General features: G+C 68.7%; 96 protein-coding genes, 1 tRNA gene and 3 CRISPR repeat arrays (1 of these 100 running past the window's edge). Of the genes, 56 read left to right on the top strand and 41 right to left on the bottom strand.

From position 1 onward, the window contains the following. Positions 1 to 476, top strand: partial view of a tripartite tricarboxylate transporter substrate binding protein gene (locus HXX10_RS08590; protein WP_296521672.1) — the final stretch only. Its footprint begins 526 nt before the window's first position; the window shows 476 of its 1002 coding nt (coding positions 527-1002); the start codon falls outside the window, past its left edge; it ends in the stop codon at positions 474 to 476. A gap of 37 nt (positions 477 to 513) precedes the next feature. On the opposite strand, the gene HXX10_RS08585 is transcribed toward HXX10_RS08590, so the two are convergent. The 11 genes from HXX10_RS08585 to glsA form a co-directional block, all read right to left on the bottom strand. Next, a complete protein-coding gene (locus tag HXX10_RS08585) occupies positions 514 to 2322 on the bottom strand; it encodes a proton-conducting transporter membrane subunit (protein WP_296521670.1) in 1809 nt (602 codons plus the stop codon). Continuing rightward, positions 2322 to 2663 carry an NADH-quinone oxidoreductase subunit K gene (locus HXX10_RS08580; protein ID WP_296521669.1) on the bottom strand — a complete coding sequence of 114 codons (342 nt, stop codon included), beginning with the start codon at positions 2661 to 2663 and terminating at the stop codon, positions 2322 to 2324. The genes HXX10_RS08585 and HXX10_RS08580 overlap by 1 nt, the downstream gene beginning before the upstream one ends. Then, positions 2660 to 3607 (bottom strand): hydrogenase subunit MbhD domain-containing protein, encoded by a 948-nt coding sequence (locus tag HXX10_RS08575; protein ID WP_296521667.1) that lies wholly within the window; start codon positions 3605 to 3607, stop codon positions 2660 to 2662. The genes HXX10_RS08580 and HXX10_RS08575 overlap by 4 nt, the downstream gene beginning before the upstream one ends. Beyond that, positions 3604 to 3897 carry a monovalent cation/H(+) antiporter subunit G gene (locus HXX10_RS08570; protein ID WP_296521664.1) on the bottom strand — a complete coding sequence of 98 codons (294 nt, stop codon included), beginning with the start codon at positions 3895 to 3897 and terminating at the stop codon, positions 3604 to 3606. Before HXX10_RS08570 ends, HXX10_RS08575 begins: the two co-directional genes overlap by 4 nt. Beyond that, the gene (locus HXX10_RS08565) at positions 3894 to 4184 is read right to left on the bottom strand and encodes a monovalent cation/H+ antiporter complex subunit F (protein ID WP_296521663.1); all 291 of its coding nucleotides are present in this window, start codon (positions 4182 to 4184) and stop codon (positions 3894 to 3896) included. Before HXX10_RS08565 ends, HXX10_RS08570 begins: the two co-directional genes overlap by 4 nt. Further along, positions 4177 to 4674, bottom strand: coding sequence for a Na+/H+ antiporter subunit E (locus HXX10_RS08560; protein ID WP_296521662.1), 498 nt, complete (start codon positions 4672 to 4674; stop codon positions 4177 to 4179). The genes HXX10_RS08565 and HXX10_RS08560 overlap by 8 nt, the downstream gene beginning before the upstream one ends. 68 nt (positions 4675 to 4742) lie before the next feature. Continuing rightward, positions 4743 to 7799 carry an efflux RND transporter permease subunit gene (locus HXX10_RS08555; protein ID WP_296521660.1) on the bottom strand — a complete coding sequence of 1019 codons (3057 nt, stop codon included), beginning with the start codon at positions 7797 to 7799 and terminating at the stop codon, positions 4743 to 4745. Next, the gene (locus HXX10_RS08550) at positions 7796 to 8767 is read right to left on the bottom strand and encodes an efflux RND transporter periplasmic adaptor subunit (protein ID WP_367141946.1); all 972 of its coding nucleotides are present in this window, start codon (positions 8765 to 8767) and stop codon (positions 7796 to 7798) included. Before HXX10_RS08550 ends, HXX10_RS08555 begins: the two co-directional genes overlap by 4 nt. Positions 8768 to 8992: 225 nt before the next feature. Further along, positions 8993 to 9505, bottom strand: a complete 513-nt coding sequence (locus HXX10_RS08545) for a DUF1269 domain-containing protein (RefSeq protein ID WP_296521655.1) — start codon at positions 9503 to 9505, stop codon at positions 8993 to 8995. Positions 9506 to 9539: 34 nt separating this feature from the next. After that, positions 9540 to 11186 carry an MFS transporter gene (locus tag HXX10_RS08540; protein ID WP_296521653.1) on the bottom strand — a complete coding sequence of 549 codons (1647 nt, stop codon included), beginning with the start codon at positions 11184 to 11186 and terminating at the stop codon, positions 9540 to 9542. Positions 11187 to 11241: 55 nt separating this feature from the next. After that, entirely contained in the window at positions 11242 to 12246 is a 1005-nt protein-coding gene (glsA, locus tag HXX10_RS08535; protein WP_296521651.1) for a glutaminase A, read from the bottom strand. A gap of 719 nt (positions 12247 to 12965) precedes the next feature. Between glsA and HXX10_RS08530 the strand changes: the two genes are divergently transcribed. Together HXX10_RS08530 and HXX10_RS08525 are read left to right on the top strand one after the other, a co-directional pair. Next, positions 12966 to 13991, top strand: a complete 1026-nt coding sequence (locus HXX10_RS08530) for a patatin-like phospholipase family protein (RefSeq protein ID WP_296521649.1) — start codon at positions 12966 to 12968, stop codon at positions 13989 to 13991. 4 nt (positions 13992 to 13995) lie between these two features. Continuing rightward, positions 13996 to 15450, top strand: a complete 1455-nt coding sequence (locus HXX10_RS08525; RefSeq protein WP_296521647.1) for a GntP family permease — start codon at positions 13996 to 13998, stop codon at positions 15448 to 15450. Between the two features lie 182 nt (positions 15451 to 15632). Here the strand turns inward: HXX10_RS08525 and HXX10_RS08520 are convergent, their stop codons facing one another. Both HXX10_RS08520 and HXX10_RS08515 read right to left on the bottom strand, forming a co-directional pair. Beyond that, complete coding sequence (locus HXX10_RS08520; protein ID WP_296521644.1) at positions 15633 to 16229, bottom strand: HD domain-containing protein; 597 nt, start codon at positions 16227 to 16229, stop codon at positions 15633 to 15635. A gap of 257 nt (positions 16230 to 16486) precedes the next feature. After that, the gene (locus tag HXX10_RS08515) at positions 16487 to 16783 is read right to left on the bottom strand and encodes a hypothetical protein (RefSeq protein ID WP_296521642.1); all 297 of its coding nucleotides are present in this window, start codon (positions 16781 to 16783) and stop codon (positions 16487 to 16489) included. 1207 nt (positions 16784 to 17990) lie between these two features. Between HXX10_RS08515 and HXX10_RS28945 the strand changes: the two genes are divergently transcribed. Further along, positions 17991 to 18470 (top strand): Arm DNA-binding domain-containing protein, encoded by a 480-nt coding sequence (locus HXX10_RS28945; protein ID WP_367141944.1) that lies wholly within the window; start codon positions 17991 to 17993, stop codon positions 18468 to 18470. After that, the gene (locus tag HXX10_RS28940; RefSeq protein WP_367141943.1) at positions 18437 to 19264 is read left to right on the top strand and encodes a tyrosine-type recombinase/integrase; all 828 of its coding nucleotides are present in this window, start codon (positions 18437 to 18439) and stop codon (positions 19262 to 19264) included. Before HXX10_RS28945 ends, HXX10_RS28940 begins: the two co-directional genes overlap by 34 nt. Here the strand turns inward: HXX10_RS28940 and HXX10_RS08505 are convergent. Then, the gene (locus HXX10_RS08505) at positions 19218 to 21464 is read right to left on the bottom strand and encodes a DUF262 domain-containing protein (RefSeq protein WP_296521640.1); all 2247 of its coding nucleotides are present in this window, start codon (positions 21462 to 21464) and stop codon (positions 19218 to 19220) included. The genes HXX10_RS28940 and HXX10_RS08505 overlap by 47 nt on opposite strands. A gap of 392 nt (positions 21465 to 21856) precedes the next feature. Here HXX10_RS08505 and HXX10_RS08500 point away from each other — a divergent pair, with 392 nt between their 5' ends. From HXX10_RS08500 to HXX10_RS08480, 5 genes are read left to right on the top strand one after another with little or no spacing between them, the layout of a single operon-like run. Next, positions 21857 to 23647, top strand: coding sequence for a class I SAM-dependent DNA methyltransferase (locus HXX10_RS08500; protein ID WP_296521638.1), 1791 nt, complete (start codon positions 21857 to 21859; stop codon positions 23645 to 23647). Further along, a complete protein-coding gene (locus tag HXX10_RS08495) occupies positions 23637 to 24983 on the top strand; it encodes a restriction endonuclease subunit S (RefSeq protein WP_296521635.1) in 1347 nt (448 codons plus the stop codon). The genes HXX10_RS08500 and HXX10_RS08495 overlap by 11 nt, the downstream gene beginning before the upstream one ends. Beyond that, positions 24980 to 26020, top strand: coding sequence for a virulence RhuM family protein (locus HXX10_RS08490; protein ID WP_296521633.1), 1041 nt, complete (start codon positions 24980 to 24982; stop codon positions 26018 to 26020). The genes HXX10_RS08495 and HXX10_RS08490 overlap by 4 nt, the downstream gene beginning before the upstream one ends. 25 nt (positions 26021 to 26045) lie before the next feature. Further along, the gene (locus HXX10_RS08485) at positions 26046 to 26714 is read left to right on the top strand and encodes a transposase (RefSeq protein ID WP_296521630.1); all 669 of its coding nucleotides are present in this window, start codon (positions 26046 to 26048) and stop codon (positions 26712 to 26714) included. Beyond that, complete coding sequence (locus HXX10_RS08480; RefSeq protein ID WP_296521628.1) at positions 26711 to 29863, top strand: type I restriction endonuclease subunit R; 3153 nt, start codon at positions 26711 to 26713, stop codon at positions 29861 to 29863. The genes HXX10_RS08485 and HXX10_RS08480 overlap by 4 nt, the downstream gene beginning before the upstream one ends. 222 nt (positions 29864 to 30085) lie before the next feature. Continuing rightward, positions 30086 to 30606: a CRISPR direct-repeat array (repeat unit 29 nt; unit sequence GCATGCACCGCGCACCAGCGGACTGAAAC). 173 nt (positions 30607 to 30779) lie between these two features. Here the strand turns inward: HXX10_RS08480 and cas6 are convergent. From cas6 to cas1, 3 genes are read right to left on the bottom strand one after another with little or no spacing between them, the layout of a single operon-like run. Continuing rightward, positions 30780 to 31634 (bottom strand): CRISPR system precrRNA processing endoribonuclease RAMP protein Cas6, encoded by an 855-nt coding sequence (gene cas6 / locus HXX10_RS08475; protein WP_296521627.1) that lies wholly within the window; start codon positions 31632 to 31634, stop codon positions 30780 to 30782. Positions 31635 to 31640: 6 nt separating this feature from the next. After that, a complete protein-coding gene (gene cas2, locus HXX10_RS08470; protein WP_296521626.1) occupies positions 31641 to 31928 on the bottom strand; it encodes a CRISPR-associated endonuclease Cas2 in 288 nt (95 codons plus the stop codon). A 2-nt stretch (positions 31929 to 31930) separates the two neighbouring features. Beyond that, positions 31931 to 33904 carry a CRISPR-associated endonuclease Cas1 gene (cas1, locus tag HXX10_RS08465; protein WP_296521625.1) on the bottom strand — a complete coding sequence of 658 codons (1974 nt, stop codon included), beginning with the start codon at positions 33902 to 33904 and terminating at the stop codon, positions 31931 to 31933. A 141-nt stretch (positions 33905 to 34045) separates the two neighbouring features. Further along, positions 34046 to 35544: a CRISPR direct-repeat array (repeat unit 37 nt; unit sequence GTCTGATCGCATGCACCGCGCACCAGCGGACTGAAAC). A gap of 326 nt (positions 35545 to 35870) precedes the next feature. Between cas1 and HXX10_RS08460 the strand changes: the two genes are divergently transcribed. Genes HXX10_RS08460 through HXX10_RS08445 form a run of 4 tightly spaced genes read left to right on the top strand, consistent with a single transcriptional unit; the run spans position 35871 to position 43209 of the window. After that, positions 35871 to 37559 carry a hypothetical protein gene (locus HXX10_RS08460; RefSeq protein WP_296521624.1) on the top strand — a complete coding sequence of 563 codons (1689 nt, stop codon included), beginning with the start codon at positions 35871 to 35873 and terminating at the stop codon, positions 37557 to 37559. Continuing rightward, positions 37556 to 39490 carry an RAMP superfamily CRISPR-associated protein gene (locus HXX10_RS08455; RefSeq protein WP_367141942.1) on the top strand — a complete coding sequence of 645 codons (1935 nt, stop codon included), beginning with the start codon at positions 37556 to 37558 and terminating at the stop codon, positions 39488 to 39490. The genes HXX10_RS08460 and HXX10_RS08455 overlap by 4 nt, the downstream gene beginning before the upstream one ends. 2 nt (positions 39491 to 39492) lie before the next feature. Beyond that, positions 39493 to 40932, top strand: a complete 1440-nt coding sequence (locus tag HXX10_RS08450) for an RAMP superfamily CRISPR-associated protein (protein ID WP_296521619.1) — start codon at positions 39493 to 39495, stop codon at positions 40930 to 40932. Positions 40933 to 40941: 9 nt separating this feature from the next. Further along, positions 40942 to 43209 carry a TIGR03986 family CRISPR-associated RAMP protein gene (locus HXX10_RS08445; protein ID WP_296521617.1) on the top strand — a complete coding sequence of 756 codons (2268 nt, stop codon included), beginning with the start codon at positions 40942 to 40944 and terminating at the stop codon, positions 43207 to 43209. Positions 43210 to 43722: 513 nt separating this feature from the next. Next, positions 43723 to 44798: direct repeats of the CRISPR family, unit length 37 nt; unit sequence GTTTCAGTCCGCTGGTGCGCGGTGCATGGCGCCAGAC. A 182-nt stretch (positions 44799 to 44980) separates the two neighbouring features. Here the strand turns inward: HXX10_RS08445 and HXX10_RS08440 are convergent. Beyond that, a complete protein-coding gene (locus HXX10_RS08440; RefSeq protein ID WP_296521615.1) occupies positions 44981 to 45781 on the bottom strand; it encodes a hypothetical protein in 801 nt (266 codons plus the stop codon). A gap of 62 nt (positions 45782 to 45843) precedes the next feature. Here HXX10_RS08440 and HXX10_RS08435 point away from each other — a divergent pair, with 62 nt between their 5' ends. Continuing rightward, on the top strand, positions 45844 to 48210 hold the full coding sequence (locus HXX10_RS08435) for a hypothetical protein (RefSeq protein ID WP_296521613.1): 2367 nt from the start codon (positions 45844 to 45846) through the stop codon (positions 48208 to 48210). 134 nt (positions 48211 to 48344) lie between these two features. Here the strand turns inward: HXX10_RS08435 and HXX10_RS08430 are convergent. Both HXX10_RS08430 and HXX10_RS08425 read right to left on the bottom strand, forming a co-directional pair. Then, positions 48345 to 48434: transfer RNA gene (locus HXX10_RS08430), tRNA-Ser, on the bottom strand. A gap of 139 nt (positions 48435 to 48573) precedes the next feature. Continuing rightward, positions 48574 to 48903 (bottom strand): hypothetical protein, encoded by a 330-nt coding sequence (locus HXX10_RS08425; protein WP_296521610.1) that lies wholly within the window; start codon positions 48901 to 48903, stop codon positions 48574 to 48576. 352 nt (positions 48904 to 49255) lie between these two features. Here HXX10_RS08425 and HXX10_RS08420 point away from each other — a divergent pair, with 352 nt between their 5' ends. From HXX10_RS08420 to HXX10_RS08380, 9 genes are all read left to right on the top strand, one after another. Continuing rightward, on the top strand, positions 49256 to 49429 hold the full coding sequence (locus HXX10_RS08420) for a hypothetical protein (RefSeq protein WP_296521607.1): 174 nt from the start codon (positions 49256 to 49258) through the stop codon (positions 49427 to 49429). A gap of 382 nt (positions 49430 to 49811) precedes the next feature. After that, positions 49812 to 50750: a septal ring lytic transglycosylase RlpA family protein gene (locus HXX10_RS08415; protein WP_296521605.1), complete on the top strand. Its 939-nt coding sequence runs from the start codon at positions 49812 to 49814 to the stop codon at positions 50748 to 50750. Positions 50751 to 50884: 134 nt separating this feature from the next. After that, positions 50885 to 52120, top strand: a complete 1236-nt coding sequence (locus HXX10_RS08410; RefSeq protein WP_296521745.1) for a D-alanyl-D-alanine carboxypeptidase family protein — start codon at positions 50885 to 50887, stop codon at positions 52118 to 52120. Positions 52121 to 52149: 29 nt separating this feature from the next. Beyond that, a complete protein-coding gene (tmk, locus tag HXX10_RS08405) occupies positions 52150 to 52866 on the top strand; it encodes a dTMP kinase (RefSeq protein WP_296521603.1) in 717 nt (238 codons plus the stop codon). After that, positions 52863 to 53915 (top strand): DNA polymerase III subunit delta', encoded by a 1053-nt coding sequence (locus HXX10_RS08400; RefSeq protein WP_296521600.1) that lies wholly within the window; start codon positions 52863 to 52865, stop codon positions 53913 to 53915. The genes tmk and HXX10_RS08400 overlap by 4 nt, the downstream gene beginning before the upstream one ends. A gap of 181 nt (positions 53916 to 54096) precedes the next feature. Then, positions 54097 to 55647 carry a methionine--tRNA ligase gene (metG, locus tag HXX10_RS08395; RefSeq protein ID WP_296521599.1) on the top strand — a complete coding sequence of 517 codons (1551 nt, stop codon included), beginning with the start codon at positions 54097 to 54099 and terminating at the stop codon, positions 55645 to 55647. Positions 55648 to 55650: 3 nt separating this feature from the next. Beyond that, the gene (locus tag HXX10_RS08390; RefSeq protein ID WP_296521597.1) at positions 55651 to 55953 is read left to right on the top strand and encodes a hypothetical protein; all 303 of its coding nucleotides are present in this window, start codon (positions 55651 to 55653) and stop codon (positions 55951 to 55953) included. Between the two features lie 27 nt (positions 55954 to 55980). Beyond that, positions 55981 to 56775, top strand: a complete 795-nt coding sequence (locus HXX10_RS08385; RefSeq protein ID WP_296521595.1) for a TatD family hydrolase — start codon at positions 55981 to 55983, stop codon at positions 56773 to 56775. 148 nt (positions 56776 to 56923) lie between these two features. Next, positions 56924 to 57766, top strand: coding sequence for an MBL fold metallo-hydrolase (locus HXX10_RS08380; protein WP_296521593.1), 843 nt, complete (start codon positions 56924 to 56926; stop codon positions 57764 to 57766). Positions 57767 to 57804: 38 nt separating this feature from the next. Here HXX10_RS08380 and HXX10_RS08375 read toward each other — a convergent pair whose 3' ends face one another. Further along, on the bottom strand, positions 57805 to 58179 hold the full coding sequence (locus HXX10_RS08375; protein ID WP_296521591.1) for a cyclic nucleotide-binding domain-containing protein: 375 nt from the start codon (positions 58177 to 58179) through the stop codon (positions 57805 to 57807). A 201-nt stretch (positions 58180 to 58380) separates the two neighbouring features. Here HXX10_RS08375 and HXX10_RS08370 point away from each other — a divergent pair, with 201 nt between their 5' ends. The 16 genes from HXX10_RS08370 to lpxB all read left to right on the top strand — a co-directional run bounded on the left by HXX10_RS08370 (position 58381) and on the right by lpxB (position 74793). Next, complete coding sequence (locus HXX10_RS08370) at positions 58381 to 58884, top strand: DUF1566 domain-containing protein (protein WP_296521590.1); 504 nt, start codon at positions 58381 to 58383, stop codon at positions 58882 to 58884. Positions 58885 to 58993: 109 nt separating this feature from the next. Beyond that, positions 58994 to 59500, top strand: coding sequence for a hypothetical protein (locus tag HXX10_RS08365; RefSeq protein WP_296521588.1), 507 nt, complete (start codon positions 58994 to 58996; stop codon positions 59498 to 59500). A 226-nt stretch (positions 59501 to 59726) separates the two neighbouring features. Further along, entirely contained in the window at positions 59727 to 60731 is a 1005-nt protein-coding gene (locus HXX10_RS08360) for a 30S ribosomal protein S2 (protein ID WP_296521585.1), read from the top strand. Positions 60732 to 60878: 147 nt separating this feature from the next. Then, on the top strand, positions 60879 to 61802 hold the full coding sequence (gene tsf / locus HXX10_RS08355) for a translation elongation factor Ts (RefSeq protein WP_296521583.1): 924 nt from the start codon (positions 60879 to 60881) through the stop codon (positions 61800 to 61802). A 73-nt stretch (positions 61803 to 61875) separates the two neighbouring features. Then, positions 61876 to 62592: a UMP kinase gene (pyrH, locus tag HXX10_RS08350; RefSeq protein WP_296521580.1), complete on the top strand. Its 717-nt coding sequence runs from the start codon at positions 61876 to 61878 to the stop codon at positions 62590 to 62592. Between the two features lie 165 nt (positions 62593 to 62757). After that, entirely contained in the window at positions 62758 to 63321 is a 564-nt protein-coding gene (frr, locus tag HXX10_RS08345) for a ribosome recycling factor (RefSeq protein ID WP_296521578.1), read from the top strand. Positions 63322 to 63358: 37 nt separating this feature from the next. Further along, positions 63359 to 64120 carry an isoprenyl transferase gene (locus tag HXX10_RS08340; RefSeq protein WP_296521575.1) on the top strand — a complete coding sequence of 254 codons (762 nt, stop codon included), beginning with the start codon at positions 63359 to 63361 and terminating at the stop codon, positions 64118 to 64120. Between the two features lie 3 nt (positions 64121 to 64123). Further along, complete coding sequence (locus HXX10_RS08335; protein WP_296521573.1) at positions 64124 to 64981, top strand: phosphatidate cytidylyltransferase; 858 nt, start codon at positions 64124 to 64126, stop codon at positions 64979 to 64981. Positions 64982 to 65000: 19 nt separating this feature from the next. Then, entirely contained in the window at positions 65001 to 66221 is a 1221-nt protein-coding gene (dxr, locus tag HXX10_RS08330) for a 1-deoxy-D-xylulose-5-phosphate reductoisomerase (protein ID WP_296521571.1), read from the top strand. A gap of 59 nt (positions 66222 to 66280) precedes the next feature. Further along, positions 66281 to 67432 carry an RIP metalloprotease RseP gene (gene rseP / locus HXX10_RS08325; RefSeq protein ID WP_296521568.1) on the top strand — a complete coding sequence of 384 codons (1152 nt, stop codon included), beginning with the start codon at positions 66281 to 66283 and terminating at the stop codon, positions 67430 to 67432. Positions 67433 to 67665: 233 nt separating this feature from the next. Further along, on the top strand, positions 67666 to 70119 hold the full coding sequence (bamA, locus tag HXX10_RS08320) for an outer membrane protein assembly factor BamA (protein ID WP_296521565.1): 2454 nt from the start codon (positions 67666 to 67668) through the stop codon (positions 70117 to 70119). 242 nt (positions 70120 to 70361) lie between these two features. Beyond that, positions 70362 to 71438 (top strand): UDP-3-O-(3-hydroxymyristoyl)glucosamine N-acyltransferase, encoded by a 1077-nt coding sequence (lpxD, locus tag HXX10_RS08315; protein ID WP_296521564.1) that lies wholly within the window; start codon positions 70362 to 70364, stop codon positions 71436 to 71438. Positions 71439 to 71448: 10 nt separating this feature from the next. Beyond that, positions 71449 to 71910 carry a 3-hydroxyacyl-ACP dehydratase FabZ gene (gene fabZ / locus HXX10_RS08310; protein ID WP_296521562.1) on the top strand — a complete coding sequence of 154 codons (462 nt, stop codon included), beginning with the start codon at positions 71449 to 71451 and terminating at the stop codon, positions 71908 to 71910. Between the two features lie 5 nt (positions 71911 to 71915). After that, positions 71916 to 72725 (top strand): acyl-ACP--UDP-N-acetylglucosamine O-acyltransferase, encoded by an 810-nt coding sequence (gene lpxA / locus HXX10_RS08305; protein WP_296521560.1) that lies wholly within the window; start codon positions 71916 to 71918, stop codon positions 72723 to 72725. After that, a complete protein-coding gene (locus HXX10_RS08300) occupies positions 72722 to 73627 on the top strand; it encodes an LpxI family protein (RefSeq protein ID WP_296521558.1) in 906 nt (301 codons plus the stop codon). The genes lpxA and HXX10_RS08300 overlap by 4 nt, the downstream gene beginning before the upstream one ends. Continuing rightward, positions 73624 to 74793: a lipid-A-disaccharide synthase gene (gene lpxB, locus HXX10_RS08295; RefSeq protein ID WP_296521557.1), complete on the top strand. Its 1170-nt coding sequence runs from the start codon at positions 73624 to 73626 to the stop codon at positions 74791 to 74793. Before HXX10_RS08300 ends, lpxB begins: the two co-directional genes overlap by 4 nt. Positions 74794 to 74826: 33 nt before the next feature. On the opposite strand, the gene HXX10_RS08290 is transcribed toward lpxB, so the two are convergent. Next, positions 74827 to 75633 carry a GntR family transcriptional regulator gene (locus tag HXX10_RS08290; protein ID WP_296521555.1) on the bottom strand — a complete coding sequence of 269 codons (807 nt, stop codon included), beginning with the start codon at positions 75631 to 75633 and terminating at the stop codon, positions 74827 to 74829. Positions 75634 to 75846: 213 nt separating this feature from the next. On the opposite strand from HXX10_RS08290, the gene HXX10_RS08285 reads away from it, so the two are divergent. From HXX10_RS08285 to HXX10_RS08275, 3 genes are read left to right on the top strand one after another with little or no spacing between them, the layout of a single operon-like run. Continuing rightward, positions 75847 to 77235 carry an adenylosuccinate lyase family protein gene (locus HXX10_RS08285; protein WP_296521553.1) on the top strand — a complete coding sequence of 463 codons (1389 nt, stop codon included), beginning with the start codon at positions 75847 to 75849 and terminating at the stop codon, positions 77233 to 77235. 15 nt (positions 77236 to 77250) lie between these two features. Then, complete coding sequence (locus HXX10_RS08280; RefSeq protein WP_296521550.1) at positions 77251 to 78231, top strand: tripartite tricarboxylate transporter substrate-binding protein; 981 nt, start codon at positions 77251 to 77253, stop codon at positions 78229 to 78231. Beyond that, the gene (locus tag HXX10_RS08275; RefSeq protein ID WP_296521743.1) at positions 78228 to 79658 is read left to right on the top strand and encodes a lyase family protein; all 1431 of its coding nucleotides are present in this window, start codon (positions 78228 to 78230) and stop codon (positions 79656 to 79658) included. The genes HXX10_RS08280 and HXX10_RS08275 overlap by 4 nt, the downstream gene beginning before the upstream one ends. Positions 79659 to 79874: 216 nt before the next feature. On the opposite strand, the gene gltA is transcribed toward HXX10_RS08275, so the two are convergent. Both gltA and gltX read right to left on the bottom strand, forming a co-directional pair. Further along, positions 79875 to 81182, bottom strand: a complete 1308-nt coding sequence (gene gltA, locus HXX10_RS08270; RefSeq protein ID WP_296521547.1) for a citrate synthase — start codon at positions 81180 to 81182, stop codon at positions 79875 to 79877. A gap of 156 nt (positions 81183 to 81338) precedes the next feature. Further along, positions 81339 to 82817, bottom strand: coding sequence for a glutamate--tRNA ligase (gene gltX, locus HXX10_RS08265; RefSeq protein ID WP_296521742.1), 1479 nt, complete (start codon positions 82815 to 82817; stop codon positions 81339 to 81341). A gap of 236 nt (positions 82818 to 83053) precedes the next feature. Here gltX and HXX10_RS08260 point away from each other — a divergent pair, with 236 nt between their 5' ends. Both HXX10_RS08260 and HXX10_RS08255 read left to right on the top strand, forming a co-directional pair. Then, positions 83054 to 84736, top strand: a complete 1683-nt coding sequence (locus tag HXX10_RS08260) for a glutamine--tRNA ligase/YqeY domain fusion protein (protein WP_296521545.1) — start codon at positions 83054 to 83056, stop codon at positions 84734 to 84736. Positions 84737 to 84973: 237 nt separating this feature from the next. Then, positions 84974 to 87295, top strand: a complete 2322-nt coding sequence (locus tag HXX10_RS08255; protein ID WP_296521543.1) for a ComEC/Rec2 family competence protein — start codon at positions 84974 to 84976, stop codon at positions 87293 to 87295. 216 nt (positions 87296 to 87511) lie between these two features. Here HXX10_RS08255 and lexA read toward each other — a convergent pair whose 3' ends face one another. The 6 genes from lexA to HXX10_RS08225 form a co-directional block, all read right to left on the bottom strand. Further along, positions 87512 to 88219: a transcriptional repressor LexA gene (lexA, locus tag HXX10_RS08250; protein ID WP_296521542.1), complete on the bottom strand. Its 708-nt coding sequence runs from the start codon at positions 88217 to 88219 to the stop codon at positions 87512 to 87514. Positions 88220 to 88461: 242 nt separating this feature from the next. Beyond that, positions 88462 to 89676 (bottom strand): gephyrin-like molybdotransferase Glp, encoded by a 1215-nt coding sequence (gene glp / locus HXX10_RS08245; RefSeq protein WP_296521539.1) that lies wholly within the window; start codon positions 89674 to 89676, stop codon positions 88462 to 88464. After that, complete coding sequence (moaC, locus tag HXX10_RS08240; protein WP_296521534.1) at positions 89676 to 90173, bottom strand: cyclic pyranopterin monophosphate synthase MoaC; 498 nt, start codon at positions 90171 to 90173, stop codon at positions 89676 to 89678. The genes glp and moaC overlap by 1 nt, the downstream gene beginning before the upstream one ends. 3 nt (positions 90174 to 90176) lie before the next feature. Beyond that, entirely contained in the window at positions 90177 to 91001 is an 825-nt protein-coding gene (trpC, locus tag HXX10_RS08235) for an indole-3-glycerol phosphate synthase TrpC (protein WP_296521531.1), read from the bottom strand. 5 nt (positions 91002 to 91006) lie between these two features. Further along, positions 91007 to 92020, bottom strand: a complete 1014-nt coding sequence (trpD, locus tag HXX10_RS08230) for an anthranilate phosphoribosyltransferase (RefSeq protein ID WP_296521529.1) — start codon at positions 92018 to 92020, stop codon at positions 91007 to 91009. Positions 92021 to 92028: 8 nt separating this feature from the next. After that, entirely contained in the window at positions 92029 to 92649 is a 621-nt protein-coding gene (locus tag HXX10_RS08225) for an aminodeoxychorismate/anthranilate synthase component II (RefSeq protein ID WP_296521526.1), read from the bottom strand. Between the two features lie 191 nt (positions 92650 to 92840). Between HXX10_RS08225 and HXX10_RS08220 the strand changes: the two genes are divergently transcribed. Beyond that, on the top strand, positions 92841 to 94919 hold the full coding sequence (locus HXX10_RS08220; protein ID WP_296521522.1) for a methyl-accepting chemotaxis protein: 2079 nt from the start codon (positions 92841 to 92843) through the stop codon (positions 94917 to 94919). Positions 94920 to 94943: 24 nt separating this feature from the next. Here the strand turns inward: HXX10_RS08220 and HXX10_RS08215 are convergent, their stop codons facing one another. From HXX10_RS08215 to HXX10_RS08205, 3 genes are read right to left on the bottom strand one after another with little or no spacing between them, the layout of a single operon-like run. Then, the gene (locus tag HXX10_RS08215) at positions 94944 to 95108 is read right to left on the bottom strand and encodes an NAD-binding protein (RefSeq protein WP_296521519.1); all 165 of its coding nucleotides are present in this window, start codon (positions 95106 to 95108) and stop codon (positions 94944 to 94946) included. A 25-nt stretch (positions 95109 to 95133) separates the two neighbouring features. Further along, the gene (locus tag HXX10_RS08210; RefSeq protein ID WP_296521517.1) at positions 95134 to 95313 is read right to left on the bottom strand and encodes an NAD-binding protein; all 180 of its coding nucleotides are present in this window, start codon (positions 95311 to 95313) and stop codon (positions 95134 to 95136) included. Further along, positions 95310 to 95834, bottom strand: coding sequence for an NAD(P)-binding domain-containing protein (locus tag HXX10_RS08205; protein ID WP_296521512.1), 525 nt, complete (start codon positions 95832 to 95834; stop codon positions 95310 to 95312). Before HXX10_RS08205 ends, HXX10_RS08210 begins: the two co-directional genes overlap by 4 nt. A gap of 98 nt (positions 95835 to 95932) precedes the next feature. Between HXX10_RS08205 and HXX10_RS08200 the strand changes: the two genes are divergently transcribed. The 3 genes from HXX10_RS08200 (at position 95933) to icmF (ending at position 101053) form a co-directional block, all read left to right on the top strand. After that, a complete protein-coding gene (locus HXX10_RS08200) occupies positions 95933 to 96661 on the top strand; it encodes a hypothetical protein (RefSeq protein ID WP_296521509.1) in 729 nt (242 codons plus the stop codon). Between the two features lie 172 nt (positions 96662 to 96833). Further along, the gene (locus tag HXX10_RS08195) at positions 96834 to 97751 is read left to right on the top strand and encodes a LysR family transcriptional regulator (protein ID WP_296521506.1); all 918 of its coding nucleotides are present in this window, start codon (positions 96834 to 96836) and stop codon (positions 97749 to 97751) included. Next, complete coding sequence (gene icmF / locus HXX10_RS08190) at positions 97748 to 101053, top strand: fused isobutyryl-CoA mutase/GTPase IcmF (RefSeq protein ID WP_296521503.1); 3306 nt, start codon at positions 97748 to 97750, stop codon at positions 101051 to 101053. The genes HXX10_RS08195 and icmF overlap by 4 nt, the downstream gene beginning before the upstream one ends. Before the next feature lie 258 nt (positions 101054 to 101311). On the opposite strand, the gene trpE is transcribed toward icmF, so the two are convergent. Both trpE and HXX10_RS08180 read right to left on the bottom strand, forming a co-directional pair. Beyond that, complete coding sequence (gene trpE, locus HXX10_RS08185) at positions 101312 to 102829, bottom strand: anthranilate synthase component I (RefSeq protein ID WP_296521502.1); 1518 nt, start codon at positions 102827 to 102829, stop codon at positions 101312 to 101314. Between the two features lie 29 nt (positions 102830 to 102858). After that, positions 102859 to 104769 (bottom strand): SurA N-terminal domain-containing protein, encoded by a 1911-nt coding sequence (locus HXX10_RS08180; protein ID WP_296521501.1) that lies wholly within the window; start codon positions 104767 to 104769, stop codon positions 102859 to 102861. A gap of 355 nt (positions 104770 to 105124) precedes the next feature. Here HXX10_RS08180 and tpiA point away from each other — a divergent pair, with 355 nt between their 5' ends. From tpiA to HXX10_RS08150, 6 genes are all read left to right on the top strand, one after another. Continuing rightward, a complete protein-coding gene (gene tpiA, locus HXX10_RS08175; protein ID WP_296521499.1) occupies positions 105125 to 105877 on the top strand; it encodes a triose-phosphate isomerase in 753 nt (250 codons plus the stop codon). A 350-nt stretch (positions 105878 to 106227) separates the two neighbouring features. Beyond that, positions 106228 to 106632 carry a preprotein translocase subunit SecG gene (gene secG, locus HXX10_RS08170; RefSeq protein WP_296521498.1) on the top strand — a complete coding sequence of 135 codons (405 nt, stop codon included), beginning with the start codon at positions 106228 to 106230 and terminating at the stop codon, positions 106630 to 106632. A gap of 219 nt (positions 106633 to 106851) precedes the next feature. Next, complete coding sequence (locus HXX10_RS08165) at positions 106852 to 108480, top strand: CTP synthase (protein WP_296521496.1); 1629 nt, start codon at positions 106852 to 106854, stop codon at positions 108478 to 108480. A gap of 4 nt (positions 108481 to 108484) precedes the next feature. Then, positions 108485 to 108724: a hypothetical protein gene (locus tag HXX10_RS08160; RefSeq protein ID WP_296521494.1), complete on the top strand. Its 240-nt coding sequence runs from the start codon at positions 108485 to 108487 to the stop codon at positions 108722 to 108724. Between the two features lie 165 nt (positions 108725 to 108889). After that, complete coding sequence (locus tag HXX10_RS08155) at positions 108890 to 109387, top strand: DUF29 domain-containing protein (protein WP_296521493.1); 498 nt, start codon at positions 108890 to 108892, stop codon at positions 109385 to 109387. 108 nt (positions 109388 to 109495) lie between these two features. Further along, positions 109496 to 109834: a hypothetical protein gene (locus tag HXX10_RS08150; protein ID WP_296521491.1), complete on the top strand. Its 339-nt coding sequence runs from the start codon at positions 109496 to 109498 to the stop codon at positions 109832 to 109834. A gap of 62 nt (positions 109835 to 109896) precedes the next feature. Here HXX10_RS08150 and HXX10_RS08145 read toward each other — a convergent pair whose 3' ends face one another. From HXX10_RS08145 to HXX10_RS08125, 5 genes are all read right to left on the bottom strand, one after another. Further along, positions 109897 to 110571, bottom strand: a complete 675-nt coding sequence (locus tag HXX10_RS08145) for an HD domain-containing protein (RefSeq protein WP_296521490.1) — start codon at positions 110569 to 110571, stop codon at positions 109897 to 109899. A 52-nt stretch (positions 110572 to 110623) separates the two neighbouring features. After that, a complete protein-coding gene (locus HXX10_RS08140) occupies positions 110624 to 111610 on the bottom strand; it encodes a tripartite tricarboxylate transporter substrate binding protein (protein ID WP_296521488.1) in 987 nt (328 codons plus the stop codon). Between the two features lie 261 nt (positions 111611 to 111871). Further along, positions 111872 to 112159, bottom strand: a complete 288-nt coding sequence (locus HXX10_RS08135; protein ID WP_296521486.1) for a hypothetical protein — start codon at positions 112157 to 112159, stop codon at positions 111872 to 111874. A gap of 64 nt (positions 112160 to 112223) precedes the next feature. Continuing rightward, a complete protein-coding gene (locus tag HXX10_RS08130; protein WP_296521485.1) occupies positions 112224 to 112400 on the bottom strand; it encodes a hypothetical protein in 177 nt (58 codons plus the stop codon). Then, positions 112397 to 112567 carry a hypothetical protein gene (locus tag HXX10_RS08125; RefSeq protein WP_296521483.1) on the bottom strand — a complete coding sequence of 57 codons (171 nt, stop codon included), beginning with the start codon at positions 112565 to 112567 and terminating at the stop codon, positions 112397 to 112399. Before HXX10_RS08125 ends, HXX10_RS08130 begins: the two co-directional genes overlap by 4 nt. A gap of 106 nt (positions 112568 to 112673) precedes the next feature. Between HXX10_RS08125 and HXX10_RS08120 the strand changes: the two genes are divergently transcribed. Next, positions 112674 to 112832 (top strand): hypothetical protein, encoded by a 159-nt coding sequence (locus HXX10_RS08120; RefSeq protein ID WP_296521481.1) that lies wholly within the window; start codon positions 112674 to 112676, stop codon positions 112830 to 112832. 645 nt (positions 112833 to 113477) lie between these two features. Here HXX10_RS08120 and HXX10_RS08115 read toward each other — a convergent pair. Further along, positions 113478 to 113735 carry a hypothetical protein gene (locus HXX10_RS08115; RefSeq protein WP_296521478.1) on the bottom strand — a complete coding sequence of 86 codons (258 nt, stop codon included), beginning with the start codon at positions 113733 to 113735 and terminating at the stop codon, positions 113478 to 113480. Positions 113736 to 114053 lie beyond the last annotated feature (318 nt).

Genomic DNA, 114053 nt, shown 5'->3' with positions numbered 1-114053 from the left:
ATCTGTGCGCGGCGCTGCTGGCGGCGCGCACCGGGATCGACGCGGTGCACGTGCCGTTCCGCGGTGCGGCGCAGACGATCCCGGCGATGCTGTCCGGCGACGTGACCTATTCGGTCGACAATCTCGCCTCCTACATGGCCTATATCGAGAGCGGGCAGATCCGCCCGCTCGCCGTCACCTCGGCGCAGCGCTGGCCGACCCTGCCGAACGTTCCCACCATGGCCGAGGCCGGTGTTCCGAACCTCGAGGCGACCTCCTGGGCGGCCTTCGTGGCGCCGGCCGGCACGCCGCGGGCGATCGTCGACGCGCTCGCCGCGGCCCAGCGCGAGATCGCCGCCGATCCGGCCGTCCAGCGCCGCTTCGAGACGGCGGGCGCCCGCTGCCTGTCCTCCGATCCCGAGACCCTGTCCGCGAAAGTCGTCCGCGAGCGGCCGCTGTGGAAGGAGATGGTCCGGGTCTCCGGACTGTCGAGCTGACGGGCGCCCGGCCGCATCGGACGGCGCGGGCCGGGCCTCAATATCGTGCCGACAAGGCCGCGCCGAACACGATCGCCAAGGCGAGCAGCGACAATCCCGCCACGGGCCACTGCCGCAGGAACGCATCGGCCCGACAGAATCCCGCGCCCAGCGCGACACCGGCCCGGCGCAGCGGTCCGAGCGCGGCAGCGGCCTGCTGCAGCCGGCCGCGAGGCGGTGGTGTCCAACGCCCGAGCAGAACGGCGAGCACCCCGCCGGCCAGAACCGGCCAGACCGCGGCCGCGATCGTGTCGACGAGGGACGACGACAGGCGGGTGCCGGGCGGAACCGGAAGCCATGCGCTCCAGTCGACCAGCCCCAGCGCCAGCGAGCAGGCCGCGAGCGCCAGCGCCGCCGCCTGCTGAGACCAGCCGACGCGACCGCGCTTCGTCGCCGTTTCGTCCGTCGTTTCGTCCGCCGTCGCGGTACGGTTCACCGGTCCGAGGACACGGGCGAGCACCAGCAGAAGGTAGGCGCACGTGAAGGCGCCGCCCGCCTGGATCACGACGGCCCACCACCATTGCCCTGTGTCGGCCGCCGACCGCAACAGCAGCTCCTTTGCCAGATAGGCCCCGCTCGGTGGTAGCCCGACCAGCGCCAATCCGCCGAGCGCGAAGGCGGCGACGGCGCCCGGCACGCGCCGGCCGGCGCCGGCGAGTGCCGCGATGCGATCGTGCCCCAGCGCCGTATAGATCGACCCGGCGGCCATGAACATGGCGGCCTTGGCGGCCGCATGCGACATCGCCTGCAGCATGCCGCCCGCCAGCGCGTCGCCCTTCAGCATCGACGCCGCGCCGGCGTCATAGGCGAGCGCGAACATCAGGAAGAGATATCCGATCTGCGCCAGCGTCGAATAGGCGATCAGCAGCTTGAGCCGCTCCTGGCGCAGCGCGACGACACTGCCGAGCAGGATCGCCGTCGCTCCCAGCGCGGACAACATCTGCGTCGCCGCGACGCTCTGCAGTCCCGGCATCACGTCGAACCAGAGCCGGACCACGATGAAGAAGGAGCCTTTCACGACCAGGGCCGAGAGCAGCGCACTCCCGGCAGGCGGTGCGCCGGCATGGGCAGGCGGCAGCCAGAGATGCAGCGGCACCAGCGCGGTCTTGGCGAGAAGCCCGACCGTCATCAGCGAGCCGGCGACCAGCACGGCCGGTTCCGCCGTCACGAGGCGCGACAGCAGGACGACGTCGAGCGTGCCGTAGGCACCGTAGAGAAGCGTCGTTCCCGCCAGATAGAGCACCGAGCCGAGGAGCGCGAACAGCAGATAGCGCAGCGCCGCCTGCAGGGTCTCGGCGCGACCGTCGAGGCAGACCAGCGGCACCGCCGCGAAGGTGAGGATCTCCAGCGCCACGTAGAGCGTGAACAGATCACCGGCCAGGAAGACCGTGTTCAGGCCGCCCCACACGCCCAGCAACAGGATCCAGAACGTGAAGGGTGCGCGCTCCTCGGCCGCGCCCGCGGCGACGCGGAAGTCCGCCCGCGCATAGACGCCGATCGCGGCGACGACGCATGCCGTGACGACGAGCATGACGGCCGACAGGCCGTCCGCCCGCAGCGCGACCCCGAGCGGCGGCGCCCAGCCGCCGAGCAGATAGACCAGCGCGCCGCCCGTCTGTGGAACCTTGGCCGCGATCGCGACCGCGACGGCGAGGCCGACGGGCAGTGCGGCAAGCGCGATCCATGCGGTGCGCCGGCCGCCGGCGACGAACGCGACGAGCGCGGCGGCCACCGGGACCACGATCGACAGCACCAGCAGGGCCCCGCTCGACCCCGCCGACTCCAGGACCGCGACCGGACCGGACATCACGCGTCCGTGGATTCTGGGCCGGCGTTGCTCGCGGCGCCGTCGCGCAGCGAGGCCGAGCCGGTCGCGTCGAAGTAGCGAAGCAGCAGCGCCAGGGCCAATGCCGTCGCCGAGAACGCCACGACGACCCCGGTGATGACCAGCGCCTGTGGTATCGGGTCGCCCGGAAATCCGGCCGCCGCGCCCCTGCGGGCGACGACGCCGAAGAACAGGAACACTCCGCTGCCGAGCAGGTTGAAGGCCAGGATCTTGCGGAGCGGCTGCGGGTTCACGATCGCGCCGTAGAGGCCGAGACCGGCGACGACGGCGGCGCACAGGCCGAAGACGATCGTCTCGCTCACGGCTCGGCGCTCCTCTCGGGCGGTCCCGCGACCAAAAGTGCGAGCGTCGCCGCGACGGTCAGGATCATGGCGAACTCGATCGCCAGGATCACCGGCTTGGCCCAGTCCTGCGGATAGGACAGGAACGCGCCGCCCAGCAGGAGACCGCCGAGCCCGACGATCAGGAAGACGACGGGCCCGGCGACCAGCATCAGCCGCAACTGCTGCCGGCCGACCTCCGGCACATCGCCGAGCCCTGCCATCAGGACCACCAGCCACATCGCCGCCAGGATCGTGGCGCCCTGAAAGGCGCCACCCGGATGATCGGCGCTGACCCAGAGCACGTAGATGCCGAGGACGACGCCCAGCGGCGGCAGGACCCGCGCCAGGAACACGAGGGCCCCCTCCGGGTCGGCCCGGTGATAGGAGCGTGGGCGCCCGCCCCACGCGCCATCCGGCGCGAGCGACCACACGCCGACGAGGGCGATGACGAGCACGAACTTCTCGAGCATCGTGTCCATGGCCCGGAACGCCATCAGGACGTTGGTGATCGGATTGCCGAGACCGGTGGCCCCGGCATTCGCGGCCGCCTCGGGCGCCAGCGACGGAGCCGGATCGGGCAGCGACAGCAGGGCGACCGCGATCGCCGCCGCGACGATCGTCGCCAGCGCCGCGACCAGCGTCCGGCCGACGCCGCCGAGGTGCTCCGCGGACGTCGAGGACTCGCCGGCGCGCAGGCGAGCCGCGGCGCCGATCAGCAGGGCGCCGGTGAGGCCGCTGCCGATCGCCGCCTCGGTCAAGGCCACGTCGGGCGCGCCGAGACGCACCCACACCAGCGCGAGAAGCAGGCCGTAGGCGACGAAGCCGACCACGGCGGACGAGCTGTCGCGGGCGACGACCGTCCACACGGCGACGATCAGGACGACGCCTGCGACGAAGAGGTCGAGCGCCGGGACGATGGTCATGACGACGATCCCTCGCGACGCGCAGCCTGCGCGACGAGCTGGGAGACCGTGGCGCCCGCCAGCAGGACCAAGAGCCAGACGCAAACCAGCTTGAGGCCGTTCTGGAGGCTCCCCGCCTGCGGCAGCAGCCCGAGCGCCACGAGGCCGAGCCCGAGATTGTCGGCCTTGGTGAGCGCGTGCAGCCGCGTCAGCGTGTCGGGGAAGCGGAGCAGACCGACCGTGCCGGCGAGGAAGAAGAACACCCCGGCCGAGACGGCCACGATGGTCACGAGATCGAGCACGGCGCTCATGGTCCCTCCGTTTCCGGCGGTGTATCCGGCTGCTGCGCTCGCCGCGCGCATTCGGCGAAGGCTGCGGCCGCGAAGGTGGCGAGCAGCGCCAGAACCAGGGCCACGTCGATCGCCGCGGAGATGTCGCCGATCACGCCGATGATCAGCAGCGCGGCGATGCCGCAGGTTCCGATCAGTTGCGCCGCCATCATCCGATCGGCGTCGCCCGGGCCGCGCAGGACCCGCACCAGCCCCAGCGCCAGCAGCGCGAGGATAAGGCCGACCATCACGGTCAGGAACTCATTCATGCCGGACCACCCCCGACAGAGCCACCTCCTCGGTGGCGAGCTGCGAGACGACGGGCGCATCGACGTCGAGGCAATGATAGACGATGCCGCCGTCGTCGCTGCCCGCCGGCAGGGTGCCGGGCTGCAGGCTCGTGAACGCCGTGAACGCGCTGCGAAACAGCCCGGGCGGACAGCGGGCCGGATAGCTCACGAAGCCCGGCCGCAGCGGCAGCCGCGGATCGAAGGCCCGGCGGGCGACGTCGAGCCCGGCGACGACGGACTGGCGCAAGAAGCGAAGCGCGAGCCGCGCTGCCGCGACCGGGTCATAGCGCCGCGGCGTCGCCGGCAGCAGGTGCAGGCTCACCCGGGTCGCGAGCGCGCTGACGCCGACCCCGACCAGGAGATCGGCGACACCGACGCCGGCGAGGATCGTCCAGAAGCCGAAGAGGAGCACGGCCCGCACGATGGCGGCCCGCTGCACGGTACGATGCTCTCCGACGGTCCCGATCACGACGAGCGCCTTCGGGCTCGGGCCGGCGTTCGACGATGCCGCTGCGACATGGTTCGTCGTCTCCCGCCTCAGGTGGTTCCGGCCTGCGGGCTCGCCTCCGGCTCGTTCGCCCTGAACGACGCGACATAGAGGGCGGGGAGGAAGATCAGGGTCAGCACGGTGGCGACCAGGAGGCCGCCCATGATGGCGTAGGCCATCGGGCCCCAGAAGATCGTCGGGGCGATCGGGATCATGCCCAGCACGGTCGAGATCGCGGTCAGCACGATCGGCCGCAGCCGCGACAGCGACGCGGCGATCACGGCGTCCCAGATCGTCTTGCCTTCGCCGCGCTCGGTCTCGATCTGGTCGATCAGGATCACGGCGTTGCGGGCGATCATGCCCATCAGGGCGAGGACGCCGAGAATGGCGACGAAGCCGAGCGGCTTCTGGAACAGCAGCAGGGCCGCGACGATGCCGATCAGCCCGAGCGGCACGACGCTCAGCACCAGCGCAAGACGGCTGAAGCTCTGAAGCTGGATCATCAGGATCGTGATGGTGACGAACAGCATGGCCGGCACGACGGCGAACACCGAGGCCTGCGACTTGGCGCTCTCCTCGACCGTGCCGCCGGTGGCGATACGGTAGCCGGTGGGCAGCCCGGCCTGCACCCAGGCGATCTTCGGCGCCAGCGCGGCGACCACGGCTTCGGGTGACACGCCCGCGGCGACGTCGGCCTGGACCGTGAGGGTCGGCAGCCCGTCGCGCCGCCAGATCAGCGGATACTCCTGCTCGTCGTCGATGGTGGCGAACTGACCGAGCGGCACGGTACGCCCGTTCGGCAGGCCGACCTGCAGGTTGCGCAGCGTCGACAACGAGACGCGCTGCTCGTCGGTCGCCCGCACCACCACGTCGACCAGATAGATGCCGTCGCGCATCTGGGTCACGGCGTTGCCGGAGACGACGCTCGCCAGCACGCCGGCGATCGCCTCGGAACTCAAGCCCAGCAGGCGCGCCTGGTCCTGGTCGATCCGCACCCGCACCTTCCGGGCCGGTTCCATCCAGTCGAAGTTGATCTGGCGCACCCGCGTGTCGGCCGCGATCGTCGAGGCGAGCAGCATGGCGGCGTCGCGCACCTCGGCGAGGTCCGGCCCGCTGATCCGGTACTGCACCGGCCAGCCGACCGGCGGCCCGAGCTCCAGCGGCACGATGCGCGAGACGGCCGCCGGGAACTCGTCGGCCAAGACCTTCGACAGTCGCTCGCGCAGCCGGTCCCGTGCGGAAACGTCCTTGGCGACGACGACGAGCTGGCTGAAGAAGTCGTTCCTGAGCTGCACGTCGAGCGGCAGGTAGAAGCGGATGACGCCGCGGCCCACATAGGTGCTCCAGTGGGCGACGTCGGGATCGGCGGTGAGCACGCGATCGAGCCGGGCGGAGGCGTCCGAGCTGGCGTGGATCGAGGCGTTCTGGGGCAACCGCAGGTCGATCAGCAGCTCGGGCCTGTCGGACGAGGGGAAGAACTGCCGCGGGATCAGCGGCAGGGCGGCGATCGACGCGGCGAAGCAGGCGAGCGTCACGCCGATGGTCAGCCAGCGGTTCCGCATGGCGCCGACCAGCACGCTGCGGAAGACCCGGACCAGCCGGCCGGGCTCGGTCGCGGCCTTCGGGGTCGGCAGCAGCGCGACCCCGACCAGTGGCGTGAACAGCACCGCCACGACCCACGACGCGATCAGGGCGACGCTGACGACGGCGAAGATGGAAAACGTGTATTCGCCGGCCGAGCTTTTCGCGAAGCCGATCGGGATGAAGCCGGCGAGCGTGACGAAGGAGCCGGTCAGCATCGGCATCGCCAGGGTCTTGTAGGCGAAGGCGGCCGACTCCTCCTTGCTGGCGCCTTCGGCGAGCTTCATCGACATCGCGTCGATGGTCGACATCGCATCGTCGACCAGCAGCGTGAGCGCGATGATCAGGGCGCCGAGCGAGATGCGCTGCAGGTCGACCGAGATCAGCTCCATCACCGGGAACACCAGCGCCAGCGTCAGCGGGATCGACAGCGCCACGACCGCGCCGGCCCGGAACCCGAGACTGATGACGCTGACCGCCATGATGATCACGATCGCCTGCCAGAGCGACTCCATGAACTCGCCGATGGCGGTGTCGACCACGGCCGACTGGTCGGCGACCAGCACGGGCTCGATGCCGACCGGCAGGTCCGCCGTGATCTCGGCCATGATCCGCTTGACGTCGCGGCCGAGCGCCAGGATGTCGCCGCCCTCCCGCATGGCGACCGCGATGCCGACTGCCGGCGTGCCGTTCACCCGGAACATCGGCTGCGGCGGATCGGCAAGCCCACGCCGCACCGTGACGATGTCGCGCAGACGGATCAAGCGACCGTTCGCCGCGATGTTGACGTCGAGAATGTCGAGCTCGGACTCGAACGCGCCGGAGACCCGCAGCACCAACGTCTCGTCGCCGGTCTGGATGCTGCCTGCGGGGCTGACGGCGTTCTGGGCCCGCAGGGCCGCCACCACGGCCGCACGATCGATGCCGAGGCCGGCCAGCGTCGCGGTGGAGAACTCGATGAAGACCCGCTCGTCCTGGGCGCCGAGGATCTCGACCTTGGAGACGTCCCGCAAGCTCAGCAGCCGCTTGCGGATCGCCTCCGCCTTGTCGCGCAGCTCGCGATGCGTGAAGCCGTCCGCGGTCAGCCCGTAGATGATGCCGAAGGTGTCGCCGAAGTCGTCGTTGAAGCCGGGCCCGACCACGCCCGCCGGCAGGGTGTGGCGCATGTCCGCGACGCGCTTGCGTACCTCGTACCAGATGTCCGGCACCTCGGCGGGCGACGTCGCACCCCTGAGGTTGACGAAGATCGTCGCGCGGCCCGGCACCGTGGTGCTGCGCAGGAAATCGAGGTTCGGCACCTCCTTGAGGGTACGCTCCAGCCGGTCGGTGATCTGGTCGAGCGTGTCGGCCAGCGTCGCCCCCGGCCACGCCGCCTCGACCACCATGGCCCGGAACGTGAAAGCCGGGTCCTCGTTGCGGCCGAGCCTTATGTAGGAGAGCAGGCCGGCCAGCGTCACGGCGATCATCAGATAGAGCACGAAGGAGCGGTGGCGGAGGGCCCAGGCGGAGAGGTTGGGGCCGCTCATGGGCGCGCCCCGATGAGCCGCACCTTCTGTCCCGGGTGCAGCGCCTGCACGCCGGCCGTGACGACGATCTCGCCGACGTCGATGCCGCCGGCGACCGCGACCTTGGCCGGATCGAAGCGGACGACGTCGACGTTGCGCAGCGCCACCGTGCTGCTGGCCGGATCGACCACCCAGACGGCGGGCTGGCGGTCGGACCTGGTGAGCGCGGTCGCCGGGATCTCCATCACGGGCTGGGCGTCCATGCGCAGGCGCCCCGTCACGGTGGCGCCGAGCCGCATCGTCTCCGGGGGCTCGCTGAGCCCGACCTTGACCTCGAAGGTGCGGGTCACCGGATCGGCCTGCGGGGCGATCTCGCGGACCCGTCCGGTCGCCGTCACGCCCGGGTCGTCGGTCAGGCTCACGGTGATGACCGTGTTGCCGGGCGCCGCCCGCAGCACCTGGGCCGGCACGTCGAACACGGCGTCGCGCCCGCCCTGGCGGGCGAGCCGCACGATCGCCTGTCCGGCCTGGACGACCTCGCCGGGCTCGGCCCCGACCGCCGTGACGATGCCTTCGGCATCGGCGACGAGCTCGGTGAAGTCGAGGAGGTCGTTGGCGCTCTTGAGCTGAGCCTCGGCGGAGTCGACCCGGGCCTGCGCGGTGTCGCGCTCCTTCTGGGCCTGGTCGAACAGGGCGCGCGTCGTCCAGCCCTGCGCCAGCAGGGTCTCCTGGCGCTCGAAATGATTGCGCGCCTGGGTGAGCTGCGCCTGCGCGGCGGCGAGGCCGGCCTGCGCCGAGCGCAGCGCGTTGGTCTCGTTCTGCGGCTCGAGCCGCGCGATGACCTGGCCGGGCCGTACGCGGTCGCCGACATTGACGGGGCGCTCCTTCACCCGGCCACCGATGCGGAAGCCGAGCGCCGCCACGTCCTGGGCCGCGACGCTGCCGGTGAGCACGACGCTTTCGCCGGCCTCGCGCTTGGCCACCGTCACGGTGCGGACCGGACGCGGGTCCGGGGCGCGGACCTCCTCGGCGGGCCCGCAGGCGGCGAGCAGGGCAGGCCCGAAACAGACGAGAACGCGACCCCATCCGAAAAGCCCCTGACGTCGGCGGGGCGTCCGCTTCATTCCTCGTGGCATTCGACCTCCGCTCGGGCACGGCCGGCTACGCCGGCGCGGCTGCTCGGCCGCACCGGCGTCCTCCGAAGAGACGAGCCGTCAGCCGAGCTTGCTCAGCTCCGCCTTCAGCTTCTCCTCGTCCTCGTTGGACAGCGAGGTTCTCAGCACCCGCGGCTTGTAGGGTTCCAGCTCCGGCAGCACCTTGTCCTCGTTCACGCTCTTGAACAAGACGAACAGGGCCGACGAGCCTTCCGGGATGGTCGCGCTCAGCCGCTTCACGAAATCGTCGTCGATCCCGTACTTGGCCAGCGAGCCGGCCAGGGCGCCGGCGCCGGCCCCCGAAATGGCGCCGACCGCCATGCCGGCCAGTGGATTGAGGAACAGGATGCCGACCAGCGCACCCCACAGGGCGCCGCGGCTGACGCCGGTCGCCGCCCCGAGTGCCGTGAGATTGACGGCCTGCTTGACATGCACCTTGCCGGACGCCTCGCGCTCGACCACGCAGGCGTCCTCCAGGTCGATCAGGTACTCCTTCTGCAGCGAACGCAGCTTGTTCAAGACCTCGTCCGCGGTGTGAAGGCCGTCGAAGCCGAGTACGACCAACGTGCTCATGATCTCTCCCTTGTGACTCGAACGAATGTGACCGTCATTTCTGTTCCCGTCGCCGCGGCGACGGATCGGGTATCTCGCCCGGGATGTAGTTCGGCAGCCGGCTGGCCGGGATGATCGCCAGCATCGCGATGCTGGCCATGATGACGAGCCCGATCTTCAGCGCCCGCAGGCGTGCCTCGGCGTTGACGCGCAACGCCTCCCGGACCTGCTCGGGCGTCGCGGTGGTCGCCGCCAGGACGCCCTGCAGCCGCTCGTCGCTGACGAAGTTGATGCTGTCGAGATCGACCTGCGCCTGGATCTCGGGCGTGAGCTTGGGACTGCCGGCGATACTGCCCAGCACGATCGAGCTGAGCAGGCCGACCATCAGGGCACCCGCGACCGCCGTGCCGACCGCGGCGGCGAGATTGTTGGTGGTGCCGCGCAGGGAGCCGACATCGCCGGCGAGCTCCTTCGGCGACGCCGTCACGAGGACGTTGAACAGCAGCGTGACCAGCGAGCCCTGGCCGATGCCGAACAGGACGAGGCCGACCAGAACCGGGCCGGCGCTCCAGTCGTTCTTCACCACGAAGGCGAGCCAGAGCAGCGCCGCCGTGCACAGCGCGAAACCGTAGCGCCCGATCTGCCGCGGTGTCAGCCGCTTGTACAGCCGGACGACCAGCATGGCGGTGAAGAACACCGTCAGGTTGAACGGCATCATGGCGATCGCGGTGGCGAGCGGCGAGCGGCCCTGCACGATCTGGATATACAGAGGCACCGAGAAGTTGAGCATCGCCTCGAGCGCGACGACGGCGAACATCGCGGCGACTGCGGCCCGCTCCTGCGCCGAGCCGATGACCTCGAGCGCCAGCAGCGGCGTCTTGCCGGCCTGTTGGCGTGCGTAGGTCCACCGCACGAAGGCGAAGCCGATCATGATGCCGACGACGATCAGCACCGGCGCCGGCGAGAAGCCGGCGAGATCGAACGGCGCGCCGGGCGAGGCGACCGCCAGGCCCCAGCGATTGAGATTGTTGAAGCCGAAGCTGATCGACACGATCGCGGCGGCGGCGAGAGCGACGCCGACGATGTCGATCTGCACCTCAGGGCGCCCCTCGTCGCGCTTCAGCGTGAAGCTCAGGGCGAACACGATCGCGGCCAGGACGATCAGGATGCCGAACACCGGACGCCAGCCGATGAAGGTGCCGAGCACGCCGCCGATCATGAACGCCGCGACGCCGGCGCCGGCACGCGCCGATCCGAGCGCCCCGAGCGCCGTCGCCTGCTGGGTGCCGCGATAGTTCTCGGCGATGAGCGCCACCAGCGAGGGCACCAGCGCGGCGCCGGCCGCGCCGGACATGGCCTGCGCCAACATCATGGTGCCCGCATTGGGGCTGAACGTCATCACCACCTGGGCCGCACCGAACAGCACGACGACGGCCCGGAACACCATCAGGGCGCCGTAACGCTGGTTCAGCTTGGCGCCCAGCATCACGAAGCCGGCGACCAGCATGGAGTACATGACGATGCCGGTGGCCACCGTCGTGGGGGGCACGTTGAAGCTCGCCACCATGCCGCCCATGGCGACGGGCAGCGCCGCCACGTTGAACGACATCAGCACCTGGCCGAGCGCGATGGCGATCATCGGCGCCCAGGATTGCTTTTCGTCCGCGGGGGAAACCGCCTCGGCAGCCGGCGTTGTGCTCATGGATTGCGTTCCTCGAGTTTCCGATGTCGGTGATGCACGGCCGATCGGCCCGAACTCAGACGTCCGGCGTCGACACGAACAAATCCATCCCGAGTTGCTGGGAGAGGAACCTGGCGGCCAGGATGCCCTTGACGCTGTTGCCGGCGCCGTCGAGCAGCGGGGCGAAGGTGCCGAGGCCACCCTTGCCGGGCGACACCGTGACGATGCCGCCACCGATGCCGCTCTTGCCCGGCAGCCCGATGTCGAAGAGCCAGTCTCCCGAGGTCTCGTACATGCCGGCTGTCGCCATGACGGCGAGCGCGTAATGGCAGATGGTCGCGTCGACGACCCGCTCCTTGGTCAGCGGGTTGACGCCGCCGTCGGCGAGCGTCGCGCCCATCACGGCGAGATCCCGGGCGCTCACGTTGAGCGAGCACTGCCGGGTGTACAGGTCGGTCGCCTCCAGCGGGTCGCAATAGATGCTGTTGCGGCTCTGCAGCATGTGGGCGATGCCGCGGTTGCGGAAGTTCGTCTCCGAGGCCGACGCGTAGACCTCGTCGTTCATCGGCAGCGTGCGGCCGGCGAAGCGGCTCAGACCGTCGTGGATGAAGCGCCATTTGGCGTCGACCGACGCGCCGGGAACCAGGCTGGTGGTCGCGATCGCGCCGGCGTTGACCATCGGATTGGTTCGCCCGTCGGGGCTCCACTCGATTGCGGCGATCGAGTTGAACGGCAGGCCCGTCGCATTGGCCCCGAGCTTGGCGCGGGCCTCGGCGGCGCCGATCGCCTCGCAGACGAGGGCGAACACGAACGGCTTGGACACGCTCATGATCGAGAAGCCGACGTCCGTGTCACCGACCGCGAAGACGTTTCCGCTGGTGCCGACGACGCACACGCCGAAGAGATCGCTCGGCACGCGCGCCAGCGCCGGATAGACCTGCGACACCTCTCCGTCGGCGTTGCTCTTGAACCGCGCATGCGCCTCGGCGACCAGCCCCTGCACCTCGTCGGGGGTCGGAAGGCGCCCGGTCGAGACGTGGGAGAACGCAGGGCGATCGGTCGCCGCGGATCGCATGTCCATGTTTGCCGACCTCTCCTTGGTTGTCATCTCACCTTGGCCGTCATCATCCGGGATGTCATCATCCAGGATATCGTCGATCGCGGTCTGCGGCGAGGCCCGGATCGATCCGGACCGGTCCGCGCGCGATGCGCGTCACCGGTCATGGGTCGCTGAGATCACGCCGTGTTGCTGGTCGTCGTCAGCAGCCCTTGTTCCGCGTCGCCGGACAGCGATGCCTCGCGTGTGTTCGGCGTGAGCAGCCGTGTCTCCGGACAGGCCGCAAGGCTTCTCTCCCGTCGACGAGGAGCGGCTTGAAACAGATCGCTGAGAGAGGCCAAAGATGAAGATAACTCGATGCCTCTTCCCGAACATTCGCGTTCTCGCTGAGACAATGGACGCGCAGCTATCGTTGGCATCGTCGATCTTATATGATGCCGATACGATCTACACAACCGCCGCGGCATCGTGTTCGGAGTGAGGATTAGGATTAGTGCCGATCGCATCGCGGCACTAGACGCCATGCCGACGACGAGGCGTCGCGTCCCGGCGTCGACATGAATAGTCACGCACACGTGATCCGACGCGAGGCCACCGGACATTGTGATGGTCCGCGGTCCCGGTTTCTTGCAAACGTCATTCGATTGCGCGACAAAACGATCGATGCTGCAGTGCGCCAGCGCGAGACCGGAGCAGGCGTTCGCGACGCGCATCGCCGAGCAGCCAGCGACAGCGAGAATGCCATGACGGTCGACCGCGAACCCGTCCTTATCGACCTCGCCCTGCAAGGGGGTGGCTCCCACGGCGCCTTCAGTTGGGGCGTCCTCGACCGGCTGCTCGAGGAGCCGTGGCTCGAGATCGACGGCGTCTCCGGCACCTCGGCCGGCGCCATGAACGCCGCCGTTCTGGTCGACGGCCATGCGGCCGGCGGACGCGACGGCGCCCGCGCTGCCCTGGAGACGTTCTGGCGCAGCGTCTCGGACGCGGCCCGGTTCAGCCCGTTCCAGCGCACTCCGCTCGACCTGCTGCTCGGCCGCTGGACCCTCGACCACTCGCCGCTCTACGTGGCCATGGATCTGATGGCCCGCATGGTCTCGCCCTACGACCTCAATCCCGGCGGATCGAACCCGCTGTCGACGATCCTGGCGCGGCACATCGATTTCGCCCGCGTCGCGCAGGCGCCGATAAAACTGTTCATCACCGCGACCAGCGTCCGCACCGGCCAGGGCCGCGTCTTCCGCAACGACGAGATCACGCCCGACGTGCTGCTCGCCTCCGCCTGCCTGCCGACCATGTTCCAGTCGATCGAGATCGACGGCGACGCCTATTGGGACGGCGGCTACTCGGGCAACCCGACCATCACGCCGCTGGTGCGCGAATGCCGCTCGCGCGACACCATCATCGTCCAGATCAACCCGGTCGAGCGGCCCGGCACGCCGCGCTCGGCGCGCGACATCCTCAACCGCCTGAACGAGGTCTCGTTCAACGCGGTCCTGCTGAAGGAGCTGCGCATGATCGCGCTGCTCCGCCAGGTCGCAGACCCGGGCAATTGCGAAGGCGCCTTGTGGGCCGGCATGCGCATCCACCGGATCGCCAGCGAGGAGATGGCCGAGCTCGGCGCCTCGTCCAAGCTGATCGCCGAATGGGATTTCTTCTGCAAGCTGCGCGATCTCGGCCGCGCCGCCGCGGAGGCGTTTCTCCAGGCCCATGCCGGCGATCTCGGGCAGCGCTCGTCCTTCGATCTCGATGCTCTGCTGACGAGGATCTGACGCGATGGGACTCGCCGGTGTTCTCGTCGGCCTCTGCCTGCTGATCGCGCTCGCCTATCGGGGCTGGAGCGTGCTGCTGCTCGCTCCCCTCGCGGCGGTGATCGCCGCCGCCTTCGCCGGCGAGCCGCTGCTCGCCCACTGGACCGAGACCTTCATGGGCAGTGCCGCGCGCTTCCTCGCGCAGTTCTTCCCGATCTTCCTGCTCGGTGCCCTGTTCGGCAAGCTGATGGACGACAGCGGCTCGGTGACGGCGATCGCCGACGGCATGACCCGCAAGCTCGGCCCGCAACGCGCCATCCTGGCCGTGGTGATCGCCGGCGCGATCGTCACCTATGGCGGCGTCAGCCTGTTCGTGGCGTTCTTCGTCATCGCCCCGATGGCCGAGGCGCTGTTCCGCGCCGCCGACATTCCGCGCCGGCTGATGCCTGCCGCGATCGCACTCGGCACCATGACCTTCACGATGTCGGCCCTGCCGGGGACGCCGTCGATCCAGAACGCCATCCCGATGCCGTTCTTCGGCACCACGCCGTTCGCGGCGCCCGGCCTCGGCGTCGTCGGCTCGATCGTGATGCTCGTCTTCGGGCTGGTCTGGCTCGCCCGGGCGGAAGCCGCGGCCCGCCGCCGCAAGGAGGGGTTCGGGCCCGGCATCATGGCCGACCCGAGCGCCGCCGCGGCCGACGACATCGTCCGCGAGCGCGCCACCGTGGCGCGCGAGTTCGACCCCGCCGAGATCAACCACGGACGGCACGCCGACCAGGGACCGCCGATCGCGGTCGCCGTCGCGCCGCTCGTCGTGGTCGTGCTCGTCAATCTGGTGATGTCGCTCGGCGTGTTGCCGCGGCTCGACGTGTCGTTCCTGGCGGAGCCGCGCTGGGGCTCGACCTCGCTGTCGGCCGTCGCCGGCGTATGGTCCGTGGTGGTCGCGCTGGCGGCCGCCATCGTCACCGTGGTCGCGCTGAACCTGCGCCGCCTGAGCGAGCTGCGCGCCACCATGGATGCCGGCGCCAACGCCTCGGTGCTGCCGGCCTGCAGCGTCGCGAGCCTGGTCGGGTTCGGCGCCGTGGTCGCCGCGCTGCCGGCCTTCGAGCTGGTGCGCGACTGGGTGCTGTCGATCCAGGGCGGACCGCTCATCTCGCTCGCCGCCTCGACCAACATCCTGGCGGCGCTGACCGGCTCCGCCTCCGGCGGCATGACCATCGCGCTCGACGCGCTCGGCGGCACCTATATGCGGCTCGCCGGCGAGCTCGGCATCGACCCGGCGCTGCTGCACCGGGTCGCCGTGATCGGCTCCGGCACGCTCGACAGCCTTCCCCACAACGGCGCCGTCGTCACGCTGCTGGCGGTGTGCGGCACCACCCACCGCGAGGGCTACTTCCACATCGTCATGGTCGGCATCGTCGGCGCCGTGCTGGGCCTCGTCGCAGTGATCGCGCTCGGGTCGGTCTTCGGCTCGTTCTGAGCGCCGACAGCGGACGGCGGGGATCCGTCGCGCGCCCGCCCCCGACCGGCTGCGGCCGGCGAATGATGGCCGCCTCGTTCGGGAACAATCGTGCATCCTCGGTGCGCCGCATAACCGCGCCGCCAAGGCGTCGATGTTTCGACGGCTCGCGCTCTACGGCCCTCGTTTCCGGACGAGCCTCGTCACGTGCCGTGCTCCAAAATCTCGACGATCTCGTGCAGCTCCTCGGAAAGTTGGCCGGGCAGCAATCTGCGGAATTGGTCCGAGAGATTACGATAGTACCAAAGGGTTTGCTCTTTGGGTTGGCTGAAACGATCCCAAATCTTATCGCCGATCTCAGTCTTGCGAAGGTCGCGCAGGATAGCGCGGGCATTGTGGACTTTGTCGGCGAGAGAGACGCGCAGAATGTCCTCGTGAGCGTGATCGAGATGGGCGAGGTAGGCTTCCTTCCGATCACGCCAGGCGGCCTTACGCTCGCCTTTCGCTGCGTCGGCGAGACTATCGGAACAGGCTTCGACGATCCGCGCGACCCGCTCGCCGAACCGATTGCGAACGTCGGCGAGCCGGGCGTTGCCGCCCTGGTCCTCGACGCTGTCGTGCAGCAACGCCGCGATGGCGAGGTCCTCGTCGCCGCCATACTCCAGGACGGTCGCAGCCACGGCGAGCAGATGTGCGACGTAGGGGGTCGACGTGCCCTTCCGGACCTGACCGCCGTGGACGTGGGTGGCATACAGAAGCGCACGATCGAATCTATCGGTGAGCACCGTCGCTTGGCTCATTCACTTTCTCCTTGCTGGAATTTGTGCCGGCGAGTCGGACGGCTTCCGTCCGTCTCGGCGTCTCCGCGGTGGCGCCTGCACGTCGAGGGCTCGCCCATCGCACAGGCGTATCGACCAATTGTTCGAGGGGCCCTCCGACGATTGCGCGGAGCGTGCAGGTGGCGATATCGAAAGTTGCGAAGGCGGGTGACGGACTGCGGTTCAGCGGAGCGCAGACCTGCTCGAGCCGCAGCATCCTTGCGGGATTTCTTCTTCGCCTATCGAGCGGGATCCGATCGGCCACCGGCGATGACTTCGGATTGGGTCCGCGCGTAGCTGTCAGCCGAGAAGGTCACGGCAGGATCGGGAATGAACGGATCGTCGCCGAACATGCTCCACAGCTCGAACAGCTCCGCCGCGCCCATCCCCGGCTTGAACATCCCCGCAAGCTCGTCGTCGACGATGGCCTTGCACTTGGCGATCGCCGCATCAGCCGTGGCGAACGTGCCGGCGCTGGTGCGGTTGCTCGCACCCATGTAGCTCAGGTTTTCGTCGATCTGAACGTCATAGGGCATTGGTGACTCCTCCTCGGCACGGCGATGGGGCCATGCGCGGCATTGCAGCTTTCGAAATGGCTTCTGGGAATTCCGAGGGGCGAGCCGCCGCTCTCGACAACTCAGTGTGCGCCCATTCAGGGAGGACCGCAAGGCGAGCCGGCAGCCCAGATTGTCCGGGCATCCTCCTGCTGGCCTTGGCACCGCCCTTGTGAGGCGGCGTCATTCTCGAGCAGCACCGCATCCGCCGCATCGTCGTCGGATCGAACGCCCCGGACATCTCGATGCGCTGGCGGAATGACGTTCGCCCTGGCACCTGCCGGTCGTCGGCCGACGGATCACGTCGGCCGATCGGGAACGCCCGGCCATGGTTGCGACCTCGAGAGGTCGGAGCGCCGGAGTCCTGGGGGGCGAAACCTGGAGAGCATGCGCCGCCGCCGACGTCGCATCGTGCGGCGAACACCTTCACCAGCGCGCCGCAGCGCGAACTTGCCGACATGTGTCGGCCGCGCGTCGGCGCCGACCATCCCGCATCGTCTGCGTGCCATGCGAGGACCAAGCGCCGGCATTGAAACGCCGTCGCTCCGGGCGCCCACCGGCACTGCAGCCTCCTGGCGGCAGACCTCGCAAGTCACCGCGAGAGAGCGCACGCCAAGTGCGCATGTCGGCGAGCGTTATTGGGGGCGGAGTGGCGGGAGGAGCAGGCAGGCATCGGGTCAGGACGGGTCCGGCCGCCTACGCCAAGCGACCACACCGCCCTTGACGGGCGTTCCCGTCTTCACGCTTCGCCAAGCCCCGTCCGACCACTGGCAGAGATAGGGAAGGGCGTAGGTGCCGACATGGTCTTCGCACAGCAGCTCGCAAGGCTCGCGCTCGGGAGGAAGGCCGGAGCCCGGAAAGCAGGCGAGGCGCTTCTGACGGGCCAATGCTCGCGCCAGCATCCGGCGCGGTTCAGCTTGCCCCGCGCACGAGTCAGGGCGGCCGTCGCCCGTGGGTGGGGTCGTGGGTAGATCGATGTAATTCATATGTAGTCCATATATGACAATAACCGAAATGAAGCTTTGGCGGACGGGGTGTCCGCCGAACATATGTCCACCGTCCCCTCCTGGTATCCTGAAATGCGCTGGATATAAAGGGATAATTCTTCCGATCGTCTTCTCTAGACCGCCACCGTCCGCTACAATCCAGATCAAATTGGGGGATAAATTGGGGGATAGGGGGTGACCGGATGGCTGGATCGCGGCACGGACTGACAGCCCGGAAGGTCGAGACGGCGCCGCCTGGCAAGTACGAAGACGGCCACGGTCTCCGGCTCGTCGTCTCGACAGGCGGGGCGAGGAGGTGGGTGTACCGCTACATGCGCGACGGGCGGCGCATGGAGATGGGGCTCGGATCGGCCTCGGCCATTGGTCTCGCCGAGGCGCGCGAGCTGGCCGGGGATGCGAGACGGGTTCTGACGAAGGGTGGCGATCCACTCGCAGTCCGCCGGGCCGAGCGGGCTGCGGCTCTGGAGATCGACCGGTTCGGCGACTTCGCCCAGAAGCTCATCGACAGCATCGAGGAAGGCTTCCGGAACGCGAAGCACCGGGCGCAATGGCGCTCGACCCTCGTCGCCTACGCCGTGCCGATCTGGTCGAAACGGCTGTCCGAGATCGACACCGACGACGTGCTCCAGTGCCTCACCCCGATCTGGCAGAAGAAACCCTAACCGCATCCCGGGTGCGCGGCCGGATCGAGCGGGTGCTCGATGCGGCGGCGGCCCGCGGGCTGCGGTCACGCGACAACCCGGCCCGTTGGCGGGGGCATCTCGCCAACCTTCTGCCGAAACGGGGGACGCTGTCGCGTGGACACCATGCCGCGATGCCCTTCGCTGACGTGCCGGACTACGTCGCCGCACTACACGCCCTGAACGGCGTGTCGGCACTTGCGCTGGAGTTTGCGATCCTCACCGCGGCGCGGTCCGGTGAGGTCTTGGGGGCCCAATGGTCGGAGATCGATGTCGAGGCGCGGGTGTGGACAGTGCCGGCCGGACGAATGAAGGCTGCCCGCGAGCATCGGGTTCCGCTTTCGCAGCGCGCCGTCGAAATCCTGCAGGGCCTTGCCGAAACCAAGATCGGAAGCTTCATTTTCCCCGGCGCCAAGCCGGAAAAACCCCTATCCGTGATGGCCCTGGCGATGGTGTTGCGGCGAACAGGTGCCGGCGCGTTCACGGTGCACGGATTCCGGTCTGCCTTTCGCGACTGGGTCGGCGAGCGTACCGATGTCCCCAGGGAGGTCGCGGAAGCGGCGCTGGCCCACGTGGTCGGCGATGCCACGGAACGGGCCTATCGGCGCTGCGATGCCCTCGAGAAGCGCCGCGATCTCATGGAGCGGTGGGCGACCTTTTGCGAGGCGGGCAGACGCGACCGTTCCTCCGGCGTAACCGATGGCGGTAGCGAGTTCGACCAATCCGCGATCAGCCGAAACGCTGCTTCACGTAATCCATCACCGACGACCCAATGAGTTCCGTGGTTGCATTTCCCCCGCGAACGAAGAAGCGCTGCGCTGCCCCATCCTTGACGAACGCCGGCTTTGGTCCTTTCTCGCAACGAACCGCGAGAATACGCTGGCCATCGTAATCGTCGAAGTGGGAGTGAACGTAGGGAAGGAAAACGTCGCCGATCCGGTCCTTGACCAGGTTGACGAGATGCAGCCCCATCTTGTCCTCGTTCGGGAACGCATCGTTGCTCAGGCCGAGCGCCTCGCCGTCATCGGCTATACCGATCAGCAGGGTTCCGCCTTTGGCATTCAGAAAGCCGGCGATCGACTTGAGGGCGGCCAAGTGAATTTTCTCGTCCGGCAGACCGGTGTGGAGGTTGGTTCGGAGTGTCGACTTGAACTCCACCGCATCAGTCTCTCCCGATGCGATAAGGTCGGCAATGGAAAGAACGCTCGGCTCGCTTTCCGGCAGATCACCGGTCAGTTGCTTCCAAGCGGTTTGGATGACCCTGGCCATCCGGACACGTCGTTCGACGAGGAACGCCTCATAGGGCATCTCCCACCAAAGGTGCGGCAGGGCGTGCCAGAAGTACGCTTGCTCGCGCTGCGCTGCCGAGAAGGTCTTGTCGAGCGTCGGGGCGTAATCAGCCGGAGAGTCGCATCCGATATCGATGTTCTTGGGCCACTCGATCAGAGCGAAGTTCGCAATCTGGTTGATTTGCTTGACGTCGGTTACGCCCTGCTGCTTCAGGAACTCACGCGGGAAAAGGTGGTGCTGCTCCATGGCGGACTTCGACCCGTTCAAGTTCGGGTCGGCGAGCGCTGCGATTTTGATCGGGCTATAGAGCGCAAACGCATCGAGAGTGATGAGCGCGGCCTGGTAGGCGAACAGCGAGGGGCTGCGCGACGCGGAGGTCGCGAGTTGGCTCGGCAGCGTGATGGCCCAATAGTCGCCGGTCAGTGTCGTCGCGCACAGCTCACGGAGCTTGGAGAGGAAGGCCTCACCATTCGGAAGCTGCCAAAGCGTGGCAAGGTCGGACTCGAAGCGCGTCTCGGGCGAGCTGGTGTAGCGGCCGGTCAGTGCGGCCATGAAGAAAAATTCGGCAATCGCCTGCCGCATCTGGTCGCGATCGATTGCGTAATCGCGAATCCCGATGAGGTAGAGAACATAGCTGAAGACGATCGCGGTCTCGGAGCTGATCATCTTCTTGCCGCGATAACCGGCAAGCGTCAGCGCGCTCAGGAAGTGGTGCCAGTTCGACAGCTTGAGAGCGACTTTCTGGCCTTCGCGCATGAGCGCGAACTGCGCCTCTCGCCTTTCGGGGATATCGAGGCCCGTCTTGGCGTCGCGGCCGCGGAGCGCGCTGTAGACGCTTTCGAGCCGCGCTCTCTTCAGGGAAAGCCCCACGGTCACGCGCAGCATCTGGTCGGGTGCCGGTTTGATGAAGTGGTTGAACGGCGAGGTGTGGCCGTCGGCGGGAAGGGCGGCTCGGCGGGCGAATCCTTCGAGTTCGGCGCGGCCTTCGTCCCAGAAGACGGACATCAGCGTCATGATGAAGTCCGACTGGTTCAGCTTCTTTCCTTCGCCGTTGATGCGGACGAAGATTTCCGCGATCGTCTCCACGTCCACCGACGACACCATCTCCAGCGCGACGAACGTGTATTGCGGCAGGATGTGAAGCCGGCTGATCGAGTCTTCGATCTTTCCGAGCTCCGCCTCGCTGAGCTCCCGCGTCGCATTCAGGGTCTCGATGAACTTCTTTGCGAACGGCAGCAGCTTCGTCCCCGGCTTCCAGATTTCGGAGATGTCGGGGATATACGCCTTGTCCTTTCGGATCGCGGCGTCGGCGACGTCGAAGCGCTCGGACAGGGGATTGAAGGCGATCTGGATGTGCTCGTGCGTGAAGTTCTCGCGCAGAACCTTCTCGCCCTTGATCACGGCGTAGAGCGACGTCAGTCGCTGCTGTCCATCGACGATCGCGAGCTTGGGCACGGCTTTGTCGTTGTTCGCACCGATCCCCTTGAGCCCCGGTGCGGCTCCGGTATCCCAGAACAGCAGGAACCCCGCCGGGTAGCCGCGATACAGCGAATCGAACAGGTTTCGCACGTTGACGTTGGGCCACACGAAAGGACGCTGCAGCTCGGGCAGGCCGATCTTTCCGTGGGCAATGTCTTCGATGAGCGCGTTGACCGGATAGTTGGTCGTCGTGAATAGAAGAGTCATCTCACCCCCCACGTATTACTGCGCAACAGCTTTTCGACGGTCAAGGCACCAATGGACAAATCTGAAGCGCTCTGCCGTGCTTTAGGCCGTGTGAGTATAGCTGTAGAAAGCCACCTGCATGCTCTGGAGCGCTCGGTCGCTGTCGCTTGGAATCCGCTCCAAGTATTAGCTTGGCGATGAAAAAAGGATAGAGCAGGTTCGAAGTCGACCATACGCCGAGTCAGCCGGCTACAAAGGTGGTGTTTGGTTGGGAAAATTGGCCACGGGCCGAGGCTTGGTGTCGGCAATGCATGCCGAGCTCCGATGTGCACTCGTCCGCGACTTTCGCTATGGTTCCGGCGCGCGACCAAGGGCCATAGCGGTCCACCTCGAAGAAATGCACAGGACGGACAATGCCGCGGGGGCGACCGAAAAGAAACGGGTCCGAAACGGACAATACGTCGAACGGCAACGGCAGCAAGACGACCAGCGCGAATCTCGGTTACGAGGCCAGGCTCTGGCAGATGGCCGACGCGTTGCGCAACAACATGGACGCGGCCGAGTACAAGCACGTGGTGCTCGGGCTGATCTTCCTGAAATACATCTCCGACGCCTTCGAGGCGAAGCACGCCGCCCTGGAGGCCGAGCGCGCCCAGGGGGCCGACCCGGAGGACCCGGACGAGTACCGCGCCGACAACATCTTCTGGGTGCCGCCGGAGGCGCGCTGGGCCTACCTCAAGGCGATGGCGCCGCAGCCGACCATCGGCAAGCTGGTCGACGACGCCATGGAGGCGATCGAGCGCGACAACGCCTCGCTCAAGGGCGTGCTGCCGAAGGACTACGCCCGGCCCGGGCTCGACAAGCAGCGGCTCGGCCAGATCATCAACCTGGTCAGCGACATCGCCCTCGGCAGCCCGACCGACCGCGCCAAGGACACGCTCGGCCGCGTCTACGAGTATTTCTTGGCCCGCTTCGCCAGCGCCGAGGGCAAGAGCGGCGGGCAGTTCTACACGCCCTCGCATGTCGTCCGGGTGCTGGTGGAGATGCTCGCGCCCTACAAGGGGCGGGTCTACGACCCGTGCTGCGGCTCCGGCGGCATGTTCGTGCAGAGCGAGGCGTTCATCCGCGCGCACACCAACGGGAACGGCAACGGCGGCAAGGCGCACGCCGACATCTCGATCTGGGGGCAGGAGTCGAACTACACGACGTGGCGCCTCGCCAAGATGAACCTGGCGATCCGCGGCATCGACGCCCAGATCGGCCACGGCGACACATTCCACAACGATCGCAACCCCGATCTGAAAGCCGACTACGTCCTGGCCAATCCGCCGTTCAATGATTCCGACTGGCGCGGCGATCTCTTGAAGGACGACAAGCGCTGGGTCTTTGGGACGCCGCCGGCCGGCAACGCCAACTTCGCCTGGGTGCAGCACTTCATCTACCACCTCGCACCCACCGGGCTCGCCGGCTTCGTGCTCGCCAACGGCTCGATGTCGTCGAACCAGTCGGGCGAGGGAGAGATCCGCAAGGCGATCGTCGAGGCCGACCTCGTCGACTGCATGGTGGCGCTGCCGGGCCAGCTCTTCTACTCGACCCAGATCCCGGTGTGCCTGTGGTTCCTGGCGCGGACCAAGAAGAACGGCCGGTTCCGCGACCGCCGCGGCGAGACGCTGTTCATCGACGCGCGAAAAATGGGAACGCTGGTCGACCGCGTCCACCGCGAGCTGACCGACGAGGACATTCAAAAGATCGCCGGCACCTATCATGCGTGGCGTGGCGATCCCGCCCCCGATGGTGCCGGTGCGGGAACGGGCGGCCACCAGGGCCGCCCCTACGGCTGCGATGGTGCGGTGGACGCCGCCGTTGTAGGGGCGGGCCTCGTGCCCGCCCGAGAGAAAGGCGACCCGGTAGGGGCGGGCCTCGTGCCCGCCCGAAACGGCAGTGCAGAGGGCGACCACGAGGGTCGCCCCTACGTCGACGTGCCGGGTTTCTGCAAGGCGGCGACGCTCGACGATATCCGCAAACACGCTCACGTCCTGACGCCGGGCCGCTACGTCGGTGCCGCCGCGGCCGAGGAGGACGACGAGCCCTTCGAGGAGAAGATGGCCCGGCTCGCCAAAACGCTTCGGGAGCAGCAGGAGGAGGCCCAAAAGCTCGACGCTGCCATCGCCGCCAACATGAAGGAGCTCGGGTATGGCGGGTGATTGTTGGAAAGCTGTCACTATTGACCAAATTAAAGCTGAAACAGATAGAGCCATCGCAATTGGTCCATTTGGATCTCGAATGAAAAGTGACTTATATACAAATGATGGCGTGCCGGTTATTCGCGGTAACAATATTACCGATACGCGAGTGTTGGGCGGTGATTTCGTCTATGTGGCTGACGAGACGGCAGACGAACTCTCATCAAGCAACGTATTGCCAGGAGATCTTGTCTTTCCTCACCGCGGCGCGATTGGGCTTGTTGGGATTGTTCCGTTTAATGTGGCAAAAAGATATATTATGTCAACGAGCATGATGAAGCTTACTTGTAATACCTCAATCGTCGACCCGCTATACATATATTACTTCTTCAGGTCTACCGTCGGTCGTCATGAGTTACTTAAGCATGCCTCTACTGTTGGGACTCCCGGAATTGGTCAGCCCCTGACGTCGCTTCGATCCATCTCCCTTCGACTACCTGAACGGTCAGAGCAGCGCGCCATCGCCCACATCCTCGGCACGCTCGACGACAAGATCGAGTTGAACCGGCGGACGAACGAGACGCTGGAGGCCATGGCGCGGGCGCTGTTCAAATCGTGGTTCGCGGATTTCGATCCCGTCCGCGCGAAGGCGAGGGGGCAGGATGTTCGCCTGCCTCGAACGCTTGCATCCCTTTTCCCGGGTTCGTTCGAGAACTCGGAATCGGGCGCGATTCCCGCGGGGTGGTTCGTTCAGTCTCTTTCGCAGCTTTCGAATATCTATTCTGGCGGAACACCGAGTAAGAGCGTTGCCGACTACTGGGGTGGTGAATTACCGTGGATCAGCCCAAAGGCGATGACGGCAATTCATGTGGACCGCTCGGACGAAAAAGTGACCCCGATGGCGATCGGCAACGGAACGCGTCTTGTTTCGAATGGCTCCGTACTCGTGATGGTACGCGGCATGGGTCTTCATCAAGGAGTCCGGATTTCCCAGGCTCGGCGTGACGTCACTTTCAATCAGGATGTCAAGGCGTTCGTGCCAAAATGGGGCGACGGCACATTTCTGCTGTTCGCCCTTCTGGATGCATCAGCCTATTTGTTTTCCAAAGTGCAGGCATCTGGGCATGGAACGGGTGTGCTCCCGACGGACATCTTAGAAGGCATGTCTTTTCCGGTGCCTCCGCCGGGCGTGCGTGAGAAGCTGACAAAGCCGCTCTCCGACTTCAATGCCAAGATCGCCGCCAACAGTCGAATGTCTGAAATTCTCGCATCCCTCCGCGACACGCTCCTGCCAAAGCTCATCTCCGGTGAGCTGCGCGTAAAAGACGCCGAGAGGATCGTGGAGCGGGTCGCATGACCGAAAGCCCGTCCCGGGGCGAGCTGATCCTCTACCGCACCGAGGACGGGCGTGCGGCGATCCGGCTGCGCCTGCAGGACGGCACCGTCTGGCTGACCCAGGCCGAGATCGCGGCCCTGTTCGACACCACGCCCCAGAACGTCACCCAGCACCTGCGCACCCTCTATGGCGAGGGGGAGCTGGTGGAGGGGGCAACCTGTAAGGATCTCTTACAAGTTCAGCAGGAGGGCGCACGGTCGGTCCGGCGGACCGTCAAGACCTACAATCTCGACGCGATTCTTGCCGTCGGCTATCGCGTGCGCAGCCCGCGCGGCACCCAGTTCCGCCAATGGGCCTCGACGGTGCTCCGCGAGTATCTGGTCAAGGGGTTCGTGCTCGACGACGCGCGGCTGAAGGAGCCCGGCGGCCTCGACTATTTCGACGAGCTGCTCCGCCGCATCCGGGACATCCGGGCCTCGGAGAAGCGGTTCTACCAAAAAGTCCGCGACCTCTTCAAAGCGTCCAGCGTCGACTACGACGGCACGGCCGAGACCGCCAAGGCGTTCTTCGCCACCATCCAGAACAAGCTCGTCTATGCCGTGACGGGCCGCACCGCGGCCGAGCTGATCGTCGCGCGCGCCGATTCGACCAAGCCCAACATGGCCCTGACCACCTGGGAGGGCGACCGGGTGCGCAAGGCCGACGTCACCGTCTCGAAGAACTACCTTCAGGCCGACGAGATCGAGACGCTGAACCGTCTCACCACCATGTTCCTCGATTTCGCCGAGGACCGCGCGTCGCGCCGGCAGGAGACCCGCATGGCCGACTGGATCGCCCAGACCGACCGGTTTCTGGCGTTCAACGAGCGCGAGGTGCTTCACGGCAAGGGGCGGATGTCGCACGAGCAGATGACCCAAATCGCGCATGCCCGGTTCGAGACGTTCGACACCAACCGCCGCGCCGCCGAGACCGAGGATGCCGAACGCGAAGCCGACGAGGATTTCGCCAGGCTCCAGGCCGAGGCGCGGCGGCTGAGCAAGCCGGAGCGCAAACCGTGAGCGGCTTAACCGAGGATGCCGACCCATGATGCCAGGCCCGGTCGTGCGCCGTCGCCGTTCTCTTCGCCTGAAGGGATACGACTATGGGCAAGCCGGAGCGTATTTCGTGACGATCTGCACACAGGATCGAATTTGTCTGCTCGGTGAGCCGATCGATGCCTCGGTGCGGCTCACCGATGCCGGACGGATGGTGATGGCGATGTGGGACGGCCTTCCGGGGAGATTTCCGGGCGTCGAGGTCGACGTGTTCGTGGTGATGCCGAATCACGTGCACGGGATCGTCCTGCTGGCGGACACAGGGTCGTCGGACCCGGCGGCCGCCGCGAGCGGGGCGACCACGAGGGTCGCCCCTACGGAAGTCGGCCTGCCGGTAGGGGCGCCCCTCGTGGGCGCCCAGTTCGCCGCCCGCGGCCTGCCGGTAGGGGCGCCCCTCATGGGCGCCCAGTTCGCCGCCCGCATGGGTGTCCGGCTGGGTGAGGTGGTCGGCGCATTCAAATCGGCCACCACGGTCGAATACATTCGCGGGGTGAAGGAGAGGGGATGGGTCGCATTCCGTGGTCGGCTCTGGCAACGCAATTACTACGAGCATGTCGTGCGTGACGAACCGGCGTTGGACCGCATTCGCCATTATATCGAAGACAACCCGGCCCGGTGGGACGTCGACGACGAGAACCCGCACAAGGTGACGGCATGAGTCCCTTCACCGAGTCGGTGGTCGAGGAGGCCAGCCTCGAATGGCTCGGGGCGCTGGGCTGGGCGGTGCTGCATGGGCCGGACATCGCCGCCGGCGAGGTTTTGGCGGAGCGCAAGGACCCGGGCTATCGCGACGTCATCCTGGAGAGGCGGCTGCGCGCCGCGCTCGCGCGGCTCAATCCCGACCTGCCGGCCGATGCGCGCGACGAGGCCTTCCGCAAGCTGATGCGGGTCGATGCGCCGTCGCTGGTGGAGCGCAACCGGCTCGTCCACCGCATGCTGGTCGACGGCATCACGGTCGAGTACCGCCGCCAGGACGGCTCCATCGCCGGGGCGCAGGCGCGGCTCCTCGATTTCGACGACCCCGACGGCAACGACTGGCTCGCCGTCAATCAGTTCACGGTGGCGGAGGGCCAGCACGTCCGCCGGCCCGACGTCGCCCTGTTCGTCAACGGGCTGCCGCTCGCCGTCATCGAGCTGAAGAACGCCGCCGACGAGAACGCCGACGTCTGGGCCGCGTTCCACCAGCTCCAGACCTACCAGGCGCAGATCCCGTTGCTGTTCGGGCCCAACGTGGCGCTGGTCGCCTCCGACGGCGTGCAGGCGCGCATCGGCGTCCTCGGGGCCGGGCAGGAGTGGTTCAAGCCGTGGCGCACCATCACGGGCCGCGACGACGGCGCCGGGCTCTGCGAGCTGCAGGTGATGCTGGAGGGCGTGTTCGCCAGGCGCCGCTTCCTCGACCTGGTGCGTTTCTTCGTGGTGTTCGAGGCGCTCGACGGCGGCAAGCTCGTCAAGAAGATGGCCGGCTACCACCAGTTCCATGCCGTGAACGTGGCGCTGGAGGAGACCTTGCGGGCGGCGATCCCGGCGCAGAGCTGGCACAAGACGCAGGAGTTTTCCGAGGAGGCCGGCCGCTACGATGCCGGGCCGATGGCCGGCGGCGAGGACGGCGACCGCCGGGTCGGCGTCGTCTGGCACACGCAAGGGTCCGGCAAGAGCCTCACCATGGCGTTCTACGCCGGACGCGTGATCCTGGCGCCCGAGATGGAGAACCCGACCATCGTCGTCCTCACCGATCGCAACGATCTCGACGACCAGCTCTTCGGCACTTTTGCCCGTTGCCGCGACCTGCTGCGCCAGCCGCCCGCGCAGGCGGTCGACCGCGCCGACCTGCGGGCGCGCCTTTCGGTCGGGGCCGGCGGCGTTGTGTTCACGACCATCCAGAAGTTCTTTCCGGAGGAGCGCGGCGACCGGCATCCGGTGCTGTCCGAGCGACGCAACATCGTGGTGATCGCCGACGAGGCGCACCGCAGCCAGTACGACTTCATCGACGGCTTCGCCCGGCACATGCGCGACGCGCTGCCGAACGCCTCGTTCATCGGCTTCACCGGCACGCCGATCGAGAAGACCGACGCCAACACCAGGGCCGTGTTCGGCGACTACATCAGCGTCTACGACATCCAGCGCGCCGTGATAGACGGCGCGACCGTGCCGATCTACTACGAGAGCCGGCTCGCCAAGCTGGAGCTGAAGGCCTCCGAGCGCCCGAACATCGATCCCGACTTCGAGGAGGCGACCGAGGGCGAAGAGGTCGAGCGCAAGGAGAAGCTGAAGAGCAAGTGGGCGCAGCTCGAGGCGGTGGTCGGGTCCGAGAGCCGGGTGAAGCTCGTCGCTCGCGATCTCGTCGACCATTTCGAGGACCGTCTCGCCGCCATGGACGGCAAGGCCATGGTGGTGGTGATGAGCCGGCGCATCGCCGTGGCGCTCCACGACGAGATCGTCAAGCTGCGGCCGGACTGGCGCGCCGACGAGGACGACAAGGGCGCCATCAAGATCGTCATGACGGGGTCGGCCTCCGACCCGCTGGAATGGCAGCCGCACATCCGCAACAAGATGCGCCGTGAAGATCTCGCCGACCGTTTCCGCGACGCCAAGGACCCGTTCAAGATCGTCATCGTCCGCGACATGTGGCTGACCGGGTTCGACGCGCCGAGCCTCTCCACCATGTATGTCGACAAGCCGATGCGCGGGCACGGGCTGATGCAGGCGATCGCCCGCGTCAACCGCGTGTTCAAGGACAAACCCGGCGGGCTCGTGGTCGATTATCTCGGGCTCGCCGACGAGCTCCGCCAGGCGCTCGCGATCTACACGGAGGCGGGCGGCACCGGCCGCACCGCGCTCGATCAGGCCGAGGCGGTCGCCGTGATGCTGGCCAAATACGAGGTCTGCCAGGCGCTCTTCCATGGCTTCGACTGGTCGCATTGGATCAGCGGGACGTCGGCTCAGAAGGTTTCAGTTCTGCCGGCGGCGCAGGAGCACATCCTCGCCCAGGAGAACGGCAAGGCGCGGCTGATGCAGGCCGTGCACGAGCTGTCGCAGGCCTTCGCGCTGTCGGTGCCACACGCCGAGGCGATCCGCATCCGGGACGATGTCGGCTTCTTCCAGGCGGTGCGCGCCGTGCTGGCCAAGACCGCGTCCGGGGAGCGGAAGACCGACGAACAGCTCGATCACGCCATCCGGCAGATCATCTCCAAGGCGGTGGTCTCCGAGGAGGTGGTCGACATCTTCGCCGCCGCCGGGCTGAAGAAGCCGGACATCTCGATCCTGTCCGACGAGTTCTTGGCCGAGGTCCGCGGCATGCCGCAGCGGAACCTGGCGGTCGAGCTGCTGCAGAAGCTGCTCAAGGGCGAGATCAAGACGCGCGCGAAGCGCAACCTCGTCCAGGGCCGGGCCTTCTCCGAGATGCTGGAGATGTCGCTGCGCCGCTACCAGAACCGCGCCATCGAGACCGCCAAGGTGATCGAGGAGCTTATCCAGCTCGCCAAGGACATGCGCAAGGCCTCTCTGCGCGGCGAGGAACTGGGGCTGACCGACGAGGAGGTCGCCTTCTACGACGCGCTGGAGACCAACGACAGCGCCGTCAAGGTGATGGGCGACGAGGCCCTGCGCACGATCGCCCGCGAGCTGGTCGCCATGCTGCGGAAGAACGCGGCGATCGACTGGACGGTGCGCGAAAACGTCCGGGCCCAGCTCCGCGTCCTGGTGAAACGCATCCTGCGCAAGTGGGGCTACCCGCCCGACAAGGCCGAGAAGGCGACCCGCACCGTGCTGGAGCAGGCCGAGCTGATGTCGGCCGCCTGGGCGGCGTGAGGGGCTGGATCGCGCCCGGGAACCGGCGCATCGGTTCAGAGTGGCAGTTGACGGCCGGTATACAGGTCGCGACGGCAGCGTGTGGACAGGTGCGGATGTCGACAGCTTGTGCTGCTCTTCCACCGACCGGTCAAATCCGGGCCACCGAGGGTCAAGAAGTGCTGATGTCAGTGGAAACCGGCTTCGAATCTTTCGCGTTGACAGCCCCGCGCGGACCCCTCAGTCTGACCGCATGCACCGCGCACCAGCGGACTGAAACCCGGTCTTTACGACGGTTGCGATGGTGCGTTCGTCTGACCGCATGCACCGCGCACCAGCGGACTGAAACGCTGCCAGAGCTTCCGTCATTCCATTCGAGGTCTGACCGCATGCACCGCGCACCAGCGGACTGAAACGGCGCCTGAACCGCGCAGAAGATGTCCGATTTTGTCTGACCGCATGCACCGCGCACCAGCGGACTGAAACGACTTGCGACCGATCCAGAGTGATCGGTGCGTCTGACGGCATGCACCGCGCACCAGCGGACTGAAACGTGTGTTCCTCCACGCTGGTGGGGTTTTCCATGTCTGAAGGCATGCACCGTGCACCAGCGGACTGAAACAGGCCTCCAATGATCGTGATCAAGGAGATTCTGTCTGACGGCATGCACCGCGCACCAGCGGACTGAAACGAACGCGATGAAGCCCATGATGGGCATGGTCAGCGCGTCTGACGGCATGCACCGCGCACCAGCGGGGCGGTGCAAACCCGGAATCACGCGACGAAAGCCGGGCGCGTGGCCGGCGTCCGGGTCCGGCGCTGCACGCCGTTCCGGTCGGACCACAAAATTTGGATCACCCGACTCTCGTCTGACGGCCGGCACGAGACGGCCGGCACGGCATGCCGTCCCGTCGTCCGCGTCAGGCGGCGCGCGCCCTCACGGATACAGCGCCGGCCGCACGCGCCCCATGCCGAGCGCCGCGTGGCTGCCGATATGCGTCTGGGCGGCCAGCATCAGAAACGGTGCGAGCGGCGTCAGGGCGCCTTCGACGCTGAACTCTCCGAGCAACCCGCTGACCGGGATGCGGCGGTCGCGCTGGCGCTGGGAGGACCGCACCGCGCGGTAGGGCAGCAGCCGGTCCTGCACGACATGCGCCTGCTCGCACGCCTGTCGCAGCGCGGTCCAGTCGGCGACGAGCTTCACGTCGAGCCAACGCGCCAGCCGGCGCGCGCGCGTGACGGCGGCATAGAGCAGGGCAGGCGGCGCACTCAGGAGAGCATGACCGGCGCGCACCGCGACCGGCGTGACGCAGGCCAGGTTCACGGCGCCGACGGACCGCGGCGGCAGCTCCGCACAGACGCGGCGCATCAGACAATCGAGCGGCTGGAGCGGCTGGCGATGGCGGCTGCCCGCCTTGATCGAGATCCCGCCGGCGAGCGCCGCCAGCAGCGCGTCGCGGCACTGGTCGACCCAGAACGCCGCCGATCCGAACAGCCGGAGATCGACCTGCACGATGTCGGCGAGGACGTCGACGTCGATGGTGAAGGGCCGAGTCGCGTCCTCGTCCTGCGTGCCGAACAGCGCCGGGAAGGGCGGCGGCCGATCGAACGGATCGTGGCGGTGGCCGACCGGCGGCCCTGCCAGCGCGAGCATGCGGCCGAAGGCGCCGCGCACCCGCATCGCCAGGTCGGGATGGTCCTCGAGGTCCGCAGGCCGCGCGCAGATCACGCGGACTTCCTCCTGGGTCCACATCAGGACGAGCTCGTCGGGCGTCGCCTCGATCAGGGGCATGGCGGCTCAGAACAGCAGGAAGGCGGATTTCTCGCCGATCGGCGCGGCGCCGATCGACAGGCTCGCATCGATCCCCTGCGCCGTCACGGCATAGACGCGCAGCGAGTCCGTCGGGGCGATCTCGCGCCCGATCTTCTTGGCGATGCGCCGCGCCGCGGTCGGCGTCATGCGGCCTTCGAAGACGGATTTCTGGACCCGCACGAGTTCGTTCTCCAGCAGCTTGGCGACGCGCGCGCGGGCGCGGTCCCGTTCGATATCGTAGGCGAACACGTAGAGGTGAGTCCCGCGCGCCATCCTCAGTAGTCCATCTGGTAGGGGCGATAAGGCCCGTCGCCCTCGCACGCCTCGGCATAGGCCTGCGCCTGCTCCAGCATCAGGGCCCGCCACAGCACGTCCCGCTCGGAACGGGGCGAGCGGATCGGCTGGGCCACCCACGCTTCATAGGCCCGGATCAGCGCCGCCCAGCCCTCGCGGGTGAGGCGGGGGCCGGGGTCGAGGGTGAAGCTCTCGGTCGACAGGGCCTTGCGGTTGAAGGCCGCGGCCACGCAGGCCTCGGCCACCGGTGCGCGAAACTCCTCCATCAGGTCGTGGACGACCGCGTCGATCCCGTCCCTGGTCTCGTGCAGCGCGCCGAAGCCGGGGTGCAGCCCGGCCCGCATCACCACGGCGCGGATGTCGCGGGCCAGCATGTTGCAGGTGACGTTGATCGCCAGGTTGGCGGCGTCGGCCACCGGGCGCCGGCGGCGGAGCCCGAACCGGAACGGTTCCGGGAAGCACCGCCCGAAGGCCGGCCAGAACACGGCGCCGGCCGCGCCCTCGAACCCCATGGCGGCGCCCACATCCGCCGCCTTGGCGAGCTTGAGGATGGTCCGGTTGAGCACCACGCAGGCCTTGGCGATCTCCGGATCCTTGCGGCGCCGGTTGAGGCGGCGGAGCAGGGCGCGCTGGTTGCGCAGCCGGCCGTCGACGATGGCGCGGGCGACCGCGAGGCGCCGGGCGGGATCCAGCACGGTCCTGGCCTGGGCGAGGTGGCGCCGCGCCCGCTCCGGCCCGACATCCTCGTAGCGGCCCGTCACCTCGCCGTGGCCGTTCACCCGGTCGACCTCGATGGCGTTGGCGGCGGCCAGCTCCAGCGCCTCCAGGGTGGCATCCGTGCCGGGGCCGAGCTCGATGCGGTCGATGCGGCCGGGCGGCAGATCGACGATGCGACCGATCTCGTCGATCAGGCGCAGCCGCGCACCCTTGGCCTCCAGCCGCCGGCCGGGCTCGATCACGTAGACCGGGAACACCGGATCGGAGCGCTCGCGCGGCGTCGCCGCGCCCGGCTCCGGCGCCTCGGCTGCGTCCGCCGCCTCGGCCTTGGCCAACAATCCCTCCGCCGCCGCGATGGCGTCCTCGGCCGGGATGTCCTCCTCCTGCACCTCGCGGACCACCAGCGAGCGGACGAACACGTGGCCGAGAAACCGAAAGCCCTCCTCGAAGCTGACCAGGCGGGTCTTGTCGGGATGGATCTCCAGCCCTTCCGCGGCGAGCAGCCGGGTCATCTCGGCGAGCGCCGTCTCGGCCGAGGCCGGCGTCTTGGTCAGCAGCACGAAGTCGTCGGCGAAGCGCACCAGCCGCACGCCGGCCCGCTCGATGCGGTCGTCGACCGTGTCGAGATACAGGTTGGCGAGCAGCGGCGAGATCGGCGCGCCCTGCGGCACGCCGCGGCCGGTCAGCGAGTAGGTCTCGAGCCACAGCCAGATCAGGTCGACCAGCGCATGGTCGTCGACATGCTCCTCCAGCTTGGCGATCAGCCGGTCGTGCGGGATGCGCTCGAAATAGGCCCGGATGTCGCCGTCGACCACATGGGTGAAGCCTTGCCGGCGCAGGCTGCCGATGCGGGCGACCGCCTGCGCCACCGAGCGGCCGCGCCGATACGCGAAGCTCGAATCCGCGAACTCGCGGTCGAGAACCGGGTCGAGAACCAGGGTCGCGGCGCCCTGGACCACGCGGTCGTGGACGCAGGGGATGTCGAGCGGCCGGACGCCGCCGTCGGTCTTCGGGATGAGGACGCGCCGTGCCGGCCCGGGCCGGTATTGCCCGGTGCGCAGCCCCTGGGCGAGGCGCTCGATCATCGATTCGGCGACCAGCGCGAATCGCGCCACCGTCATGCCGTCGCCACCGGCGGCGCCGTTGTTGGCCTTCACCTTCTCCCAGGCCTGCCGCAGGGTGTCGACAGCCGCCACCCGGTCGTACAGGGGCCCGGATACAGTTTTCGGAGTGGTCATGCGAACAGGTCCGCGTGTCGACAGATTTGACCCGGTTTCCACTGACGGGTCAAATCAGGGCCGAAAATACCGCCGAGCGGCCGATGTCAGTGGAAACCGGCCAGAAAAATTTCGCATTGACAGCCCCTCGCGGACCCCTCAGTCTGATCGCATGCACCGCGCACCAGCGGACTGAAACCCGCCGGGGGGCGGGCCGTAACCGTAGCGGTAGTCTGATCGCATGCACCGCGCACCAGCGGACTGAAACGAAGCCGAATGAGCTGATCTCCACCTTCTTCGTCTGATCGCATGCACCGCGCACCAGCGGACTGAAACGCGAGCGTCACGGTCTTGCACAGGTCGACCTTGTCGCAGGTCTGATCGCATGCACCGCGCACCAGCGGACTGAAACCAAGAGCCGCATCAGATTCGCCAGAAAGACGGGTCTGATCGCATGCACCGCGCACCAGCGGACTGAAACCAATCATTCCAATTGTGAGTGATGCGTACCATGTCTGATCGCATGCACCGCGCACCAGCGGACTGAAACACGCTCACCACCGCGAGCGCAAAAATCCACAAGTCTGATCGCATGCACCGCGCACCAGCGGACTGAAACAAGGCCGCTTCCGCTGCCTCGTCCGGTGCCCGCGTCTGATCGCATGCACCGCGCACCAGCGGACTGAAACTTCTTGGCGAGAACGGCGGCGGCCGTCAGAGGTCTGATCGCATGCACCGCGCACCAGCGGACTGAAACCAGCAGCAGCGGCGGGAGCAGAACCTGCTGCTGTCTGATCGCATGCACCGCGCACCAGCGGACTGAAACGCACCGTGCCAGCCGAGCCTGACGAACTGATGGGTCTGATCGCATGCACCGCGCACCAGCGGACTGAAACTGGCCAAGGTAGTCGAAGGATTGGGTCTTGACGTCTGATCGCATGCACCGCGCACCAGCGGACTGAAACCGATCGGCTTGCCATCGTAGGCGCCCCGGTTCGTCTGATCGCATGCACCGCGCACCAGCGGACTGAAACGACAGCTCGGTGATGATCAGCTGCTCGGCGTAGTCTGATCGCATGCACCGCGCACCAGCGGACTGAAACTAACCTCCTGCACCGACGCCACCTCCTGCACGTCTGATCGCATGCACCGCGCACCAGCGGACTGAAACACGCTCTTGCGGGGTCTGGCCGAGAGACTTCAGGTCTGATCGCATGCACCGCGCACCAGCGGACTGAAACCACCATCTGGCCGATGAACCCCAGCAGCCACACCGTCTGATCGCATGCACCGCGCACCAGCGGACTGAAACTGCGGACTCCCAGCGCGAAGAAGTAGGTGCCGTGTCTGATCGCATGCACCGCGCACCAGCGGACTGAAACAGACGTTCAGGCAGCACCCTGGTTAGACGAGCGTCTGATCGCATGCACCGCGCACCAGCGGACTGAAACAAACGCACCGGTGTGTCCGGCGAGTGGGTGGTTGTCTGACCGCATGCACCGCGCACCAGCGGACTGAAACACATAGCTCATGTCGCCGAACACGTTGATGCTCGTCTGACCGCATGTACCGCGCACCAGCGGACTGAAACCATGACGGGGTGCGGATCTCGTCCGGCGCGAAGTTCTGACCGCAAGCACCGCGCATCAGCGGACTGACACGCCGGCACGGCCGGCGGTGTGCTCCACTCCGAGTCTGCCCACTCGCACCGCGGGCCGGGCCACGGTCCGCCTGGCTCGACAGGCGATGCGCCAGAAGACCGCGTCGCCCGGATTTTGCGAGGCTCGGAATTACGATGGAAAACTGTCCCCTTTCTTGCCTTTGTCTTCCCCGGTTCGCCCCTTTTTCTTCACGGCGGGACAATTCCTTTGGATGGAGACAGAGTGTGTTTCTGTCGCGCCACAACCGTCTCGACAAAGGTATTTTTGAATGCTCTAATCGCCCCATTGATCGACGCGCCCCGTGGAATTAGGGGCCGGGGGGGCTCGTGCCGTCGCATATTGTCCGCGTCGCCGCGCAGAATCTGGCGTCTTCCATCCTGGACACCAACGACCTGTCGACCAGCCGGGGCGGCAGCCTGGCGCTGCTGAGGGCCGTCGAGGCGCTCGATGCGCGGCTGTCCGCGCTGCACCCGTCGTACCGGAGAATCTCGGGCGGGGCCTCGGAGCTGCTCGGGCTTCTCGACGTTGTGGACGGCCAGGAGCCGGCCGTGGAGGAGCAGGTCCGGCAGGCGCTGGCGGGCCCGGTCGACCCGGCCGCCGCGCCGGATCTCGTCGGCCGCGATTTCACCTTCGCCGTGACGGTCCTGCCGATCAAGGGCGGCTTCGCCGCGGCGGCCGCACAGGCCGAGGCGCGTATCCGCGTCGACCAATACCGCACCCTCTCCTTCGTGCTGCCGCCGGGCGAGCCGGGGATGGGCCGGCCGTGCGAGATCGACCGGACGCGCCCGGCCGTCGAGATGGACGCGGGCGACAAGGTCTCGCGCTTCGTCGTCGCGCGCCGCCACTACGGCCGAAAGGCCCGGCAGGGCTTTTATGCCACGGAGCTCGCGCGCGATCCGGCCGGGGACGCGGCTCGTGCCGGGCTTGCCGTGCGAAATCTCGAGTTCAGCAACAGCCTGTCCGATCTCACGGCCCACAAGGTCGGCGACATCGAGCTGCCGCCGGCGCTGTCCGGCAAGATCGCCATCGTGCATCTCGACGGCAACGCTTTCCAGAAACGCCGCAACACGCTGATGAGCATCCCGAAGAAGGGGGAGGAGGAGAAGGGCGCGGCGGCCGTCGCGGCGTTCAGCGCCTTCGTCCGCACGCGGCAGACCCGGCTCCTGGCGCACCTGCTCGACTGGGCCCTCGACGCGCGGCGGACCCACATGGTCCGGCCGCCGACCCCGGACGATCAGCAGGCCCGGCTGCGGTTCGAGACCTTGCTGTGGGGCGGCGACGAGATGGTGTTCGCCGTGCCGGTGTGGGCCGCCTGGGACCTCGTGCTGGAGATCGAGGACGAGCTGCGGGCGTGGACTCTTCCGGACGACGGGCCGTTCGGTGGGCTGAAAGCCGAGGAGCGGCGGCTGACCCATGCGATCGGCCTCGCCTTCGTCAACCACAAGGCACCGATCCGCCAGTCGCGACGGCTCGCGGATGACCTCTGCTCGGACGCCAAGGATGCCGACAAGACCCGCACCGTTGTGTCGGCCTTCGCTGCCGAGACGGTCGAGCTGCCGCGCGGCGATCTCGACACGGTGCGCAAGCAGTTGCTGCTGAACGGCGCCCCGGGGGATGCCCCGCTCGCCTTTGCCCAACCCGGCTCCGAACGGCCGTTCCGGATCGCCACCGAATGGTTCACCCGGCTGAAGGGATCGCTCGACCGCAGCCAGGCCATGAAGCTCGCGCTGGCGGCGCGGCAGCGCGCCGGCGGCCTGCCGGCCGCCGACGCCGGCGCGGGGGAAAACCCCTGGCCGGATTGGGCCGTCGCCGAGATCAGGCGCGTCGTGCGCGGCGCGAAGCACGCTGACGTCGCCATCGCGGTGCTCGGGCTCGGCGAGACCCGCGCGGGCTTGCCGTTCGCCGTGCCGAGGGACGGCACCGTCCACAAGGTGCTGCCGCTGATGATGGCGCTGCATCTGTGGGACTACGTCCAGCCGCTCGGTCCCAATTGCCACGACGGGGCCGCGCCATGACCTTGCGGGCGATCGACATCCGCATCGACCTCGTCTCGCCGTTCATGACCGGCGGCGAGATCAATCCGCTGTTCGGCGTCGATGCCCGGCTGCCGCGCGATCGCGATCAGCGGCCGGTCATTCCGGGCACGCTGCTGCGCGGCGTGCTGCGCGACGCGCTTTCGGCGATCTGCGACCGCTGCGGCGCGGTCCCCGGCATCGCGGGGCCGGGGCGTGCCTTCATCGGCGATCTGTTCGGCCGCGCCTCCGGTCTCGCAAAGGGCGACGACCCGCGCCGCGGCGTCGACGACCAGGGCGCCAGCAACGAACCTCAGCGCGGCGCCGTCACCTTCATGGATCTGGTCGCCGACGCGCCCGGGTCCGGCACCGGCACGATGACGCGCATCCGGATCGACGAGGGGCTCGGATCCGCGAAGGAAGGTCATCTTCAGGTCGTCGACCTGCCGTTCCCCATCGACGCCGTGATTACGTTCAAAGGTAAGGCGCTGCTGCGTACCGCTTCGGGGTTGACAATCGATGCCGTCGTCTCGGCGCTGAATACGGCACTCCAGGTCGTGCCCGCCATCGGGGCTCACAAGTCCGCCGGCTTCGGCCGCGTGAAGGCTTTTGAGGTGGGGGCCGGCATGGCCGATTCCGGCAAGAGGACCGCTGCTGCCGCGGCGGTCGGTACAGCGACGGCGCTGTCGTTTACACTCGCCTTCGACGGGCCGTTCCTGGTCGGTGCCGAGCGGGTGGCGCCGAACGTCTTCGCCGGTGCGGTCGAGGTATCAGGCGGCGCCATCAAGGGTGCAGTCGCGGACGCGCTCGGCGCGAACGGAACCTTGCCACCGGACCTGGATGCCTTCCTGTCGCGCGCCGTGTTTCGTGCCGCGCGGCCCGCTGTCAACGCCCATAACCGCGACACCGCGACGAGCAAGCCGGAACCGCTATGCGAGTCCGATTCCGCGGTGCGGCCCATGGCCGTTCCCTTCTCGCTCTCGGTATATGACAACGACCAGCCGGCGCCGAACTGCAAACGGTTCGACATCCACGACTCGATTCTCGATAAGAATCCCCGGATCATCGAGGCGTCGGCTAAACCGCCGGTTCTGGCAATCGACTGGAAGACGGATCACAGCAAAGCCGTGAGCAAGGCTCTGGTCGGCAAGGGCATCGTACCCATGTCGCTGGTTGCCGACGTCGTCGGACGCTCGATTCGCACGCGCACCGCAATCAATCCCGATCTTGGTGTCGCCAAGTACGAAGGCGGCGGCGGCTCGCTGTTCGTCTACGACATGGTGGAGCCGTATCTCCGAAACGATCCACAGAAGATCGCCTGGACATTCGAGATCGTCGCCTCCGACGGCTTTCCGGTCGGCATCATCGAGAGCCTGGATGACCTGCGCGTTCTGATCGGCAAGGCGCCGACCGCGGCGACGCTGTCGTTTCGAGGGGCTGTGACGCGACCAGTCGCCATGGCGACGAAACGCGACGGACAATGGCAGGCCGCCGTCAAGCTGGAGACGCCGGCGCTGCTCACTCCGACCGACCTGCTCCGCCAGAACGGCAGCGACGTCGCGGAGGCCTACCGCGACTACTTCCAGCAGATCTTCGCGCCGGTGTCGGTGACGCTCGTGCGGTTCTTTGCCCGCCAGCACATGGTCGGCGGATGGCAGGCGATGCGTTGGCGCGCCGGCGCGCATTACGACCCCTGGGTCGCGACCGAGGCGGGCTCGATCTTCCTGCTCGCCGTCGAGCAGGCCGACAAGGACGCGTTCGCAGCACGGCTGAGCGCGCTCGTCGCCGACGGGCTTCCCGAGGCCGGCGTCACCGGCGAGCCGCGCTGGCGGCACTGCCCGATGGCGCGGGTCAACGGCTACGGCGAGATCAGCCTGTGGAAGCCGGTCGAGCCGAAGAAGCTCGGCGACTGGTTCGTCGATATCGAGGCCTGATCATGCTGATCGATCGGATCGAGTTCGATCTTCGCCTGGTGGTCGAAGCGCCCCTCACGGTCGGGTCCGGCCGGCTGGAGGCCAAGGAGGGCGGCGAGGAGGGCAGCATCGCCGAGGTGCACCGTGACGCCGACGGCCGCCCGAGCATTCCGGCGACCACCATCAAGGGCGCGCTGCGGGCGCGCTGGACCGGCGACGACACGGTCGCCGCCTCGTTGTTTGGAGCGATCCTGGACCGCCGGGCCGAGACCGGTGTCGCGGGGTCGCTGTTGCTCTACGCCGCCTCGCTCGGCGACACGGCGGGCGCGGTCGCACCGGCGAAGCGCGCGCGCGACGACGGCACCTTCGATCGACCGGCGACGGCGATCGACCGAGACACGGGGGCTGCCGCCGACAACAAGCTGTTCGCCCAACGCGCCGTCGCCAAGGGTGCCGTGTTCGATCTGCACGGCAAGTTTCTGTGCGATCTCGGCACCGACACGGATGGGAAGTCCGCAAGCGATGCCGCGTTGAACCGCGTTGCCGAGGCGCTGGCGCCGCTGTCGGCGGGCATCGCGATCGGCAAGGGCACCCGCCAGGGCTATGGGCGTCTCCGGCTCACCGGCGTGACCGCCGTGGCGATGCGCCGGTTCGGCCCGCAAGGCTACGGTCCGGAGCCGGCCGAAGCACAACTGAAGACTGCGGCGGACGACCTGCAGACGCGCATTACCGCCGCGGCGAAGACGTTGCCGGCCACGACCAAGCGCCCCGCGGTGACGCTGGAGATCCATGCGCCGGGCCCGTTCCTGATCCTCGATCCGTCGGCCGAGTGGAGTGCCAAGGCCTCGACGGAGGGCGTCGAGACGCACGTCAATGTCCACTACCTCGCCGGTCCCGACGGGGTGCCGGTGCTGTGGCCGAGCTCGTTTCTCGGTGCCCTGCGCAGCCGCGCGGCCTGGCTGCTCGAGATCGAGCGCATGCGGCGCAAGGACGGCAGCGAGTACGTTCCGAAGACCCGTGGGTCGAACGTGCCGGTCGACGATCGATTTCTGGACGCCGTTTTCGCCGATCGCCGCGCCGTGCTGGCGCCCGGCGACCTGCGGCTGCTGACGCCGGTCGAGCGGCTGTTCGGCGTGCCGGGTTGGCGCGGCCTGATCGAGATCGTGCGACTCGCATGCGTCGATCGCGGGCAGCCGCGCAAGCGCACCAGCATCGCCATCGATCGCCTGACCGGCGGCGGCAAGGACGGCGCGCTGTTCACGGTCGAGGCGGTCGAAGGCAGCCGGTTCGAGATCGACATCGCGATCGACCAGGCCAGGATGACGTCCGGCTGGCAGAAGGACCTGGCCGAGCGCGACGCCGCGTTCTTCGAGGTCGTGATCGACGATCTCGTGAAGAACGGCCTGATGCTCGGGCACGGGGCGGCGCGCGGCTACGGCTGGTTCACGGTGGCGAAGGCTTAGGAGGGGCGTATGCCGGATCGGCGGACGGAGTTTCGGCAGGCGCGGCGGCGGTTCGATCGGGGCACCGTCGAGCTGGTGTCGCCCTACACCTTCGTGCCGCTGGTGGAGCCGCTGCCCTCGTGCTTCGGCGACGGCGCGCCGAGCCACGGCCGGCCCGAGCCGGACGGCCTGTGCGGCCGTCTCACGGTGGCGTGGACGTTCGAGACGCCGGTGCTGGTCGGCGGCGTCGACGAGGCGGACGGGGACAAGAAGAATCCGTCGCATTTCGCCACCGATGCGCAGGGCCGCCCGATCATTCCGGGCGCCACCATTCGCGGTGCGCTGCGCAACGTGATCGAGATCGCCACCGGCTCGCGCATGGACATCGTCGACCGTGACGCCCATTTCGCCGTGCGGAACTCGTCGGACGATTACTGGCGGGCAAACTCCTCGCTCGACGCCGGCCGGGCGATGTCGTTCGGCTGGCTGGTGCGAACCGATCCGAAGGGGAGCTTTTCCGAGCGGACCTACGAGGGCTGGTCGCTGCGGATCGCCGCGGAGGCGTGGCAGATCGAGACCACGGACATCCTGCGATCGACGCTGGGCAGGCCCGACCTCGTCGATTTCGAGGGACTGACCGTCAAGAAGAAGTACGACGCCGTCCGCACGGCACCGGGCGCGCGGATCGCCTACACGACCGTCGCCAAGCCCGACCCCAAGCGGTTCGAGGAGCCCCGCAAGGCCGTTCCGGCGTCGAGTGGCAAGCCGGGCTGGATCGTCTTCACGGGCGTGGATCCGAACCGGACCTCCGCCAAGCCGAAGCGCTATGCGACCGTGTTCGGCGACGAGGTCGTCGCCACGATCCCGCTGCCGGCCGACCTCGTGCGGCGCTTCATCAAGATCCATGCGACCACGCCGGGCGGCGACCGCGAGGAGGGCGCCTGGGATTTCTGGTGCAAGAGCTACCAGGAGAAGCGCCTCCCGGCCGCCACCGACGGCACGCCGATGCCGGGCATTCCGGTGTTCGTCGTGCACACGATCCCGACCCGCACCGGACGCGACCGCGACGGCAAGGCGCATCGCGAGGCGGGCCTCGACAAATACAATCACGCGGCGCGCAACCGCGAGCTCGAGCGGATTCTCGGGCTGCTCCAGGGCCGCGCCGCGGCGAGCCACCGGCGTCAGTCGAAACCGTCGGAGGAGCTCTATCTCGGCCTGTCGCGCTTCCTGAAGGTGCCGCACCGCTACGGCATGGACGACATGCTGAAGCGGGACGGCCACGGCGAAGAGGGGCCGCTCGACTTCGCCGGCGCCCTGTTCGGCCAGGTGCCGTCGGAAAAGCTCGAGCCGTCCGGCAAGCATTTCTCCGGCGCACTCAAGGGGCGCGTGCTCGTCGGCGAGGCGGCACTCGACCATGTCCCGAAGCCGCAGGACTACCGGGTCGAGATCGGCACCACGATGAGTCCGCGGGCGTCGTTCTGGCCCTACTATCTGCGGCCCTCGGGGCCGCCGCGCACGAATGCCGGCTATCCGCCCTTCGACTACTCCAACGCCGATGCCCGGCTCGCCGGCTGGAAGCGTTATCCGGTGCGGGCGGGCGATCCCGTCGCGTTTCCGTGGGACGACCGCGCCGACCAGAAGTGGGAGCAGCGCGCCGCCGATCCGAACGTGACCACGGCGATCGAGACCAGGATGGCGTTCCTGCCGAGCGGGCCGGCGCGCCCGAAGGTGTTCACGGGCGAGATCCGGTTCCACAATCTGCGCCCGGCCGAGCTCGGCGCGCTGCTGTGGGCGCTGACCTGGGGCGCCGAGGACGGCCGCGACGGGCGCCGTTCATCGCAGCGGCATCTGATCGGCCGCGGCAAGGCGCAAGGCTACGGGCGCTGCGTCGCGCAGGTCACCGGCCTGACGGTCGAGCGCAACGACGGCGGAGCGCCCGCCGACGCGCCCGCCTGCGTGGCGGGGTTCAAGACGCACGTGACGGGCGCCTATTTCGCCAAGAACCCGGGCGCCGCGGGCGGCACGTTCGACGACGTACCGATGGTCCGCCAGTTGCTGGCGATCGCCGATCCGCGGGTCGGCGCCGGCCTCGACGACCGGCTGGTCTATCCGCGCCATCCGTTCACGCCGCCGATGATGCCGCGGGCAACAGCGCTCGCCGGGCGCAAGCCGCCGGTGCTCGACCGGACCGCGTCGCTCGAAGGCTACGCGGCCGTCAAGGCGGCGGCCCGGCAGGCCGCGCAAGACGGGGACCCGCCGGTCCACCTGCCGCCCTATCCGGACGCGCCGGAGGAGTGATACCAGTCGTCATCGACCTCCATGGTCATTGCCGGGCCTGACCCCATAGGCGCTAAGATAGCTGGCGAAGCCTCTCCTTCGTCGTGCTCCGCGAAGGCGGAGCACCCAGTACGCCGCAGAGTTCGTGTGAAACAACCGACGCCAGGGGATACTGGATCATCCGCCTGCGCGGACGACGACGATCGAGAGGCCGTACACCGGCCTTTTCTCAGCGCCTATGGGGACAAGCCCGGCAATCCATCGAGCTTCGAAAGAAGCGCTTTTCAAGCGATGGATTAGCGGGTCGAGCCGGCGATTGACGAGCCGGAGTTGGTGAAGACCGGTATGAGGCGAGCCGGGCCGCGCCCGCCCCGAACCGGCGCGTCCCGCGAAGGCCCGTGACCGCCGGCGCGCACTCCAGATCCTGACATGCGACCGCGATTGCGTCCGAGTTTCGAGGGGGCGCCTTTTCGCGCGCGGCATTTCCGGCACGCCATAGAACGTGCTCGGGGACCAGCTCGCCGGCCGGCTCCGGGGTCAGCCTGCTGGCTCGCGGTGCGTGCGGTCAGACTGAACTGATCACGAAGGTGCGCGAGCTGAGCGCGTTTCAGTCCGCTGGTGCGCGGTGCATGCCGCCAGACGCGTGACATGGACCGATCCGAACTGATCACGAAGGTGATTTCAGTCCGCTGGTGCGCGGTGCATGGCGCCAGACCCGATCGCAACGACTCGGCCGAGGCGAACGCGTTTCAGTCCGCTGGTGCGCGGTGCATGGCGCCAGACTCGGACGTCCGGCCAGAAGAAGATCCGCCAGGTTTCAGTCCGCTGGTGCGCGGTGCATGGCGCCAGACCGGAAATGAAATCCTTGAAGCCCGCCCTGTGAAGAAGTTTCAGTCCGCTGGTGCGCGGTGCATGGCGCCAGACGCTCTTCACCGTCCTCGCGTCGGGGGCTATGTTTCAGTCCGCTGGTGCGCGGTGCATGGCGCCAGACACCTCCCGCAAGTCGCCGCCAAGATCGACTATGTTTCAGTCCGCTGGTGCGCGGTGCATGGCGCCAGACATGCTCTCTATTTGGAAAGAGCAGGTGACTGCGTTTCAGTCCGCTGGTGCGCGGTGCATGGCGCCAGACCGAACGGAATGTCGGAAGCACTCGCGGCGGCGTTTCAGTCCGCTGGTGCGCGGTGCATGGCGCCAGACGCTGCGAAGCGCCGGGAGCTCGGCATCGCGAGGTTTCAGTCCGCTGGTGCGCGGTGCATGGCGCCAGACCTCGCGTCTCGCACCACGAGCCTCTCCGACGAGGTTTCAGTCCGCTGGTGCGCGGTGCATGGCGCCAGACGGCTCTCGCCTGCGGGCAATACCCCGGCCAGGTTTCAGTCCGCTGGTGCGCGGTGCATGGCGCCAGACGCATCAGAATGACAGGCCGCGAATTCCGCGAGTTTCAGTCCGCTGGTGCGCGGTGCATGGCGCCAGACGACTCCCGCGCCGACGGGGAAAGTGACGGCGTGTTTCAGTCCGCTGGTGCGCGGTGCATGGCGCCAGACGACAACAAGGACCCGGCGGCGTTCCTGGCGTGGTTTCAGTCCGCTGGTGCGCGGTGCATGGCGCCAGACTGAGGGGTCTGCAGCCACCTGTCAACGCCGGATTTCCAAGGCCAGTTTCCACCGACCTCGGCCAATTGCCAGACAGAATCGGCTGAAATCGACGTATCAGTGGAAACTGCCTGAAATCTGTCGACTCGTGCAGTTGTTCACGCATTGGGGTCGAGCCCCTGTCGACGTTTGCCGTCGTCGCCCTATCTGTCTCGATGGAAAGTGTCGACAGCTTTAGCCCGGCGTGTCGACCCGGACAGTCGGCGCCTGCACGGCAGGGTGCGGTCGAGGACGGCGAGCAGCGCCGGGTCGAGCCGGTGCGTCCGGGCGGTCCGCCCCCAAAATCCCCGCCGCGGCAGCGCGCCGCCGGTCCAGCCGCCCGGAAAGGCGCGGTCGAGCGCGACCACGCCGGCGCCGGAACCGAAGAAGCCGACCTCGCCCGGCATCAGGACCAGCAGGTTCTCGACGTCGGCCCAGCGCCTGTCGAGTGCCACCGGGTCGGTCACGGTGGCGCTGCGTCGATGCGGCAGCCGCACCGTCAGCACGCGGCCGCCGAGGTGCCGGCGCGCATTGCGCAAGGCCCGACGGCCGGCGATCTCCTGGGCGGCCGTGATGCCCTGGGCCCGGCGGTCGGCGAGGCGAATCGCCGCCAACTCGTCCCGGCTCGCGCCGAGGGCTTTTAGTCCGGGGACGTGGCCGACATCGTTGGCATCGACGAGAGCGAGCCGGCGCGTCCACCGCGTGGCAGGCCGGCGCAGCAAGGCGAAGACCTGGGCGAGCGACGAAGGGGTGCCGACGTCCGGCCCGTGGTGATCGACGACGATCGCGGTGGCGGCGAGGACCGGGTCGGCCCTGAGCTCTACCAGCACCGGCACCCGGCTGGCCGCGAGCGTGGCGGCGATCTCGTCCGCATAGGCCGCGCTGCAGGCGCCCCAGCCGAGCCGACGATCGACGACCGCATCGGGACCGAGGGTGTCGCGCACCAAGTCGGCGATCGTGATCATCTCGAGGTCATGACCGCCGAGGAAAAAGCGGAGGTTTTCCGGGTCTGGTCCCGCGCAAACAGATGCCGGCGGCAAAGGCTTGGTCAAACGCGTGTCTCCGGAGGGCGCGGCATCCTCGTCGCCCCTTTGGGGGCGAGCTCGGGAGCGCCGAATGCTGTCGGATCGGAAAGATCGACTTAGCCGTAAGAATGATGCGGATCCAGTGCGGCAGCCACGATTCAGCGTTTTGTCGTGTTGCCCGGGACGGTAGCATGACGCCGCAGATGCGCGAGCCGGAGGAGATGGTGATGGCTGCGAAGGCGGCGAAGGGCGGGTTCAAGCAGAACGACCACGACAGCGTGAAGGCGATCACGGCGCTGCGGTTCCGCCATACGCTGCTTTTTCCCCTGGCACTGGCGCGGGGCGAGACGGGCAGCGGATTCGACACGCCTGCCGGGACGCTGGTCGACGGTATGGCTGCCGCGCTGACGCGCTCCGACAAGGAGACGTGGCGCGAGATCGATGCGCTCACCCATTGCGAACGCGCCGCGGCGCCGGCATCGGTGGGACGCTCCGCCGAGACGCCGGATGCGCACGCCCGGCCCGACGACGACCTTCTCGCCGAGCGCTATCAGGAGACGATCTTCTTTCATCGGTTCGTCCAGCGATTCCTTTACGGCGACGGTGCCCGATCGGAACATCGTGGGGCTTCGCCGGCCCAGCGGGTCTTCCAGCGTTGCGGCATCGCTCGGGTCAGTGTCGCGCTCGGGTCGGTCGAGGGGTTCGACGGCGACGAGCGCACCGAGGCACAAGCGACATGGCGCGCCTCGACGCCGAAAGCTCCCCCGGTGAGCGCGATGGGGCGACGATCGTCGCGCGTGATCACGCTCGCGGTGGACACCATCAACCTGCATCTCTTCGAGGCCGGTATCGCCGTGCTCGCCGTGACGGTGTCGCTGCCGCGGGAGGCAGGCAAGGGCGTGGTTCCGTCCGTCGTCCGGCGAACGCCGGCCAATCCGAGCGGCGGCGTGCCGGAGCAGGCCACGGTCGCCGACCTTCTCGATCTGATCGAATGCTTCCGGCGCCTCTACATCCCCTACTGGGTCGAGGCAGCCGTCGGTGCACCGCAATCGCTCGATCTCCTGGTGTGGGCCGACGGTGTGCCGGCCGAGGTCACCTGGCACGACAAGGCCGGAGCAGGAGAGCCCCACATCGTGCCGTCTCGCGAGACGGTCATGAACGCCTTCGAGGCCGGCTTTTCGCACGGCGTCCCGCGATTGCTGCCTTGGTGGGAAGCCCTGCTGCCGAAGGCCCTGCTGCTGCGCGGAACCTCACAGACCGAATCGGGGGTGGTTCCAAAATCGGATCTGTCGCAGTGGCGCTTCGTCGCCGACGAGCGCATGGCGACAACCACCTTCCTGTCGGTGCCGAACATCGCCCGTCTCTCGGATGGCGCCTGGGCACGCCTGTGCTTCTGTGACAAGGCGGGCGACGAGCATCCTTACGGACACGGCTTCCTCGAGAACTTCGACGCGCTCCACGCCTATGATCGGTTCAGCTCCTGGGGAACCCGCTATGTCCTGTGCGGCTACAACATGGCGTGCATCGTCAGCGAGGGCGATTTCGTAGACCTCGTCGAGATGCACATGCGGCGACACTATTTTCAGATGATGCTGGTCGCCCAGTTCCAAGCCGCCGCGCTGCTCGCCTTCTCGAACTGGGTGTCGGAGGCGATGGAACAGTATGCGAAGACGGCAGACGATACCGACGACCAGGCGCGGCAGGATCTGCGGGTCAACCTGCACTGCATCGAGCGGGAGTTCCAGGCGTTCGTGCACCGCTACTGGTTCACGGGCGTCTCGAACCAGGTGCAGCCGAGCGAAATCTACGCGAAGCTCCGCGAGCTTCTGTCGCTCGACAAGTGGTTTGCCGAGGTCCTCAACGAGATCGAGACGTCGCGCGGTTTCCTGCGGGACCAGGAACAGGAGCGCACCGCCCGCTCGGCCGAGCGGCTTTCGTTGCTTGCCGGCCTGGGTCTCCTGGTCGTCGTACCCGCTGCGCTGCTCGGCATGAACTTCGCGTTCGGCGACAAGGAATGGCTGAATGCCGTCCTCGCGATGAAATCGGTCCAAGGGGCTCTACCGACCGCAAAGCTGTGCGGATCGGAAACGATGGTGTCCGTCTCGGGGCAACTCGCCTGGACGTTCGCAATCGTTTGCCTGTGCGGAGCTGCGCTCAATTTCTTCCCGCGTCTCGGGCCGGTGCCGCGCTCCGCCAGGCGCAGCATCGGCAATGGCGTGGCGATGGCGTCGCTTCGACAGATCGCCCGTTCGGTCGCCGTCGTGTGCTGCGTGCTTGCGCTCGCATTTGCACTGAACGCGCCTCTATGCGCCCCGAAGACCGGATCCGCGGAGCAAGCCACCGAGGCTCCGCACGAGCCGAGCCGATAGCTCGACGTGTTTCGGGTCCAACCGGCTCTCGTTCAACCGATCACGGATCCCGCTCGATTGGGGGACGAATTGGGGGATCGGAAATAATCTCACTTCAAAATATCGCACTAAAACAGTGTCTTATGTTGATTAAGTGGCGGACGGGGTGGGATTCGAACCCACGAGAGACTTGCGCCTCTGGCGGTTTTCAAGACCGCTGCCTTCAACCACTCGGCCACCCGTCCGATCGTGCCGGATCACTCGCCTAGCAGAGGTCGCGGCGCCCCGGAAGCCCCGCAGGACGGGTGCGGCGCATTCGGCCCGTCGAGGGGCAGGGCGGCGACTTCGTGCGGTGATCCGTGTCGACGATCGGCCGATGGCGCGCTACCGGGCAGCGCCGCGGTTGAACCAGGCGCGCACGGCCTGCATCCGGTCGACCGCCGTGGTGTCGGCGTCGGCCGGCTCGCACGCCGAAACGCCGCGGTCGCGGAACTCGCCGTTGCGGTTGTCGAAGCCGAGCCGCTGGCACTGCTTGTGGGGATCGGGCGCCAGCCGGATCGTACCCTCGGGGCCGATGCTCGAGCGGACCGGGGAGCCCGGCGACGGCAGCCATGCGATTCCGATCGCCACCGCCAGCACGGCGCCGGCGGCGAGACCGGAGACGATCCGGACATGGGCGCGGAGCAGGCGTCCGAGGCGGCGTGACGATCGCATGCGGGCTGTCTCGTGGTTTCGACGAAGCCTAGCCACACGTCGGTTAACGGATACTTCCGATTGTGCGACGAAAGCCGGCACCCGTTCCACTGCGTAGCCGCGGCGCAGCGCCGGTCGGCGACCCGGCCGACGCCATGGCAGGCGCCACGGCACCAATGTCGGGGCGGATCCCGTGGCGATATCGCGCGCAACTGGGGCGTGACTCGTATCGCGGTAATGGAATGCGAACGAATGGTCCCCCATGGTGCGGGTTCACGCGTATGCGTGGTGGGCTCGGGCGCCTGCCGTGCGTTTCGGGCTGCACCAGCCCGCACCACCGCCGCGGCCGTGGGGCCGCCGTCAGGGAGTTGTCATGAGCGTATCCGCCATCAGTTCGGCCCCCGTCATGCCGACCGCGCCGGAACGTGCCGAAGCGCCGGGCCCGGACCGCGACGGCGACAGCGACGACCGGGGCGCCGTGCAGGCGCAGCCGGTCCAGGCCGCCACCGCGCCGGGAACCGGGCAGGTGGTCGACAAGCTGGCTTGAGTCGCACGCCGCTTCGTCGACAGAACCTTCGCAAAGGCGCGTCGCCGCTCCGGTGACGCGCCTTTGTCGTGACGCCCTTCGGCAGGCACGCACGCGACGCTCGCCGGCTTCGGCGTCCGTCGTCTGCAGGGCCGTCGCGCCGGCCGAGGGCGGTCCGCCGGTGCAGGCTTCGCCGGCGCCCAGGTGTCTTCTTTCCGGCTCATTTACCTTGCCAAAGTGTTTCGGTTCCGCGCCGTGGTGCGGTCGCGTATCGTGAGGCCCGAACCGATTGCGACTCCCGAGAGAGCCGCGGCGGTTCGTCCGTGGATGGTCGAGCGTCTCGTTCAGGGGGAACGGGGCGCGCGTTCGGCGTCCACGGCAAGGGAGGGGGGATCCTCGTCGGATGATCCGGGGGGAGATGCGGGGACGGTTGGGGCCACTGGCGCGCGTCGGCGCGACCGCGGTGGCGTGCGCGCTGCTGGCGCAATGCTCGGGTTCCGGCGGCAAGCTGTTTCCACAGATCGATCCGCGTTACGGCGTCGCCGCGAGCCCGCGCGTCGTCGAGCCCGGTGATCCGGTGCCGAAAGGCGGCGGTGGCTACCGGCTCGGCAAGCCCTACATGGTGGGCGGCCGCATGTATGTCCCCGAGGAGGACGTCAACTACCGGGCCGAGGGTCTCGCCTCCTGGTACGGCCCCGACTTCCACGGCCGGCTCACCGCCAATGGCGAGGTGTTCGACATGCACAGCATGTCGGCGGCGCACCCGACCTTGCCGATGCCGAGCTACATCCGGGTGACCAATCTCGGCAACAACCGCTCGATCGTGCTGCGGGTCAACGACCGCGGCCCGTTCCACCAAGGTCGGCTGGTCGACGTCTCGGTCAAGGCCGCCGACATGCTCGGTTTCCAGGGCAACGGCACGGCGCGGGTGCGGGTCGAGTATGTCGGCCGCGCCCCGCTCGAAGGCTCCGACGACGGGCTGCTGATGGCGACGCTGCGCCATGGCCAGCCGGCGCCGCCGCCCTCGCTCGTGATGGTCGCGGCGACCCGGCCCTTCTTGCCCGATTTGCGCCCCGCCGCCCTGCCGCCCCGCAGCGGCGTGCCGATGCCGCCCGAGCGGCCCTTCGGCCTCGGGCTCGACGAGCAGCCGTCTGCGCCGGCCCCGTCGCGGCCCTCGGGGCGCACCTCGCAGCGCGACCGCATGCCGGCCGAAGCGGCGCCCGTGGTGGCGTCGGGGCGTGAGCGCGGCGCGAAGCCCCCGGCATCGGCCTATGCGGCGGCCGAATCGAAGGCCGGGCGCGAGCCCCTGCCGGCCGTGATGACCGGCCGCGGCCTCTACTAGGCTGCGAGCGTCACGGCACAACCATTAGTTTCGCAAGGATTTTCTCTGGCGAGCCCGGCTGCGGCATTGTCCCGGCGGGCCGGCCGCGCCATTGTTCCGGCCAACTCTGGTGGGACTCGACGGCCATGATTCGATTGCTTCGCCGCCTGTGGGCGGCCCGGTTGGGCGTTCGGGGCGGCGGTCTGTTCGGCGCCTTCGCCCTCGTGCTGGCTTTGGTCGCCGCTGCGGGAGCCGCCAACAATTCGGTCTCCGGTGCGAAGAAGGACGACGGGTTCCAGACCGCCGCGCCCTACGCGATCCTGATCGACGCCGAGACCGGCACGGTCCTGTACGAGAAGGCCGCCGACGTGCCGAGCCCGCCGTCCAGCCTCGCCAAGCTGATGACGGCCGAGGTCGTGTTCAACGAGATCAAGGCCGGCCGGCTGACGCTCGACCAGGAGCTCATGGTCAGCGAGGACGCCTGGCGGCGCGGCGGCGCGCCCTCGCACACCTCCAGCATGTTCGCGCCGATCCACAGCAAGACCCGGGTCGAGGACCTGCTGCGCGGGCTCATCATCCAGTCGGGCAACGACGCCGCCATCGCGCTCGCGGAAGGCATCGCCGGCAATGAGCGCAGCTTCGCCCAGGCGATGACCAAGCGGGCCCGCGAGCTCGGCCTGACGCGGTCGACCTTCGGCAACGCCACCGGCCTGCCTGACCCGGCCAATCTGGTGACCATGCGGGAGCTGGCCAAGCTCGCCCAGCACATCAACAAGACCTATCCGGAGTTCTATCCGATCTACGGCGAGCGCGAGTTCACCTGGAACAAGATCCGCCAGCTCAACCGCAACCCGCTGCTGCCGCTCAACATCGGCGCCGACGGCATGAAGACCGGCTTCACTGCCGAGGGCGGCTACGGCCTGGTCGGCTCGGCCCTTCAGAACGGGCTGCGGCTGATCGTGGCGATCAACGGGCTGAAGACCGCCAAGGACCGCGCCGACGAAGGCAAGCGCCTGCTCGACTGGGGCTTCTCCGGCTTCGAGGCGCGGCCGCTGTTCGCCGACGGTCAGGTCATCGGCGACGCCAAGGTGTTCGGCGGGACGCAGGGCAGTGTGCCGCTGGTCGCCAACGGCGCCGTCTCGGTGCTGATTCCGAAGAACACCAACGACCGCATCTCGGCCCGCATCGTCTACACGGGCCCGGTGCGGGCGCCGGTGGCCGAGGGCCAGCCGATCGGCAAGGTGCGGGTGATGCGCGGCGACAATGTCACGCTCGAGGTGCCGCTGAAGGCCTCCGAGGCCGTCGAGGTCGGCAACCTGCCGCAGCGCGCCGTCGACGTGGTGACCGAGCTGGTGATCGGCTGGATCAAGTCCGGGTTCGCGCGCATCTAGCGCCGCGCAACAGGGATGCGGGGACGAGGATGCGCGGCAAGTTCATCACCTTCGAGGGCGGGGAGGGGTCCGGCAAGTCGACCCAGGCGTCGTTGCTGGCCGGCCGCCTGCGCACGCTCGGCATCTCGGTGATCCTGACCCGCGAGCCCGGCGGCTCGCCCGGCGCCGAGATGGTTCGCCATGTGCTGCTCGCCGGCGCCGCCAAGCCGCTCGGGGCCGAGGCGGAGGCAATTCTCTTTGCGGCGGCCCGCGCCGACCATCTGGAGAAAACCATCCGGCCGGCGCTGGAGCGCGGTGCCTGGGTGGTATGCGACCGCTTCGCCGATTCCACCCGCGTCTACCAGGGGGCGGTCGGCAAGGTCGACGACACCGTGATCCGGGCGCTGGAGCGCGTCACGGTCGGCGACACCAGGCCGGACCTCACCATCATGCTCGACCTGCCGGCCGAGCTCGGTCTTTCCCGCGCCGCCGGGCGGCGCGAGGGCGCCGCCGCCGACCGTTTCGAGGGCGAGGAGCTCGCGTTTCACGCCGCGCTGCGCGACGCCTACCGGGTGATCGCCGCCGCCGAGCCGGAACGTTGCGTCGTCATCGAGGCCGAGCCGCCGCCGCACCGCATCTCCGACGAGGTGTGGACCGTGGTCTGCGCCCGCCTGGGCGCCGCCCAGGTGGAAACCGAGCCGCCCGCAGCGCCACCGGCTCCGGCCGGTGCGTCCGAGCCCGCCCGCGACGTCGTGGCCGTCCCGTGAGCCGGGCTCCGCGTGCCGCCCGCGACGAGGGCGTCACGGTTCCGCATCCCCGCGAGACGCTCGACCTCGTCGGCCACGTCGCCGCCGAGGCGACACTACTCGGCGCCTACAAGTCGGGGCGGGTGCCGCATGCCTGGCTGATCGGCGGCCCGGCCGGCATCGGCAAGGCGACGCTGGCCTATCGGTTCACCCGCTTCGTGCTGGCCCATCCGGACCCGGCCGCGCCCGCCGTCCAGGCGGCGACCTCGCTGGCGCTGCCGGCGGACCATCCGGTGGCGCGGCGCGTCACGGCTTCGACCGAGGGGGCACTTCTGGCGCTCGAGCGGACGCCGGGCGAAAAGACCGAGACGCTGCGCACCGTCATCACGGTCGACCAGGTGCGCGAGACGGTCGGGTTCTTCGGCGCCACCGCCACGGGCGGGGGCTGGCGCGTGTGCCTCGTCGACGCCGCCGAGGAGCTGAAATATCCCGAAGGCGCCAATGCCTTGCTGAAGATACTGGAGGAGCCGCCGCGGCGCGCGCTGCTGCTCCTGGTGAGCCATTCGCCGGGCCGGTTGCTGCCGACCATCAGGTCGCGCTGCCGCATGCTGACGCTGCGTCCGTTGTCCGTTGCGGACGTGATCGCCGCCGCCGCGACGGCGCTCGGCCGGGCGCCGGACGACCCCGGCCTCGCCGCGGCGGCCGCCGCCGCCGACGGCTGCGTCGCCCGGGCGATCGCGCTGTCGGGCGGTCCCCTGCTGGCGTTGCGCGAAAAGGTGACGGCGCTGCTCGCCCAGGTGCCGAGCCCGGACCCGCGCGGCCTGCATGCGCTCGGCGACGTGCTGGAGCGGGCCGACCGCGAGCTGGTCGAGATCTTCGTCGAGACGGTTCGGGACTGGCTGTCGCGCGAGCTGCGGCGCGAGCCGCAGGCGGTGGGCCGGCTCGCCCCCTATGCCGAGGCATGGGGGCGCCTCGACACGGCCGCCCGCGACACCCTCACGCTCAATCTCGACAAGCGGGCGCTGGTGTTCGCGGTGTTCGGCTGGCTTGCCGAGGCGGCACGGGGTTGATACCTCACCTGTGAGCCGATCTAAGTCTCTGTCCGTCCTCATCCTGAGGAGCCCGCGAAGCGGGCGTCTCGAAGGATGGGACGGCCCCATGGTTCGAGACGCGCTCGTTCCGAGCGGCTCCTCACCATGAGGCCGAGATGGGCCGGGGCTAAGGCGCACTGTTGATTGCGAGCTGCAGACCATGGCCTCCAAGCGCTTCTACGTCACCACCGCGATCGCCTATCCGAACGGCGCGCCTCATATCGGCCATGCCTACGAGGTGATCGCCACCGATGCGATCGCGCGCTTCATGCGGCTCGACGGCTACGACGTGCATTTCCTCACCGGCACGGACGAGCACGGGCAAAAGATGGTGCAGACGGCCGCCAAGGAAGGGCTGACGTCGCGCGAGCTCGCCGACCGGAACGTCGCGCTGTTCCAGGCCATGGACGCGCGGCTCAACTGCTCGAACGACGACTTCATCCGCACCACCGAGCCGCGCCATCACGCTTCCTCGAAAGCGATCTGGGAGCGGATGGCGGCGAACGGCGACATCTATATGTCGAAATATTCCGGCTGGTACTCGGTGCGGGACGAGGCCTTCTACGCCGAGAAGGAGACCACGGTCGGCGACGACAAGGTGCGCCGCGGCCCGAACGGCTCGCCGGTCGATTGGGTCGAGGAGGAGAGCTGGTTCTTCCGCCTCTCGGCCTACCAGCAGAAGCTCCTCGACCTCTACGAGCGGGTGCCGGACTTCGTGCTGCCGAAGGAGCGCCTCAACGAGGTGGCGAGCTTCGTGCGCGGGGGTCTTCAGGACCTGTCGATCTCCCGCACCACCTTCGACTGGGGCATCCCGGTGCCGGGCGACGAGAAGCACATCATGTATGTGTGGGTCGACGCGCTGACCAACTACATCACCGGTGTCGGCTTCCCGGATACCGAAGGCGAGATGTTCAGGCGCTGGTGGCCGGCGGATCTCCACGTCATCGGCAAGGACATCGTGCGGTTCCACGCCGTCTACTGGCCGGCCTTCCTGATGTCGGCCGGCGTCGCGGTGCCGCGCCGCGTGTTCAGCCACGGCTTCCTGTTCAACCGCGGCGAGAAGATGTCGAAGTCGGTCGGCAATGTCATCGACCCGTTCGCGCTGGCCGACGCCTACGGGGTCGATCCGCTGCGTTACTTCTTCCTGCGCGAGGTGCCGTTCGGCCAGGACGGCAACTACAGCCACGAGGCGATCGTCGCGCGCATCAATGCCGACCTCGCCAACGACCTCGGCAATCTGGCGCAACGCTCGCTCTCGATGCTGGCCAAGGCGTTTGGCGGCGTGCTGCCGACGCCCGGGGATTTCACCGACAACGACAATACGATTCTCTCCGCAGCCGACGCCCTCGTCGAAAAGGCGCGCGAGGCGATGGCGACCCAGCAGATCCACCAGATGCTCAACGCCGTGTGGGCCGTGGTGGCCGACGCCAACCGCTATTTCGCCGGCGAGGCGCCGTGGGCGCTGGCCAAGACCGATCCGGCCCGCCAGGGTACCGTGCTCTACGTCACCGCCGAGGTTTTGAGGCAGGTCGCTATCCTGGCCCAGCCGGTGATGCCGACGGCGTCCGCAAAGCTCCTCGACACCCTGGCCGTGCCGGTCGACGCGCGCGACTTCTCGCATCTCGGCGGGCACGAGCGGATAGCGCCCGGCAGCCAGCTCCCGGCCCCGAGCCCGGTGTTTCCGCGCTGGATCGAGCCGACGACGGAGTGAGGCGTGTCCGGGCGACGGTCTCCTGGCGCGACCGGTACGAGACTCGAGGCGATTCTTGCCCGCCTCGCGATGGCAGACGGCCACGAGGAGGAAGAGGAGATCGGCCGCAGCGAGCTTTCCTCCGCGCTGCAACGGGTGTCGCCGGCCGTGCTCGACGGTCTGTTGAAGCTCGCCCGGCGCGACAACCGGGTGCGGCGCTGCCTGTCGGCGGCGCGGTACTACTCCGGTCTCGGAAAGGAGACCTGCGAGAAGATCGACGTAGTTTTAAGAACACCATTCCCGGGCGCGCGGCGGCCGGGTCGATGATGCCGAACTGAAAGCGATCCGTGAGCCATGCTGGTCGACAGTCACTGCCATCTCGACTTTCCCGACTTCGCCGACGAGCTCGACGCCGTGGTGGCGCGGGCGCGCGCCGCCGGCGTCGGGCGGATGGTGTCGATTTCTACGCGCGTCCGTCGGTTCGACGCGCTGCTGGCGATCGCGGAGCGCTACGAGGACGTCGTCTGCTCGGTCGGCACCCATCCGCATCACGTCGCCGAGGAGCGCGACGTGACGCTGGACGAGCTGCTCGCTCGTGCGAAAAATCCAAAGGTGGTGGCGATCGGCGAGGCGGGCCTCGACTATTTTTACGACTACGGCCCGCGCGACCTCCAGGAGGCCAGCTTCCGGATCCATGTCGACGCGGCGCGGAAAACCGGACTGCCGCTGGTGATCCACACGCGCGAGGCCGACGCCGACATGCAGCGCATGCTGGGGGAGGAGGCGGCGAAAGGGCCTTTCACCGCGGTGCTGCACTGCTACACGGGCGGTCGTGAGCTGGCGCTGCGCGCCGTCGCGCTCGGCCACTACATCGGCTTCACCGGCATCGTCACGTTCAAGAAATCCGACGTGCTGCGCGCCCTCGCGGCGGAGATTCCCGCCGACCGCATTCTGGTGGAGACCGACTCGCCGTATCTCGCGCCCGGAAAAATGCGCGGCAAGCGCAACGAGCCCGCCTATGTGGTCGAGACGGCAAGAGTGCTGGCCGAGACCCGCGGCGTCTCGCTCGACGCTTTCGCGGCGCAGACGACGGAAAACTTCTTCCGCCTGTTTTCGAAGACGCCACGACCCGCCGAGGTGGCGGCATGATGCTCATGGTTCCCCTTCCGTCATTCCGGGGCGCCGCGGAGCGGCGAACCCGGAATCCAGCAGCGAACTCCGAGCGCGTGGCTGGATTCCGGGTTCGCGCCTTCGGCGCGCCCCGGAATGACGCCGGCGGGGCTCGCGGAGACCGTTCATGACCCTCGCCGTCACCATCCTGGGCTGCGGCTCGTCCGGCGGGGTGCCGCGGCCGGCGCTCGGCTGGGGCGTCTGCGATCCGACCAATCCGAAGAATCGCCGCCGGCGCTGCTCGCTGCTGGTGGAGCGCGACGGCGCCGACGGACGCACCCGCGTGCTGGTCGACACCGGGCCGGATCTGCGCGAGCAGCTCATCGATGCGAACGTCGACTGGCTCGACGGCGTGCTCTACACCCACGAGCACGCGGACCACACTCACGGGGTCGACGACCTGCGCGGCCTGTTCATGCACAAGCGCCGCCGGCTCGATCTCTATCTCGACGAGGCGACCTGGCGCGTGATGCTGGCGCGCTTCGGCTACTGCTTCGTCACCCCGCCGGGCAGCGCCTATCCGCCGATCGCCAACGAGCACCGCATCGCGCCCGGCCATCCGGTCACCATCGCGGGGCAGGGCGGCAGTATCACGGCGCTGCCGTTCCTGCAGGACCACGGCGACATTCCCTCGCTCGGCTTCCGGTTCGGCGGCGTCGCCTATTCGAGCGATCTCGTCGACTTGCCGGAGGAGAGCGTCGCCCTGCTGCACGGGCTCGATCTGTGGATCATCGATGCGCTGCGCTGGCGCCCGCATCCGACCCATTTTTCCGTCGAGCAGGCGCTCGCCTGGATCGAGCGCCTCGCGCCCAAGCGTGCGATCCTCACCAACATGCACAGCGACCTCGACTACGAGGAGCTGAAGTCCCGCCTGCCGGCGCATGTCGAGCCGGCCTATGACGGCATGCGCCTGCGCCTCGCCGAGGGCGCCGTGGTGGTGGAGGGCAGGGCAGGGGCCGGCGACGGCTGATTCGCGCCGCCGGGACGTTTCCCGCAAAACGGCGCCCGTCAGAGCGCCGCGTTGGTGCTGCGTAGCCGCTGGGCGAGCTCGTCCATCACGTACCAGACGAAGTTCGGCACTTCCTCGACCATGTAGCGAAACTTCTTTCGTTCGATCACGGCGAGCTCGCAATTCTCCTTGGCGCGGGCCGTGACGGTGCGAGGCTGCTCGTCGAGCAGCCCGAGAATGCCGAACGCGTCGCCCTGGGCGATCGTCTCGATCAGCTTGTCCCGATGGACGATGTCGACCGAGCCGGCGAGCACGATGTACATGTAACGGGGAGTATCGCCTTCGCTGAATACCGTATTTCCAGTCGCGTAATCGACGACCGTCCCCAACGCACGAGCAAACTCTCGAAAGTCGATCGGGTCATGCATGTTCATGTCATCGCTCTCCTGCTTGTTGCGATTAGATGACAAACGGAACGTCGCACGGATCAACATTATGTTACCTGGGCTGAGCGTCGGGCCCGGCGCGACGGCGAGCGGGAGCCGTCGGCGAAAGCGCCTGGGTCTGCGGATCCGGACGGCGGCGGCGCCTTCATCTGATTCGCCCGGTTGCTTCGGGACAGGCCTCGCATCGCAATGATAGTGAAGGGCGCAATCCTCCTGGTCGCGGTCGTCTGCGCGCTGCCGACCGGCGGCGTTCTCGCCGGCTGCTACGACCGGACGGCGAACGGGTCGCAGCACCGATTCGTGCTCGACGGCGGCGAAGCCCTCGACACCAGGACGGGCCTCACCTGGAAGCGCTGCAGCCTCGGCCGCGGATGGGATGGGCGCCAGTGCGCCGGCGAGACGGCATTCGACACTCTCGACCAGGCCGTCGAGGCGGCGGCCGCGGCGGGCGCAGGATGGCGTGTGCCGTCCGGGCCGGAGCTCGAAAGCATCGTCGATCCGAGTTGCGGGCGGCCGGTCGTCGACGAGTCGGTGTTTCCGGACATCAGTGCGGACGAGGAGGGGACGGCGAAGTACTGGACCACGAACGAGGTCGGCCTTGCCAACCTGGTCTACTATTTCGACTTCATGACGGGCCAGGCGGACGGGCACAGCCGCGGCTTCCGCCTCGCCGTCAGGCTGGTGCGGGGTTGACACGCACCGGCGGGTCAGACCGCATGAGCCTGATTTCCGCAATCGCCATAACGACGCGTTAACTATTTCGGCGAAATGATGGTCCTCATCGGGCTACCGAGAGGATCGCATGTTCTTCAGGAAGGCCACCCGCCAGGCCAAGGCCGTCATCGCCGCTTTTCACGCTGCGTTCGGGCGCCTGCAGATGCCCGAGGATGCGCTCGCCGAAGCGGCCTATTCGGCCGTGGCCCGCCAGGTTCTCCGGCGCCACCGCGCCAGCGGCTACGAGAGTTTGCCGGCCCGCGCGCTGCGCGAGCTCGCCATGATGCTGGTGCTGGTGCACGAGGATCGGCCGTCCTTCGACCGTGCCTTGGTCTTTCACGGCATCGCGGCGGACGACATCGCGAGCCTGAGGGCCCGGGCGGAGCGCCGGCCCGAGCGCCGCGAGCAGGCCCGGCTGGCGCTGCGCGCCACCTTGGCCGACGCCAGGGCTCGCCGGGCCGCGGCCAGGGTCGCGGCCGCGACGTTCGCCGAGAAGGCGGCTGTCCAGGCCAGAGCCGTCGCGATCCCGGTGGTTCCGGCAGCGGTCGTCCAATCCCCGGCCCTGGTCGCCGAGCCGCCCCGTCTCGCCGCCTGACCGCCCCGCAGCCCGCCAACGGGTGCTGCGGCGCCACGCGTCGCGGTCGTTGCGCCTGACGGCCGTTGCCGTTGCATTCCCGATCCCGGACTCCTATAAGCGCCGCATCTCACACGCGGATCCAAGGACCGTGCGCGGCATCGCGCCCGGGCCATCCGGTGGCCGGGAGACCCCGAAAGGGCCGCCCGGTTCACATGTCCGCGGAGGAAAAACCGGAGAAGTCCCAATGGCGCTGCCCGATTACAGCATGCGCCAGCTCTTGGAAGCTGGCGTTCATTTCGGTCATCAATCCCACCGCTGGAACCCGAAGATGAAGGAATTCATCTTCGGCGCCCGCAACAACATTCACATCATCGACCTCGCCCAGACGGTGCCGCTTTTGCACCAGGCGCTGAAGACGATCTCCGACACGGTGGCCCGTGGCGGCCGCATCCTGTTTGTCGGCACCAAGCGCCAGGCCCAGGACATCGTTGCCGATTCGGCCAAGCGCTGCGCCCAGTATTACGTCAACTCGCGCTGGCTCGGCGGCACCCTGACCAACTGGAAGACCATCTCCGAATCGATCAAGCGGCTGCGCAAGCTCGAGGAGATGCTGGGGTCCGGCGAGGCCCAGGCCTACACCAAGAAGGAGCGGCTGACGCTCACCCGCGAGCGCGACAAGCTCGACCGGGCGCTCGGCGGCATCAAGGACATGGGCGGACTGCCCGACCTCCTGTTCGTCATCGACACGAACAAGGAGGACATCGCCATCAAGGAGGCGAAGCGCCTCGGCATCCCGGTGGCCGCCGTGGTCGACACCAACTGCGATCCGGACGGCATCACCTATATCGTGCCCGGCAACGACGACGCTGGCCGCGCCATCAGCCTCTATTGCGACCTCGTCTCGCGCGCCGCCATCGACGGCATCTCGCGCGCCCATGGCGAGGCCGGCATCGACATCGGCGCATCCGAGGCCCCGATCGTCGAGGTGCTGCCGCCCGAGCCGGTCCCGGCCGGCCCCGGCTTCGAGGCGCTGTCGGGCCCGCGCGGCGTCGCCGACGACCTCAAGAAGCTCACCGGCGTGTCGCCGGCGATCGAGCGCAAGCTCAACGATCTCGGCGTCTTCCACTTCTGGCAGATCGCCGCCTTCGGTCCCGAGGCCGCCCAGCATGTCGGCGACACGGTCGGCCTGCCGGGCCGGGTCGAGGGCTGGATCGCCAAGGCCAAGGAGCTCGGCGTCGAGGCCGAGTGACGCTGACGGCGGCCGGGCCCGGCCCGGCCGCTTCACGCATCTTCCGCGGTCGTCGTGCATCGCTGTCACGGCCGCGACAAAGTCTTCGTGGATGCCCGGGTCCGGCACGGCCGGACCCGCAGGCTCCCGCCCCAAGGACAATTCGACATGGCGAACATCAGCGCTCTATTGGTCAAGGAACTCCGCGACAAGACCGGCGCGGGCATGATGGACTGCAAGGCCGCGCTCGGTGAGACCGACGGCAACCTCGAGGCCGCGGTCGACTGGCTGCGCAAGAAGGGCCTCGCCAAGGCCGCCAAGAAGGCCGGCCGCATCGCCGCCGAGGGCCTGATCGGCGTCGCCGTGAAGGGCAAGAAGAGCGTCGTCGTCGAGGTCAATTCCGAGACCGACTTCGTCGCCCGCAACGAGCTGTTCCAGGGCCTGGTGCGGATGATCGCCCAGGTCGCCCTCGACGTCGGAACCGATATCGAGAAGATTTCGGCCGCCAAGATCGGCGACGCCACCATCGCGGACGCGCTGTCGTCGGCGATCGCCACCATCGGCGAGAACATGACGCTGCGCCGCGCCGCCGGCCTCGAGGTGTCCAAGGGCGTCATCGGCCAGTACGTGCACTCGTCGGTCGGCGAGGGTCTCGGCAAGATCGGCGTGATCGTCGGGCTCGAGTCGGCCGGCGATGCCGACGAGCTGAAGGCGCTCGGCCGCCTGGTCGCCATGCACATCGCCGCGTCGAACCCGCTGGCGGTCGACGAGGCGGGCGTCGATCCCGCCGTGGTGGCGCGCGAGAAAGAGGTGCTGGCCGACAAGGCGCGCCAGCAGGGCAAGCCCGACAAGGTGATCGAGAAGATCGCCGAGTCCGGCATCAAGACCTTCTACAAGGAGGTCTGCCTGCTCGATCAGCCTTATATCCACGATACCGGCAAGAACGTCGGCCAGGCCCTCAAGGAGGCCGAGGGCAAGGTCGGCAGCGCGATCAAGGTCACGGGCTTCGTGCGCTACGCTCTCGGCGAGGGCATCGAGCGCAAGGAGAGCGACTTCGCGGCCGAGGTCGCGGCGGCGGCCGGGCAGAGCTGATCCGTCCGGAGCCGTCGCATCGCGGCACGGCCTCGGCCGTGCCGCTCCCGAGCGGGTCGCGGAAGAGGATCACATGACGGCGGCGAGCTACCGGCGGGTCATCGTCAAGCTCTCGGGCGAGGCGCTCAGCGGCGCCGAGCCGTTCGGAATCGATCAGGCGACAGTCGAGCGCTACGCCGCCGACCTGGTGGCGGCGCGGGAACTCGGCGTCACGCTCGGCGTCGTCGTCGGCGGCGGCAATCTTTTGCGCGGTGCCACGGCGGCCAGTCACGGCGCCGACCGCACCATCGCCGACGTGATGGGAATGCTGGCGACCGTGATGAACGCGCTCGCCCTCGAGTCGGCGATCGAGCGTCTCGGCGCGCCGGCCCGCACGGTCTCGGCATTGGCGATGCCGCAGGTCTGCGAGACCTACGAGCGCCGCGCCGCGCGGCGCCATCTCGACGAGGGCCGCATCGTGCTGTTCGCCGGCGGCACCGGAAATCCCTTCTTCACCACCGATACCACCGCGGTGCTGCGCGCCGCCGAGACGGGCGCCGAGGCCGTCCTCAAGGCGACCAATGTGGATGGTGTGTACAGCGCCGATCCCAAGCGCGACCCCGCCGCGACGCGCTACGACCGCCTCTCGCTCGACGAGGCGATCGAGCGTCGGCTCGGCGTGATGGATCTCACCGCGTTTTCCCTTGCCCGGGACCATCGCATCCCTATCATCGTGTTTTCGATCCGTGAGCCTAAGGCCGTCGAATCGGTCTTGCGCGGCACCGGACGCGCCACGATCGTCGGTGGTTGACGTGCCGACGGAGCCGATCGGGGCCGACAGGACCGTGGCCGACAGGACCGTGCCAGTCGGGACCGTGGCCGAGACCGTGACGAACGCAGTGTTCATTGCGAGCGGCGCGCCTGAACCATCCGAGTCCCGCTCGGGTGCGGCGCCGTCGTTTCTGGAGAAGTGTCGATGACAGCCGAAACCTACGACATCAACGAAATCAAGCGTCGCATGCAGGGCGTCCTCGGGGTGCTCAAGCAGGAGCTCGGCGGATTGCGCACCGGGCGCGCCTCGACCGGCCTGCTCGACCACATCCAGGCCGAGGTCTATGGCAGCCATATGCCGCTCAACCAGCTCGCCTCGATCAGCGTGCCGGAGCCGCGGCTGATCACCGTTCAGGTGTGGGACAAGTCGGCCCTGCACGCCGTCGAGAAGGCGATCGTCGCCGCCAATATCGGCCTCACCCCGAATACCGAGGGCCAGCTCATCCGCCTGCGCGTGCCGGAACTCAACGAGGAGCGCCGCAAGGATCTGGTCAAGGTGGCGCACAAATACGCCGAGACGGCCCGGATCGCGGTGCGGCACGTGCGGCGCGACGGCATGGAGCTGCTCAAGAAGCTCGACAAGGACGGCAAGGTCGGCCGCGACGATCACGAGCGGATGTCGGAAGAGGTCCAGAAGGCCACCGACCGCGCCATCGAGGACGTCGACCAGGCGCTCGCCGTCAAAGAAAAAGAGATCATGACGGTGTGAAGACGACGGTGTGATCTTGGACGCCTGGAGTCGAGCCATGGCCATTCCCGAGGCGGTGCGCAGCGCGACCGGGGCCGGCCGCGACGCGCCCCGCCACGTCGCCGTCATCATGGACGGAAACGGGCGCTGGGCGGCGCAGCGCGGCCTGCCGCGGCGGGAAGGGCATCGGCGCGGCGTCGACGCGTTGCGGCGGACCGTGCGGGCGGCCGGCGAGCTCGGCATCGGCATCCTGACGATCTTCTCGTTCTCGTCGGAGAACTGGTCGCGGCCGCCGACCGAGATCCGTGACCTGATGGGGCTGCTGCGCCGCTTCATCCGCAACGACCTCGCGGAGCTCCACCGCAGCAACGTCAAGGTCCGGGTGATCGGCGAGCGCAGCGGGCTCGACCGGGAGATCGCCAAGCTGCTGCTCGAGGCCGAGGAGCTGACCCGCGCCAACACCGGACTCGTTCTGGTGGTCGCGTTCAACTACGGATCCCGCCAGGAGATCGCCCGGGCGGCGCAACGGCTCGCCGTCGAGGTCGCGGCCGGCCGGCTCGCCCCGGAGGCCATCACGGCGGAGCTGATCGCGACACGGCTCGACGCCCCCGATCTTCCCGACCCCGACCTCATCATCCGCACCAGCGGCGAGCAGCGCCTGTCGAACTTCCTCTTGTGGCAGGCGGCCTACAGCGAGCTGGTGTTCGTTCCCCTCTACTGGCCCGAGTTCGACCAGGCTGCGCTGGAAGGCGCGATCGCCGAGTATCGCCGGCGCGAGCGCCGGTTCGGTGGGCTGGCCGCAGCGGGAGCCGGAACCTGACCCGTGTCCCATGACATGTCGGCCCCGGCCAGTCCGGGCGAACCCACGGCCCGCAAGCGCAGCGACACGCTGGTGCGGGTCGTCTCCGCCGTCGTTCTCGCCCCGCTCGCCATCGGCGCCGTCGTGGTCGGCGGCTGGCCCTTCGTGCTGTTCTGGGCGGTCGCCGCCATTGGCGTCTACTGGGAGTGGACGTCGGAGATTCTTCGCGCGCCGCGGCGGCATCTGGCGATCGGCGTCGCGGTGCTGGCTTTCGCCGGGCTGATCGCCGGCATGGGCCGGCCCGGGCTCGCCGTGCTGGTGCTGATCGGCGGGATCGCCGGCATGGCCTATGCGATCCGCGAGCGCCGCGCCTGGTGCATCGCCGGGCTCGTCTATGCGGGTCTGGTGCTGGCCGGCCCGGTGGTGCTGCGGGCCGATCCGGTCTCCGGGGTGGCGGCGATCTTCTTCCTGTTCGCCGTCGTATGGGCGACCGACGTGCTCGCCTATTTCGGCGGCCGCCTGATCGGCGGCCCGAAGCTCGCCCCCCCGATCAGCCCGGCCAAGACCTGGTCGGGCAGTCTCACCGGGGCGCTCGGCGGGGTCGTCGCGGGGGTCGCGGTCGCGCTCGTCGCAGGGGTGCCGAATCCGCTCGCCGTGGCGTGGCTCGCCTTGGTACTGTCGGTGGTCTCGCAGGCCGGCGACCTCTTCGAGTCGGCCATCAAGCGGCGCTTCGGCGTCAAGGATTCCAGCCGGATCATCCCGGGACACGGCGGTCTGATGGACCGGCTCGACGGCTTCCTGGCCGCCGCCGGGGTGGCGGCCCTGGTCGGGGTGATGCGCGGCGGCTTCGACGAGGCCGCGCGCGGCTTGTTGGTTTGGTGATTTTTTCTGGTGTGGTGACATGAGTGCGGTTCCCCTCAACCCGACCCCGGCCGCGCTCCCGCAGGAGCGCAGCGTCACCCTGCTGGGGGCGACCGGCTCGATCGGATCCAGCACCATCGACCTGATCCGGCGCTCGCCCGGCCGCTTCCGGGTCGAGGCCGTGACGGCCGCCCGCAACGCCACCGCGCTCGCCGCGCTCGCCCGTGAGCTGGGGGCAAAATTCGCCGCCGTCGCCGACCCGGCCTGCTACGAGGAGCTGAAGGCGGCGCTGTCGGGCAGCGGCATCGAGGCCGCGGCCGGCGAGGACTCTCTGGTCGAGGCGGCGAGCCGCCCGGCCGACTGGGTGATGGCCGCCATCACGGGGGCCGCCAGCCTGAGGCCGACGCTCGCCGCGGCCGAGCGGGGCGTCATCGTCGGCCTCGCCAACAAGGAGTGCCTGGTCTGCGCCGGCACTCTGTTCATGCGCCGCGCCGCCGCCGCCGGCGCCACCGTGCTGCCGGTCGATTCCGAGCACAACGCCGTCTTCCAGTCGCTCTGCGCCGGCACCCGCGCCGACGTGAAGCGCATCATCCTCACCGCCTCGGGGGGGCCGTTCCGCTCCTGGCCGCTGGAGGCGATACGGAAGGCGACCCTGGAGCAGGCGCTCAAGCACCCCAACTGGTCGATGGGTCCGAAGATCACCATCGACTCGGCCAGCATGATGAACAAGGGCCTCGAGATCATCGAGGCGCACCACCTGTTCGATGCCGGGCCCGACGAGATCGACGTTTTGGTGCACCCGCAGTCGATCGTGCACGGCGGGGTCGAGTTCGTGGACGGCTCGATGGTGGCCCAGATCGGTCCGCCCGACATGCGGGTGCCGATCGCCCACTGCCTCGCTTGGCCCACCCGCATGAACGGGGCGACCCGGCTGAGCTTCTCCCAACTGGCGAATCTCACCTTCGAGGAGCCGGACGAGATTCGGTTCCCGGCCCTGCGGCTCGCCAAGGCGGCGCTGCGGACCGGGCAGGGCGCGCCCACCGTGCTCAACGCGGCCAACGAGATCGCGGTCGCCAGCTTCATCGACCGCAAGATCGGCTTCGCCCACATCGCGGCCCTGGTCGAGGCGACGCTCGAGGCGAGCGCCGCCCGCGGCGTGCTGCGCGAGCCGGTCGATGTGGCGGAGGCGTTGGCCGTTGACCATACGGCGCGATTGCTGGCCCGGGACCTCTTGCCCCAAATCGCCGCAAAGGCATTCTAACTAGCTTAACAAATGGTGACTGGCGTGGCCGGTCTCCCCCAACCCCCCGCGAGGCCGTGATGGGATCGAATTTTCTGTCGTCTATCAACGATCTCGGCTTCGGATTCCTCGGCTACCTGGTTCCATTTCTGTTCGTGCTGACCATCGTGGTGTTCTTCCACGAGCTCGGCCACTACCTGATCGCCAAGGCGAACGGCATCAAGGTGCTGACCTTCTCGATCGGCTTCGGGCCCGAGATCGTCGGCTTCAACGACCGCAGCGGCACCCGGTGGAAGCTCGCCGCGATCCCGCTCGGCGGCTACGTCAAGTTCTTCGGCGACGAGAACGCCGCCAGCGTGCCGGACCAGGCGGCCATGTCGGGCCTCTCGGAGACCGAGCGCCGGCAGACCTTCCCGGGCCAGTCGGTGGCCGCGAGGGCGGCCGTCGTGGCCGCGGGCCCACTGGCAAATTTCGTTCTCGCCATCGCGATTTTTGCCGGCATCTTCATGTTGCATGGCAAGCAGACCACAACGCCCCGGATCGACTCGATCCAGGCCGGCAGCGCGGCCGAGTCGGCCGGCTTCGCGGTCGGCGACGTGGTGGTGGCGATCGACGGGCGGCGGATCGAGAGCTTCGCCGACATGCAGCGCATCGTCTCGGGGGCGGCCGGGCAGACGCTGCGGGTCGAGATCGACCGCAACGGCACCGCGAAGACCCTCGATGTGGTGCCCACCCTGCGGGAAATGAAGGATAATTTCGGCAACATCCACCGGCTCGGCGTGCTCGGCATCTCGCGCTCGATGGCGCCCGGCGACCTCAAGACCGAGTCGGTCGGGCCGATCGCAGCCGTCCGGATGGGCGCCGAGGAGACCTGGTTCATCGTCGAGCGGACGCTGAGCTATATCGGCGGCATCGTGGTCGGCAAGGAGAACGCCGACCAGCTCGGCGGGCCGATCCGGATCGCCCAGGTGTCGGGCCAGGTGGCGACCGCCGGCATCGTCGCGCTGCTGCACCTCGCCGCCGTGCTGTCGGTCTCGATCGGGCTTCTGAACTTGTTTCCGGTGCCGCTGCTCGATGGCGGCCATCTGCTGTTCTACGCCATCGAGGCGGTCCGCGGCCGACCCCTGTCGGAGCGGGCCCAGGAGGTCGGCTTCCGCATCGGCTTCGCCCTCGTCATCATGTTGATGATCTTCGCAACCTTTAATGATATCCTGCACTTGGCGTCGTCATAATGTGCGCACAAGTTCGCCGTAATGTGTGACGTCATGGCCACTCGCGGCCGGCAAATGGAGAGCCTGGGGAGACTCTCTGTTTGCAGGGGTGGTTAAAGCCGATACAAGCGGAGGCGGAATCGATCGCGACGGGCGGTGGTGGGGATTCTTTTGGGGGCCCATAGCGTATGGCACTGGGGTTGAAGGCAAAACGGACGTTCGCTGCCGTCGGATTGATGGTCGCGCAGGCGTTCATGGCAGGCGCACTCGTGACCGTTCCGGTGACGACGGCGCAGGCTCAGTCGGCGTCGCAGATCGTCGTCGAGGGTAACCGGCGTGTCGAAGCCGATACCATCAGGTCTTATTTCAAGGTCGGCCCGGGCGAGCGGCTGGATGCCGGCAAGATCGACCAGGCTCTGAAGGCTCTCTACGCCACCGGTCTGTTCCAGGATGTGCGGATCACACCCTCGGGTGGCCGGATCGTCGTCACGGTCGTCGAAAATTCGGTGATCAACCGGGTGGCCTTCGAGGGCAACCGCAAGGTCAAGGACGAGCAGCTCACACCCGAGATCCAGTCAAAGCCGCGCGGCACCTTCTCGCGCGCCCTGGTTCAGTCGGACACCCAGCGCATCGTCGAGATCTACCAGCGCAGCGGCCGCTACGACGTCAGCGTCGAGCCCAAGGTCATCGAGCTGTCCAACGGCCGCGTCGATCTCGTGTTCGAGGTCAACGAGGGCGCCAAGACGGGTGTCGCCAAGGTCATCTTCGTCGGCAACACCTCGTTCTCCGACTGGCGCCTCAAGGACGTCGTCAAGACGGGCGAGACCAACCTCCTGAGCTGGCTGAAGAGCAACGACATTTTCGATCCGGACCGGGTCGAGGTCGATCGCGACCTGATCCGCCGGTTCTATCTGCGCAACGGCTTCGCCGACGTGCGGGTGGTGTCGGCCGTCTCCGAGTACGATCCTTCCCGCAAGGGCTTTGTCATCACCTTCACGATCGACGAGGGTGACCGCTACAAGTTCGGTGTGGTCGACCTGCAGACGTCGGTCCGCGGGCTCGACGTCGACCGGCTGCGGGCGCGCATGCGCACCAGGTCGGGCGCCGTCTACAACGCCGACGCGGTCGAGAAGACCGTCGAGGATCTCACCATCGAGGTCTCCAAGCTCGGCTACCCGTTCGCCTCGATCAAGCCGCGCGGCGACCGCGACTACAACGCCCGCCTCGTCAACGTCGTCTTCGTGATGGAGGAGGGCCAGCGCGCCTATATCGAGCGGATCAACATCCGCGGCAACACCCGCACCCGCGACTACGTGATCCGGCGCGAGTTCGACATCGTCGAGGGCGACGCCTACAACCGGGCGCTCATCGACCGGGCCGAGCGGCGCATCAAGAACCTCAACTACTTCAAGACGGTCCGCGTCACCAACGAGCCGGGCTCGGCGCCCGACCGGGTGATCGTCAACGTCGACGTGGAGGAGCAGGCGACCGGCGAGTTCTCGGTCTCGGGCGGCTACTCGACCGCCGACGGCCTGATCGGCGAGGTCAGCGTCGGCGAGCGCAACCTGCTCGGCCGCGGCCACGTCGCCCGCGCCTCACTGCAGTACGGCACCCGCGCCCGCGGCTTCGAGCTGTCCTTCGTCGAGCCCTATCTGCTCGGCGAGCGGCTGGCGCTGGGCCTCGACGTGTTCGGCAAGCAGACGACGTCGAGCACCTATTACTCGTACACGTCGAGCACCATCGGCGGAAACATCAAGCTCGGCATCCCGATCACCGACAACATCGTGATGCAGCCGCGCTATTCGGGCTATCGGCAGGAAATCTCGCTGCCGTCGGCTTATCAGAACTGTAACAATATCAATCCGAACAGCGCCGCCGGGACCTACCCGACCCCGCTGTTCCAGGGCCTGGTCGATCCGGCCACCAACCAACCCTTCGCCTACAACTGCTACGCCGACGGCGAGGCGTCGCTGGCGGTGAAGCGGGAGCTCGCCAACGGTCCGGTGTTCGTCTCGCTGGTCGGCCTGAGCACCAGCTACAACACGCTGGACAACAACAAGGCCCCGACCAGCGGCCTGCTGATCACGCTGAACGAAGACTTCGCCGGCGTCGGCGGCGACGTGAAGTTCTCGAAGACCACCCTCGACGCCCGCCTGTACAACGAGGTGGTGCCGGACGTGGTCGGCGTGCTCCGCATCCAGGGCGGCTACGCCACCGGCTGGGGCGGCGCCGATCTGCGCATGCTCGACCACTTCCAGGGCGGTCCCAACATCGTCCGCGGCTTCGCACCGGCCGGATGGGGTCCGCGCGACCTGACGCCCGGCACCAACAACGACGCGCTCGGCGGGTCGATGTTCTGGGCGGCGAGCATCGAGTTTCAGACCCCGCTGTTCTTCGCTCCGAAGGACTTCGGCATGAAGCTCGCGGCCTTCGCCGATGCCGGCCAGCTCCTGGACTATGTCGGGCCGACATCCTGGGCCGAAAAGGGCCTGATCATGACGTGCCCGGGCCAGACCATCAACACGGCCAATCCGATGGCGAACGCGGCCTGCTACGGCAACGACAGCACCCTGCGGTCGTCGGTCGGCGTCGGTCTGATCTGGAACTCGCCGTTCGGTCCGCTGCGCTTCGACCTCGCTTATCCGATCACCTCGGAATCCTACGACAAGAAGCAGCTCTTCCGGTTCGGCGGCGGCACCAAGTTCTAAATCTTCGCCTCCTCCCGATGGTGCCGGCGATCTGCCGGCACCGCCGCTTCCCCCGGGGGCCTCGCCCCCGGGTTTTTGTTTCGGCCAGCCGAAAAACCGGGTGCGGCGTCGATTGCGGCGTTGTCAGGCCCCGGCGAAACTGGCAACCCTCTGCGGATGCGTCATCGTCCGGCTGACGGCCGGCCATTCCTTCCGTTCGATCCTTCGGCCCGGCATCGTCTCGCCGGGGCAGCATCGCCGCCATGACCGAGCCGTTCTTCTTCGAGCCTGCGACCGCGCTCACCCTCGCCGAGATCGCCGCCCTGACGGGCGCCGAGCCGGCACCGGACGCCCCGCTCGACCGCGTGATCCGCGACATCGCCACCCTCGACCAGGCCGGCCCCGCCGATCTCGCCTTCCTCGAGAACCCGACCTATGTCGGCCAGCTCGCCCACACGCGCGCCGGTGCATGCCTGATCGCGCCGCGCTTCGCCGCCGATGCGCCCGAAGGCTTGCCGCTGTTGCGCACCCGCGATCCCTATCGGGCCTTCGTGGCGGTCGCCCGTGCGCTGTTCCCGGCGGCGCTGCGCCCGACCTCGCTGTTCGGCAGCCAGGGGATTTCGCCCGGCGCCTCGGTGCATCCGGCCGCCCGGCTGGAAAGCGGCGCGACCGTCGATCCGGGCGCCGTGGTCGGCCCCGGCGCCGAGATCGGCTCCGGCACCGTGATCGGGCCGACCGCCGTGATCGGCCCCGGCGTGCGGATCGGCCGCGACTGCGTCATCGGGGCGGGCGCGACCCTGACCCATACGCTGGTCGGCGACCGGGTGGTCGTCCATCCGGGCTGCCGGATCGGCCAGGACGGGTTCGGCTATGTGATGGGGCCGGGCGGGCACCAGAAGGTGCCGCAGCTCCGCCGGGTGATCATCCAGAACGACGTCGAGATCGGCGCCGGCACGACCATCGACCGCGGCGGCACCCGCGACACCGTGATCGGCGAGGGCACCAAGATCGACAACCTCGTGCAGATCGGCCACAACGTGCTGATCGGCCGGCATTGCGTGATCGTCGCGCAGACCGGCATTTCGGGCAGCGCGATCCTCGATGACTATGTCGTGCTCGGCGCCCGCGCGGGCGTCAACAACCACGTCGTGATAGGGCAGGGCGCGCAGGTGGCCGCGCTCAGCGGCGTCAACAGCGATATTCCGGCCGGCGAGCGCTGGGGCGGCATACCCGCCAAGCCCGCCAAGGCGTGGATGCGGGAGTTGCGCGCCATCAATCGCCTTGCTCAGTCGCGAGGCTCCGGCGATAAGACCGAGACGTCGAACGACGACAGGCAGTGAGGACGCCGCGATGAACGAGGCTGTCGGGAAGTTGGAGACGGCCGACATCGCGGCCATCATGAAGGCCCTGCCGCACCGCTATCCGTTCCTGCTGGTCGATCGCGTGATCAACATCCGCGGGGCGGAGTTCGGGATCGGCATCAAGAACGTGACGGCCAACGAGCCGCAGTTTCTCGGGCACTTTCCGGACGTGCCGGTGTTTCCCGGCGTGCTGATGATCGAGGGCATGGCGCAGACGGCGGGCGTGCTCTGCGTGCTCTCCGGCGAGGTCGGCAAGCCGCCCTACACGGTCTATTTCACCACCATCGACAAGGCCAAGTTCCGCAAGCCGGTCGTGCCCGGCGACACCATCGAGTATCACATGACCAAGACGTCCCGCCGCCGCAACATGTGGTGGTTCCACGGCGAGGCGCGGGTCGCCGGCCAGATCGTCGCCGAGGCCGACGTCAGCGCCGTGATGGCGGGGTCGTGAGCGCGATGGCGACCATCGATCCGACCGCCCGGGTGGCGGACGGCGCGCGGCTCGGCGCCGGCGTCGAGATCGGTCCGTTCTGCACCGTCGGCCCGCATGTCGAGATCGGCGCCGGCACCAGGCTGATCTCGCATGTGGCGATCACCGGCCACACGGTGCTGGGCGAGCGCAACGTGATCTATCCGTTCGCCTCGCTCGGCACGCCGCCGCAGTCGACCCACTATCGCGGCGGCCCCACGCGCCTCGTCGTCGGCTCCGACAACGACATCCGCGAAAACGTCACCATGAACACCGGGACCGAGGACGATCACGGCCTCACCCTGGTCGGCAGCCACTGCTTCTTCATGGTGGGCTCGCATGTCGGCCACGACTGCACGGTCGGCGACCACGTGACCTTCGCCAACAATGCGGTTCTGGGCGGTCATGTGCAGGTCGGCAGCAACGTGGTGTTCGGCGGCCAGGCCGCCGTGCGGCAGTTCGTGCGCATCGGCGACGGCGCCATGATCGTCGGCCTCTCCGGCGTGCGCGCCGACGTGATTCCGTTCGGCCTGGTGCACGGGCAGAGCGCCGAGCTGATCGGCCTCAACGTCGTCGGCATGAAGCGCCGCGGCCTGACCAAGGCCGACATCCATCGGGTTCACCGCGGCTTCGAGGCGCTGTTCTTCGGCGCCGGAACGTTCCGGGAGCGGCTCGACACGGTCGCGGCCGACCTCGGCGACGACCCGCTGATCGGCCAGATCGTCGCCTTCATCCGCAGCGGCTCGCGCGCCCTGACCATGGGAGTGAAGCGCGCCGCGCTGCGCGCCGCGTCATGACGGCCGGGCCGGCGGCTGCCGGCAAGCCGGCGGCGGCGGACGCGGGGCCGCTCGCCATCATCTGCGGCGGCGGCATGCTGCCAGGCACCATCGCGGCGAAGGTCGAGGCGCAGGGGCGCTCCGTGGTGCTGTTCGCCATCCGCGGCTGGGCCGACCCCGCCGTCGTCGCCCCCTTCCGCCATCACTGGCTCTCGCTCGCCCGCTACGGCGCGTTCCTCCGGCTGATGAAGCAGGAGGGATGCCGCGACCTGGTGTTCATCGGGACGCTGCTGCGGCCGTCGCTCCGGCAACTCCGGCCCGACTGGGGCGCCGTGCGGAGGCTGCCGCGCGTCGTGCGGGCGTTCCGGGGCGGCGACGACCATCTGCTGACCAGCTTCGGACGCATGCTCGAGGACGACGGCTGCCGGCTCCTGGGCGCCCACCAGGTGGCGCCCGACATCCTGGCCGGCGAGGGACTTCTGGGCGGCCGGTCGCCGAACGCGCGTGACGAGGCCGACATCGCGCTGGGGCTCGCTCTGCTCGCGGCCCAGAGCCCGTTCGACGTCGGCCAGGCCGTGGTGGTGGCGAACCGTTACGTGCTCGCCGTCGAGGCCGCCGAGGGCACCGACCGCATGCTGGCCCGGATCGCCGAGCTGCGCGACGCCGGCCGCATAAAGCTGCCGCGCGGCGTCGGCGTGCTGGTCAAGGCGCCGAAAGTCGGCCAGGACCGCCGCTTCGACATGCCGACCGTCGGGCCTAACACGATCGACGGGGTCGCCCGCGCCGGGCTCGCCGGGCTCGCGGTCGCGGCCGGCGGCGTCATCGTCGCCGAGCCGCAGGAGGTCGCCCGCCGGGCCGCGGCGGCCGGCGTGTTCGCGGTCGGCCTCGCGGCCCCGACGGGGCAAGCCCCGGAGGCGCCATGAGCGGCCCGACCATCGCCGTGGTGGCGACCGAGGCGTCGGGCGACCGGCTCGGCGGCGCCCTGATGCAGGCGCTGCGCGATCGCGTGCCGGACGCGCAGTTCGTCGGGTTGGGCGGTCCCGACATGGCCGGGCAGGGGCTCAAAAGCCTGTTTCCGATCGACGAGCTCGCCATCGTCGGCATCGTCGCCATCTTGGCGCGACTCCCGGGCCTGTTGCGGCACATTCACGAGACGGCCGACATGATCGTCGCGGCCCGGCCGGACGTGCTGGTGATCATCGACAGCCCGGAGTTCACCCACCGGGTGGCGCGGCGGGTGCGAAAAGCACTGCCGGACCTGCCGGTGGTCGACTACGTGTCGCCGTCCGTGTGGGCGTGGCGGCCCGGCCGGGCCCGCGCCATGCGGGCCTATGTCGACCATGTGCTGGCGCTGCTGCCGTTCGAGCCCGCCGCGCACGACAAGCTCGGCGGGCCGGCCTGCACCTATGTGGGCCACCCGCTCGCTGCGGAGGCCGCACGGCTGCGCCCGGGCCCAGCGGACGCGCCGCGCCGCGCCGCCGAGCCGCCGCTGGTGCTGGTGCTGCCGGGCAGCCGCCGCGGCGAGCTGGCCCGGCTCGGCGGCGTGTTCGGGGCGACGCTGAAAGAGCTGGTCGATCGCTGCGGCCCGGTCGAGGCCGTGCTGCCGACGCCGCCTCATCTCGCCGCGCGGGTGCGCGAGGCCACGGTCGGCTGGGCCGTGCAGCCCCGCATCGTCGTCGACCAGGAGGAGAAGTGGGCGGCCTTCCGCTGCGCCCGCGCGGCGCTCGCCGCCTCCGGCACCGTGTCGCTCGAGCTCGCCGTCGCCGGCGTGCCGACCGTGGTCGCCTACAAGGTGCCGGCGGTCGAGGAGGCGATCGCGCGGCTCCTGATCCGGGTGCCGACCATCGTGTTGGCCAACCTGGTGCTCGGCCAGAACGTCATGCCCGAGCTGATCCAGCGCGACGTGACGCCGCAAAACCTCGCCGCATTGCTGGCGCCGCTCCTCGCCGACACCCCCGAGCGCCGCCGCCAGACCAAAGCCTTCGCCGCGCTGGATGCCGTGATGGAGATCGGCACGGCGCAGCCGAGCGTGCGGGCCGCCGACGTGGTGCTGGAGGCGCTGTCGCGCCGGGCGTCTCTGGAAAATTAGGCCGTCGCCTGCGGCACCATTGCCATCCGCCGATCAGGGCCCGCTCTCGGCGCGACGCGGGTTCGCATCGAGCCGCTTCATGCTGCTCTGGTAGCTGTATCGATCGGCAGGATGAATGCTGAGGGACACTTCGGCCATCATGCCGGGGCTCAGAATGTATTGTCGTCTGATCGCCAGCGCGTGGCTTTGCGGCTTTGCACGCAAGATCGTCGCGAGATCGTCCGGAATGCCGACCGCCGTGATGGACTGACGGATCTCGCTGATCGAACGGCCCGAGATCGATTCGAGAAGCGTGCCGAAAATGGCGTCATGGCCCTCCATTCGCGCCTGCACCGCGGCGCTGAAGGCGGCGTGAATATAGACGTCGGTCCAGCAGATCGGCGTCTGCGAGGCGTCGCCGGGGATCAGCCGCACGAAGGAGATTCGAAGCCAGCGCTGCCCGGGACGGCAGCCGAGGCGCGCCGCGAGCTCGTCGTCGGCGACGACCTCGGTGACATCCTGGATGCACCGTTCGGTCTCGACCCCGAATTGTTGCACGGCCTCGACCGAACCCAGAGTGTGGGAAAAGGTGCCGGCCCGGGTCGCCTCCGGCAAGGCTTCGACCCGCGTTCCCGCACTCTTTCGCCGGCTGACCAGACCCGAGTTCTGCAGCTCCTGCATCGCCGCGCGAACCGTCGAGCGGCTGACCGCGAACTGCTTCGCGAGGTCGTTCTCGTTGGGAAGGTACGAACCGACGGGGTGGCGGCCGTCCGCGATCGCCGCCGTGATCGCCCGGGCCACATAGGCGTAACGCGTTTCCAAGGCGTGTTCCTCCTGCGCAGATCGGCGCGGTCGGCTCAAGACACCAGCCGGCCTCGAAACGTCAAGATGGGCCTTGACGTCGACGCTTTGTCCGTACATAGTAATGTACGGACAAAGCAATAGTACGGACTTTACCGACCGGCAGTCCAGCGCGGCGATGTCAGCGCGGACCGACCTCGAATCTTTCCCGACCCGCCCATCCGACCCGGCGACGAGCCGTTTCCGATCAGCGACCGTGATGCGAGCCAGACCATGCACGTGCGTCCCGCCTCGACGACCGTCCTCGACTCGATCCTGTTTCGAGACGCGTTCGGCACCCCCGCCATGCGGGACGTCTTCTCCGATTTCGCTCGCGTGTCCCGGTATGTCGAGGTCGAGGTCGCCTTGGCCAAGGCGGAGGCGCGGTGCGGCGTGATTCCGCCGGAGGCCGCCGCCGACATCGAGCGGCTCGCGAAGGCCGACGAACTCGATTTCGATCTCCTGGGGAAGGAGACGGATCTTGTCGGCTACCCGATCCTGCCGCTCGTCCATCAGCTCGCGACGCAATGCGGCGAGGCCGGCCGCTATCTTCACTGGGGCGCGACGACCCAGGACATCATGGATACGGCCGTCGTCCTGCAGGTGCGCGAGGCGCTGGCGATCGTCGAGCAGGACGTCGAGGCGCTGCGGGAGATTCTTGCCGGCCTCGCACGGCGCCATCGCGGAACGCCGATGGCGGGACGCACGCATCTGCAGCAGGCGCTGCCGATCACGTTCGGATACAAGGCCGCGATCTGGCTGGCGATGTTCGACCGGCACGCCGAGCGGATCGCGCAGCTCGAGCCACGGGTTCTGGTCGGTTCTTTCGGGGGCGCCGCCGGCACCCTGGCGTCGCTCGGCGACAAGGGCCTGGCCGTGCAGGAGGCGCTGTGCGCCGAGCTCGGTCTCGGCGTTCCCGTCTCGACCTGGCATGTCGCACGCGACGGCTTCGCCGAAACCGTCAACCTGCTGGCCCTGATCACCGGCTCGCTCGGCAAGATCGCGCTGGACGTCATGATCATGGCGTCGACCGAGTTCGGCGAGCTCTACGAGCCCTTCACCCAGGGGCGCGGTGCTTCGTCCACGATGCCCCAGAAGCGCAACCCGATCTCCTCCGAGCTGATGCTCGCTGCGGCGAAGAGCGTGCGCCAGCACGCCGGGCTGATGCTCGACGCGATGATCCAGGATTTCGAGCGCGCCACCGGCCCGTGGCACGCGGAATGGATCGCAATTCCGGAGGCGTTCCTGCTGACGGCGGGAGCCCTGCACCAGGCCGAGTTCGCGTTGGGAGGCCTCGTCGTCGACGAGGACAGGATGGCGCGGAACCTCCGCCTGTCCGACGGGCTGATTGTCGCCGAAGCCGTGATGATGCAGCTCGCCCCCGCGCTCGGGCGGCAGCGGGCGCACGATGTCGTCTACGCCGCCTGCCGCGTCGTCGCCGAAGGGAACGGCACGCTGTCCGACGTTCTCGCGCGGGATCCCGACGTCGCCCGCAGCCTCGACCGCGCGGCGATCGACAGGCTGACGGACCCGGCGAACTACCTCGGTCTCGCCGAGCAGATGGTCGATCAGGTCCTCGCGAGCCGATCTCGCGGTTCAGAAAAGCAGAACACGTCGCGCTGACGCCAGGAGGAAGCCATGAAAGTCATCCGAGCCCTTGTCGTCGCCCTTGTCGCGGTGCCGGCAATGGCCCCGGCAGCAGCCGGGCAGACCTTTCCGAACCGTCCGATCACCATGGTCATGCCTTACTCCGCCGGCGGGCCGGGCGACACGATCACCCGCCTCGTCGCGCAGGGCATGACGCAGACGCTCAAGCAGCAGATCGTGGTCGACAACACGTCGGGTGCGGGCGGCTCGATCGGCAGCGGCAAGGTCGCGAACGCGCCGCCCGACGGATACACCCTGCTCATGATTCATGTGAGCCACGCCACCAACCCGGCACTTTATCCCAAGCTGCCCTACGACCCGATCAAGGACTTCGAGCCGATCGGTCTGGTCGTCGACCTGCCGGCGGCCTTCGTGGCGCGAAAGGATCTGCCGCCCGAGAGCTTCGGGCAGTTCCTCGACTATGTGAAAGCCAATCGGGGGAACGTCAATTTCGCCCACGCCGGGATCGGATCGTCGGCACATCTGTGCGGGCTCTTGTTCGCGAGTGCGATCGGGGTCGACATCACCAGCGTGCCCTACCGCGGCGCGGGGCCGGCCCTCAACGACATGATGGGCGGCAGGGTCGACGCGATGTGCGACCAGATCGTCAATGTCGTCCGGCATGTCGAGGCCGGCGGGATCAAGGGATATGCGGTCACGGGAAGCGAAAGGGCGGAGGCTCTGCCGAACCTTCCGACCGTCTCGGCGTCGGGACTGCCGGGCTTCACCTATCAGGTCTGGTACGGCCTGTTCGCGCCGAAGGGCACGCCGAAGCCGGTGATCGACACGCTGGTCGCCGCTCTCAACGATGCCCTGAAGGATCCGACCATCAAGGCGCGCCTGGCCGAGCTGGGGGCCGACACGGTGTCGGCCGCGCGCGCCAGGCCGGAAGCGCTGGCTACGCATCTGAAGGCCGAAATCGACAAGTGGGGTCCGATCATCAAGGCAGCCGGGGTCACCGGAGCGCAATGACATCTCCTGCTTCAAAGCCCGGATACCGTCTCGAAAGCGACGCTTTCGGAACCGTCGAGATTCCTGCCGATCGCTATTGGGGCGGGCAGACCCAGCGGGCGCTCGAGGTGTTCGCCATCGGCGACGAGCGCCTCCCGTCCTGCCTGATCCACGCAACCGGCCTGCAGAAGCTCGCTGCCGTTCGCGCCAACCTTCGGCTGGGCCAGATCGCGCCCGAGCTGGCGGACCCCATCGCGCAGGCCGCAGCGGAGATGCGGGAGGGGCGCTTCGACGCGCACTTTCCGCTCCCGGTCTGGCAGACCGGCTCGGGCACGCAGACCAACATGAACGCGAACGAGGTGATCGCGAACCGCGCCAACGAGCTGCTCGGTCACGGCCTCGGGACGCGGTCGCCGGTCCATCCGAACGATCACGTCAACCGGTCGCAATCCTCGAACGACAGCTTTCCGACCGTCATGCAGATCGCCACGGCGATCGAGCTGCGCGATCGTCTGCTGCCGGCGCTGGAGACATTGCGCGATACGCTCGCCGGCAAGGCGGCGGCGTTCGCCGATGTCGTCAAGATCGGCCGGACGCATCTGATGGATGCCGTGCCGATGACGGTCGGCCAGGCGTTCGATGCCTTTGCGCGCCAGATCGAAGCCGGGACGGCGCGGTTCCTCGGCACGAGGCCGCGCCTGCTTTCGCTTCCGCAAGGCGGCACGGCCATCGGCACCGGCCTCAATGCGCCTCCCGGATTCGATGCGATGTTCTGCGACGAAGCGGCCCGGCTGGCCGATCTCCCGTTTCGGCCGGCACCGAGCAAGTTCGAAGGCATGGGGGCGCACGACGTCCTCGTCGAGGTGTCCGGGCATCTCAATGTGCTCGCGGTTTCGCTCCTGAAGATCGCGAACGATCTGCGCTGGCTCGGTTCCGGCCCGCGTTGCGGGCTCGGCGAGCTGGTGATTCTCGACGACGGCCTGTCGTCGTCGATCATGCCGGGAAAGCGCAATCCGACCATCGCGGAAGCGGTGGCGCAGACCGCGTTCCAGGTGATCGGCAGCCACGCGGTCGTGACGGCGGCCGGTGCGTCGGGCGCGTTCGAGCTCAATGTCGCAAAGCCCGTCCTCATCTACAACCTGCTTCAGGCCATCCGGTTGATGTCCGACGCGACGAGAGTCCTCGCGACGCGATTCATCGCAGGGATCGAAGTCGACCACGCCCGCCTCGCAGCGAATGTCCAGAGCGCGCTTCTGCTCGCGACCGCGTTGAACCCCGTCCTCGGCTATGATCGGGTCGCGGAAATCACCCGCATCGCGATGCGCGAGGGAGTGACGCCGCGGCAGGCTGCCGTGTCGTACGGCTTCATCAGCGAAGCCGACTACGATGTGCTCGTGGATGCCGCGGCGATGGCGAGCCCGGCGCTTGCTCCCGGCACCACGCGATGAGGTGTGCTGGCCGAACCGCTGCCGTGTGACGGATCATCTGAACGTTGCGGAGCAGGAAAACCGTTGTCGGTCTGCGTCGGCGCGCGGGGACCGCCTGCCCGGAGACGTGCCCGGGCGGCGAACCGGGTCCCACTTCGCCGGGGCATACTCTAAACGCAGAACGGGGCGCCGTGGGCGCCCCGTTCGTCGTGCCAAAAACCGTGTCGCGCGGAAAAATCAGGTCCGGCGGTCGATATTGATGTACTCGCGCCGGGGCGCGCCGGTGTAGAGCTGGCGGGGACGGCCGATCTTCTGGCTCGGATCCTCGATCATCTCCTTCCACTGGGCGATCCAGCCGACCGTGCGGGCGAGCGCGAACAGCACCGTGAACATGCTGGTCGGGAAGCCCATCGCCTTGAGCGTGATGCCCGAATAGAAGTCGATGTTGGGATAGAGCTTCTTCTCGATGAAGTACTCGTCGTGCAGCGCCACGCGCTCGAGCTCCATCGCCACCTCGAGCAGGTCGTCGTTGACGCCCGTCTCGGCCAGGACCTTGTGGCAGGTCGTCTGCATGATTTTCGCGCGCGGATCGTAGTTCTTGTAGACGCGGTGGCCGAAGCCCATCAGGCGGAACGAGTCGTTCGGGTCTTTCGCGCGACGCACGAATTCCGGGATGCGCTCGGGCTTGCCTATCTCGGCCAGCATCTTGAGCGCCGCCTCGTTGGCGCCGCCATGCGCCGGGCCCCACAGGCAGGCGATGCCGGCGGCGATGCAGGCGAAAGGATTGGCGCCCGACGAGCCGGCGAGCCGCACCGTCGAGGTCGAGGCGTTCTGCTCGTGATCGGCGTGCAGGATGAAGATGCGGTCCATGGCGCGGGCCATGACCGGGTTCACCTTGTACTCCTCGCACGGCACCGAGAAGCACATGCGCAGGAAGTTGGCCGAGTAGTCGAGCTCGTTCTTGGGGAACACGAAGGGCTGGCCGATCGTGTACTTGTACGCCATCGCCGCCATGGTCGGCATCTTGGCGATCATCCGGATGGAGGCGACCATCCGCTGGTGCGGGTCGGAGATGTCGATGGAGTCGTGATAGAACGCCGACAGCGCGCCGACGCAGCCGACCATCACGGCCATCGGATGGGCGTCGCGGCGGAAGCCCTGATAGAACCGCACCATCTGCTCGTGCACCATGGTGTGGCGGGTGACCCGGTAGTCGAAATCCCGCTTCTCCGCCTCGGTCGGCAGCTCGCCGTAGAGCAGGAGATAGCAGGTCTCGAGAAAGTCGCCGTGCTCGGCGAGCTGCTCGATCGGGAAGCCGCGGTAGAGCAGGACGCCTTCGTCACCGTCGATATAGGTGATCTTCGACTCGCAGCTCGCGGTCGAGGTGAAGCCGGGATCGTAGGTGAAGATACCGGCCTTGCCGTAAAGCTTGCTGATGTCCAGGACATCTGGGCCGATGGTCCCTTCGTGGAGCGGGAACGAGTGGTGCTCGTTGCCGATCGTGAGGGTCCCGGTCTTGGTGTTGGCGCCCGATTTAGCGTCCATAGGCTCCTCGGATGTCAGGGGTCGGCGAGCGATGCCGCTCGCTTTGGCCGCGCGGTTGACGGGGTAACTCGGCGCTCGACCGCGACTTGCGTACCGCATCTCATGCAGTGCGGCAAGGTGACGCGAAATGCGGCAAATTCGACGGCCGGGCGCGGCTCAGAGTCCGGATATGGGGGCGGCGGTGACGCCCTGCGAGAGGCCGGCGGCCGGGCCGCGATCGGCCTGATCGGTCAGCCGGGCCAGGCACTCGGCCTGGCCGAGGGCGGCCAGCACGTCGAAGATGCCGGGCGAGGTGGTGCGGCCCGTCAGCGCCGCCCGCAGCGGCTGCGCCGCGGCGCCGAGCTTGATGCCGCGCGCCTCGGCGAAGCGGCGCACCGCCTCCTCGGTGGTTTCCGCGGTCCACGGCGCGACCGGTCCGAGCGCCTCGACCAGCCCGGCGAGGATTTTTCGCGCGTCGGGGGTGAGCAGGCCGCGTGCCTTGTCGTCGAGCGGGATCGGTCGGTCCGCATAGACGAAACGGGCCTGCTCGATCAGGTCGACCAGCGTCTTGGCGCGCTCCTTCAGGCCGGGCAGGGCGGCGAGCAGCTTTTGGCGCAGCTCCGGCGTCAGCTTGGCGGCCAGCTCGGCGCCCTGCGCCACATGCGGCAGCACCTTCTCGATCTCGGCGAGCAAAGCGGGCGCGTCGAGCGAGCGGATGTAATGGCCGTTGAGGCTCTCCAGCTTGGCGAAGTCGAAGCGCGCCGGCGAGCGGCCGATCTGCGGCAGGTCGAACGCCGCGACCATCTCCTCGGTGGAGAAAATCTCCTGGTCGCCGTGGCTCCAGCCGAGCCGGACCAGGTAGTTGCGCATCGCCGCCGGCAGGTAGCCCATCGCCCGGTAGGCGTCGACGCCGAGCGCCCCGTGGCGTTTCGACATCTTCGAGCCGTCCGGCCCATGGATCAGCGGGATATGGGCGAAGGTCGGCACGCTCCAGCCGAGCGCGTCGTAGATCTGTTTCTGGCGGGCCGCATTGGTCAGGTGGTCGTCGCCCCGGATCACATGGGTGACGCCCATGTCGTGGTCGTCGACCACCACGGCCAGCATGTAGGTCGGGTTGCCGTCCGAGCGCAGCAGCACGAGGTCGTCGAGGTTCTCGTTCTGCCACACCACCCGGCCCTGGACCTGGTCGTCGATCGCGGTCTCGCCGGTCAGCGGCGATTTCAGGCGGATCACCGGCTTGACGCCGGCCGGAGCCGTCGCCGGGTCGCGGTCGCGCCATAGGCCGTCGTAGAGCCGGGTACGGCCCTCGGCCTTGGCCTTTTCACGCATGGCGTCCAGTTCCGCCTGGGACGCATAGCAGCGATAGGCGCCGCCGGTGGCCAGCAGGGTCTCCACCACCTCCCGGTGCCGGGCGGCGCGGGAGAACTGGTAGACGGTGTCGCCGTCCCAATCGAGGCCGATCCAGGAGAGCCCGTCCAGGATCGCGGCAATGGCCGCGTCGGTCGAGCGTTCGCGGTCGGTGTCCTCGATCCGCAGCAGCATCTTGCCGCCGCGGGCCCGGGCATAGAGCCAGTTGAACAGCGCCGTGCGGGCCCCGCCGATATGGAGGAAGCCGGTCGGCGAGGGGGCGAATCGGGTGACGACGGTCTCGGGCACGACGGTCTCGGTCATGGCAAGCTGGCTGGCCGCGCAGGGCGGGGGATGGGCGCGCCCGTTTAGCACAGGTGCGGCGGAGAGCAATCCGCGCACCGTCGCGGGGGGATGTCGCGGGGCGCCGCCAGGGCCGCGACCAGGAACGGACTTGGCGCATCACCACGAATTTGGCACATAGTCCCGCGCGTAGTCGCGCGCGCGGACTTCCGCGCGGCGCCGACGGAACGGGACCAGCGAGCATGACGGCAGTCGAACCGATCGCAGCCGAAGCGGGACGCGACTTCATCCGCGACATCATCCAGGCCGATCTCGACAGCGGTCGCCGTACCGAGGTGATCACCCGTTTTCCGCCGGAGCCGAACGGCTACCTGCATATCGGCCACGCCAAGTCGATCTGCCTGAATTTCGGCGTCGCGGCCGAGTTCGGCGGGCGCTGCCACCTGCGCTTCGACGACACCAACCCGACCAAGGAAGAGCAGGAATACATCGACTCGATCGAGCGCGACGTGCGCTGGCTCGGCTTCGACTGGGGGCCGCATCTCTATTACGCGTCGGGCTATTTCGAGCAGCTCTACGCCTGGGCCGAGCATTTGATCCGGGCCGGCAAGGCCTATGTCGACGACCAGTCGCAGGACCAGATCCGCGAGACCCGCGGCACCCTCACCGAGCCCGGGACCAACAGCCCGTTCCGCGAGCGCTCGGTGGAGGAAAATCTCGATCTCTTCCATCGCATGCGAAAGGGCGAGTTCCCCAACGGCGCCCGGGTGCTGCGGGCCAAGATCGACATGGCGTCGGGCAACATCAATCTGCGCGACCCGGTGCTCTACCGCATCCTGCATGCGCATCATCCGCGCACCGGCGATGCCTGGTGCATCTATCCGAGCTACGACTTCACCCATGGCCAGTCGGACGCGATCGAGCACATCACCCATTCGATCTGCACGCTCGAGTTCGAGGACCACCGGCCGCTCTACGACTGGTTCCTGGACAACCTGCCGGTGCCCTCGAAGCCGCACCAGTACGAGTTCGCCCGGCTGAACATCACCTACACGGTGCTGTCGAAGCGGGTGCTGACCACGCTGGTGCGCGACAAGTATGTCTCGGGCTGGGACGATCCGCGCATGCCGACCATCGCGGGGCTGCGCCGGCGCGGCGTGCCGGCCGAGGCACTGCGCGACTTCGCCAAGCGCATCGGCGTCGCCAAGGCCAACAGCGTCGTCGACATGGCGATGTTCGACTTCTCGGTGCGCGAGGTCCTGAACCGCAAGGCCGAGCGCCGGATGGCGGTGCTGCGGCCGCTGAAGATCGTCATCGAGAACTATCCCGAGGGGCAGACCGAGACGCTCGATGCCGTCAATCATCCCGACGACCCCGGGGCCGGCACCCGCAGCCTCACCTTCTCGCGCGAGCTGTTCGTCGAGCGCGACGACTTTCAGGAGACGCCGGTCAAAGGCTTCTTCCGCCTGTCGCCGGGCCGCGAGGTGCGGCTGCGCTGGGCCTACTTCATCACCTGCAAGGAGGTGGTGAAGGATGCTTCGGGCGAGGTGGTGGAGCTGCGCTGCACCTACGATCCCTCGACCAAGGGCGGCAACGCGCCCGACGGCCGCAAGGTCAAGGCGACCATCCACTGGGTGTCGGCCGCCGACTCGGTGCCGGCCGAGATCCGCGTCTACAACCAGCTCTTCAAGACCCCGGCGCCGACCCCGGCCACCTTCGCCGAGGACATCAACCCGCAGTCGCTCGAGATCCTGACCGGCGCCCGGTTGGAGCCGTCGCTGGCAAAAATCCCGGTCGAGACCGCCGTGCAGTTCGAGCGCCAGGGCTATTTCTGCCCCGACCCGGACTCCAAGCCCGGCGCCCTGGTGTTCAACCGCACCATCGGGCTGCGCGACACCTGGGCCAAGGTCGCGGCCGGCGGGTGAGGGCGGGGAGCACTGCGCGCGGCCACAGGCTCCGAGCCGTCATGCGCGGGCGAAGACCCGCGCATCCATCTGTGCGCAAGACGGTTCTTGCGACGGAGATGGGTCGCCGGGTCGAGCCCGGCGACGACCTTGGAGTGTGGAGCGGATCAGGAACAGTACCCCGTTTCCGTTGTGTTCATCGTGAAGCTCCCGCAAAACTAGAATAGCCTTCGGGCTCCGACACAGGCGGAGCCTCGCATGAGCGAGCCGGACCGAGCGCGCGGGCGCGTCGGCGCGTCGCGGGCCGGCACTTGGCCGGTCGCCGGCGAGCCGACGATGGGCGTGGCCGGCCGGCGCCGCACCGTCCCGCTGCCGTCTCGCCTCGATGACCTCGCTCACGCTGTCGGGACGCAACTTGCCGCCTGGGGGCAGGCCGAGCTGGCGCCCGGCCGGCTGTTTCCGTGGCTGCCGATCGGCTTTGCGACCGGGGTCGTGCTCTACTTCGCCGCCGAGACGGAGCCGGCCCTTTGGGCGGCGGGGCTCGCCTTCGCGGCGGCGTTTGTGGCCGCCGTTGCGGCCCGACGGCAAGGCGTGTCGGTCTTCGTCGCCATCGGCATTGCGGCCGTGGCGGCCGGCTTCCTGGCGGCGACCCTGCGCAGCCGCGCCGTCGAGGCGCCGATGCTGCGCCAGCCGGCCTTCGGGGCGAAGCTCGGCGGCTTCGTCGAGACCCGGGAGGAGCGCGAGAAGAGCGACCGCATCGTGCTGCGCGTCCAGTCCTTCGAGCTTTCGCGCAGCGGCGCGGCCGAGGCGCCGGCGCGCGTGCGGGTGTCGGTGCGCAAGGGCACGGCGCCGCCCGTGGGCGCCTATGTGAGCCTGTCGGCGCGGCTGTCGCCGCCGCTGCCGCCGCTGCGCCCGGGCGGCTATGATTTTGCCCGCGACCTCTATTTCCGCGGCATCGGCGCCTCGGGCTTCGCGCTCGGCGCGGTGCGGCCGCAGGCTCCGCCGGTCGCCCCCGGTCTCCGCCTGCAGGCCGCCGCCGCGGTCGACGACATCCGCGAGGCGATCGACAAGCGCATCCGTGTGGCGCTGCCGGGCGACGCCGGCGCCATCGCCTCGGCGCTGATCACGGGCAAGCGCGACGCCGTCACCCAGCCCGTCAACGATGCCATGTATGTGTCGAGCCTCGCTCATGTTCTGTCGATCTCGGGCTATCATATGGCGGTCGTCGCCGGGGTGGTGTTCGTGGTCCTGCGCGGCGGCCTCGCGCTGGTGCCCGGCCTGGCGCTGCGCCGTCCCGTGAAGAAATGGGCCGCCGGCGTGGCCCTTCTCGCCGCCGCCTTCTACCTGGTGCTGTCCGGCGCCGAGGTGGCGACCCAGCGCGCCTTCGCCATGACGGCGATCGTGCTGATCGGCGTCCTGCTGGACCGCCGCGCGCTGACGCTGCGCACGCTCGCCGTGGCGGCGCTCGCCGTCATGGTCCTCACCCCCGAGGCCGTGGTGCATCCGAGCTTTCAGATGTCGTTCGCCGCGACGCTTGCCCTGGTCGCCGTCTACGAGCGCGGGCTGCCGTGGATCGCCGCCGGCCCCAAAAGCGCGCTGGCCGCCCGCCTGGCGCTGTGGGGTATTCGCGAGATCATTGCGCTGCTGGTCGCCTCGCTGGTCGCCGGCACGGCGACGACGATCTTCGCCGCCTACCACTTCCACCGGCTGGCGCCATACGGGGTGCTGGCCAACCTCGCCGCCATGCCGGTCGTCTCGGCCTTCGTGATGCCGGCCGGCCTGATGGCGCTGGTGCTGCTGCCGTTCGGCTACGACGGGCCGCTGTGGCGGGCGATGGGTGTGGGCATCGACTGGATGACGGCGGTCGCCCAATGGGTGGCGGCGCTGCCCGGTGCGGTCGGCCGCATCCCGGCCTTCGGGGCCGGGCCGCTGCTGATCGCGACCGCCGGGCTCGTCCTGCTGGCGCTGCTGCGCACGCCGTTGCGCTGCCTGGGGGCAGGGCTGCTGGGGCTCGCCGCCATCCTCGCGGTGGCGACGCCGCAGCCCGACGTACTGGTCGCGCCGGCGGCCGAAGCGGTCGCGGTGCGCGGTCCCGACGGCCGGCTCACGGTGCTGCGCACCGGTACGCTCGGCCTCGCGGCGCGCGACTGGCTGGCCGCCGACGGCGATGCCCGGCTGCCGGAGGCGCCGGAGGTTTCGCGCGGCTTCGTCTGCGATCCGGCCGGCTGCGTCGCGAGGCTCGCCGACGGCAGCGCCGTCGCGGTCGCGCGAACCGCCGAGGCCTTCGCCGACGACTGCGCCCGCGCCGCCCTGATCGTGGCGCTGCGCGAGCCGACGCCCGGCTGTCGGGCGCTGGTGATCGACCGCACGATGCTGAGGAGCACGGCCGCCCTGGCGCTGCGGCGGGTCGGCGATTCTTTCGAGATCACGCCGGCACGCCCACCCGGCGCCGACCGGCCCTGGGCGCCGGCCGCGTCCGTCGCTCCCGCTTCGGCCGGTGCGGGGGCGGTGCAGCGAGGCAGTGGCGCGCCCGCACCGCCCGATGCGACCCCGGCGGCCGAGGACGTCGATCCGGATTGAGGAGGGCAGGGGTCTCGGGAGATGCCACTGCCGGCCCGCTGTCGCAGCAACTCTATCCTCATGGTGAGGAGCGCTCCGAAGGAGCGCGTCTCGAACCATGAGGCCACGACGGTGGCCGCCCCCGCCCTTCGAGACGCGCCTTCGGCGCTCCTCAGGACGAGGGCGGAGATGGCCCGAGGCGGAGGGCGAAGAGAGTCGTGCGGAGGGCGCGGTCGCTCAATACCGCCGCATCAGGCCGACCAGCTTGCCCTGGATGCGGACCCGGTTGGGGGGCAGGATCCGAACCTCGTAGGAGGCATTGGCGGGCTCGAGCGCGATCGACGCGCCGCGGCGGCGGAAGCGCTTTAGGGTCGCCTCCTCGTCGTCCACCAGGGCGACGACGATGTCGCCCGTCTCGGCGTTCTCGGAGCGCCGGATCAGGGCGATGTCGCCGTCGAGAATGCCGGCCTCGATCATCGAGTCGCCGCGCACCTCGAGGGCGAAATGGTCGCCGGCGCTCAGCATCTCGGGCGGCACGTTGATGATGGAGCTCTTGGTCTGGATCGCCTCGATAGGGGTGCCGGCGGCGATCCGGCCCATGACCGGCACGGCAATCGGCCGGGCCGTGTCCTCGTCCTGCACGGGCGGGCGGACGCGGCCGAGATTGCCCTCGATGACGCTCGGCGTGAAGCCGCGGGCGCGCTGGGCCGCCATCACGCCGTGACCGACCGATTCGGGCAGCTTGATCACCTCGATGGCGCGGGCCCGGTTGGGCAGCCGCCGGATGAAGCCGCGCTCCTCCAGCGCCGTGATCAGCCGGTGGATGCCGGACTTCGACCGCAGGTCGAGGGCGTCCTTCATCTCGTCGAAAGACGGCGGAACGCCGCTCTCCTTTACGCGCTCGTGAATGAAACGCAACAGCTCGAACTGCTTCCGCGTCAACATGCGTTGTCCCCCGAGGTCTGCTCAGGCAGTTCACCGGACGTGCCCAAACAAATCATGAACATACCCTATATGTTCGATATGTGTTCCGCAACCTTTTAATGTCAGGTGAAGAAATCGACGGACCGGTCTGAGAAACAATTAGGCCTAAGAACGGGTTGGGCCGAACGTCACGACTGGAGCCCCGCGACGGGCCGTCACCGTCGTCCCGGGCGGACGCGGACCGGCAGGGGTTTCGGGTCGAGTCAGGCGGGCAGTCGAATCACCCGGCAGGGGCTGCCGGCCGGCGCGGCGGGCGCATGCGGGTCGCGCACCAGGAGCCCGTCGGCGAGCCCGAGCGGCGCCAGCAGCGAGGAGTCCTGGTCGCTCACCGGAGTGGCGACCAGCCGTCCGTCCTGGTCGATCGCGAGGGTCGCGCGCAAAAAATCGGCGCGCTCGTCGTTGGCCTTCAGGTCACCGCCGGCGATCGCCGGCTCGGCCGGGAACGACACGTCCTCGCGGCCCTGCAGGCGGCGCAGCAGCGGCACCAGGAACAGCACGGCGGTGACGAAGGACGACACCGGATTGCCGGGCAGGCCGAGCACATGGATGTCGCCGAGGCGGCCGCTCATCAGCGGGCGGCCGGGCCGCATGGCGATCTTCCAGAAGGCGAGCGCCATGCCTTCGGCGGCGAGCGCCGTCTGCACCAGGTCGTAGTCGCCGACCGAGGCGCCGCCGGTGGTGACCAGCACGTCGACGCCCTCGGCGCGCGCCCGCCGGATCGCCGCCACGGTCTCGTCCAGGCGGTCGGGGACGATGCCGAGGTCGATCGTCTCGGCGCCTTCGCTGCGAGCCAGCGCGGCGATCGCAAAACCGTTGGAATAAACGATCTGGCCGGGTCCCGGCTCGGTGCCGGGCGGCACCAGCTCGTCGCCGGTGGCGAGCAGGCCCATTCGCGGGCGTCGATGCACCGGCACGGCGGGGTGGTTCATCGCGGCGGCGAGCGCGAGGTCTCGCATGGTGAGTCTGCGGCCGCGACGCAGCAGCACGTCGCCGGCGGAGAAGTCGCGGCCGCGCCGGCGGACATGGCGGCCGGCGCCGCCCGGCGCCGAGAAAACCACCTCGTCGCCGTCGCGGGTCGCGACCTCCTGGACCACCACGGTATCGGCTCCCGCGGGCAGGACGCCGCCGGTGAAGATGCGGACGGACTCGCCGGGCCCGACCGTGCCGGCGAAGGGCCGGCCGGCCGGCACCTCGCCGATCACGGTCAAGCGGGCGTTTGCGGCCGTCACGTCCGCGGCCTGCACGGCGTAGCCGTCCATGGCGGAGACGTCGTCGGGCGGCTGGGTGCGCCGCGCCGCGAGGTTTTCGGCGAGGACGCAGCCATGGGCCTGCGCCAACGGCACGGTCTCGGCCGGCAGCGGTGCGACGCCGTCGAGCACGCGGAAAAGGGCGTCGGCGACGGAGAGCGGCGCCGCCATCACGCGTCTCCGGCGTCGGCGCGCCAGGGGCCGGACTTGCCGCCAAGCTTCTCGATCAGGCGCACGCCTTCGATCCGCATGCCGCGCTCCACCGCCTTGACCATGTCGTAGACGGTGAGACAGGCGACCGACACGGCGGTCAGCGCCTCCATCTCGACGCCGGTCTGCCCGGCCACCTCGACGGTCGCCTGGACCCTTATGCCGGGCAGGTCGGGATCGGGCGTCAGCTCGACCTCGGCCTTGGTGATGGCGAGCGGGTGGCAGAGCGGGATCAGCTCGTGGGTGCGCTTGGCCGCCATGATGCCGGCGACCCGCGCGACGCCGAGCACGTCGCCCTTCTTGGCGTCGCCGCGCATCACCAGGTCGAGGGTGGCGGGCGCCATCACGACGCGGCCCTCGGCGACGGCGACGCGCTTGGTGACGGTCTTGTCGCCGACGTCGACCATGCGGGCCTCGCCGCCGGCGCCGATATGGGTGAGCTGCGGCTCGTCGATCATGGCTTACTCGCCCGCCGGCGTCGTGAAGCCGCCGCCGTCGCGGGCCAGCAGGGCGCGGGTCGCGGCCGTCACGTCGTCCTGGCGCATCAGGCTCTCGCCGATCAGATAGGTCGAGATGCCGACGCGGGCGAGCCGGGCGAGGTCGGCCGGCGTGAAGATGCCGCTCTCGCCGACCAGCACGCGGTCGCGCGGCACCAGCGGGGCGAGCCGCTCGCTCACCTCGATGTGTGTCTCGAACGTCTTCAGGTCGCGGTTGTTGATGCCGATCAGCCGCGAGCCGAGGCGCAGCGCCCGCTCCAGCTCCGCCTCGTCGTGCACCTCGACCAGCACGTCCATGCCGTAGCCGGCGGCGGCCTCCTCGAGCGCGCGGGCGGTCTGGTCGTCGACGCCGGCCATGATGATCAGAATGCAGTCGGCGCCGAGCGCCCGTGCCTCGGCGACCTGGTAGGGATCGTAGAGGAAGTCCTTGCGCAGCACCGGCAGGGCGGCGGCCGCGCGCGCCGCGACCAGATGGTCGCCGCGGCCCTGGAAGCTGGGGCCGTCGGTCAGGACCGAGAGGCAGGTGGCGCCGCCCGCCTCGTAGGCGCGGGCCAGCACCGGCGGATCGAAGTCGGGCCGGATCAGCCCGCGCGACGGGCTCGCCCGCTTGATCTCGGCGATCAGGGCCGGCTGGCCGCGCGACAGGCGCCGCTCGATGGCGCGCAGAAAACCGCGCGGCGGCGGCGCCGACTTGGCGACCTCCGCGATGGCGGCGAACGGGTGCACCCGCTTGGCGGCGGCGATCTCGATGCGCTTGTAGGCTTCGATCTTTTGCAGGATGTCGGCCATCGGGCTCACGCGTTGGAGACGGCGATCAGGCGGCCGAGGCTGCCCTCTGCGGCGCCGGAATCGATCGACTGGGCGGCGAGCGCGACGCCCGAGGCGAGATCGGCCGCCTTGCCGGCGACCACCAGGGCGGCGGCGGCGTTGAAGATGGCGACGTCGCGATACGGGCCCTTGCGGCCTTCCAGCACGGCCTCGAGGGCGACCGCATTGGCGGCCGCGTCGCCGCCGCGCAGCGCCTCCGGCGCGGCGCGGGCGAGGCCGACATCCTCGGGCGCGATCTCGAAGGTTTTCACCGTGCCGTTCTCCAGCGAGGCGACCGATGTCGGGCCCGAGATCGTGATCTCGTCGAGCCCGTCCGAGCCGTGCACCACGATGGCGCGCTCGGAGCCGAGGTTCTTGAGCACATGGGCGAGCGGCTCGACCCATTGGCGCGAGAACACGCCGACCATCTGGCGCTTGACGCCGGCCGGGTTCGACAGCGGCCCGAGCAGGTTGAAGATCGTGCGAGTACCGAGCTCCACCCGGGTCGGCCCGACATGCTTCATCGCCGGATGGTGCACGGGGGCGAACATGAAGCCGATATTGGCCTCGCGGATGCAGTCGGCGATGCGCTCGGGGCCGAGCTCGATGCGCACGCCGAGCGCCGTCAGCACGTCGGCGGCGCCGGACCTCGACGACAGCGCGCGGTTGCCGTGCTTGGCCACGGGCACGCCGGCGCCCGCCACCACGAAGGCGGCGCAGGTCGAGATGTTGTAGGAGCCCGAGGCGTCGCCGCCGGTGCCGACGATGTCGACGGCCGTCGGCGGCGCCTCGACGCGCAGCATCTTGGAGCGCATCGCCGCCACGGCGCCGGTGATCTCGTCGATGGTCTCGCCGCGCACCCGCAGCGCCATCAACAGCGCGCCCATCTGGGACGGCGTCGCCTCGCCGGACATCATCCGGGCGAAGGCGTCGGCCGCTTGCTCCCGGGTGAGGGCCGCGCCCGTGGCGACCTGCGCGATCAGCGTCTTCAACTCGACCATGGGAAGCCTCACTGCCGCGCCGGCGCCGCGCGCCCGTCGGGGCGGCCCGCCGCCTCGTTCCAGGCGCGGGCGATGTCGAGGAAATTCTTCAGGATCAGATGGCCGTGCTCGGACGCGATGCTCTCGGGGTGGAACTGCACCCCGTGCACCGGCCGGGTCTTGTGCTGCATGGCCATGATCAGCCGGTCGGTCTCGGCCGTCACGGCGAGGTCGTCGGGCAGGCTCGCCCGGTCGACTACCAGCGAGTGGTAGCGGGTCGCCCGGAACGGCCCGTTGATGCCACGGAACAGGCCCTGGCCCTGATGGGTCATCTCGGCGACCTTGCCGTGCACCGGCACGGGCGCCCGCACCACGGTGCCGCCGAAGGCCTGGCCCATCGCCTGGTGGCCGAGGCAGACGCCGAGCATCGGGATCGTCGCCGAGGCCTTGTCGATCAGGTCGAGGCAGATGCCGGCCTCGTTGGGCGTGCAGGGGCCGGGCGACAGCACGATCGCCTCCGGCTCGGCGGCCAGCACGGCATCGGCCGTGATCTTGTCGTTGCGATGCACGACGACGTCCGCCCCCAGCCCGCCCAGGTAGTGGACGAGGTTGAACGTGAAGCTGTCGTAGTTGTCGATCAGGACGATCATGGCGCCGCCGCCGCTCCCCCCGGGGTCTTAGACCGCACGGCGGAAGGGGGTCAAGGCGCGCGGCCTGCGGAGGACTTGCTGTCGGGTCGCCCTCGCCCGGATCGGCCGAGAGAGGAATATTTTACCTCATTCAGGAGAAATTAGTGAAGACGGCCTATGCCCGGGTGGTCAACCTTGCGGGTGGAACGGCAATGCGCATTCGGACGATGTTCCTTGTTTGCCTGGCCGGAGCCTCGGTGCCGGGCCTGATCACGGCAGGCATCCTGGTTCAGGACGGATTCGGGAGGTTCCAGAACGCGCGGTCCTCGGGCGATGCCGTGAGTGTCGTGACGGCGACGATGCGGATTCCGGAAAGCCTGGCGAACGAGCGCGGCCCCTACAATGTCGCGCTCGCGACCGAGGCGCCCGTCGACGAGAAGACCAAGGCCGCGATCGCCGGCCTGCGGGGGACCACCGACCAGCGGCTGGCGTCCGCGACGACGCTCCTGCGCGAGTCGTCGCTCGATTCGACCGCCCTGGTCGGGATTCTCGAGAAGGTCTCGACGGACCTGACCGCCCTGCGGCGACGTCTCGACCGCAACATGGCCCTGCCGCGGAAGGATCGCGAGCCGGATGTCTTCGCCGCGTCGGTCGCCGAGTTCGAGCGCCACTACGAGGCCATCGACCGCCTGGTGGGCGCCATCGACGGCGCCGCGGCCGGCAAGATCGCCGGCGTGCCGACCTATATCGACATCGCCCGCAAGAGCGCCACGGTCCGCCTCAACAGCGGCAATCGCGGCACCGTGTTCATCCAGGCGATGAGCGCGGGCGCGCCGATGACGCGCGACCAGCTCGACCGGATCGCCGAACTCGGCGGCCGCATCGACCAGGACTGGTCCAGCATCGTCGCGGCGACGCATCGGATCGGCGATCCGAAGCTCGTCGCCGATGCCGTCGCGACCGTGCAGCAGAAGTTCTACGGCGACTCCGCGGCCGTCTACGCCGAGATCATGAAAGCGGGCCGTTCGGACGGCAAATACCCGCTGTCGGTCGTCGAGTATCGCCAACGGCACGTCCCGGGGCTCGAAAGCACGCTGTTGCCGCGCGACGCGGCCCTCGCCACGGCGGCCGAGGTGGTCGCGGTCGAACGGCGACAGGCGATGATCCAATTGGTCTCGGCACTGGTGCTGATGGGCATGGCGCTCGGCGCCGTGGCCGTGGCGGCCGTGGTGTTCGGGCGCCGCGTGCTGCGGCCGGTGGCGTCGCTCACCGGCGTGATCTCGCGCCTCGCCGATGGGCAGCACGACGTCGAGGTGCCGGCGCGCGACCGCTCCGACGAGCTCGGCCAGATGGCCCAGGCGATCGAGGTGCTGCGCCAGAACGCCATCGCGGCCGACCGGATGGGCGAGGCCCGCGAGGCGGAGCAGCGCGCCAAGGACCAGCGGGCGCAGCGGATCGACACGGTGACGGGACGGTTCGAGGGCCAGATCGGCGAGCTCGTCAAAACCCTGTCGACGGCGGCATCGACCATGGAGGGCACGGCGCGGTCGTTGAGCACGACGGCGGGCGAAAGCAGCCGTCAGGCGACGACCGTCGCGGCGGCCTCCGAGCAGACCTCCGCCAATGTGCAGACGGTGGCGACCGCGACCGAGGAGCTTTCCGCCACCACCCAGGAGATCGGCCGTCAGGTGACGCAGTCGGCCGCGATCGCCAATCAGGCGGTCGAGGAGGCGAAGCGCACCGATGTCACGGTCCAGAAGCTCGCCGACGGGGCCCAGAAGATCGGCGAGGTGGTCGGCCTCATCCAGACCATCGCGTCGCAGACCAACCTGCTGGCCCTCAACGCCACCATCGAGGCGGCGCGAGCCGGCGAGGCCGGCAAGGGCTTCGCCGTGGTGGCCTCCGAGGTGAAGTCGCTGGCCAACCAGACCGCGACGGCGACCGAGGAGATCGCCGCCCAGATCGCCGCCATCCAGAGCGTCACCGGCGAGGCCGTTCAGGCGATCCGCGGCATCGCCAGCACGATCGACGAGGTGAGCCGGATCGCCACCTCGATCGCCTCGGCGATCGAGGAGCAGGGCGCCGCGACCCGGGAGATCGCCCGCAACGTCCAGGAGGCGGCGCGCGGCACCCAGCAGGTCTCGGGCAACATCGCCGGGGTGACGCAGGCTGCCGATGCGGTCGGCGGCGTCGCCGGGCAGGTGCTCGGTGCGGCCGGTGAGCTGGCGGCGCAGTCGGACCGCCTCAAGCAGGGCGTCGAGGGCTTTCTGGGCGAGATCCGCGCGGCTTAGGGGCCCCGTCCGCGCGGCCTGCCGTCAGTGCGGGCCGCGGCGCACGAGGTCGACGATCGCCGAGAAATCCATGCCGCCGTGGCCGGCCGCTGCGAAGGCGTCGTAGAGGGCGGCCGCGTTTGCCCCGAGCGGCGTTGCCGCGCCCGCTGATTGTGCGGCGTCCTGGGCGATCTTCAGGTCCTTCAGCATCAGGGCAACGGAAAAGCCCGGCTTGTTAGTCGCGGTTGGCCGGCGAGGCCGGCACCGGGCCGGGGACCGGGCAGTAGCTGGTCAGCGACCAGCACTGGCCCGACGAGGTCGAGGCGACATCGAACAGCGCCTGGTGCGACAGGCCGAGCTTTTCGCCGAGCACGAAGGCCTCGCACACGGCGATCATCGAGACGCCGAGGATCATGTTGTTGCAGATTTTTGCCGCCTGGCCGTTTCCGGCTGGGCCGCAATGGACGATTCTTTTGCCCATCGCGGCCAGCAGCGTCTCGGCCCGCGCGAACGCCGTCGCCTCGCCGCCGCACATGAAGTCAGCGTCGCGGCGGTGGCGCCGCCGGTGCCGCCCGACACCGGCGCGTCGACCGACCGACAGCCGCGCTCGGCCGCCATCGCGTGGGCTTTGCGGGCGCTGTCGAGGTCGATGGTCGAGGAGTCGATCACGAGCGTGCCGGGTGCCGCATGGGCCAGCACGTCGCTCCACACGGCGAGCACGTGCGGGCCCGGCTGCAGCATGGTGATCACGACCTCGGCGCCGGCGACCGCCTCGGCCGCCGAGGTTTTCGGCGCGACCCCGGCTGCAGCGACGGCCTCCAGATGGGCGGCGCCCAGATCGACGCCGCGGACCGCGTGCCCGGCCTTGACCAGGTTCGCGGCCACCGGACCGCCCATGTTGCCGAGGCCGATGAATGCGACGGTGAGTATTGGCAAGCTCCCTTATTACGGGCGCGATGGTTGCAATCGATCGCGGCCTCACCGTAGGCTTGCGGTATCGACACCCTCTTTTCTCGATGCAATGGAGAGCACCGGTGCCGTCAAACCCGAACCCGCTGAATCCTTGGGAGGTGCTCGTCGAGGCGCAACGGCGGGTTCCGGCATTGCGCTTTGCGATTGGCGTCGCCGGCATCGCGGCCGCCGCCGCGATAGTCAGTCATTTCGCCGGGGACACCCGATCGGCCGTCATTCTCATCTCTCTCGTGTTCGTCGGAATGATCCTTCTGTTTGCGTTTTCGCGACTCGTGACGGCGCGAAGTCGCGGCGCCCGGATCGCCGGAGAGCTCTTGCTGTGGAGCGTGACGGCATTCTTCGTCTTGTTCCTCGGATTCACTGCTTGGGCCGCATTCGACGGGCGTCCTTGCAACTGGGCCGAGTTTCTTAACTGGCGCAGACATCCGTCGTGCATCCAAACCAACGGGGAAAAGCCGCCGTCCGATCCCGACACGCACACCTCCGCCGCGCTTCAAACCTATGACGGGTTCACCATCATGATCCCGCAGGACCAGAAGCCACCCTCGCCGCGGTACTGGAGTTCGAAGGGAGGCTACTGGGAAGAAGCCTATCCGGACGGCGTCCGCTCGTTCCACGACATCACGGGGCGTATCGTGCTCAATGGCTGCAACGGAACCCGAACCAGGAAGCAGGACTATCCCATATTTGAAGTTTTCATCCCCGACCGGGACTGCCAAGCCAAACGACTCATGTTCCGCCTCAACAGGGATTCATGGAACTGGTGGCTGCCTATGATCGACCCCAAATAGTGCATTCGATCGGCGATCGGTCCGAGATCCGAAACGGCCTCGCCGGCTCTTGCCGACGGAGGAAGCCGTCTCGTAGCCCTGCATGGTGAAGCCGCGGCCGTCGACCGCGAGCGTCGCTCCTTCGGCGATGCCGATGTCGATGTAGCTCTTCACCTTGTCGAGATGGGCGCGGGTGCGCGCCCTGGAGGTCGGCCTGAGCACCACGCTGTTCGAGCACCATCCGCAGGGCTGCCGCCTGACTGCGCCCGGCGAGCGGCTGCTGGCCGCCGTGGAAGCCATGGAGACTACGGCGCTCGGCGTCGAGAGTGCCATTTCGGGCACCGACGCGGCGCTGTCGGGCACGGTGCGGTTCGGCGCGCCCGACGGGTTCGGCACCTGGTTCCTGGCCCGGCGGCTCGGCCCGCTGTTGGCGCGCCACCCGAACCTGACCGTGCAGCTCGTGCCGCTGCCGCGGGTCTTTTCGCTGGCCAAGCGCGAAGCCGACATCGTCGTCACGATCGACCCGCCGGATGCGTCGCGCCTCGACGTCCGGCGGCCGGCCGACTACACGCTCGGCCTTTATGCGAGCCGCGACGATCTGGCCGCGCACGCTCCCATCGGCACCGTCGCCGACCTGCGGGACCACCGGGTCGTCTGCTATGTGCCGGATCTCCTGTTCACCGACCGGCTCGACTATCTGGGCGAGTTCGGCATACCCGACGGGCTACGGTTCGAGTCTGCGAGCGTGATCGGGCAGCTCGAAGCGGTCCGCGCCGGCATCGGCGTCGGCGCGCTGCACGACTTCGTCGGACAGGCCGATCCCGCCCTGCTGCGGGTGCTCCCGGCGACGGTCTCCCGCACCTGTTGGATCGTCGCCGACACCGACATCCTCGCCATCGCCCGGGTCGGCGCGGTGTTCGCCTTCGTCGTCGACGCGGTCACGACGGAGCGGTTCGTGTTCGGCCGAGCCGCGCGAGGCGCCGCGTCGATCGACATCACTGGTTGCACGATCTGGTTTTCTTGTAAGCTGCCGTCTTCGGCTTTCTGCGGCGACGCGGGCGTCTGCGCGCCGAGCGTTTATTTTCGAATGTCGAGGTTTTTGCATCCATGAACCAGCCGACATCGACCGCGACGACCGTGACGGGCGCGACCCGCATCTCCCCGGCTCCGCAGGTACCGGCGGCGACCGCCTACCGGCCTCGCCACAAGCTGCGGTTCGTCACCGCGGCGAGCCTGTTCGACGGTCACGACGCCTCGATCAACCTCATGCGGCGGATCCTGCAGTCGGGCGGCGCCGAGGTGATCCATCTCGGCCACAACCGCTCGGTCGAGGAGATCGTCGACGCGGCGCTCCAGGAGGATGTCCAGGGGATCGCGGTGACGTCCTATCAGGGCGGCCACATCGAGTTCTTCGGCTACATGATCGACCTGCTGCGGCAGGCCGGCGCCTCCGACATCAAGGTTTTCGGCGGCGGCGGCGGCGTCATCGTCCCGGCCGAGGTGGCGGCCCTGCACGCCCGCGGGGTCGAGCGCATCTACACGCCGCAGGACGGCCAGGCCATGGGCCTGCAGGGGATGATCGACGACGTGATGGCGCGCGCCGACGTCGACCTTTGCGCGCGGCTGCCGGCGGATCCGCTGGCGTTCACGCGCGGCGACCGCCGTGCGCTCGCGCGCATCATCACGGCGTGCGAGAACGAGGCCTGTCCGGCCGAGATCAGGGCCGTGCTGGTCGACGCCGGGCAAAGGCAGGTTCCGGTGCTCGGCCTGACCGGCACCGGCGGCTCCGGCAAGTCGAGCCTGACCGACGAGCTCTTGCGGCGCTTCCGCCTCGACCATCAGGACGCGCTGAAGATCGCCGTGCTGGCCGTCGATCCGTCGCGGCGCCGATCGGGCGGGGCGCTGCTCGGCGATCGCATCCGGATGAATGCGCTGCATCATCCGAACATCTACATGCGGTCGCTGGCGACCCGCGAGGCCGGATCGGCGCTGTCCCGCGCCGTCCCGGACGCCGTCGCGGCCTGCAAGGCGGCCGGTTTCGATCTCGTCATCGTCGAAACCTCGGGGATCGGGCAGGGCGACACCGCGATCACCGGGATCGCCGACCTCTCGGTCTACGTGATGACTCCGGAGTTCGGCGCCGCGACCCAGCTCGAGAAGATCGACATGCTGGACTTCGCCGACTTCGTCGCCATCAACAAGTTCGAGCGTCGAGGCGCCGAGGACGCCCTGCACGACGTCCGCAAACAGGTTCAGCGCAATCGCGGTCTGTTCGACCGGCGGCCCGAGGACATGCCGGTGTACGGCACGATCGCGGCGCGCTTCGACGACGACGGCGTGACGGCGCTCTACCAGGCGATCGCGGACCGGTTGGCCGGCCTCGGGCTGCCCGGCGGCGAGCGGCGGCTGCCGCGGGTTTCGGTCAGACAGGCATCGGCCGCCCGCGCGGTGGTGCCGCCCGAGCGAAGCCGCTATCTCGCCGACGTCGCCGAGACGGTCCGTGCCCATCACCGGCACGCCGCCGCGCAGTGTGCCGTCGCCCGCGACCGGCAGGCGCTGTTGCGCAGCCGCGCGCTTCTGCAGACGTGCGGCGGCGCCGACGCCGATATCACGGCGCTGATCGCCAGCAAGGAGGTGCAGCTCGATCCCGAAAGCCGCGACCTGCTGGCGGCGTGGCCCGCCACGGTCGAGCGCTATCGCGGTACCGAGATGATCACGGCCGCGCCGGGCAGGGAGACGCGCAACGGCCTCGTGCAGACGACCCTGTCGGGCACGCCTGTGCCCAAGGTCGCGCTGCCGCGCTGGCAAGACGACGGCGAAATCCTCGCCTGGCTCTTGCGCGAGAACGTGCCGGGCGCGTTTCCGTTCACGGCCGGCGTGTTCGCCTTCAAGCGCGAGAGCGAAGATCCGACCCGGATGTTCGCCGGGGAGGGCGACGCGTTCCGGACCAACCGCCGTTTTCACATGCTGTCGGAAGGCATGCCGGCCAAGCGCCTGTCGACGGCGTTCGATTCCGTCACGCTCTACGGCGCCGATCCGGACGAGCGGCCGGACATTTTCGGAAAGATCGGGAACTCCGGGGTGTCGATCGCGACGCTGGACGACATGAAGGTCCTCTATTCCGGCTTCGACCTTTGCGATCCGGCGACCTCGGTGTCGATGACCATCAACGGCCCGGCGCCGGTCATCCTGGCGATGTTCCTCGACACCGCGATCGACCAGCAGCGCGGTCTCTTCCGCGACCGCGAGGGCCGCGATCCGACCGACGCCGAGGCGGCGGCGTTGCGCGCAAAAACGCTCGCTACTGTGCGCGGCACCGTGCAGGCCGACATCCTGAAGGAGGACCAGGGCCAGAACACCTGCATCTTCTCGACCGACTTCGCCCTCAGACTGATGGGCGACGTGCAGGCGTATTTCGTCGAGAACGCCATCCGCAACTTCTACTCGGTGTCGATCTCCGGCTATCACATCGCCGAGGCCGGCGCGAACCCGATCTCCCAGCTCGCCTTCACGCTCGCCAACGGTTTTACTTACGTCGAGGCCTACCTGGCGCGCGGCATGTGCATCGACGACTTCGCCCCCAACCTGTCGTTCTTCTTCTCCAACGGGATGGATCCGGAATACGCCGTCATCGGCCGGGTCGCGCGCCGCATCTGGGCGATCGCGATGAAACACCGCTACGGCGGAAACGAGCGGTCTCAGAAGCTGAAATACCACATCCAGACGTCGGGCCGTTCGCTGCATGCGCAGGAGATGGCGTTCAACGATATCCGCACCACGCTGCAGGCGCTGCTCGCCATCTACGACAACTGCAACTCGCTGCACACCAACGCCTTCGACGAGGCGGTGACGACGCCGACCGAGGACAGCGTGCGGCGCGCGCTGGCGATCCAGCTCGTCCTCAATCGCGAATGGGGGGTCGCCAAGAATCAGAACCCGAACCAGGGCTCGTTCCTGATCGAGGAGCTGACCGACTTGGTCGAGGAGGCGGTGCTGAGGGAGTTCGACGCCATCGCGGCGCGCGGCGGCGTGCTCGGCGCCATGGAGACCGGCTATCAGCGCAGCAGGATCCAGGACGAGTCGCTCGCCTACGAACAAATGAAACACGACGGGTCGCTGCCGATCGTCGGCGTCAACACGTTTTTGCGTGCGATGCCGGAAGCCGCTGCCGACTTTTCGTGCGGCCTGGTGCGCTCGACCGCGGAAGAGAAGCACTCGCAGATCACGCGCCTGCGCGATTTCCAGTCCCGGCACGCGGCCGAAAGCAGGCCGGCGCTGGCCCGTCTCCAGGCGGCGGCGACCCGCGGGGACAACATGTTCGCCGTGCTGATGGACGCGGTGCGCTGCTGCTCGCTCGGCCAGATCGCGACGGCGCTGTTCGAGGTGGGCGGCCAGTACCGGCGGAACGTGTGACCGGCGCGATCATGCCGGCCCCTCACCGCCCTCGTCCCGAGGAGCCCGCGCAGCGGGCGTCTCGAAGGGCGGGGGCGGCCGCGGCGCGGGCCTCAGCGGCCTCATGGTTCGAGACGCGATCCTGCGGATCGCTCCTCACCATGAGGGGAGGCCAGGACATCGTGGGCGGGTCAGCCGAGAAGCGCGGTGACCCGCCGCAGGACGCGGGCAAGAACGGCGGATTACGGCGCTTCGCGCCTCATCCACCCTGCGAAGTCGTCACTGCCCGCGCTTCGCCGCGCTGGCGAACCTTCGGGCTTCCTCGGCGGCGCGGAACAAAGCCTTGGCCTTGTTGACGCATTCCTGCTGCTCGGCGGCCGGGTTGGAGTCCGCCACGATGCCGGCGCCGGCCTGGACATACATGGTGCCGTCCTTGACCAGCGCGGTGCGCAGCACGATGCAGCTATCCATCTCGCCGGCGGCCGAGAAGTAGCCGACGCAGCCGGCATAGAGCCCGCGCTTCTCCGTCTCCAGCTCGTCGATGATCTGCATCGCCCGCACCTTCGGCGCACCCGAGACGGTGCCGGCGGGAAACCCAGCGGCGAGCGCATCGAGGGCATCATTCGAGGAGGCGAGCCTCCCCTCGACATTGGAGACGATGTGCATCACCTGGCTGTAGCGCTCGACGAAGAACTGGTCCGTCACCGTGACGGTGCCGATCGCGGCGACGCGGCCGACATCGTTGCGGCCGAGGTCGAGCAGCATCAGGTGCTCGGCGCATTCCTTCGGATCGGCCAGAAGCTCCTCCTCCAGCGCCTTGTCCTCGTGCGGCGTATTTCCGCGCGGCCGCGTGCCGGCGATCGGCCGGATCGTCACGGTGTTTTCTCGCACCCGCACCAGGATCTCGGGGCTGGAGCCGACCACGGCGTAGCCGCCGAAATCGAGGAAGAACAGGAAGGGGGCCGGATTGACCCGCCTGAGCGCGCGGTAGAGGGCGAACGGGGGCAGCGCGAACGGCGTCGAAAAGCGCTGCGCCAGCACGACCTGAAAAATGTCGCCGGCGGCGATGTACTCCTTGGCCCGCCGCACCATCTCGGCGTACTCGTCCGCCGTGGTGTTTGACACGGGCGGCGTGTCGAGCGCTTCCGACAGGTCGCCGGCCGGCTCCTTGAGCAGCGGCCGGTCGAGCGCGTCGACCACGGCGGTCAGCCGCTCGACGGCGCGCGCATAGGCGACGCGGGCCGGCACGGCGGGATCGGGCCGCACCGGCGTCACCAGCGTGACGGTGTCCTTGACGGCGTCGAACACGATGACGACGGTCGGCCGTACCAGCACGGCGTCCGGGATGCCGATCGGGTCGGGGTTGGGCGGCCCCAGATCCTCCATCAGCCGCACCGTGTCGTAGCCGAGATAGCCGAACACGCCGGCCGCCATCGGCGGCAGGGTGTCGGGGAGCGCGATGCGGCTGTCGGCGATCACGTTGCGGAGCGCCGCGAGCGGCGGCTCGGGGCAGGGCGTGACGACATCGGGCTGGTCGCGGACCGGGCGGACGATCTCGGCCTTGCCCGCGACGATGCGGAAGACGAGGTCGGGATCGAGCCCGATGATCGAGTAGCGGCCCCGCACGGCACCGCCCTCGACCGATTCGAGCAGGAAGCTCGCGGGCTTTCCCTCCGCCACCTTGATGAAGGCGGAGACCGGCGTCTCGAGGTCGGCCACCAGCGTGGTCGACACCACCTGGGCGATGCCGCGCCCATAGGCGTCGACAAAGGCTCCGGCCTGCGGTTCGATCTGCATGTCGCTTAACGCTTGCGGCTCGCTTGCGCTTACGGCTGGTCGGCCGAGCCCCGTCCGACCGCCTGGGCCAGCGCCGCCTGGTTGATCTTGACCTTGAGGTCGGACTGTAGCTGGCCGACATATTGCGCCATCACGTCGTCCGAATAGGCGTTTCGCAACTGGTCGAGCAGCTTCTTGGTGACGTCCGCCTCGGCGTCGAACGGCGGCGGCTTGACGTCGGTCACCCGGAACACGATGCGCTCGGTCGGGCTGGTGCCGATGGCGGTGCCGACGCCGTCCTTCGGGGTCTTGAACACCTGGGCGATCACCTCGGGGGGCAGCGGCCCGCCGCTGCGCCGCCCGAGGCCGGGCGCGGACTCGACCTTGAGCCCATCGGTGGCCGCGACCTCGGCCAGCCAGGCGCCGCCCTTCAGCTTGTCGGCGATCTCGGTCGCCTTGGCGGTCAGCCGCGTGGCGATCTCGTCGTTGCGCCAGCGTTCGGCGACCCGGTCCTTGACCTCGTCGAAGGGGCGCTCGCGCGACGGCGTCACGCTGTCGACCTCGTACCAGACATAGCCGCCGCCCGGCAGCGTCACGGCCTCGTTCTCGATGCCGACCTGCGACGCGAAGGCCGGGCCGAGCACGTCGATGTCCTTCGGCAGCGTCACGGCCTGGCCGTCGGGGGCGCGGCCGGAGCGGTCGACCGCCGCGATAATCTGCACCGGCAGCTTGAGCTTCTGGCCGATCTCGTCGAGCCGCTGGCCGCCGGCGAGCTCGTCCTCGACCTTGTCGCGCAGCTCCGCCAGCGTGGCCTTGGCGCGCTCCAGCGCGAGGTCCTTCTTGATCTGCGGTGCGACCTCGGCGAACGGCGTCGCGTGGCCGGGCTCGATCTTGCCGACCCGCACGATCGCGGTGGTGAAGCGGCCCTTGACGGGGGCGCTGACGCCGCCGTCGGGCAGGCCGAAGGCCGCCGCGGCGATCGCCGGGTCGAGCATCTCGGCCTTGGCCACCAGCCCGAGGTCGAGGTCGGTGGGGGCGACGTTGCGCTCGGCCGCGAGCGCCTCGAAGCTCAGGCCGCCGGCGAGCTTCTCGTGGGCGGCCTGGGCCTCCTCGATGGTCGGGAAAGAGATCTGCTGCAGTTGCCGCTTCTCCGGCGTGGTGTAGCGGCTGGCGCGCGCCTCGAAGGCCTTCTTGGCGTCGTCGTCGCTCACCTCGGCCGTGCGGGCGATCTCCTCGGGCGACAGCGTGAGGAGCAGCAGCTTGCGGAACTCGGGCGCGCGGAACAGGAACTTGCGCTGGTCGTAATAGGCCTGGAGCTGCTCTTGGGTCGGCGCCGGGATGTCGCCCGCCTTGGCGGCGTCGAGCACGACATAGTCGATGAACCGCGCCTCGTTCTCGTAGCGGGTCAGCGCCTCGGCCATGGCCTGGGGCGCCTTGACGTCGCCGCCGATCGCGCCGGCGAGCTGGCGGCGCAGCGAGATGCGGCGCTGCTCGGAGATGAATCGCTGCTCGGTGTAGCCGGCCTGGCGGATCAGATAGGCGAAGCGGGTCTGGTCGAACTGGCCGTTGGCGCCCCGGAACGTCGGATCCTGCATGACCTGGCGGACCACCTCGGCATCCGAGATGCCGAGCCCGAGCTGGCGGGCGCGCTCGTCGAGCACGGCCTCGGCGATCAGGGTCGAGAGGATCTGCCGGTCGAGCCCGGCGGCGCGGGCCTGGTCGGCCGTGATCGGACGGCCGAGCTGGCGGCCGTATTGCTGCAGCCGGTCGTTGTAGAACTGGCGGAACTGCTCGACCGTGATCTCGCTGTTGCCGATCGTCGCGACCGTCGAGACGCCGAAGCCGCGGAAGATGTCGCCGATCCCCCAGACGACGAAGCTGATGACCAGGAACGTGACCACGGCGGCCATGATGACCTTGCCGAGCCAGTTGGATGAGGCTTTTCGCAATCCGCGGAGCATGTGTCCTGTTCGCAATGGTTCCGGGCGTCTTCACGCGACATCCGCGATACGGGTGGCGGAAGAAAGCCCCGTCGATCGGCCGCGCCGCCCGCCGGGCCTGGCCGGCGGCGCGCGAGGGGGAAACGGCCATGGTTGGCCGGCCTGACGGCGGGCGCATCATAGGCAGGGTGCCTCCCCCCCGCAACAGAGGCTAACCGCCCGCGCGGCGGCGGATTTTGTCGCACCGCCGGGACGATCATGGCATAACACCCAGGTTGAACCCGGCCATGGCCGCGTTCGCGCCGGCGCCCCGGGGGCTCCGTTGCGCCCACGCCCGGAGCCTTGGCCCGAACGCCTTGACATCACGAGGACTCCGATGACGGCTGCGCGTCGTCCGCTGGTCGCGGGCAATTGGAAGATGAACGGGCTCGCGGGCTCGATCGGCGAGCTCGACGCCATGGTGGCGGCGGCGCCGGGCTACGCGCGGTGCGACCTGATGGTGTGCCCGCCGGCGACCCTGGTGGCCGCCTTCGCGGCGCGCGCCAAGGGAACCCTGGTGGCGATCGGCGGCCAGGACTGCCACGCCGAGGTGTCGGGCGCCTTCACGGGCGACATCGCGGCCGAGATGCTGGCCGATGCCGGCGCCGGCGCCGTGATCGTCGGCCATTCGGAGCGCCGCACCTACCACAAGGAGAGCGACGCCGAGGTGCGCGCCAAGGCGCTGGCGGCCTGGCGGGCCGGGCTCCTGGCCATCGTCTGCATCGGCGAGACCAAGGACGAGCGCGTCGGCGGAAAGACCCTCGACGTGCTGGGCGTCCAGCTCGCCGGCTCGCTGCCGGACGGGTCGACCGCCAAGAATCTCGTCATCGCCTACGAGCCGGTCTGGGCGATCGGCACCGGCCTGACGCCGACCGCGGCCGACGTCGCCGAGGCGCACGGCTTCATCCGGGCCCGAATCGTCGCACGCTTCGGCGCCGAGGGGGAGGGCGTGCGCATCCTCTATGGCGGCTCGGTGAAGCCCTCCAACGCTGCCGAGCTGATGGCGGTCGCCAATGTCGACGGCGCGCTGGTCGGCGGCGCCAGCCTCAAGGCGACCGACTTTCTGGCCATCGCGGCGGCGTACAAGTAAGCCCGCCCGTTCGCGTAACGCCTTGGCGTGGAACGTGTTTCACCTCCCCCTGGAGGGGGAGGTCGGACCGCGAAGCGGTCCGGGAGGGGGTGATCGGCGAAGCCGGCCTGCGTGGCTTCACCCCACCCCGGTGCGCGCTGTCGCGCGCCCCCGACCCTCCCCCTCCAGGGGAGGGTGAACGCAAGTCACGATCGGCATTTTTCGGTTCCACGGGTGGAAAAGCGGGGCGGGATCGTGTAGACGCGGCGCGCCGCCCCTATATGTCGCCGGTCGGCCCCGGTGCCGGACCCCGGTGCGGGTCGCGTCACAGGGTATTCGGTTTTTTCAGCGTCGTTTCAGCGGAACGTCCCATGCAGACCGTCGTCATTGTCGTCCACCTGATGATCGTGCTCGCCATGATCGGGCTGGTGCTTCTCCAGCGGTCCGAGGGCGGCGCGCTCGGCATGGGCGGCGGCGGCGGCTTCATGAGCAACCGCGGCAGCGGCAACGCCCTGACCCGGGCCACCGCGGTCCTGGCCGGGGCCTTCTTCATCACCAGCCTGCTGCTGTCGGTGCTGGCCGGCCTCTCGCACCGGCCGACCTCGGTGATTCCGGTCGATGGCCCCTCGGCGCCGGCCTCCGGCACCCAGTCGCCGCTCGGCAGCGGCCGCGGCGTGCTCGACCAGCTCCCGGGCGGCGGCCAACCGGCGGCACCCGCGGCGCCGTCCGCACCCGCTCCGGCCCCGTCGGGTCCGGAAGTGCCGCGCTCGCAGTGACGGGCGGGCCTCGGCCCGCCGCGCGGGCCGGTCGCCCGTTCGACGACATCCGTCATCCACGGCCGAGTCGAGCTCGTCCGCCACACGAGACTTTGGAGACAAGCCATTGCGTGATGGCGTGAAACACCCGGCCGTGGCGATGATGCCCTGGTCCGGCGGGGCAGCCCTGCGCGCAAATGCCTCGTCGAATCGCTTCCCGGGCGTTAGAGCTTGAGCCCCATGACGCGGTACATCTTCATCACCGGCGGCGTGGTCTCCTCGCTCGGCAAAGGCTTGGCTTCGGCGGCGCTCGGGGCGCTGCTGCAGGCGCGCGGCTATTCGGTCCGGCTGCGCAAGCTCGACCCCTATCTCAACGTCGATCCGGGAACGATGTCGCCGTACCAGCACGGCGAGGTGTTCGTCACGGACGACGGCGCCGAGACGGATCTCGACCTCGGCCATTACGAGCGCTTCACGGGCCGCCCGGCGACCCGCCAGGACAACATCACCACGGGCCGCATCTACCAGGAGATCCTCGCCAAGGAGCGGCGCGGCGACTATCTCGGCGCCACCATCCAGGTGATCCCGCACGTCACCAACGCCATCAAGGACTTCATCCGCGACGGCGGCGACGGCTACGACTTCGTGCTGGTCGAGATCGGCGGCACGGTCGGCGACATCGAGGGCCTGCCGTTCTTCGAGGCGATCCGCCAGTTCGGCATCGAGGTGCCGCGCGGCGCGGCGATCTACATCCACCTCACCTTGCTGCCCTACATTCCCTCGGCGGGCGAGCTGAAGACCAAGCCGACCCAGCACTCGGTCAAGGAGCTGCGCTCGATCGGCATCCAACCCGACATCCTGCTGTGCCGCACCGACCGGCCGATCCCCAAGGAGGAGCGGCGCAAGCTCTCGCTGTTCTGCAATGTGCGCGAGACCGCCGTGATCGAGGCGCGCGACGCCGATTCGATCTACGCCGTGCCGGAGGCCTATCACGAGGCCGGCTTCGACGCCGAGGTGCTGCACGCCTTCGGCCTGCCGGCCGAGCGCGAGCCCGATCTGGCCCGCTGGCGCTTCATCACCGACCGCATCCGCAACCCGGAAGGCGAGGTGACGATCGCCATCGTCGGCAAGTACACGGGCATGAAGGATGCCTATAAGTCGCTGACCGAGGCACTCACCCATGGCGGCGTCGCCAACAAGGTGCGGGTCAATCTCGACTGGATCGAGAGCGAGGTGTTCGAGCGCGAGGATCCGGCGCCGTTCCTCGAGCACGTCCACGGCATCCTGGTGCCGGGCGGCTTCGGCCAGCGCGGAGCCGAGGGCAAGATCCAGGCGGCGCAGTTCGCCCGCGAGCGGCGGGTGCCGTATTTCGGCATCTGCTTCGGCATGCAGATGGCCGTGGTCGAGGCGGCCCGCAACCTGTGCGGCATCGCCGACGCCAACTCGTCCGAGTTCGGTGCGACGACCGAGCCGGTGGTCGGCCTGATGACCGAATGGCTGCGCGGCAACGAGCTGGAGACCCGCGCCCAGGGCGGCAATCTCGGCGGCACCATGCGGCTCGGCGCCTACGCGGCGGAGCTCGCCGCCGGCAGCAAGGTCAGCGCCATCTACGGAGCGACCGAAATCTCCGAGCGGCACCGCCACCGCTACGAGGTCAACACCCGCTACAAGGACCGGCTCGAGCGGCACGGCATGCGCTTCTGCGGCATGTCGCCGGACGGCCTGCTGCCCGAGATCATCGAGTATGTCGATCATCCCTGGTTCATCGGCGTGCAGTTCCACCCGGAGCTGAAGTCGCGTCCCTTCGCCCCGCATCCGCTGTTCGCCTCCTTCGTCGGGGCGGCGGTGGAGCAGAGCCGGCTGGTGTGATCCGATGAAGCATGTCCTCGGCGTCCTGGTCGCACTGCTGGCGATCCTCACCTGGACCTTCGCCGGTACCATCATCGAGCTGGAGACCTACCGCAGCGCCAACGCGGAGGGCCTCTGCCACGTCGCCGCGGTCGACTACACCGCCGACTCCGGCGCCCGCCAGGCGCGCGAGCAGTGCCTCGTCGCGGCCAAGACGAGCACGGGCGCGATCGGACATCTCCTGCACGCCCTGCACATCCAGTGAGGCGCGTCTTTCAATAGATGTAGGCTGGTCAAAGGCGCAAAGCGCCGTGACCACGCGACCGTATCGGCGATCTGGCAAACGCGTTCGGTGGGCACGCTGCACTTTGCCCACCCCACGGTTGCCCGATATGATGCCGACGGTGGGGGCAGGCCCGGCGGAGCAGGCATGAGCGACACCAGGCGCACGCTCTACGACGACGACATCCTGCTGTGGTCCGAGCAGCAGGCGGAGGCGATCCGTCTGCTCGGCGGCCGGCGCGACCTCCCCAACGCGTTCGACGCCGAAAACGTGGCCGAGGAGATCGAAAGCGTGGGGCGCTCCGAGCTTGCCGCGGTCAAGAGCCAGATCCGCTTGATTTGTCTTCACCTGATCAAGCTCGCGACGGACCCCGACAGCGATGCGGCGCGCCACTGGCGCGGCGAGCTCGTCGCCTTTCATGCCGAGCTGATCGGTCGGTACGCGCCCTCGATGCGTCAGCGGATCGATCTCGCGGCCCTCTGGGTGTCGGCGTTGGAGCAACGGACGCAGGAGCGCGGCGAAACCTCGCTGCCGGGCACGGTCAGCCTTCCCGCGCGGCCGCCTTTCGCGCTCGATGACCTGCTGGCCGACCGGATCGACAGCGGAAGGCTGGTCGAGCAGGTGCGCGGGGCGGCGCCGGCCTGAACCACCGTCCCTCTGCGGCACACGCACACGTGACCGCCGTCGCCTTGCCGCAAGCCGCCCCGCGGGTACTCTGCCGGCAGAAGGATGGCCGACCACGGAGAGGCGCGGATGAAGCACGGGCTCGCAGCAATATCGATTGTCGCTCTGATGGTGGCCGCCGCCGCTCCGGCCTCGGCTGCCGACGGCTCCGCCGCCGCGCCTGCGCCGAGCCTCGGCTGGACCGAGGTCGGCCCGCAGACCGCGACGTTCGGCCCGGCGCCTCGGACGAAGCTCGGCGCCATCCTGTCGCCCGATCTCTTGGCCCCGGTGACGATGGTTCGGCCCGGCCGCTCCTACGACCTCGAGGCGTTCTCGCCGCACCTGACGGGCAGCAAGGACGCGCCGGCGCAGTTCGTCGTCGATCCGCTCTACGGCAAGGCGCCCCTGATGGCGCAGGGCGTGGAGTAGGGCGCGCTCGCGACAATCGTACCGACGCACGGCTCGCGCGCCGCAACGCGGCCGCCGCTCCCTCAGCGCGAGCCCGGCTGGTCCTTGAGCCGGCGAGGTGAAATCTTCCGGCCTTCCAGAATCGCGTCGCTCTTCGGATCGAGCAGGCCGGCCCCGCCGGCCACCGCCCACCACAGCGAGTCGGCGCGGTGCACGATGATGGCCTCCAGGCTGCGGACGAGAAAATCGCCCTCGTAGGAATGCGCCAGAACGATGTGCATCACCTCCTCGGGAAGGCCGACGGCGACGCAGACGTGAATGCCGTAGACCGGGTGGCGCAGCGACGGCAGGCCGGTGCGTGACGGATCACCGGTCCATTTCGCCCGGTTGACCGGATCGAACTCCCACGGCTTGCCGACGTCGTGGACGAGGCCGCCGGCGATCACCACATCGCGATCGATGTCCGCCTCCGGATAGGCCGACAGGAACTCGTCCGCGATCGAGGTCGCCACCCGCGTGACGCCGCGCAGATGGTCCGCCTGAGTTCCCCGCTTGAGCAGGAAGATGCCCGGATTGCCCTCCGCCGGCAGGCTGGTGATGCGCTCGAAGCTGCTTTCAGCGAGCGCGTAGGCCCACGCCTCGACGACCTTCCGGCGAAGCTCCTCGCTGCCGATCCAGGCGATCTCCGGCAGATCCTCGACGACGGTCCGGCGCAGCGCGTCGGTGATGGGCCGGCGCGGTCTTTGCGGGGTGGTCATGGGAATTTCCTCCGGCATGCCCGGGTGCCAAAGCCGAACCGCGACGGCCCGGCTATTCCGGCCGAATAGCCGCCTCTTTCACGAAGCTCTTCCACCGCGCGATCTCGGCGCGGACGAACCTGTCGGCCTCCAGTCCGTCGGCGATGCCGGGATCGAGGCTGAGATCGGCGAGGCGTTTGCGATAGGCGTCGCTGGCCAGGATGGCGGCGACCGCCCCGCGTATCTTCGCGGCGACGTCGGGCGGCGTTTCGGTCCGCATCGAAAGCACGTGCCAGGTTCGGAAGTCGAAGCCCGGAACGCCCTGTTCGGCGACCGGTGCGACATCCGGCGTGGCGACCGAGCGCGTCTGGCCGCTTGCCGCCACCGCCTTCAGCTTGCCGGACCGCACATGCTCGAGGATTTCGGCCGGACTGGCGAACATGAAGTCGAGCGTCCCGCCGAGCATGTCGGTGACGGCCGCCGAGTTGCCCCGATAGGCGATGTGGGTGACCTTGATGCCGGTCATGCTCGCGAGCTGGACGACGGCGATGTGCGACGGCGAACCGACGCCGGGCGAGCCGTAGTTGAGGGCGTCCGGCTTGGCCTTGGCGCGCGCGATCAGGTCGGCCAGGGTGGCGATGCCGCTGTCCGACCGAACCACCAGCAGGTTCGAGGAGGTGGCGTGGACGGCGACGGTCGTGAACGTCGTCGCGATGTCGTATCCGCTCGGCGGCGAGATCGCCGGTGTGATGGCGTGGGTACCGATGTGCCCGACCACCAGCGTGTAACCGTCCGGCAGCGCCGTGGCGGTCGCCAGCATGCCGATCGAGCTGTTGCCGCCCGGCCGGCTCTCGACGATCACGGGCTGCCCGAAGGCGTCCTGCAGCGGTCCGGCGATGATCCGCGCCAGCGTGTCGGAGGCGCCGCCCGCCGTGAACGGCACGATGATGCGCACGGCGCGCGACGGGAACGTCTCGGCCGCCGCCCGCCCGCCGACGATCGTCGCTGCGGACGCGGCCGTCAGACCCAGGGTGAACGATCGCCGGCTGGTCCCACTCATCGATCTCTCCAGCGTCCGGTTGCCGAGGCGTGAGCAGTCGAATTTTTTCGGGGGGTCGGAGCATGCAGGCTCGGTGCTCCAACCCGATCTATCACCTTCGGGTCTATCACCTCCGGACATTGGTTTGAAATGTCGAAACCGTAGCTATTCATGTCCGCTGGTTATGAAGTCGGCTGATCGAGCGGCGCTCGCATCCCGACGTCCGACGACATCGGGGCGGCCCCGCCGCAGCGGAGCGCCCCTCGCGTCGACGCGCCACCCTCAAGGCGTTCGATGGGGGGCCGGCGCCAATGCGCCTTTGGCCGGCCACTGAGGTTCCGAAACCACGATCTGGTCGTAGCAGGCCAGGCGGGCACCGGTGTCGGCCATCGCCCGGCACTGCTCGATGGTCGGACGGGCCGGTTCCGTGCGGAACAGGGCCGTCCACAGCGCCGCGACGACGACGAGGGCGCACCCCGCGACCACGACGACCAGCGCCCCGATGGCGACGTTCAGCGCCAGCGGCGTATGCGCCGTCGGCCGGCCGAGGTGGATTGGGCGAAACAGCATGACACGCTCCCGACGACACGCGGCCGACACGGCCCGGCGCGAGATCGTCTGCGACCTGGCGGTCTCAGATCAGGTGGTTGCGGACGCAGTACGCGATCGCTCCGTGATCGGGGTGTCGCGCGTCGCTGTCGTCGTTGGATGCCTCGTGCCCGCGGGCAGCCGTACCGACGTGCTCGCGGTCCGCTCGTCCGACCGGCATCTCCTCGCGTGAGTCGAGAAACGGCGACGGGGCGTTGCTCATCGCGCGGTCTCCGCGACGCGGCCGTACTTCTCCCGCCACTTCGGGCCCGGCCCGCGCATGTAGTGCCGCTCCGGCTGGTAGCGGTCGTCGGGCGCGCCCAGCAGCAATTCACGAACTCGGACGAGGCACGCCAGCAACGGCTTGGCCAGGGCATGCAACGACAACATCGGCTTGCTCCTCGGTGGAACAGGGTCTTGCTGCTCCCCAAGATGCAGTCCCGGCCGTAGGTTTTCGAGACGGCCCGGCACCGGCCCGTATAAAGACGGCATAGGGGTGGCGGGCAGGGCGGGCCTTCACGCCGACTACAAGGCCGGCCGCGGCGATTTCGCCGACGCCGCCATCGGCGACATCAATCACATCCGCGGCTGCGAGGCGACCGCCACGTTCGACCGCAGGGCGGCGAGGTTGCGGAGTTTCGTCCGGGTGACGTGAGCGAGCGGTGCGAGCGAACAGCCGCGCAGCCCGTAGGGTGGGCAAAGCGAAGCGTGCCCACCGTCTGGAACCAGACCGCGTGGGCACGGCGCTCTGCGCCTTTGCCCACCCTACGCTTGCTACATATTGGGTAGGAGAATAGGATCCGCGATCGGACAACGATTATTCGTGGTATTTCGGAAGCAAACCTCGACGCCACCCCCCGACTGGCCATAAAGCGGCACCGCTGCGCCGCACTCAATCAAACTTGGAACTGGCTGCAGCTCCCACCGGAAGCATGCCGGAAGAAGGTTTGGCAGAGCGAACCGTGCCACGGCGGCAAATCCATTTACGGCAAACGCGGCTTCCGATGCGGGCGCCGCGTAGGTATCGCGCGTGATCGTGCCGCCGGTAGGGGTCCGCGTGATCCGACGGCTGGTTGGAAACGCTTCCCACCTATAGATGATGGTGGAGTTGCTGGTCATGGTGCCAAATGGGAGATGTCCGTAAATCGAAGCAGGACGCCTGGGTGGCGGCGGAAGAGGCGCAAGAGGACCGACTATGAACGCCAACACGGTCTGTTCACCTGCGTGTCGAATGTCCGGTATCCGAAGCCTCAGAGGCACTCCGAATCCACCGGGGTGTTCTGACGAAAGCGGGGGCGCTTCAGGTAGGTCCGCAAGCCAGGACAGGAATTCTTCTTCTCGCTCTTCGTGACTGAGAGAGGGCTGTAGCCATGATTGGTCCAGATAGATAGCTGATGTTCGGCTCGAAAAATGCTTGACCAAACGGAATGGCAACCCGCCCACCAACAACGATAAAAATCATTTCCGGTTCGGATTGAACGCTGGCGAGGTGAAAATCCATGCCATCCTCCGCGATCTCGTCGAAGGCGCTCGGATCGGCCACTCTGAAAAGGCGCATAGCTAACTCCTATGATGCTAAGATAGTGTACTATTTCAATTTCGACAATGGGAGAATAAATCCCTTTTAATATGACTTCCGGCATAAGCAGGTCTGGCGTCTCGGCCCGGTTATGGGTGACAGAGACTCGGGTTTTTCGCACAAAAATCGCTAATGACGCTATTGCGCGTTTAGGGTACGTGGCTCACAACGGGGCTCGCCACCGCCGCCGCGCAAACAAAACTTATCCCCGCCCCGGAACTCAGTCCTATAGTTGAAGCGAGCGTAGCCCGGAAAGAGCTGACGAGACTGGGCAAGAATACGTCTTAGGCTGCGCGG

This window comes from Rhodoplanes sp. (genome assembly GCF_013377085.1).
GTDB lineage: Bacteria > Pseudomonadota > Alphaproteobacteria > Rhizobiales > Xanthobacteraceae > Rhodoplanes.
Note: the sequence above shows the minus strand (reverse complement) of the source record. Positions and strands in the feature narration are given on the sequence as shown.

What these genes read in the sequence shown, in the direction of transcription:
- HXX10_RS08285 (WP_296521553.1), top strand. Translation starts at nt 75,847, where the DNA reads ATGCACGTGCGTCCCGCCTCGACGACCGTCCTCGACTCGATCCTGTTT.
- glp (WP_296521539.1), bottom strand. Translation starts at nt 89,676, where the DNA reads ATGGCGGCGCCGCTCTCCGTCGCCGACGCCCTTTTCCGCGTGCTCGAC.
- HXX10_RS08565 (WP_296521663.1), bottom strand. Translation starts at nt 4,184, where the DNA reads ATGAATGAGTTCCTGACCGTGATGGTCGGCCTTATCCTCGCGCTGCTG.
- HXX10_RS08260 (WP_296521545.1), top strand. Translation starts at nt 83,054, where the DNA reads ATGACGGCAGTCGAACCGATCGCAGCCGAAGCGGGACGCGACTTCATC.
- frr (WP_296521578.1), top strand. Translation starts at nt 62,758, where the DNA reads ATGACAGCCGAAACCTACGACATCAACGAAATCAAGCGTCGCATGCAG.
- HXX10_RS08135 (WP_296521486.1), bottom strand. Translation starts at nt 112,159, where the DNA reads ATGCTGTTTCGCCCAATCCACCTCGGCCGGCCGACGGCGCATACGCCG.
- HXX10_RS08585 (WP_296521670.1), bottom strand. Translation starts at nt 2,322, where the DNA reads ATGTCCGGTCCGGTCGCGGTCCTGGAGTCGGCGGGGTCGAGCGGGGCC.
- HXX10_RS08495 (WP_296521635.1), top strand. Translation starts at nt 23,637, where the DNA reads ATGGCGGGTGATTGTTGGAAAGCTGTCACTATTGACCAAATTAAAGCT.
- moaC (WP_296521534.1), bottom strand. Translation starts at nt 90,173, where the DNA reads ATGATCGACGAGCCGCAGCTCACCCATATCGGCGCCGGCGGCGAGGCC.
- HXX10_RS08380 (WP_296521593.1), top strand. Translation starts at nt 56,924, where the DNA reads ATGACCCTCGCCGTCACCATCCTGGGCTGCGGCTCGTCCGGCGGGGTG.
- HXX10_RS08570 (WP_296521664.1), bottom strand. Translation starts at nt 3,897, where the DNA reads ATGAGCGCCGTGCTCGATCTCGTGACCATCGTGGCCGTCTCGGCCGGG.
- bamA (WP_296521565.1), top strand. Translation starts at nt 67,666, where the DNA reads ATGGCAGGCGCACTCGTGACCGTTCCGGTGACGACGGCGCAGGCTCAG.
- trpD (WP_296521529.1), bottom strand. Translation starts at nt 92,020, where the DNA reads ATGGTCGAGTTGAAGACGCTGATCGCGCAGGTCGCCACGGGCGCGGCC.
- HXX10_RS08425 (WP_296521610.1), bottom strand. Translation starts at nt 48,903, where the DNA reads ATGCGATCGTCACGCCGCCTCGGACGCCTGCTCCGCGCCCATGTCCGG.
- trpE (WP_296521502.1), bottom strand. Translation starts at nt 102,829, where the DNA reads ATGCAGATCGAACCGCAGGCCGGAGCCTTTGTCGACGCCTATGGGCGC.
- HXX10_RS08480 (WP_296521628.1), top strand. Translation starts at nt 26,711, where the DNA reads ATGAGTCCCTTCACCGAGTCGGTGGTCGAGGAGGCCAGCCTCGAATGG.
- HXX10_RS08125 (WP_296521483.1), bottom strand. Translation starts at nt 112,567, where the DNA reads ATGTTGTCGTTGCATGCCCTGGCCAAGCCGTTGCTGGCGTGCCTCGTC.
- HXX10_RS08540 (WP_296521653.1), bottom strand. Translation starts at nt 11,186, where the DNA reads ATGAGCACAACGCCGGCTGCCGAGGCGGTTTCCCCCGCGGACGAAAAG.
- secG (WP_296521498.1), top strand. Translation starts at nt 106,228, where the DNA reads ATGCAGACCGTCGTCATTGTCGTCCACCTGATGATCGTGCTCGCCATG.
- HXX10_RS08415 (WP_296521605.1), top strand. Translation starts at nt 49,812, where the DNA reads ATGATCCGGGGGGAGATGCGGGGACGGTTGGGGCCACTGGCGCGCGTC.
- HXX10_RS08450 (WP_296521619.1), top strand. Translation starts at nt 39,493, where the DNA reads ATGCTGATCGATCGGATCGAGTTCGATCTTCGCCTGGTGGTCGAAGCG.
- trpC (WP_296521531.1), bottom strand. Translation starts at nt 91,001, where the DNA reads ATGGCCGACATCCTGCAAAAGATCGAAGCCTACAAGCGCATCGAGATC.
- lpxD (WP_296521564.1), top strand. Translation starts at nt 70,362, where the DNA reads ATGACCGAGCCGTTCTTCTTCGAGCCTGCGACCGCGCTCACCCTCGCC.
- HXX10_RS08500 (WP_296521638.1), top strand. Translation starts at nt 21,857, where the DNA reads ATGCCGCGGGGGCGACCGAAAAGAAACGGGTCCGAAACGGACAATACG.
- HXX10_RS08445 (WP_296521617.1), top strand. Translation starts at nt 40,942, where the DNA reads ATGCCGGATCGGCGGACGGAGTTTCGGCAGGCGCGGCGGCGGTTCGAT.
- HXX10_RS08490 (WP_296521633.1), top strand. Translation starts at nt 24,980, where the DNA reads ATGACCGAAAGCCCGTCCCGGGGCGAGCTGATCCTCTACCGCACCGAG.
- HXX10_RS08165 (WP_296521496.1), top strand. Translation starts at nt 106,852, where the DNA reads ATGACGCGGTACATCTTCATCACCGGCGGCGTGGTCTCCTCGCTCGGC.
- glsA (WP_296521651.1), bottom strand. Translation starts at nt 12,246, where the DNA reads ATGGACATGCGATCCGCGGCGACCGATCGCCCTGCGTTCTCCCACGTC.
- HXX10_RS08225 (WP_296521526.1), bottom strand. Translation starts at nt 92,649, where the DNA reads ATGATCGTCCTGATCGACAACTACGACAGCTTCACGTTCAACCTCGTC.
- HXX10_RS08115 (WP_296521478.1), bottom strand. Translation starts at nt 113,735, where the DNA reads ATGCGCCTTTTCAGAGTGGCCGATCCGAGCGCCTTCGACGAGATCGCG.
- HXX10_RS08360 (WP_296521585.1), top strand. Translation starts at nt 59,727, where the DNA reads ATGGCGCTGCCCGATTACAGCATGCGCCAGCTCTTGGAAGCTGGCGTT.
- tpiA (WP_296521499.1), top strand. Translation starts at nt 105,125, where the DNA reads ATGACGGCTGCGCGTCGTCCGCTGGTCGCGGGCAATTGGAAGATGAAC.
- HXX10_RS08160 (WP_296521494.1), top strand. Translation starts at nt 108,485, where the DNA reads ATGAAGCATGTCCTCGGCGTCCTGGTCGCACTGCTGGCGATCCTCACC.
- HXX10_RS08140 (WP_296521488.1), bottom strand. Translation starts at nt 111,610, where the DNA reads ATGAGTGGGACCAGCCGGCGATCGTTCACCCTGGGTCTGACGGCCGCG.
- lpxA (WP_296521560.1), top strand. Translation starts at nt 71,916, where the DNA reads ATGGCGACCATCGATCCGACCGCCCGGGTGGCGGACGGCGCGCGGCTC.
- HXX10_RS08530 (WP_296521649.1), top strand. Translation starts at nt 12,966, where the DNA reads ATGACGGTCGACCGCGAACCCGTCCTTATCGACCTCGCCCTGCAAGGG.
- HXX10_RS08300 (WP_296521558.1), top strand. Translation starts at nt 72,722, where the DNA reads ATGACGGCCGGGCCGGCGGCTGCCGGCAAGCCGGCGGCGGCGGACGCG.
- cas2 (WP_296521626.1), bottom strand. Translation starts at nt 31,928, where the DNA reads ATGGCGCGCGGGACTCACCTCTACGTGTTCGCCTACGATATCGAACGG.
- fabZ (WP_296521562.1), top strand. Translation starts at nt 71,449, where the DNA reads ATGAACGAGGCTGTCGGGAAGTTGGAGACGGCCGACATCGCGGCCATC.
- lexA (WP_296521542.1), bottom strand. Translation starts at nt 88,219, where the DNA reads ATGTTGACGCGGAAGCAGTTCGAGCTGTTGCGTTTCATTCACGAGCGC.
- HXX10_RS08485 (WP_296521630.1), top strand. Translation starts at nt 26,046, where the DNA reads ATGATGCCAGGCCCGGTCGTGCGCCGTCGCCGTTCTCTTCGCCTGAAG.
- tsf (WP_296521583.1), top strand. Translation starts at nt 60,879, where the DNA reads ATGGCGAACATCAGCGCTCTATTGGTCAAGGAACTCCGCGACAAGACC.
- HXX10_RS08280 (WP_296521550.1), top strand. Translation starts at nt 77,251, where the DNA reads ATGAAAGTCATCCGAGCCCTTGTCGTCGCCCTTGTCGCGGTGCCGGCA.
- HXX10_RS08505 (WP_296521640.1), bottom strand. Translation starts at nt 21,464, where the DNA reads ATGACTCTTCTATTCACGACGACCAACTATCCGGTCAACGCGCTCATC.
- metG (WP_296521599.1), top strand. Translation starts at nt 54,097, where the DNA reads ATGGCCTCCAAGCGCTTCTACGTCACCACCGCGATCGCCTATCCGAAC.
- rseP (WP_296521568.1), top strand. Translation starts at nt 66,281, where the DNA reads ATGGGATCGAATTTTCTGTCGTCTATCAACGATCTCGGCTTCGGATTC.
- tmk (WP_296521603.1), top strand. Translation starts at nt 52,150, where the DNA reads ATGCGCGGCAAGTTCATCACCTTCGAGGGCGGGGAGGGGTCCGGCAAG.
- HXX10_RS08525 (WP_296521647.1), top strand. Translation starts at nt 13,996, where the DNA reads ATGGGACTCGCCGGTGTTCTCGTCGGCCTCTGCCTGCTGATCGCGCTC.
- HXX10_RS08215 (WP_296521519.1), bottom strand. Translation starts at nt 95,108, where the DNA reads ATGCTGAAGGACCTGAAGATCGCCCAGGACGCCGCACAATCAGCGGGC.
- cas6 (WP_296521627.1), bottom strand. Translation starts at nt 31,634, where the DNA reads ATGCCCCTGATCGAGGCGACGCCCGACGAGCTCGTCCTGATGTGGACC.
- HXX10_RS08145 (WP_296521490.1), bottom strand. Translation starts at nt 110,571, where the DNA reads ATGACCACCCCGCAAAGACCGCGCCGGCCCATCACCGACGCGCTGCGC.
- dxr (WP_296521571.1), top strand. Translation starts at nt 65,001, where the DNA reads ATGAGTGCGGTTCCCCTCAACCCGACCCCGGCCGCGCTCCCGCAGGAG.
- gltA (WP_296521547.1), bottom strand. Translation starts at nt 81,182, where the DNA reads ATGGACGCTAAATCGGGCGCCAACACCAAGACCGGGACCCTCACGATC.
- HXX10_RS08520 (WP_296521644.1), bottom strand. Translation starts at nt 16,229, where the DNA reads ATGAGCCAAGCGACGGTGCTCACCGATAGATTCGATCGTGCGCTTCTG.
- HXX10_RS08545 (WP_296521655.1), bottom strand. Translation starts at nt 9,505, where the DNA reads ATGAGCACGTTGGTCGTACTCGGCTTCGACGGCCTTCACACCGCGGAC.
- lpxB (WP_296521557.1), top strand. Translation starts at nt 73,624, where the DNA reads ATGAGCGGCCCGACCATCGCCGTGGTGGCGACCGAGGCGTCGGGCGAC.
- HXX10_RS08130 (WP_296521485.1), bottom strand. Translation starts at nt 112,400, where the DNA reads ATGAGCAACGCCCCGTCGCCGTTTCTCGACTCACGCGAGGAGATGCCG.
- pyrH (WP_296521580.1), top strand. Translation starts at nt 61,876, where the DNA reads ATGACGGCGGCGAGCTACCGGCGGGTCATCGTCAAGCTCTCGGGCGAG.
- HXX10_RS08420 (WP_296521607.1), top strand. Translation starts at nt 49,256, where the DNA reads ATGAGCGTATCCGCCATCAGTTCGGCCCCCGTCATGCCGACCGCGCCG.
- HXX10_RS08375 (WP_296521591.1), bottom strand. Translation starts at nt 58,179, where the DNA reads ATGAACATGCATGACCCGATCGACTTTCGAGAGTTTGCTCGTGCGTTG.
- HXX10_RS08340 (WP_296521575.1), top strand. Translation starts at nt 63,359, where the DNA reads ATGGCCATTCCCGAGGCGGTGCGCAGCGCGACCGGGGCCGGCCGCGAC.
- HXX10_RS08220 (WP_296521522.1), top strand. Translation starts at nt 92,841, where the DNA reads ATGCGCATTCGGACGATGTTCCTTGTTTGCCTGGCCGGAGCCTCGGTG.
- HXX10_RS08435 (WP_296521613.1), top strand. Translation starts at nt 45,844, where the DNA reads ATGCCGGCGGCAAAGGCTTGGTCAAACGCGTGTCTCCGGAGGGCGCGG.
- HXX10_RS08440 (WP_296521615.1), bottom strand. Translation starts at nt 45,781, where the DNA reads ATGATCACGATCGCCGACTTGGTGCGCGACACCCTCGGTCCCGATGCG.
- HXX10_RS08370 (WP_296521590.1), top strand. Translation starts at nt 58,381, where the DNA reads ATGATAGTGAAGGGCGCAATCCTCCTGGTCGCGGTCGTCTGCGCGCTG.
- HXX10_RS08455 (WP_367141942.1), top strand. Translation starts at nt 37,556, where the DNA reads ATGACCTTGCGGGCGATCGACATCCGCATCGACCTCGTCTCGCCGTTC.
- HXX10_RS08210 (WP_296521517.1), bottom strand. Translation starts at nt 95,313, where the DNA reads ATGATCCTCGGCGTCTCGATGATCGCCGTGTGCGAGGCCTTCGTGCTC.
- HXX10_RS08555 (WP_296521660.1), bottom strand. Translation starts at nt 7,799, where the DNA reads ATGAGCGGCCCCAACCTCTCCGCCTGGGCCCTCCGCCACCGCTCCTTC.
- HXX10_RS08150 (WP_296521491.1), top strand. Translation starts at nt 109,496, where the DNA reads ATGAAGCACGGGCTCGCAGCAATATCGATTGTCGCTCTGATGGTGGCC.
- HXX10_RS08255 (WP_296521543.1), top strand. Translation starts at nt 84,974, where the DNA reads ATGAGCGAGCCGGACCGAGCGCGCGGGCGCGTCGGCGCGTCGCGGGCC.
- HXX10_RS28945 (WP_367141944.1), top strand. Translation starts at nt 17,991, where the DNA reads ATGGCTGGATCGCGGCACGGACTGACAGCCCGGAAGGTCGAGACGGCG.
- icmF (WP_296521503.1), top strand. Translation starts at nt 97,748, where the DNA reads ATGAACCAGCCGACATCGACCGCGACGACCGTGACGGGCGCGACCCGC.
- HXX10_RS08575 (WP_296521667.1), bottom strand. Translation starts at nt 3,607, where the DNA reads ATGACCATCGTCCCGGCGCTCGACCTCTTCGTCGCAGGCGTCGTCCTG.
- HXX10_RS08385 (WP_296521595.1), top strand. Translation starts at nt 55,981, where the DNA reads ATGCTGGTCGACAGTCACTGCCATCTCGACTTTCCCGACTTCGCCGAC.
- HXX10_RS08275 (WP_296521743.1), top strand. Translation starts at nt 78,228, where the DNA reads ATGACATCTCCTGCTTCAAAGCCCGGATACCGTCTCGAAAGCGACGCT.
- HXX10_RS08155 (WP_296521493.1), top strand. Translation starts at nt 108,890, where the DNA reads ATGAGCGACACCAGGCGCACGCTCTACGACGACGACATCCTGCTGTGG.
- HXX10_RS08515 (WP_296521642.1), bottom strand. Translation starts at nt 16,783, where the DNA reads ATGCCCTATGACGTTCAGATCGACGAAAACCTGAGCTACATGGGTGCG.
- HXX10_RS08180 (WP_296521501.1), bottom strand. Translation starts at nt 104,769, where the DNA reads ATGCTCCGCGGATTGCGAAAAGCCTCATCCAACTGGCTCGGCAAGGTC.
- HXX10_RS08365 (WP_296521588.1), top strand. Translation starts at nt 58,994, where the DNA reads ATGTTCTTCAGGAAGGCCACCCGCCAGGCCAAGGCCGTCATCGCCGCT.
- cas1 (WP_296521625.1), bottom strand. Translation starts at nt 33,904, where the DNA reads ATGACCACTCCGAAAACTGTATCCGGGCCCCTGTACGACCGGGTGGCG.